Consider the following 97,038-nt stretch of genomic DNA (forward strand, 5'->3'; position numbering starts at 1 on the left):
CCCCACCCTTTGGCAAGACTTTACTGTCAGATTAAGTCTGAACTACTACATTTTATATACGATGCATAGTTCATTGCGGTTATGTAATGTTCTGCCTACTAAACAGTTGAATGAAGTATCACCCCCAAGGCGATATTACTAAAAAAAATAATTTAATATCTGTTGGATTATTGAACCGCGGATTCAAGTTCGAAGTGCAACAGCCAGAGGTTGTTTGGTGTAGCGTAATTCCACCCCGAATAATACCTCATGCGGGGTTCTAAATCCGAGTACTTTTCGAGGTCGGTGGTTGATCCGCTCTACCGCCTCCTGCACTTGTTCCTCGGTGATGTCTGCCAGCTTCATGCTCTTGGGGAAGTACTGCCTCAAGAGCCCGTTACTGTTTTCGTTCAATCCCCGCTCCCAGGAGTGATTGGGATTGGCAAAATAAATGTCTGCTTTTAGTTCCACTGCCATTTTCTCATGCTCCGCAAACTCCTTGCCATTATCGAAAGTGATGGAATGGCACTTATCCTTGTAAGGCGTCAGCAGGCGCGTTGTCACAGCTGTGACCCCAGCAGCATGCTTACTTGCTGCGTATATGCCCCGCTAATACATAGCGCGATTTCTTTTCGGCCAGTGTAACCAGTCCACCTTTGTGATTCTTGCCGATGACGGTATCACCCTCCCAATCACCCATGCGCGTCTTTTGGTCAACGATTTCCGGACGTTCATCAATGCTGACACGATTCGTAATCATGCCTCGCCGCTCTTGCCCACTTGCATATCGCTTGCGGCGTGGTTTATGACTGCGCAAATGTCGGTGCAGGTCTCCACCATTTCGTTTGTCCGTGTAGAGGTGTTGGTAAATGATCTCATGGCTAATCTGCAAGCCACCTTCTAATTCAAGCCGATTTGCGGCCTGTTCCGGGCTGAGGTCTTCCCGGATCAACCGCTCGACTTCCCCCCATTCATCCGATGAGAAGCACTTGCCGTTCGCCAAGGCTTGCCGGCGCTCATCTCTGAACGACTGCGCCTGCTTGGGTCGCCAGCCGCGTTGACCTTTGTTTCGCCTGAACTCTCGTGAAATCGTCGACTTGTCCACACCTATCTTTTGGGCAATCTGAGTTTGATTCAAAACAGCTTGTTTCAATCCGTAAATCTGATATCGTTGCCCGATGGTGAGCTGCTTATATTTCTTCATCTGTGCTCCTTTTACTTGGTCGTTTAAGTGGCTCCGATATTAACGCAGCTCGCCACCTAAGTTCGCTTACAAAAGTTGCACTTCAGAGTTGAATCCGCCTTTTTATTTAGACCGTGATGGTTGCGATGCAATAGACCAATTGCGCCGTTTGCTGGCTGATGTCAGTATTGGCCGTGTGGGATTGTAGGGCACATCAAAAATCCAATTTTCGTCACAACATGACGTTATTCGAAATTATTTATTTTCCTAGATATCAAATATATGCTGCGTTCAATTTTTTAATGCGCTTTTTTCCTTGGCAACGAGGTAAGCAGGCAAGCAAGCTTCTAAGCGGCTGCTCGCAAAATTGAATCTTTAGAGGCGCCCTGTAGACAATCGGCATTGTGACTCTCAATATACATAGCGTTCATGGGCCAATTTTCCAACGACTCAATGGTTCTCTGCTTGTAAGCAGTCTGATCGTGATAGCAGTTTTTATCAAGCATCGTATCGGCAGTTCTGAAGTGACTCATCTTTGCTGTCCAGCTAAAGTGATGCCCAGAATGTCCAGTTTTTATTTGCTGTTGCTAGTATTTGTATACTTAAAACCAGTGGCTTTGCAGCAGAAATGTTATAGACTATCATCGTAATGACTACCCATTCTGGTTTGGGTGTTGCTATATTATTTGGGGCGATTCTAGACGCAGATTATTTGCTGTCCTTTGTCCGCCTTGTTTTCTTTGAACCAATTGTTCATGTTTAATTATTTAAGAGTAGGGACTGTGTCCTCGAGAATTTTGACGTTATCGTTATATATACCGGCATAATTGATACTGTTTTGGAGAGCTCTGTCCTGATCTGGATATCTATGAAATTGCTGCTAAATCTTTATCAGGTAGGCTGGTTCATTTAAAACAAATTCTCTTTGGACAGCGAGTGCCGCTGACAAAAGCTTTACCGCTATTTTGACAAAGGATCTTTCAAAAGATTACTGTCTGAGTTGGCGTTTTATATATTGATTTAAGGATGATCAAAATGGATCCACTAAAAATAGTAGTTGCCATGCCAGCCGAAGAAGAGTTTATGCCAAGTATTTCGAGGTGGGGGCATGAGTATGTCTGGACCAAAAAGGTGGTATATTTTGTTCATGTTGTCAGGGAAGATGTTTATATTAGCGATAGGGGCGTTGAAAAAATCCTTAGCAAGGAAGAGAAAGAAAATATGAGGCAACATACGCTTGATTTCATTAAAAATAAAGCAAGTGAGATGATACCTTTATCGGTGTTTAAAAAAGCACAGTTTGAAGTTATATTTGCGCAAAATCCCGCAGATAGGCTGGCTAAATATGCTAAAGAAATTCATGCAGGTATGATTGTAGTAGCAACAAGAAATAAGAAAGGTTTTGCTGGATTTTTCCTTAGCTCTTTTGCAGACCGCATTATAAGCCTGTCACCTTGTGATGTATTGGTTTTAAGACCAAAATAAAACAACTGCAGTTAGCTATGAGATATCATTTCACTCTTAACAATTCGCTAGCTTTCATCCACGCTTTTCCCCAAGTGTCGTGAGTTTAACGCGATGCTATTTACATAAAATTTTGGAAACGAAATAATGCCTCAGCTACCTGTCACACACTATTTTCGACACCTAAAGGATGATTTGCCTGCAGGTATCGTGGTATTTTTAGTGGCTCTTCCGCTATGTCTTGGTATTGCTCTGGCGTCTGGAGCGCCTCTATTCGCAGGTCTGATAGCAGGATTGGTCGGTGGTCTGATTGTTTCTTGGCTAAGCGGTTCACAACTGAGTGTCTCAGGCCCAGCAGCCGGTTTAACTGTGATTGTTTTTAATGGTATTGAAACTTTGGGTAGTTTCCAAGGATTTTTGCTTGCCGTGCTGCTCTCGGGCATTATTCAGCTGATAGCTGGTTACCTCAAAGCAGGAATCATAGGTGCTTTTTTTCCTTCAGCTGTCATTAAGGGAATGTTGGCTGCCATTGGCTTGATTTTAATTATTAAGCAGATCCCTCATGCTACTGGTTATAGTGAACAATTTGGGGGCCCTGAAGCCTATAGAAATGTAGATGTACATGAACTTTTTTTTCCAATATTAGATGCATTTAACTCCATATCGTATGGTGTATTACTGACATCTGTAGTTGCCTTACTGATACTAATAATTTGGGAAAGGCCATGGATTAAAAATCAGAGATTTTTAAAATTGATTCCTGGCGCATTAGTCGCGATAGCATGGGGAATTCTCTATAATTTAGCTGCTGAGAGATGGTTTCAGGATTTGGCAGTAGGTTCAATTCACTTAGTGAATATTCCTGTCTCAAATAGTACTAGCGAGTTCTTAGATAACTTCTTACTCCCAGATTTCAGTTATTGGACTAATCCTCAAGTCTATGTTGTTGCAGCAACATTAGCTATTGTTGGTAGTCTCGAAACATTGTTAAGTCTGGAAGCAGTAGATAAGCTGGATCCTTTAAAACGCACTGCACCTACAAACAGAGAGCTTAAAGCGCAAGGAGTTGGAAATATGATTTCCGGATTTATCGGCGGTTTACCAATTACTGCTGTTATTGTGCGGAGTTCAGCCAATATTAACGCGGGTGGTAAAACTCCTCTATCTTCTTTTATTCATGGTTTAGGTCTATTGCTGAGTGTCATGTTCTTTGCGAACTACATAAATTATTTCCCACTTGGCTGTTTGTCAGCCATTCTGCTGCATACGGGTTTTAAATTAGCTAAACCTGCTTTATTCAAGGAGTTTTATCGAAAGGGCTGGAGTCAACTATTGCCGTTCATTATTACAATAACAGCGATTTTAACAACCGATTTATTAATAGGCATGTCAGTCGGCATAGTATTTGGTTTGTTCTTCGTTATTAAAGCTAATTACCGAGATGCCATTACTCTGATTCAAGATGATTCACACTATATATTAACGTTTCATAAAGATGTTTCCTTCCTCAATAAGTCGTTATTGAGGAAGCTACTTGCGTATGTCAAACCAAACAGTAAGCTCGTAATTGATGCAAGCAAATCTCATTTTATTGATCATGACATTGTGGAAACTATTGATAGCTTTTTAGTATCAGCACCCAGTCAGAATATTTCAGTTGAGGTTTGTGATATATACGGCAAGGAGAAATTAATAAAACGCGATGAGTTCGTTATATTACATGACCACCATGATATAAGCCCATCTGGAAAGAAGGTTCTGCTCCAGAAGAAGACAAGCGAATAATGAAAAAGCTACGGTTTTCATTTCGGTAGTAATACGCATAGTTTTTTACTGGTAGTTCAACTTGAGGAGGCGATTTATAAGGACATATGTTTAGTCATCCTCTAGTTGCATCACTCGAACGGTGGCACAATCAGTGGGGCCAATAAGTGAGGCTTAGGACAAATGTCACTAAGTTATGCTTTTATAGACAGTGAAGAAGCTGACAATTGGTGAGCAAATAGAATAATTTGCTATGCAAAATACCACACCTCTATCTCCTTGGCTCTCATCTCCAGGCACTCCGTAGAAAACCTCGTTCAGTTAGCCAATACTGTCAGTATGAAAAAGCAAGGTTAAAGCAATAATCCATTAGTCAAACAAGTGAATGCTTTCAAAATTTTATTCCCAATCAGTATCTGCATCTCTCAGAGTCTGTTGCTCTTAGTCGTCCACGTTTCTTCAGTAAATGAGCGTTTTCTGGCTGGGTATTTTTAGATGTAAAGCGATGATGATGGATGTCAGGAAGTGACACGCAAGTTCTTGGCCTTAGCCGCGATAAAATCAAATCCTTTACCCTCGATCTACTGTGGCCTACTGCCAAGCACGCTGTAAAATATATGTAGTTTGAAAATAGTTAAAACGGCATCAACAACGGCATCTAAAGGCAGGCTATGATTTTTGCAAATAGGTATACTCGTTACTAAAATTTTTTAATTGTGCGTACTTTTGCATAAAAACTTGAATTGTCAGAGGTGCCGTTAAGAAATTCCAGTTATGAGTTCACAGACAAATACCGAATTTGCAGAAAACAAACCTCATTTACAAGTATTGACTGGGCTTCGCGGGTGGGCGGCTTTATGGGTACTGATTTTTCACGTTTATGAAACATCACAACAAGGCCATGTTATTTTTCCAGTTGGAACATGGAATATTGATTTAACACCTTTCTTTTCGTTAGGTTGGTCGGGGGTACAAATTTTCTTTGTACTGTCCGGATTTTTGCTTAGCTTGCCGTTCGCTCAATGGCAGGCAGGATTACGGGAGAAGCCAAATCTAAAACGTTATTTGTTCCGACGGGCCGTCAGGGTATTTCCAGCTTATTACTTTCAGTTAGCTGTCTTGCTTGGAGTGGCTTATTTACTGGGCCAAGCTAATCCAATTGCAAATATGGAATCATTTTTGCGACATTTGTTAATATTATTTGTGCCACCTCCCATAGGTATGGATCCGATCAATAGCGTGTGGTGGACTTTGCCTATTGAGTTCATGTTTTATCTGGCGCTGCCATTTTTGGCAGGGCTGATCAATCCAAGGCGCTTGTTGTTATTGCTGGTTTTTATGTTGACAAGTATGTGGTTATGGCGCGCTGGAACAATTCTATACACTGGCCCTGGTAATTTTTTGATGTCATCGCAGTTGCCTGGCTCCATGGATTCATTTGGCATGGGAATGCTCGGGGCAATGTTACACGTAAATAAAAATATCGTATCTACATGGTTGTCAAGGCACCATAACTTGATAGCAATGGCGGGCTTGGCTATCTTGCTCCTATGCCTGTATTGGATGCATTATGGGTGGTTGGATTATTGGAACCACAGCTTGATTTTTTATACTTGGACAACGGTATACAGCTTTGCAGCAATTTTGGTGGTAATCGCGGGCATAAATAGCAATCGGTTGATAGGTTGGTTGTTTGGAAATTCAGCTATCGTTTTTGCTGGTGTTGTTAGCTATAGCATTTATTTATGGCATGTTCCCCTGCTCAGGTGGCTTGCGGAGATTGGGGTATTTAACGCGCTTCAGGGTAGCAGGTTGTTCTTACTGCTGCTGGTTACTACGGTGGGGACGATTTTTGTAGCGTCAGGGTCATATGCGCTTATCGAACGGCCATTTATCCGTATGCGACGTTAAGACACCCAAAATACATTTTAAATAACAATAATAGTTTCAGTTCTAATATAAGGAGTAGTTTAAAGGCTAGTCTCTTGCTGGTCCTTTCTCACAAAGCTGTGTATGTGCTATAAAACGCATACGATTTTGCAATGTTCTTCCCGCCACAGCATACACATTTATCGTTGCCCCTGGTTTACAGATGAGACGGGGGGAGGTCGTACCTGCGCACTCAACCTCGAGCGCGGATGAAAAACGACAACTAGCATGACAGAGGAGGGGGCCTAAGCGTTGGAATACTACCCTTAAGCTGATTCGGCGCATTTGTTCACCGAGCTTTTTTGTTGCCCCAACCATGAGATAAATTTGAAGAAGTTCGCTTACGCACCAAGGTAGCCAAATCAAAATTTGATGGAATTTTTCTGATTGATTGGCATGCTAACGAAGTGCTAATGGTATTCAGTTATAACCACTTATCAACTCAAAAGCGTTACGTTTTTTGCCGTCCTATTACAAATTAGTAAATGTGTAATTCAATTGATCAAAAAGAGAGCCGCAAGACCAAGGAAAATGAAGAAACCACCACTGTCGGTAATAGCGGTAAGCAATACACTGGAACCGATGGCAGGGTCACGCCCCATACGCTGCATGAACAGTGGAATTAGTAAACCAGCCAATGCACCGAGGACTAGATTGAGCACCATGGCACCTGTCAAAATCACACCAAGCAGTACGCTTTTATAAAGGAGGTAAGCAAACAATCCGGCTATACCACCCCAAATCAAGCCGTTTAGTCCACCGATAGTAAGCTCCTTGCCAATCAAGCGACCTGTATTGGCTTGATTAAGTTGCCCCAGCGCTAGCGAGCGGATAATGATAGTGGCGGTCTGGTTTGCCGAGTTGCCAGCAACGCCTGCCACGATAGGCATCAGTGTCGCGAGCGCGACAAGTTTTTCAATGGTGTTTTCGAATTCGCTTATCACGCGTGAGGCAAAGAATGCAGTACAAAGATTGAGCGCTAACCACATCCAGCGATTTTTTACACTCTTCCAGACCGAAGCAAAAATATCTTCTTCTTCGCGCAAACCAGCCGTATTCAAAATGTCACTTTCTGATTCTGAACGGATATAGTCTAGTACCGCGTTCACGGTAACACGACCAACCAGTTTTCCATCTTCTTCTACCACTGGCGCAGAAACTAAGTCATAACGCTCAAATGAGTGCGCCGCTTGCTCCGCCTTGTCATCCGAATGTAATTTGATAGTGCTCGTTAGCATGAGTTTGCTTACGAGCACTTCAGGTTCGTTCACCAGCAAGCGATTAAGGGGCAACACACCCTTAAAAATATCATTTCTATCCACCACAAATAGTTGGTCAGTATGATCTGGCATCTCGTCGAAACGGCGCAGATAACGCGACACAACTTCCAGAGTGACGTCCTCGCGGATTGTCACCATATCGAAATCCATCAGTGCCCCTACAGCATCTTCCGGATAGGACATCGCCGCGCGCAATTGCTCGCGCTCTTCAATGGCGAGAGACATAAATATGTCGCGCAGCACCGAATGCGGCAAATCATGCGCCAAATCAGCGATTTCGTCAGTATCAAGCTGTTCCGCAGCCTCGCGCAGCTCCTTGGGACTCATGGTGGCAATTAATGATTCACGCACTGAATCGGAAACTTCGATCAAGATTTCACCGTCACAATCGACATTGACCAGATCCCATACCAGCAAGCGCTGCTCGATAGGTAGAGCCTCCAAGATAAAGGCGATATCGGAGGAATGTAGTTTGCTCAGTTTATTTTGCAGTTCTGCCAAGTGTTGCTTGTGCAGGATATTTCTCAACAGCTCGTGACGTTTTTGGCGTGGCACTACCTGTTTGCGTGCCAGCATTTCGACCAGAGCGTGCTTATCCAGCAGGCTTTGTACCTGATGTAGGTGTTCCTGTACGTTTTCAGCGTAATGGTGTTCGCGGTTTTGGGTCATGATGCGCTATATGAAAGTCAGCGACTATTGTAAAGAGGTTGGATGATGGATGTGTGAATAATATCGGTTGTACTATGTTCATACTACCAATCTGAACTTAGTGAATTTCAGCGAAAGTTACCAATGTAATCGAAACTTTGCGTGATGCATTGTCTCCAAAAGAAAAATTTGATTCGATTACATTTCGCTTTCAGCACTGTTTAACGTGAAAGTCCACGATTTCCTTGCAAGCAAAAGGTTGACTGTCGTCATTCATCGAATTTTATAGAACTCTGATCAATCGAATTTTGGGATGTAGGTAAATCTAATCAATATCTTATCCGTTGTGGTGTTCTACGTTGAGCGGAAAGCGCTTCATAATTCAGCAGCGCTATCTCGGTAGTGTTCAGCTGAGCAAGGATTGCGACACATGGTGCATTACCGTTTGTGTGCGATAGTGACAATAATGGATCGCATGCGACTGTGGCACATGAGTCATGCTTGAAATTTCGAGTGAAATACGGATTGGGTGTGACTGGCGGTATAGACGAATTCGAAAGCAAGCGGCGGATAAAAAAAATTGCCTTTTGTACGCATCCAAATTTACAGCTGGCTTGTCGATTCAGCTACGCGGAAATTATCTAGAAGGTCTGATCCATTTCGTGTGCCGTAAATGTCTCGTAGATACATATTTTGAGTATATTTTTACGTGTAGTTCGGATTCCGCTGTGGTTGTATGTTTCGTTTTAAATCAATATATTGAGTTGCATAATATTTATTTAAATTAATGCTTATATTAAAATATCAACGATTATTAAAATTAAATCAATATGTTGTATTTCAGAGTGAGCGCTATTTAGGTAGTATTGAGTCTGTAGCGTATCGTCTAGGTAGCGCACGAAATAGGGTATTGAATCAATCATGAAAATTCACGAATATCAGGCCAAGGAAATCCTCCGTCAGTATGGCGTGCCGACCCCACAAGGATCGGTGTGCTTCAGCGTGGAAGAGGCCATTGCCGTCGCGCAGCAGCTGGGTGGCTCAATGTGGGTGGTGAAGGCGCAAATTCATGCTGGTGGGCGTGGCCAAGGTGGTGGAGTTAAGGTGGCAAGGTCGGTGTCGGATGTTGGTATGCATGCTGCACAGATTCTTGGCATGAAGTTGGTTACGCACCAGACAGATGTTGATGGACAATTAGTTAAATGCTTGCTAATTGAGGAGGGGGTGCGGATTTTCAAAGAGTATTACGTAGGGATGGTAATAGATCGTAGCAAACAGTGTGTCGTGCTTATGGCCAGTAGTGAGGGAGGAATGGAAATCGAGACAGTTGCTGCACATTCGCCTGAGAAAATTCACAAGATATGGATAAACCCTGTGACAGGACTGATCGATACTGAGGCAAACTCTGTAGCGCGACTGATTGGCATCCCGAATGCAGCGCTTGCTCAGGCTCGAGCTTGTTTGCAAGGCTTATACCAGACATTCGTGGAAAAAGATGCAATATTGGCGGAGATCAATCCGCTGGTGTTGACGGTGGATCAGAATTTACTGGCGCTGGATGCGAAAATTAATTTCGATAGTAACGCGCTATTTCGTCATCCAGAGATTATGGCGCTACGCGATCTGAATGAAGAAGACCCAGCCGAAGTTGAAGCTTCAAAATTCGACCTTAGCTATATTCCACTGGATGGCAACATCGGTTGCCTGGTGAATGGTGCCGGGCTAGCCATGGCGACTATGGATATCATCAAGCTGTATGGCGGCCTACCAGCAAATTTTCTTGACGTAGGTGGTGGGGCCAGTAAGGAAAAAGTAGCTGAAGCGTTCAAATTGATGCTGAAAAACCCGAAATTGCGCGCAATTTTGGTAAATATATTCGGTGGAATTATGAAATGCGATGTCATTGCCGAAGGCGTGGTGGCTGCAGCCCGCGAAGTGTATTTAAAAGTACCATTAGTGGTACGTCTGGAAGGCACTAATGTGGATCTTGGAAAAAAAATTCTGGCTGAATCTGGCTTGCCAATTATTTCAGCCGGTGATATGGCAGAAGCGGCAGCAAAGGTTGTTGCTGCGGCAGCAGAAGCAGAGAGGGCATAATGTCCATTTTAATTAACAAAGATACGAAAGTAATGACACAAGGTATGACTGGTAAAGTCGGCCAGTTTCATACTTTGCATTGTAAGAATTATGCAAATGGAGCGAATTGTTTTGTCGCAGGCGTGACGCCCGGCAAGGCCGGACAAAGTTATGAGGGCATTCCAATATTCAACAGTGTAATGGAAGCAAGCTCGCAAACCGGAGCAACAGTCTCAGTGATTTATGTGCCACCTCGCTATGCAGCAGCAGCGATAGATGAGGCGGTGGAAGCTGGGCTAGAGTTGGTGATCTGCATCACAGAAGGCATTCCAGAGCATGACATGCTACGTACTCGTTACAAAATGCAGGGTAAGAAAACGTTACTGATAGGTCCTAATTGCCCAGGACTGATTACACCGGACGAAATAAAAATTGGCATTATGCCTGGGCATATTCACCGTAAGGGCCGCATTGGCGTGGTATCCCGCTCGGGAACGTTGACTTATGAGGCAGTCTGGCAGCTGACCGAGCTGGGCTTCGGGCAGTCGTCCTGTGTCGGGATAGGTGGCGATCCGATCAATGGCATGAAGCACTTGCAGATAATGAAGTTGTTTAACGATGATCCAGAGACCGACGCTGTGGTGATGGTGGGTGAAATTGGTGGTAGTGATGAAGAGGAGTGTGCGCGCTGGATCAAGAGCAACATGAAAAAACCCGTGGTTGGCTTCATTGCGGGGCTTACTGCGCCGTCCGGTAAGCGTATGGGCCATGCTGGCGCTATTATTTCTGGGGGGCAGGGCGGGGCCGAGTACAAGCTGGCAGTAATGGAAGAATGTGGTATACACATCACACGTAACCCCGCTGAAATGGGCAAAATGATGAAACATGTTTTAAAAGGATAAGTCTCTGATCATGGATCAGTTATCCATTTCGTATTTTTGGGTGGGTGTCATAATAAAATAATCACTCCATATTTGGTCTTTTTGACAGCGAAATTTAAGAAGTTACGATACTCATGTAGCTTGCCTCACAAGCAAATTTGTAAAACTTTCTCATCAAAATACCTCTAAAATTCCAATTTTCGTCACAATACCGCGTTACTCGAAAAATGTTATCACTTCAATGTTAAATATATGCTGAGTTAAATTTTTTTACTCGAGCTTTGTCTTGCCTGGCAGTGGGATAAGCAGGCAAGCGGCGAAGCGGCTGCTCGCAAAATTGACTTTCTTTAGCCGCCCTTCAATCTGGAATCTTGCCACTGATAAAAAGGAAGAAGAATGATTTTAGTAACAGGTGGGACCGGCTATATCGGCTCGCATACGGTTGTTGAGCTGATGCTCGCTGGGTTCGATATTCTGATTGTTGATAATTTCAGTAACAGTAAGGCAACGGTTCTTGATCGTATTGAACGTATTGTTAGGCGTCGGCCAGGATTTGTTGAGGCTGATATTCGTGATCGGCAAGCTATGCAGTCACTGTTTGCAATGCATAAATTTGATGCGGTGATTCATTTTGCTGGTTTGAAAGCGGTAGGAGAATCTGTGGCACAACCATTACGCTACTATGACAATAACGTCTATGGTAGTTTGGTGTTGTTTGAGATGATGGCCGAGGCACAGATAAAAACGCTTGTTTTTTCTTCTTCTGCCACAGTTTACGGTGATCCTGCTACAGTTCCAATTTTGGAGAGCTTTCCGCTTGGTGCGACCAATCCATACGGTAGAAGTAAGTTGATGGTAGAGGAAATGCTTCGTGATCTTGCGATAGCTGACCCGTCATGGCGAATTGCGTTGCTTCGTTATTTCAATCCTGTAGGCGCGCATGCAAGCGGTTTAATTGGCGAGGATCCCTCTGATATTCCGAATAATTTGCTCCCTTATATTGCTCAAGTGGCGCAAGGTCAGCGAGATGTGTTGTCGATTTATGGGGATGACTATCCAACCATTGATGGCACAGGTATGAGAGATTATATTCATGTTGTTGATCTTGCCATTGGCCATGTCAAGACTCTTGAAAAGCTGGCTGATCAGACTGGGGTGACCGCCTATAATTTGGGCACGGGGCAGAGTAATAGCGTCTTGGAGATGGTGCGCGCCTTCGAGCAAGCCAGCGGAAGGGACATACCCTATAAAATAGTAGGGCGTCGTCCAGGTGATATCGCTACATGTTACGCAGACCCTACGCTGGCAGAGCGCGAACTGGGTTGGAAAGCTGAGCGAAGTATAGAGCAGATGTGTACTGACTCGTGGAGATGGCAGTCTTTAGGGAACCTCAATATATCTTAAATTTACCCTGTCGCTTTCGGTATTCTTTGCTGGATTGGACACTTCCATTTCAAGTTTAACGAAACGCTGGTGCCCATTCTCCCAATTTACAACAATATCGTGGATAGCTTAATGTGAAATATTATCAGGCGACTTGTCTTTCGCGAATCTCATCCAGCGTTTTGCAGTCTATGCAAAGTGTGGCGGTCGGTCGTGCTTCTAAACGGTTAAGTCCAATTTCTATGCCACAGTTTTCGCAATATCCATAATCTCCGCTATTTATTTTGGCCAGTATTTCGTTAATTTTCTTAATCAGTTTGCTTTCACGGTCACGATTACGCAGCTCTAAAGTCATTTCTGATTCTTGACTTGCGCGATCATTTGGATCGGCAAACACAGTGGCATCATCCTGCATGGAGTGTACCGTACGGTCAATTTCTTCACCTAACCCAAGCTTGATGCTGTTCAGAATGTTGCGAAAATGATCCAGTTGCTTAGGGTTCATATAAGTCTCACCCTTCTTGGCTTTGTATGGGGTAACGGGCTTTGTGGGTTGTGCCGACATCAAAATATCTCCAGAAACATACAAACAAAATTTAAAACTCGCTTTAATATCAGAAATACAGCACTACTGCAACTCAATTTTCCATTCTTGCTGCATGAATAAAGGCCTGTAAACCAAGCTAAATAACCAATAGCAGTTTGTAAAGAGTACTTCTAAAGTGAGTCATTTTTTCTGATTTATCAATAAGTAAGGTTCCAGTTAAATCAATTCGTTCAGCGCCTAAAGTAAAGCATAGTAACGAATCACATAAGCCGGATTGCAAGGCTCAATGTTAAATAAGGTAATTACAAGATTGAAACTCCCTGAGTTCTAAGCATGGACACCAATAAAATAAGTGGCAGTCCGATTAGAGCGGTAGGATCGTCACCATCCATCCGACTAATAAGTGCGATGCCCAAACCCTCTGATTTCGCACTACCTGCACAGTGATAAGGCTGCTCTTTGCGTAAATAGGATTCGATCTCGTCATCGCTGAAATTGCGAAAGCTTACGCAATTTGTCGCAATTTCAGTTTGAGTTTCGTCATTACGCGCATTCAACAGGGTCAGTGCAGTATAAAAATTCACGCTGTGTCCACGCATTGTACGCAATTGGCGTACAGCATTTTCATGCGTGAGCGGTTTGCCTAGTTGTTGCTCACCCAGTAATGCGACTTGATCTGAGCCTATTATCAGCGCATGTGGATAATGGGTCGCCACTGCGCGCGCCTTTTCTCGCGAAAGTCGCCATGCGACTTGTTTAGCACTTTCACCAGGTAAAGCAGTTTCGTCTATGTCAGGGGCAGCAATTTGAAATGGGATTTTCAGGCGTCCCAATAGCTCACTGCGATAAATCGATGTAGAAGCAAGAATAAGCGGCTGACGATTCAAAAATTCTCCTTGGTGGAGGGGCGTTTCTAATATGAGAAGTACTCCTGCAAAAAATTGATTATAACCCGCGCAGCATGTTATCACTATCTGCTAAGGCATTGCAGAGTGACTGATGGCTTCAGGTTTCTTGCAGCTGAGAGATTTTTGAGGAGGTTTGTCAAAAGTAAAAATTAGCGGCGAATCGGAATGAATGCGCATCCTGCCGCGCATTTGTGGGGCATTGTCGACATTCTGTAAGAATGCACTCGAAATAAAGTGCCGTCGATTTTTAGGCAAAATAATAGGGGCACAAAAATCGTGCCCCAATATTTTATGCTATACACCCACCCACAAAATACAAGCAGACGGCGTACATTTCACAACACTTACATAGGAAACTAGAAATTCATTGATCCATACAACCAGAACTTATCAACATCAGGAGTGCCAGAACTGGCGGTATAAGATGATTTTGCATTAAAGAATGCAGCTCTGGTTCCGATGGAATAAGTCTTGTTAAACGCTTTCTCCGCGATTAAATCTATTTCTGTTCCATATTTGCTATTGCCACTATCCGCTCTGAAGTCATGATAGTCGGCACCTAAAACAACGCCGTATAATTCTGTCCTTGCAGATACGTAGATATCTTGAAGGCCTTTGCCTGGTGTTACGAGAAACTGATCAGCCCATCCATTGTGTGCAAATAATGTAGCCAATGGAGTCTGGACCGATCGTCCATTATCGCTACCGAGTAATTCATAGCCTACTTTGAATTTGGCAACATTTACATCTACGCCACCCTCTAGGAGATAGTAGTCAGCACGGTAGTTATTGGGGTTGTTTTTATAGTCACTCTGAGTCGCATATTCTGCTGTATATAGAACCTTATATCCACCTATTGGAGCATCGCCTTTAAGCCTGATACCTAATGTTTTCGTTGAGTTAGCCAGACCAAAACCTGCGGCAGAGGAATCATAATCCAGGAAATAACCATAAGCAGTGATATCAGCAAAGCCTAACCCCGAGTAATTTACGTTAATGAGGGGGGACTGCATGTGATGGTTACCGCTGGGGTTGTCATCACCGAAGACACGGTTGACATTGGTAAGGTAAGCTGCCGAGATTGTTGTGTCTTGGAGTGTTTGGTTAACAGCTGTATAGCCATCATAAGTTTGCCAGTTTTGACGCCAAACGACGTTACCAATCCAACGGTGGTTGTCATATGTTATGACCTGACGACCAAGCTTTAATTTTGTTTGAGGCAAACCACTGTAACTAAAGTAAGCTTGATTGATTTCAGTGACTTTTGGATCGGCCACAACAGAATAATTGGTTCTGCCGTTAATCGTACTGTTGTAAGCGTTGTTAGCTGAAATATGCTCCATTTCAACCTTGGCACCGAATCCCATAAACTCTGCTGTCTCATAGCCCAAACGTAACCGGATAGTTGAAGCATTTGCGGTTTTCAGGTTATTCTTTTGATTAACATTCTCATAGCGGTATTGCAAATTGGCAGTAACTTTACCACCCGTTACGGCTTCAGTGAAACTGTCTGCAGAATATGCTGCAGGAGCCATAGCTAGTAATGCCAGTGGAGTAATGACTAATGACATTTTCTTTAATAATGTTTTATTTTTAAGCTTCATTATGGTTGCCTCCCTAATATATTATAGTGTTCGTTTAATTTACAAAACCTTCGCAAATTTTACAATGTCGCATGTTCCCGGTACGTTAAATTCAACAGATTTAATTAAACTTCTCAAGTTTTAACTGAAGTTACAAAAATGAAATAAATATGTAACAATTTGAATTATATAGAAATTCATAAAATCACAAACAATTTCTCGTAGCTTAGCGTAAGACAGTATATATCGTTAATATTGCTATTTGTTCTTAATTTGTAAGAATAAAATAAATATTAGAAGAAAGTTTGTTTTGTTAATTGCTGTAAGTTGTTTCCTGAACTACCTCAAAATCGTGTGTAATGTCCGCCGTCTTGTTCAGCATAATGGAGGCTGAGCAATATTTTTCCGCAGAGAGTTGGATGGCGCGACCGACTTGTTCGATCTTGAGATCTTTGCCGGTCACGATAAAGTGAAAGTGGATTCTGGTAAACACTTTAGGGTCTTCCGCAGCACGTTCGGCTTCTATTTTTACTACACAATTGGTTACTTGCTGGCGACTTTTCTTCAGGATGTGCATGACGTCGTATGTTGTGCAGCCACCTGTACCGAGCAGCACGAGTTCCATTGGGCGCGGCCCAACATTTCGACCTCCCCCTTCGGGAGGTCCGTCCATCAGAATGGTATGGCCACTATCAGTTTCGCCTAAGAAGGAAACATGCTCTACCCATTTGATACTCGCTTTCATATCGCTATTACCTTTTTGAAAATTTTCAGTTGGACATTACCATTTTCGTAAGTCATAAATTATCGAATATTTTAGGGCGTTCCTTGAAATATTCGCATACTTCTTAACCGATACCATAGCAGCCTTCTACATGATATAGAACTGGTAGCGTGTCCAATTGGAAGATGGAAGATTAGGGGGGGTTAGTCGTTTGCAATGCTCTGAAATAAAGAATTTCTAAATTCAGGTTGTGGAACAGGGTGATATTTTGGTAGAATCTCGCCCTTAATTTTTGTTGAAGGTGTTTGTTTATGACGACTGTGCGTGTTAAGGAAAATGAGCCGTTTGAAGTGGCTATGCGCCGTTTCAAACGATCAGTAGAAAAAACTGGTTTGTTAACTGAATTACGCGCTCGCGAATTCTATGAGAAACCTACTGCAGAACGAAAACGCAAGCTGGCTGCTGCCGTAAAACGGCATTACAAGCGCCTGCGAGGCCAAGTTCTTCCACCAAAGCTATATTGATCCTCAATTGTTAGCGGTTACGTGTTAATGCGGAGCCTGCTGTTGAATTTCCCCGCGAGATCGAACTCAACATGAATTTGACACAGCAAATCAGAGAAGATATGAAGACGGCCATGCGCGCCAAGGACACTGTGCGCCTTGGTGCTATACGTTTGTTGTTAGCCGCAATCAAACAACGGGAGGTCGATGAGCGCATCGAATTATCAGATGCTGACGTAATTGCAGTCATTAATAAAATGATCAAGCAACGGCGCGATTCCATTGCCCAGTTTGAAGCAGCAGCTAGGCATGAGTTGGCTGATATCGAGAAGTTCGAAATCAGTATATTGCAGATATACATGCCGCAGCCGATGACTGAAGCCGAAGTGGAAATTGCAGTCAACAATGCTATTGCCAGTAGCGGTGTTCAGAGCGCTCAAGAAATGGGTAAGGTGATTGCGTTGCTCAGGACAGAACTGGCAGGTCGCGTAGACATGAGCCAGGTCTCAGCGCTTGTGAAGGCGCGCTTATCTCCAAACATTGTAAATTAAACACTTAACGTATTGCTTGCTTTGAAGTAATGCGAATATATGTTGAATTCGCATCATAAAGATTTCGTTCACTACCTAATATCTACAGTCATTCACTCATCATAAAGATGATAGCTGCAGTGAAAATGAATCTGTCACGAATTACGTATTAATCCACAATTACATATTTTTCAGTGTATATAACGCATTGGTAAAATGCGAGGCGGAGCTAGGATGATTCCAAAAAACTTCATTCATGATTTGCTCAATCGTCTCGATATTGTGGATATCATTGAACGTTACGTTCCGCTTAAAAAATCAGGCGCAAATTATGTTGCCTGCTGTCCTTTTCATAACGAAAAATCTCCCTCATTTACCGTTAGCCAAAGTAAGCAGTTTTATCATTGCTTTGGTTGCGGCGCGCATGGCACGGCTATTGGGTTTGTAATGGAGCATGGTGGGTTGGGTTTTGTTGACGCTGTAGAAGAATTGGCGCGCAATGCTGGCGTGACGGTGCCGAGCGAAGTGCCTATGCAGGAACAAGCTCAGGAATATAAGTTTACACCTGATTTGTACGAAATAATGCTGTCTGCAAAACGGTATTATCGCGATCAACTCAAACTGTCGTCACCCGCAATCGACTATCTCAAGCGCCGCGGTTTAAGTGGCGAAGTGGCATTACGATTTGGTATTGGCTATGCGCCCGGAGGTTGGCAAAATTTGGGAAGTGTTTTTGCTAACTATCAGGACAATAGCCTCTTGAAGACGGGTCTTGTAATAGAAAACGAGGATGGTAAACGGTATGACCGTTTTCGAGACCGTATCATGTTTCCCATTGTGAACATGCGCAGCCAAGTGATCGGCTTTGGTGGGCGAGTGCTGGATTCGGGTGATCCCAAGTACCTGAACTCGCCGGAGACTACGCTTTTTGAAAAAGGACGTGAGTTATATGGCCTGTTCCAAGCGCTGAAAGCAATACGCACCAGGCGCATGGTATTGGTAGTAGAAGGCTATATGGATGTGGTAGCGCTTGCCCAGCATGGCATTGAATACGCCGTCGCAACATTGGGAACGGCAACTACGCCCTACCATGTGCAAAAAATGCTGCGCTTGTCCGATAAAGTGATGTTCTGTTTTGATGGTGATGCAGCTGGGCAGCGTGCGGCGTGGCGCGCGATGGAGAATGCACTGCCAAAACTGGTAGATGGTAAGCATATTGGATTCTTATTTTTGCCTTCGAGACACGATCCAGATAGTTTTGTGCGAGAGCATGGTGCATTGGCGTTTGAGCAACTTCTGAATGAGGCTTTGCCGCTGTCTAGTTATGTGTTGCGTGAATTATCCGCGAAAGTTGACCTGCATACTCAAGAGGGGCGCACTGCTTTGTTGCAACACGCCAAACCTTTGGTGACAGTTATTTCAGCGCCCACTACTGCGCTTTTGCTGCGAAAAGAAATAGCAACGCTGGCAGGAATTACTCAAGCGGAATTGGAAGCACTGTATGCGATTAAGCCGATAGGTGCTTCGACACGTCGCGCGCCACCAAAAGCAGCTCGCCCTGTGACATCGAACTTGCGCGTGTTACTGCGTTGTTTATTATTTCAACCCGATTTGGCGCGAGAGGTGCCAGAGAGTGGGATAGCCGTGGGATCGGAAGAAGCTGCAACGATTACTGCGCTTTCTGAATGGGCACGCACGCAAGAAGGCGCGATAAGCAGTGCAGCCATGATCCAGAATTTTCAAGGTACGGTGCATGAGTCATTATTGGCAGCAGAGCAAGCTGAAATTTTGCAATGGGGCGAAACTTTTGATGTGGTAGCAGAGTTCCAAGATGTATTAACCAGATTACGCAATGAGCAGCGAAAGCAGCAACTGCAGGCTTTGCATGTAAAAATGCATGGAACAGGGGTGAGAGGTTTAGACGAACAAGAACGATTGCTTTATTTGCAGCTTTTACAACGAAGTGAACTTAAATGAAGCTATTGTGAAATTGGTGCGAGGAAAATTTTCGCAAAATCGGGTATAATTCGCTCCCCTTTCAAACGCATTGCTTTAACCTGCAATGTTTTAACTCATTTAATTAAATGGGAATCCATCGAATATGGCAACTCAGCAAGACAAAAAAACACCTAATTCAGTCAAACAGGCATCAACTGGAAAACAGACTGTTGATCCTGCAGTGCTGTTGCAGGATATAGAAGCACGGCGCACGCGCCTGAAAGCGCTGATTATTCTAGGCAAGGAGCGCGGTTATTTGACTTCTGGCGAAATCAATGATCATTTGCCAGAAATGTTAGAAGCCGAGCAGATTGAAGGCGTTGTCAGCATGATCAACGACATGGGCATAACCGTGTGTGATGAGGCTCCTGATGCTGAAAATCAAATTATGTCGGACGCGCCGCCTGTGGTGGCCGACGAAGATGCGGTGGAAGCTGCTGAGGCAGCGCTTTCTACAGTAGACTCGGAATTTGGCCGCACCACTGACCCGGTGCGCATGTATATGCGCGAAATGGGCATAGTGGGTTTACTCACGCGTGAAGATGAAATAGTCATTGCCAAACGCATTGAGGAAGGTCTGAAGCACATGATACAGGCGATTTCTGCCTGTCCAACCACCATTGCCGAAATTCTCGCGCTAGTTGATAAAGTCACACGCGAAGAATTGCGTATTGATGAGATAGTCGATGGTTTCATTGAGTCTGAAGCTGAGACTATAATCGCTGAAGAGAAGCCCAGCGCTGAAGAGAAGCCCAGCGCTGAAGAGAAGTCCAGCGCTGAAGAGAAGTCCAGCACTGCAGGGAAGCACAGCGATGAAGAGAAGTCTAACGATGAAGGTATGGAGGATGACGAAGAGGATGTAGAGGATGCTGAGGCTGTTGCCGCAGCCAATCTGGCAAAACTCAAGGTAGACGCGCTGGAAAGTTTCGCAATTATTCGCGATCTCTTTATCAAGATCGGTAAAGCGTATGAGAAGCATGGTTACCGAAGCGCACAATACAATAAGTTACAAGAGCAAATTACCAATGAGCTCACGCAATTCCGTTTTTCTGCTAAGCAGGTAGATGCACTTTGCGAAACTATGCGCCGTTTGGTGGAAGAAGTGCGCAGCCATGAGCGTATTATTCAGGTGCTATGCGTTACCAAGGCGCGTATGCCGCGTCCACATTTTATTTCGACCTTTCCAGGCAACGAAGAACGGTTAGATTGGGTCGCGCGCGAAGTGGCTGCAAAAAAACCTTACAGTGAAACACTGTCACGTTTCGAAGCCGCCATCGTAGAGCAACAACAGAAGCTGCTTGATTTGCAGCAAAGTGTGGGCATTCCCATTCGCGATCTGAAAGAAATCAATAAGCAAATGACCAACGGCGAAGCCAAAGCTCGCCGCGCCAAGCGCGACATGATTGAAGCTAACCTTCGTCTGGTGATTTCCATCGCCAAAAAATATACAAACCGTGGCTTGCAATTTTTAGATTTGATTCAGGAAGGCAACATCGGCCTGATGAAAGCAGTAGATAAATTCGAATATCGCCGTGGTTACAAGTTTTCAACTTATGCCACTTGGTGGATTCGTCAAGCCATTACGCGTTCTATCGCCGACCAAGCTCGCACCATACGTATCCCGGTGCACATGATTGAAACAATCAATAAAATGAATCGCATTTCGCGCCAAATTTTGCAAGAATCTGGGCAGGAAGCGGATGCTGCAATTATGGCGCTAAAGATGGAAATGCCCGAAGACAAAATTCGCAAGATATTGAAGATTGCCAAAGAACCAATATCAATGGAAACCCCAGTAGGCGATGATGACGATTCGCATCTGGGTGATTTTATTGAGGATGCAAATACTCTGGCACCCATTGAAGCAGCGGTATACGATAGCTTGCGCAATGTCACCAAAGACATTCTCGATTCGCTCACACCACGCGAAGCCAAGGTGCTGCGCATGCGCTTCGGTATAGAAATGAATACTGACCACACCCTTGAAGAGGTAGGTAAACAATTCGATGTGACACGCGAACGTATCCGCCAGATTGAGGCTAAGGCATTGCGCAAGCTTCGTCATCCATCTCGCTCAGACAAGCTAAAAAGTTTCCTCGACGGGGAGAGTTAATTATAATGAACGCACTTTGAAAAGAGGTTCAAACAGTATTGGGTCGTTAGCTCAGTTGGTTAGAGCAGAGGACTCATAATCCTTTGGTCCGGGGTTCAAGTCCCTGACGACCCACCATATAGAATAAGGCTTGCAGCGATGCAGGCCTTTTTTCTTGCTGGCTAACCTTGCACCATGTCACAAATATGCCACTACGCTTTATCAATTACCCTGAAACCGGACGTTTACGGACCTAAACAGTGGCCAGTTAACACTGACGAGGATAGATTGCACGGGACGAGACAGCTAAACAGTATAGTTAGCTGTAATTGGCGATTTCGGTGACATGATGAAGGATTCCAGACCAAAAAAATGAACGTTTAGTGTTGTACTGAGGGGCGATTCAATGCAGCCCATTTTCCTTTGGAAATTGACAGCTATCTTTGAAGGAATAGACTTGGACTATAATAAAGCAGGCTGCTAGCCATTGACACTGTGTGACTTCGGGAAAAGAAACAGCTATGACTGAAGCGGATAGACCATCCCAGCCGGGCCGTATCGAGCATCAAGCTCAAGGGGTGCTGTGTTTTTCCGGTGATTGGACTCTACCGCACTACGCTATGCTACGCCGTCAAGTTGAGCGCTTTACCGATCGACGGAGCACAGACCGCGACGTGGTTGACCTCTCGCGGCTCGGTGCTTTGGACACTGCAGGCGCGGTGCTGCTTGTGGAGCTGATTGGAACCGAGCAGCTGGCACATCTCCAAACGTGGGCTCCCAAATTACCAGCAGAGCGGCAGGCACTGTTGTGCAGCGTTGCCGATGCGGTAGCCGCAAGCAGCCCCCTTGAGTCAGGCCGTGCCCTGCCGGTAAGGGATTTTCTCGGCGCTACTGGCCAGCAGGTTGAGTCTTTGTGGCAGCAGCAACGGTTATTGCTGGGCTTTATCGGCCAGGTACTGGTAGTCTTGGCGCGGCTTATTTGGCACCCTAGCCGCTGGCGTTTGACCGCGTTGGTTTCTCAGATTCACCGCACTGGTCTAAATGCGTTGCCCATCGTGGCTCTGCTGACCTTTCTGGTTGGCGCAGTAGTTGCTTTTCTCGGCACCACCGTACTGCGCGACTTTGGCGCTACTATTTATACGGTTAATCTGGTCGCTTTCGCTTTTCTACGTGAATTCGGAGTGCTGCTAGCCGCTATCCTGCTTGCTGGCCGCACGGCCAGTGCTTTCACTGCTCAGCTCGGTGCGATGAAAGCCAATGAAGAACTTGATGCCATCCGCACCTTAGGGCTTGATCCGATCGAACTGCTGGTGCTGCCTAGAGTGCTGGCGATGATAGTAACCCTGCCTATTCTTACGTTTGTTGGCATGCTTAGCGGCATGCTGGGAGGAGCCATGGTCTGCAGTTTGGCGCTGGATATTTCAGCGTTCCATTTTCTGTCGATTTTGCAGCGGGATATACCTCTTGAGCACTTGCTTGTTGGAATTAGCAAAGCACCGCTGTTTGCCTTTTTGGTCGGGGTTATAGGTTGTCTGGAGGGTTTTAAGGTCAGCGGCAGTGCACAATCTGTTGGGGAACACACCACGTCCAGTGTGGTACAGTCGATTTTCATGGTAATCCTGCTGGATGCATTAGCGGCGTTGTTTTTTATGGAAATGGGCTGGTGACGGCGCCAGCGCTTATTCGAGTGCGTGAGTTGGTCAACCGCTTTGGCAGCCAACGTGTGCATGAAAACCTCGATCTGGATCTTTACCGTGGCGAAATTCTCGGCGTAGTGGGAGGCTCAGGCAGCGGTAAGTCGGTGCTATTGCGCAGTATAATCGGACTGTTGCGGCCCACCAGCGGGAGCATTGAAGTGTTCGGACAAGATTTTCAGCATCTGTCGTCAGTACAGCGTGCACAGATAGAGCGCCGTTTTGGGGTGTTGTTTCAGCGCGGCGCGCTCTTTTCTTCGCTAACTCTGCAGGAAAACGTTGCGCTGGCGCTAATAGAGCATGCTGGGCTGACACGCGATGATGCCGAACACTTAGCCAGAAGTAAGCTTGCGTTGGCTGGATTGCCCGGCGAAGCGGCGCTCAAGTATCCTGCCGAGATTTCTGGGGGGATGATTAAACGGGCGGCTTTGGCTCGATCCTTGGCGCTGGATCCCGAAATACTATTTCTCGACGAGCCGACTGCCGGATTGGATCCCATCGGGGCGGCCGCCTTTGATCGGCTACTACTGACCTTACGTGATGCGCTCGGTTTGACTGTCTTTCTGGTGACGCATGACCTGGATACGCTCTATACTGTTTGCGATCGGGTCGCTGTGTTGGCTCGGCGGCGGGTACTGGTCGCCGATCGGCTTGAGGTTGTCGAAGCTACTGACGACGATTGGATTCGCGATTATTTTCATGGCCCACGGGGCCGCGCCGCCAGTGAGGCTGCGCATTACAAAGAGGAGTCCTGAGTATGGAACCCCGTGCGCATCATGTGCTGATTGGCTTGTTTACCGTGATCTCCCTGATCGGTGCGCTGTTATTTACGCTGTGGCTTGGTAAATCTAGTGTAGACCGTAGCTACGCATACTACGAGGTGGGTTTCAACCGTGATGTGAGCGGTTTGGCCGAAGGCAATGCGGTGCAGTACAGCGGCATCGTGGTTGGTGATGTAGTTAAATTACATCTCGATCCGCAGGACCCACGCCGAGTGACAGCCTTGATCCGCGTTTACGGCGACACGCCTATCAAAGAGGACACACGTGCAGCTTTGGCGCTGGCCAACATTACCGGTAGCATGAATATTCAGTTGCATGGTGGTACGCCTTCTAGCCCACGACTGCAAGGAGATCGCCAGAACCCGCCGCTGATCGAGGCAGAGCCTTCTGCGCTACGCTCGCTAGTAAATAACAGCGAAGCACTTTTTATTAAATTAGATCAATTGCTTAGCAGATCTAATGTGTTGCTCTCCGCTGAGAATGTCGACAACCTAGAACGGATTATTAATAACATAGCCCAAGTTACTGAGTCGCTGGCGGATCAGCATAACGGACTTGCTCAGGCCATGACCCGTATCGATGATGTCAGCAAACAAGCCGAAAAAACTTTGTTGACTTTCGCTCGATTTGGAGAAAACGCCAATACACTACTCGATGAGCAGGGCCAAGACATACTCGATGCGGCTCGGCAAGCGATGCGTTCGCTGGAATCAACCACAGCGCGTCTTGATACACTCACTGCTGAGCATGAAGGCGCACTGGCGCAGGGGCTGCAAGGCGTCGGCGATCTCGCCCCAGTGATGCGCGAGCTACGGGTAGCGCTAAAGACGCTGCACCAGCTCCTCCGCCGCCTAAAAGAGAATCCCAGCGATGTACTGCGCGGGCGTGAAATAGTGCCGGAGTTTACCCCTTGAGATCAGTCTTGCCTGTTGCCGCCTTGGCAATTATTGCGACCCTTCTGTTAGGCTCGATAACCGGGTGCAGCGTGTTTCCTAAGCCGCAAGTACAACGTACTTTTCTATTTTCACCACTACCGCCGCTTCCGGCGGTGCAGGTGGCTGTTGAGACAATGCTTCCCGTTACGCTCCGACTTGCCACGCCAGATGCCAGCGCGCCCTTGAGCGGGTCGAACATTCTGGTCATGCCTGCACCCCAGGAATATAACGCCTACGCGGGCGTTCGTTGGCGCGACCAAGTTCCGACGTTGCTGCATGATCGGCTGGTCCAGCGCTTTCGCCAGCAGGGTCGCTGGACGGCAGTGGTGGATGAACAAAGCCGTGTGCGCAGCGATATTCTCCTGACCAGTTATCTGACAGCCTTCGAGAGCCGATATACGCAAGGCAACTCGGTGGTTGTAATAGGCCTGAATGTTCAGCTGATCAACGAGGCTCGTCAAGAAGTGCTTGCCGAACGCCAATTCGAAATACAGCAGCCTAGCTCTGACCAGCGGATCGAAGCCATTGTAGAGACCTTCGGGCGAGCGACAGATGAGCTTATCCACGAACTCATTGACTGGACCTTGAAGCATATGAGCGAAAAGTAGTTAAGCGGTGTCCGTTAGCGAGTCCAGGAACATTGCCCTGTTAGCTTTGACTAGCCCAATGTCTGGTAAATTATTAGCGATATCTTGATATGTTTTACTGTATTTAAGCACTTCAATAATCACGGATAGTGGTTCTGTCAAAATTTCAGGCAAATCAGAATCTCCTTGCGTTACCATCGGAAAAGCCAATTTTTCGACTGGCGGGCAAAATTCAGCGGCTATTCCTTCCTGATTACCTCTCGCATCAACACGATACCAGCCAAAATGCTCAAGATATACAGCATAAAGCCCATGAAGACAAAATGGAGGAGAATCTTTAATGGTTAAACGTTGATAGCATAAGCCAGCAGCAATTTTATTTGCGCGTAATAGTGCAGCCAACAGATGACTTTTGGCATAACAGAAACCAGTGCCATGTTAAAGAACATCTGATGCTTTGCAAGTTACGGGATTTTGTTTGTAGTCCCAACTATGCCTTATCTCATCGCGAACGAATTCAAAGCATCTACGAGAAATTTCTTCTGGATTAGAAGCTCCCTCCGAAAGTATATTTGCTTGATCTAATACTTCTGGTATGTTCCAGTCTATATATTCTGTAGACGCTAACTATTTGTTCATATGTTTAATTTCGTAAAATGGCTAAGAGTAAATCTCTACCGCAACGCTTTTTGGGGTCTGGTGGAGCGCCGTGCAAGCGAGGCAATCGGGCCAACGACGAAAATCGCCCGAAGGTCACTTAATTTATTAGATAAAACAATTGCTTGTGTATTTTCTTAAGAGCCATCCCCTGCTGGAATTTCAATCAATTGCCTTTTAGGTCGTGCTGGCGAAACCAGCCTAGGTGGATTGCCAAATAGCAGGTGGCTATACCGCAGAACTTGTAGACCCAGAATTGCAAACGGTTGTAGTATGCATTGACGTTCTGCACAAGCCAAGCAACGTCGACACCGACAGATAGGTTACTGGCATGATGTTCCTCACCCAGTTTACGTGCTGCGTCGTCTGGTACTTTGCAGCCGCCGGTACAGAGTAGGAATATCTGTCGTCAAGAAAGGTTTCAGCACAACAGACAACGTTGCCATGTCCAATGTCTCCAGTACACAATTCATCGTCGCGCCAGCACAATCACGAGCAACCATCACCTACATATTCGTGCGAGAGGCCACGCTAAGTGGCTTTCCTGCTACGTATCCGTGCATTACGAACACAGACTTTTCGACATATTCATTTGCCACTTTTTAACACATTAAACCTGAATCAGTGGCGCAGCGTAGCCTCGACCGACTGCGTGCGATTGTTAACCTTCTAGTACGCACCCTGTGAATAGATCAATTCATAACTGTGAGAATATACCTCAAAGATGAGGCCGAATGGATCTTCGACGTAGCACATCCTATAGGGCTTTTTTCCTGGATAGTATTCGCGTATAGGCATCCTCTGCTTGCCGCCGTGTTCAACGATTTTTGCTACGAGACCTTCAATGTCCGGATCCTGAACGCAAAAGTGAAAGGTGCTCGTCTTCCAGTACTCAAAATCTTTTAGCGTTTCATTGTTTTTGAATTCAAACATTTCAACGCCAATTTTATCGCCTGTAGACATATGCGCGATTTTGAAAGAGCCCCAGCCTTGGCCAAATACATCAATACACATTTGTCCTATTGGCGTGTTTGACTCTTCGGTAATGACGGTGGGTTCCATAATGTGATACCAGCCCATAACTTCACTGTAAAAATTGGCCGCTTTCTCTACATCTGGGACGGAAATACCGATGTGCGAGAACGTTCTTGGATATGTGCTCATATTAATTCCTTATTTTTAAAGTTAACGTTTGAGTTATGGAGCAGTGGAGCGTCCCATCCTTGTTACAGGCTACGAGCAAAATGTGTAAGTGATGTTCTTTAGTTGTAACTGGAAAATACGCCAAATAAGCCTGTTTGGTATTCTTCGGTCAGTCAGGGGTTTTGATCCAGGGTCTCCTCTAAAATTGAGTTACGCGGATTTTAACTTTTTTGATTCTGGCTTAATGAATAGTAGGGCTTGCCAACTTTTTGCGACGATGCCGCAATTTATGCAATAGACCAATGTCGTTCATCCAGTCGAAACATTCGTTGATCAACTGGCGCATTGATAATGCAGGTTCTACATACCATACACGGATTGCGAAAAAGCCGTGTGGTCATTTTTTAGGGAATTGTCGTTGAGCCATTTGCTTGGTTTGAAATTTCAAATGAACTTCTTGCCAAAATGCTGCCTAAAAAAATTATCTTGATCAAGAAAAGCGAAATAGAAGGGATTGTGAGGGGTGTTGAGCATAGTAATTCCAATGTGCCAGATAAAAATGTTCGTAGTAAAGAGAAATATTATTGGCAAAGTAGATATAATCCTTGCAGTTTCCTCAGACGAATATAACAATGCGTCCCTAATTACTAGAACGGAGATTCCATGAAGTCAGCTTATATTTTGTTTCTGTTAATTACATCTCTCGGGGTATCAGCTAATACATACGCGGCCCGAGCCATGTCGAGCATCAATGCATACGCAGCCGGATCGTTGTTGATCGTCAATTGCAAAGGTGAGGATGTGGGGGCAGAAGTGTTTGTTAACGGCGAATTTAAAGGTGAATGTCCATTAGAGGTAAAGGTGCCTGCTGGTAGATTGAGTTTGAGGGTACAAAAGGAGGTTGATTCCTTTAATGACCGAATATTTGAACAAGCAATGCGTTTGGGTGATGATGTTATAAAAAATATCGATGTAAAATTGGGCGAGGCTCAACTTAATCTCAAAGGCAAACAGCAGAAATCTAAGTTGTCAGCTGTAGATGGTAAGGCAAAAAAATTGCCGGGTGAAAACATAAAATGCATTGAATGCCCCGAAATGGTACCGATTCCAGGTACAAATTTTGCGATGGCAAAATATACTGTTACGTTCCAAGACTGGGATGCCTGTGTGGTTGATGGTGGCTGTAACGGTTATCGTCCTTCAGATAAGGAATGGGGGCATGGCAAGCGTCCTGTGATCAATGTTAGCTGGAATGATGCTCAGGCTTACATTCAATGGCTATCGAACAAAACTGGTAATACTTACCGTCTGCCGACAGAGGAGGAATGGGAAATCGCTGCGCGAGCTGGCACTACTACTGAATATTATTGGGGGATTTTTCCTTTTGGAGATTCGGCCTCAAGTGTTAATGCTAACTGCAATGGTTGCGGAAGCAAGTGGGACAATACATCAACCTCACCGGTTGGTAGTTTTAAGCCAAACGGCTTTGGTCTGTACGACATGTCTGGCAATGTTTGGCAATGGACGGATAGTTGCTGGGAAGGCGACTGTTCGAAGCGAGTGCTTCGTGGTGGCTCTTGGAATGACACTACGTCAAACATTCGCATAGCTACTCGTTTTAAGGACGATGTGGATGGGTATTATCATATCAGCGGATTTAGACTTGCTATGACGCTGGAATAAAAAATTTGTGGGTTAGTATTTTGTTCTTGTCTTTTTTATAATGTGCATAATGGAAGAAAATATATAAAAGGCGTTTATTGTGTGGAGATAGTATGGGAAACCGGATTAAGTTTAAGCTGGGACCCTCATTACAAATCTTGTGCATTGATGAAAAACCTCAGTTGAAGAGGTTGGGAATGCTTAAAGAGTCTGCTTTTTTTATTTTTTAACGGAGATTTCATGAAATTAATTTATTTTTTGTCCTTGTTGGTACTGGCTGCATCATCTTCTAACGTTTACGCCGATAGCTCCATATTGAGAGTCGTCTGCACCGGTGATGATGTAGGTGCTGAGGTTTCGGTTAATGGAAAATTTAAGGGCGAATGTCCGTTGGATGTAAAGGTGCCTATGGGCACGTTGAAGTTGAAGGTGCAAAAAAAAGTTGATGCATTTAATGACCGCATATTCGAGCAAGAAATCGGAGTGGATTATGCAGTAGTAAAAAGAGTTGTTGTGTTATTGGGTGCGCCACAACTTAATGCCGAAGGCCAGCGGGTTCAATCTGAGCAATTGAAAATTGCCAAGACTAATGAAAAGCAAGTAGATGAAAAGCTTAAGGCTTGTACCTTCTGTCCTGAAATGGTGCCGATTCCAGGTACAGATTTTGAGATCGGGAAATATACTGTCACGTTTGATGAATGGGATGCATGTGTGGCAGATGGTGGTTGTGATGGTTATGTACCAGCTCAGGAAGAGATAGGACGCGGCTTGCAACCTGTAATTAATGTGAGTTGGAATGATGCTCAGAACTATATTGAATGGTTGTCGAATAAGACTGGTAAAACCTACCGTTTGCCGAGCGAACGTGAATGGCAAATTGCCGCCCGGGCTGGCACTACCACTCAGTATTACTGGGGAAATGAACTTGGTTCTAAGAATGCCAATTGTCGTGGGTGTGATAACGATTATGCCAAGAAAAAATATACCACAACTCAAGTAGGAAGTTATCCGCCTAATCCTTACGGTCTGTATGACATGTTGGGTAACGTCTGGGAATGGACGGACGGTTGCCGGGAAGGCGATTGTGCGAAACTGGTTCTTCGTGGCGGATCTTTTGAATACGAACCTGAGTATCTAACCGCAAGATATCGCGAGGGGATTGAAGCTACGGAACGAATCAACAATCTTGGGTTCCGCCTTGCCAGGACTCTGCCGTAAGTGAGAAATCTTAAATATTGAGCCGGCCATTGAATAGGTAAGTGACAAAGAGTGGTTGTTGAGATTGAGTAAATTCAGCAACCATGCTTATTCAAAGGTGCTGATATTTAATAGGTTTAATCTATGGTCTACCAATTGTGCTACGGTCAATGGCCGAATATTTTACGGGTGCCACGTTAGAGCGTAGTTGCAAAATGTTGATCGAGTACATTGCTTGACGTTGAGTCTGGACTACCCTCAGAGACTTAAGGGCACCTCTAAAATCTAATATTGCAAGCCGCATTATTAGATTTTAGAGGTGCCCTTAAGCTTTGGGTAATACGGGAGACTGGCGGAGAAATTAAGTTTGTTGTAGTCGATATTGTTGTTGACCTTGAGATGCTACGCCATCTGGATCCATTGAAATGCTAGTATTTAGCATGGGGTGATGGTGAAAGTTGTGCAAACCCCATTCTTCATATTGACCAAGTCCAAAGTTCTGATTCAAATCATGATAGTGCCGCTCAATGCACCAAACACCTTGTTGACGAATACCATTTGTTTTAGCCTGAACTCGATGGTGAGGAGCCAAATATTTTGCGGGCTCACCTCCGTGCCTTCGGACAACTTGATCAGAAGCCTCTTCGCAGGGCTCATTTTGGCGACCGCCATGTGAACATATGCAACGCTTGTAACCAACGTCTTGCTGTCCCGTTTTTGCTGGCTTACGATGTAGCTTGGCCAGTCGTAGCCACAACCATGCTTTGGCGGTAAGTGGAAATGACTCTGGAATCTATACAGTTTAATCCAAAGCTGAAGTCGAAATTGCCGTCGGCCACAATCAACTCCATCAAATTCGTGCTGGAGAAATAATCATCCTCGGGCAACACTGTGCTGTCCTCATTTCGATGCTATTAGAACGGAGACCCAAAGCGAAAAGCACTTATGCGCTTAAACCCAACCCCCAGCGAAGTCGTCACGGGTCGTGTGGCTAGCTCGGAAGGGATTAGGTGTTATTCTGGGGTAGAATCGGCAGTAGCGCGCGTAAAGGTAGTAAATGTAAGGTTTTGTCGGTGGCTCAAATTATATAAAATAGTTACTGTATTATTCGCTATCTTTATGAAAAATTCGAATTTGCATGGTGTGCAATATATTCCGTTTATACCCCATGTGTTATACCGAATCACCATGATTGAGAGACTTCACCCATCGGGTGGTGGTATTTAATATTATAAGGGTTAGGACGTTAGTATTCATGGACCTACCAATTTATAGCGTTGTTTCACTGTCAATTGGATTATTAGTCGGCGCGGGTGTTGTTTGGTTGATTCTGCGTAGCCGCATCTCTGCTTTTGAATTGCGGGCAAAAAATGAAAGCCAGATTGAAATTGCCAGGCTCAGTGAGCGTTTGATGGCATCACAGGAAGATGCAAAGCGGCTCGCCACGCAGCTTGCTGATCTGCAAAAACAAGCAATGCTATGGCGTGATCAACTTGATACAGCGAGATATGAGAGCGCGCAATTGGCTGAACGTGCAGATCGTGTACCTAAACTTGTGGCTAATCTTGAAGAAGCAAATCAAGAGATAAGCACACTTAATCAATCCATCGCAGATATTCGTGAAAAGGTAGGTAAGGTTAACTCGACCATTGAGGCACAAGCTGAGCATATAGTGCAACTTCAGCAGGAACGCGTCACTCTGATAGAGCGAAGCGATTTACTGACTCGAGATATCAATCTTTCAAGTATGCAGGTATCCGAGCTTACTATGAGCTTGGATGCTGAGCGCAAACAGTCGCAAGAAAAATTGCAATTATTGATTGATGCTCGCGAGCAGCTTTCAAATCAGTTCAAGTCACTGGCCGGTGAAATTCTGGAAGACAAAAGTAAGCGTTTCACTGAGCAGAATCAATCGAACATTGGTGCGCTGCTTGGGCCATTGAAGACCCAAATTCATGAATTCAAAGCCAAGGTAGAAGATATTCACCTTAAGGATACAGAGCAACAAGCAACGCTGAAGGCCGAACTAAATCAGTTGAAAGATTTAAACCGGCAGATTACCGAGGAGGCTCATGGTCTGGCAACCGCACTTAAAGGCCAATCCAAGATGCAGGGGAATTGGGGAGAAATGGTATTGGAAAATATCCTGGATCGTTCAGGATTGAGATCCGAAAAAGAATATCGCCGCGAAGTCAGCTTTAACACCGAGACGGGCAAGAGCCGCCCAGACGTAATAATTTATCTTCCACAAGAAAAACATCTAGTCATCGATTCCAAGGTATCCCTCAATGCTTATACCCGGTATGTTAATGCGGGAGAAGAAATTGAACGGCAGTTGGCGCTGAAAGAGCACGTTGCAGCAATATCCAGCCGAATTAAGGAGTTGTCAGACCGCAACTATTTCGAGCTGCCCGGCTTGAATTCCCCTGAGATGGTCTTTATGTTCATTCCCATTGAATCTGCTTTTGTGGAAGCTTTGCGCGCAGATGAAACACTATTTCAAAAAGCTATTGAGCAGAATGTGCTGGTTGCAACACCGACTACTTTGCTTACCAGCCTTAATATTGTACGCCAAGTGTGGAGATTTGAAGAACAAAACGCTCATACTGCGGAACTTGCGGATCGTGCTGCCAAGGTTTACAAAAAACTTAATACTTTTCTTTGTTCTATGGAAGGCGTCGGTAAGCAACTCGACAAGGCTAAGGATTCATTTAATCTTGCCATGAGCCAACTCTACTCTGGTAAAGATAATCTGATTAAGCAGGCCAACGATTTCAAAAAACTTGGCGTTGCAGTGCAAGGTGTTTTCCCCGAAAATCTGCTGGCCAAGGCAGAACTGGAATTAGAGCACCTGCCTGAGTTACCCGCACAAGAAAATGTACCATTGGAAAAAGCATGATGAATAATCAAGTCAAAAGTGACATAGACCGACTCTGGCTAGAGTTTGTAACGGGAGGGATTTCCAATTCGCTAATCATAATCGAACAGATATCTTTTCTGATGTTCGCTCGTCTGCTGGATATGGAAGAAGCGCAACACGAAAAAAATGTCTTGCACTCCGGCGAATCCCCATATCATATTTTTCGTATCGATCAGCAAGCACTGCGCTGGAAAAACTGGAGCCAGATTAGTGATGGCGAGGCCATGCTTAAGTTTGTGTGCGACGAAGTTTTCCCCCATCTGCGCATTCTCGGCAGCAAAAAATTCACAATGGGTGAATACATGGACAATGTCTCGCTCCAAATTTCAAAGGCCAGCCTGCTGGTCTTGGTGGTGAAGCAGCTCGAAAAGTTGCCGCTGGATAATAGCGATACTCAGGGCGACTTATATGAGTATTTGCTGAGCAAGCTTACTACGGCAGGCATACATGGCCAGTTTCGCACGCCGCACCATATTATCCAACTCATGGTGCAGCTTATAGACCCCAAGCCGTCTGAAACAATTGGTGACCCAGCTTGTGGTACTGCTGGTTTTCTGGTGGCAGTAATGGAATATCTACGCACGACTTACCCTGCACCAGAGTTCGCCGAAGCACTGCAAGATGGCCGCAAAAGCAACGCTTGTGACCCGCTTGAGCTTCATCAGAAGTATGTTCAGCACAGCACATTCCACGGTTTTGATTTTGATGCAACGATGCTGCGTTTGGCTGCTATGAATTTGATGCTGCATGGGGTGGAAAATCCGGACCTTCACTATATGGATACGCTGTCAAAAGCGTTTCCAGAAAAATTTCCGGTCATAGCCAATGGTGATAAAGGAGGGCTGGATATCATCCTTTCCAACCCGCCATTAAAGCGCACACTGGCAGAAGATGTGCATCCTTCTTTACTCAAAATTGCCCAGACTAGCAAATCTGAGTTACTTTTCATCGTTCTTATCCTGCGCATGCTCAAGAGTGGTGGCCGTTCTGCTACCATCGTGCCCGATGGGGTTCTGTTTGGTGCCAGTAAAGCCCATTTGGCGGTACGTGAGTATTTGCTGAATCAGAACCAATTGGAGGGAGTGATCTCACTACCATCCGGCGTATTCAGAACTTTTGCAGGGCTTTCGACTGCTATTTTGGTGTTCACCAAGGGTGGGAGCACTCAGGATGTATTTTTTTACGACGTGCAATCCGACGGGCACCCGCAGGATGGCAAGTGCCAAGAAAATGTCGATATTGATCTGACCGACGTGTTGACCCAATATCGTCGGTGGCGTAATGGCGAAAGTGATTTTACTGATCGAACTGCAAAAGCCTTCAAGGTCTCCGCCGCCGACATACGAGCCCATAATTTTGAACTTTCAATAAACCGTTACAGGGCAACCACTCACAAGAAAATGAAAGTCGAGGAACCAAAAGTAATTCTGGCGCGTATGCGAACGCTAGAGGCCGAAATTCAACGCGATATGGCTGAGTTGGAGGCTATGCTTCGATGAAGTTTGTTAGGCTGGGCGATGTGGCTCGCATCGTTTGTGGAGGGTCGCTTGACCGATCAAGCTCTTCCTGTTGGAATGGCACGATTCCTTGGGTAACTGCGAAGGACATCCATGGTGCACGCATCAATTATTCTTTGGACAGGATTACAGAATTTGGCCTAAAAGAATCAGCATCTAATTTATTGCCAGTAGGAAGTATACTAGTGCCAGTGAGCATGACTCTCAATGATATTGTCATTAATGATGTGCCAGTTGCCATCGATAAAGATGTAAAAGCGGTTATTGTTGAATCTTTGGACGTTGACAGGAATTACATTCGGAAATTTTTGCTCTCAAGAGCAAGTGATCTTGGGTTTAGTGGCACAGAAGAAACGAAGAATGATAGGCATGCTACTGAAGTTCTGGCCGATATTGACATCCCGCTTTTGCCCCTTGAAGAGCAACGGCGTATCGCCTTAATCCTCGGTAAAGCTGATGCTATCTGTGAAAATCGTTGTGCCACACTCAAACTGGCAGACAATTTTTTGCATTCGATTTTTTTGGATATGTTTGGTGATCCTGTGACTAATCCAAAAAAATGGCCAATTCTTCCACTGAAGGTTGTGGCTGAAGTTTTACAGATTGGCCCAGCAGGTCCCTTGCCGCAGTCTAAAGAGCCTATTATGGATGAAATGCCTGTTGTATATCCTGCGCACGCTATAGACGGAGAGATATTTTGTAAAAAATCATTGCCTTTTTCTAAGGAGAGTCATGCTCAGCTTATTACGTACCCCTTACTCAAAGGAGATGTGGTTATAAGTAGGAGAGGTGAGGTGAGGCGATGCGTAGTTGTGACCAAGGATGATAATTATTTGTGCGGTTCAGGCAGTTTGTTTATGCGACCGGATCCACTTGTGATGGAAGCAGTTTTTCTTGCCCAGATGTTATCCGGCGATTTGGCTAAAGCAGCATTTGATTGGATGTTTAAAAGTGTATTGATGCAAAACTCGGACGAGGCAATCGTTGGGAATTTTTGTGTGCCAACTCCACCAATTGCTGTGCAAAATCGTTATGCGAAAATTCATGACAAGATAATTTTAATTAAGGAAAAACTTGCAAGTGAGCTGGTTCAATCAAATGTTCTTATCAAAAACCTTACCGCATCTGCCTTCTCAATGTCTGAGTCAGCCTGAGTAATGAGGATGAATGTAATATGAGTGCACCAACCGCTGCCAGTCAGACGGGCCTGACCAAAGTTAGTATTGAGAATTTTAAAGGAATCAGTTCTGAAGTTCAGATTGATCTGAAACCGATTACGCTACTTTTCGGTGCAAACAGCGTTGGGAAAAGCACCATCATGCAAGCGTTGCAGTATGTACGTGAAGTACTGGAACGCAACAATGCCAACCCCGATCGCACCCTGCAGGGTGGAAATTTTGTTGATTTGGGAGGATTTCGCAACCTCGTTCATCTGCGTGATACGACCCGCCATATTGCCATTCAGGTTGAGTTGTCTTTAGGTGGCAAAGGGTTGCCTGATTTGGTGCCGGAAGCCTTTGACGATTGGCAAACTAATGATTCCAAAGTCTGGGCTTTTTACAACCTGTTGCAGGAAACACGGAATCGCATTGAATCGGTAAGCGTGAAGCTGGTGATTGCTTGGAGTCATCTACGTGACAAAGCGGTGGTAGTCGGCTATCAAGTGGGTGCCAATGGTGAATGGTTGGCCGAAATAAATGCTACTGATGATGGGCGGGATGTCAGCATCAGCATTAACGAAATCAACTCCATTTTTATGCGTCAGTTCACGCAGGAAGATCTGAACAATAATCTAGAATATTTTTTGCGACCGAATGTGAGTTCAGTCACATCCAGTAGTTCTGTTGCCTCCAATATTGAAACTCACTATACGATATGGCCGCATATTATTGAGACAGTAACGGATGCGGGCATGGAAAAAACCGGCGAAGGACTGCGTGAGTGGCTTTCCGGTTTTGATAGCGCGATGCCTCGATTGGGCGAACTGCTACATATCCCGGCACCAGATGTAATCGGGGCGGAGAATGTTTATATCGCTCGAGAGTTTACCGCTTTTATTTCTTCATTAATTGTCGGCCCCGGTTTGCTGGTGCGTGATGAGTTGCGCAAAATGCGTTACGTCGGACCTATTCGTCATGTGCCTGCACGCGATTTCGATGCCAGCTTGACTAAGGATGAGGCAGGCTGGGCAGACGGTTTGGCGGGTTGGGAAACTTTGCTGACTGGACAGCAAAGCCTGATCGATGATGTCAGTCGCTGGTTGGCGGACGAAGACAAGCTCAATACTGGTTACGCAATTGAGCGCCGGTGGGTACGCGAAGTGCGCTCGGAGTGGCTGGAACTGATTGGCTCTGAAAAATTGAACCCCCAGCGTAAGCGGATGTTGAATAAAGCAATAGAGACATTGCTGACCAAGCCGCGTATCGGTTTGATCGATATTAAATCCGGTCTGGAAATGCAGTCGCGAGATGTCGGGATCGGTATTTCGCAAGTGTTGCCAGTGGTGGTGGCTGCGCTGGAGCCTTCAGCAAGTCTGGTAACTATCGAGCAACCAGAGCTTCATATTCACCCTTCGGTACAAGTGGGTCTGGGCGACCTGCTAATTTATAGTGTGCTCCTCCACGAGATGAGTTTTTTGATTGAAACACACAGCGAACATTTGATTTTGCGCTTACTGCGTCGGATTCGCGAAACATCGGGGGGAGATTTGCCACCGGGCTTTCCTTCTGTTTCTCCAGAAATGATAGGGGTTTATTACGTGGGTCGCGGAGAAAATGGAGTTCAGATTAAATCCTTGCCCGTTGATGAGGCAGGTGAATTTACGGAAAGTTGGCCTAAAGGGTTTTTTGATGAACGAGCCGGAGAGCTGTTCTGATGATCAAAGAATTTGCTTTAGATCCAGAGGCTATAACTTCGTCTTATCGAGAGTTTTGTTACTTCACAGAGAAATTCGGCGTCAGCCAAGGACGAGTTATTTCTGCATTTCCGAAAAAGTGGAGAAAGCTGGTTTGTGATTCGGCCTTGCGCGAGCATAAGGGTAAAGTCGAGTTTTCTAAAATTGTGGAGCGGTTAAATAAATTTGGCAGTGATATCGTTTTTGATACGGGTAGACCGAGTGGAGAAGGTTCTCAGGCGTGGATTGATCGGGCATTAATTGAGCACGCACGAAAACCTTTTGCTGCGATTATCTCAGCCACTGCTGTAAATCACCCGGATGTGCTGCTAAAAGATGAAGTTGATGAAGAAAGTCCGCGCTTTAAAGCCGCTCGACAGTGTGCTATTCCTCGAACAGCCCAAGCTTTGATACGCTGTGCTGAATTTTTGATTCTGCACTCAAAAACAATTAAGCTGGTTGATCCACATTTTGACCCTGCCAAGCCTCGCTACCTGAGACCACTAGAGCAGATATTTTCTTTATTGCCCGGTAGTAAAGCCATTGTGGAAATACATCGCAGCGATGAGGTTGCAATCGACGAATTGATTCGACGTTTCCAGCAGTGCGTGTCCTTATTGCCTTCAGGAGTGAGGATGCAATTACATATTTACGAGAAAGCACAAATGCACAACCGCTTTATCATTACCGAGAGTGGCGGACTGATTTATGGGGTTGGTCTTAGTGATAACGAAGACGGTGGTGGTGCACCGGATGAAGAGGTCACCTTGATGGAAACAGCAGTTAAAAATATTCGCTGGATTGACTACAGCAAAACTTCGCCGGTAGCTATATGGCCATAGATAAAAATATCTATGCGGATGTGTCCAGTTGAAATAAATTGAACATACGTAGCTTATTGACTCGCACTATTAACGCCATCTAACGGTTTACTTTGTTACTCTAGAAATGACATATCAAAAGTTTATTAATCTTCTTCCCATGCTAAGTGCTCAAGGTACTGTGCGACTTCCTGGTTCAAAAAGTATTTCCAACCGCATGTTGTTGCTTTCAGCATTGTCTGATGGGGTAACAGAAATCCGTGATCTGTTACATTCGGATGATACAGAATACATGCTGAAAGGATTGCGTGCTTTGGGCGTAACAGTGGAAGCATTGGGAAGCCATGCTTATCGTGTGCAAGGGTGTGCTGGAGATTTTCCGGTTAAGGATGCCGAGCTGTTCCTCGGCAATGCGGGTACAGCCTTTCGTCCTTTGACAGCTGCACTGGCATTGGCTGGGGGGCATTATCAACTATCTGGCGTGCCGCGCATGCACGAGCGCCCCATTGCTGATTTGGTGGATGCCTTGAGTGGCTTGGGTGCGGATATTAGATATCTAGGCACGGAGGGTTATCCACCACTTGAAATACATCCTGCTACGCTGCTTAGCGGCAGCCGAATCGCAGTGTGTGGTGATGTTTCCAGCCAGTTTCTTAGCGCTTTACTGATGGCACTGCCATTGGTGCAGAGTGCAACCACGGTTGAGGTGACAGGCGAGCTGATTTCTAAGCCTTATGTCGAAATTACACTGGCAATGATGGAGCGTTTTGGTGTTCAAGTTGTACGAGACGGCTGGAGTTCGTTTACGATTCCTGCCGATAGCAACTATGTCGCGCCGGGTTTAATTCATGTCGAGGGCGATGCCTCATCTGCTTCATATTTTTTAGCTGCGGGTGCTATCGGTGGTGGCCCAGTTCGAGTTGAGGGTGTGGGTCACGATAGCATTCAGGGCGATGTACGTTTTGTCGAAGCATTACAACTGATGGGCGCGCGCATCGCAATTGGACCAGACTGGATGGAATCGCGTGCTCCAGAAACCGGCAAATTGAAAGGCATCGATCTGGATTGTAACCACATCCCCGATGCGGCGATGACGCTGGCGGTGTGTGCATTATTTGCCGACGGTGTAACAACGCTGAAAAATATCGCGAGCTGGCGTGTAAAAGAGACCGATCGTATTGCAGCGATGGCCACTGAATTGCGTAAGCTTGGCGCAACGGTGGAAGAGGGTGCGGATTTTATTCGTATCATGCCTCCTCAGTCCTCGATCTTAACGTCTCAAAGCTCGATCGATACCTACGATGATCATCGCATGGCAATGTGTTTCTCGCTTGCCGCATTTAGTCAAATGGGCGTGCGCATCAATGATCCTCAATGTGTCGCCAAGACCTTTCCAGAATACTTTGAATGTTTTGCCAGAGTGGTTAAGGCTGTGCCAGTCATTGCCATTGATGGCCCGTCAGCTTCCGGCAAAGGTACCGTGGCGCAACTGGTTGCAGCGCAACTTGGATTTCATTACCTTGATAGCGGTGCCTTATATCGTCTGTTGGCGTTAGCTGCGCAAAAAAATGGAGTAAAGCTAGATGCGGAAGATCAATTAGCAGACTTGGCAGCAAGCATGGATATACGCTTCGATGGAATGGATTCCTGGCTGGATGGTGTGAAGGTGAATGATGAATTGCGTTCCGAGCAATCAGCTATTGCAGCGTCCAGAGTGGCGACATTGCCAGCGGTGCGCATCGCATTATTGGCTAAGCAACATGCTTTCTGTCGGACACCTGGATTGGTTGCAGATGGTCGCGATATGGCGTCAGTGGTGTTTCCTGGTGCGGTTTTGAAAATATTTTTGACTGCAAGTGCAGAGGTACGAGCTGAACGGCGTTATAAACAGTTGATGGAAAAAGGAATGAGTGCTAATATTTCAAACCTTTTAGAAAATATTCGCGCGCGCGATGAGAGGGACAGCCAGCGTAGCGTGGCTCCACTGCAACAGATGTCTGGAGCCAGTTTGCTCGATACTACCAATTTAACTATCGAACAGGCGGTGCAGGAAGTGCTAGCACGTTACTATTCTTGCATGGAGTCCCGCGCATGAGTTCGGTATGAAAGTTGTATTGATGTACGTTTGATAGCCCCGCAACGAATATATCGTTCGGGTTTTTTAACCAGCCCCGCCAGAAGCGGGTTTGTCTTGGGTATCTTTATAAATGAATTCTAACGCTGCTGTAGTTGAAAATGATCTGGAAAGTTTTGCCTCCCTGTTTGAAGAAAGTCTGACGCGCAAGGAAATGCGAGCGGGCGAGTTGGTTACTGCGCATGTTGTGCGCATCGATCATAATGTAGTGGTGGTGAATGCCGGTCTGAAGTCCGAAAGCTTTATCCCCGTCGAGGAATTTTTCAATGCTGCAGGCGAGATTGAAGTAGCGTCTGGTGACTTCGTTACAGTAGCGATTGAATCACTGGAAAATGGTTACGGTGAAACCAAGCTGTCGCGCGAGAAAGCCAAGCGACTCGCTGCATGGATCGAGTTGGAAGACGCGATGAAAGAAGGCAAAATCGTTGAGGGTTATGTTAGCGGTAAAGTTAAAGGTGGCCTGACTGCTATGGTTAATGGCATACGCGCATTCTTGCCTGGTTCGTTGGTGGATATTCGACCAGTCAAAGACACCGCGCCTTATGAAAATAAGACGATGGACCTCAAGATTATTAAGCTGGATCGTAAGCGTAATAATGTGGTTGTTTCGCGCCGTGCAGTGCTTGAAGCAAGTCATGGGGCAGACCGTCAGGCTATGATGGAAAACCTGAAGGAAGGCGCAATCGTCAAAGGTATTGTAAAGAACATTACCGATTATGGCGCGTTTGTGGATCTGGGTGGAATTGATGGCCTGCTTCATATCACTGATTTGGCTTGGCGTCGTGTCAAACATCCATCTGAAGTGTTGGCGGTTGGCGACGAAGTGGAAGCCAAGATACTTAAGTTCGATCAAGAGAAAAACCGTGTATCTCTCGGTATCAAGCAGATGGGTGATGATCCATGGACTGGCCTGGAACGTCGTTATCCACAAGGCACGCGACTGTTTGGTAAAGTGACAAACTTAACCGATTATGGCGCGTTCGTTGAAATCGAGCAGGGCATTGAAGGTCTGGTGCATGTGTCCGAAATGGATTGGACTAATAAGAACGTACATCCTTCCAAGGTGGTGCAACTGGGTGATGAGGTTGAAGTCATTATTCTTGAAATTGATGAGCAGCGTCGACGTATCTCTCTTGGTATGAAACAGTGTAAATCTAACCCATGGGATGATTTTGCTTTAAATCATAAAAAAGGCGACAAGGTAAAAGGACAAATTAAATCGATTACAGATTTTGGTATCTTCATCGGCTTGGAAGGTGGGATTGATGGTTTGGTACATTTGTCAGACCTTTCTTGGTCTTTGGCTGGCGAAGAGGCTGTACGCAACTACAAAAAGGGTGATGAACTCGAAGCCGTTGTGTTGGCAATTGATGTAGAGCGTGAGCGCATTTCGTTAGGTGTTAAACAAATGGATGGTGACCTCTTCAATGGTTACATCGCAATGCATGACAAGGGCAGCGTAGTAAACGGCGTGGTTAAGGCAATTGATGCAAAAGGCGCAACTATTACCCTGGATGGTGATGTTGAGGGCCTTCTCAAGGCTTCTGAGGTGTCTACTGACCGTGTCGAGGATATTCGCAATCATTTGAAAGAAGGCGATGCAGTGAAGGCTGTTATTATTAACGTGGATCGCAAGAACCGCGGAATTAATTTGTCGATCAAGGCGTTGAACAAAGCTGATGAAACGGTAGCAACGCAGAAGTCTACGGCACCTGCTGTAGACAGTACCACTATAGCCGGAACGACAAACTTGGGTGCCTTACTTAAGGCTAAGATGGATACAAGCAAGATTGACGCACAATAAGGAGTGATAAGAATGACCCGATCTGATCTTATCGCTAAGTTGGCGGAGCGCTACCCGCAACTATTAGCCAAGGATGCCGATCTTGCAGTTAAAGTGATCCTTGATGCCATGGCGGGAACATTGGCACGGGGAGGACGCATTGAAATCCGCGGCTTTGGCAGCTTTGCGCTGAACTATCGTCCACCACGGATAGGACGCAATCCAAAGTCTGGTGATAAGGTGCAGGTTCAGGCTAAATATGTGCCACATTTCAAGGCAGGGAAGGAGTTACGTGAGCGGGTTGATTACCCTTCTTCCTGAAATTTGCCCTGAGATTTTTGCATAGCTCAGGTCAGTTTAGTCGTAAATATTATTATGTAGGAATAAAGTTGGCGGCCTGTCGAGAGATAGTGCCGTCAATTTTTTGCTCATTCGTGCTATTGTCGTACCGAAAAAATATTGTGGGTGGATTATGCGCTATATAATTTGGTTGTTGCGTGCAGTATTATTTCTAATTCTGCTTGGTTTTGCCATGAAGAATGACCAACCTGTAGTGTTGCACTATTTTTTTGGCTATGCATGGCAAACCTCACTGATTCTTGTTATGTTGCTATTTTTTGCCGTTGGCGTGTGCATTGGTGTGATTGCTGTGCTGGGCAAAATATTTCGGCAGCACAGGGAAATTGATACTCTAAAACACGAGTTACGTCTGAAAAACAAGCTTGCTAATGTTGGCGATATTAACCCAGATATTCCATGAATTGATATGAGCTACGACAGTCTCGCGTTTTCTCCAAGTGATAAGGGATTGCATAGTTTTTATTGATGGATTATTTTTTGTTTACTATGCAAAAGTAAAATTTTCCAGAGAAGCAGTTATTGCTTCTCTCTTCTAAATTTTTCTGACAAATAAAACTTTGTGTAATTATTACTCGACTTATGAAATATTTAAGCTGATTAATTACATGTATCCTTATTTAATTTGATCTGTCGTGTATGGAATTTGAGCTGTGGATGTTGCTGGTTTTTCCGCTGTTTTTCGGGATGGGCTGGCTGACAGCGCGCATAGATATCAAGCAAATGTTGTTTGAATCTAGTGTTCTGCCTCGATCTTATTTTCAAGGGCTAAACTTTTTGCTCAACGAGCAACAGGATAAAGCTATTGAAGCGTTTATTGAGGTGGTCAAGGTTGACCCACAAACGATAGAACTGCACTTTGCGCTAGGTAGTTTATTTCGGCGTCGCGGCGAGGTAGATCGCGCTATCCGAATGCATCTGAATTTGATTGAACGCATCGATCTGGAAGAAGATAAAAAGCAACAGGCGTTATTTGAGCTGGCACAAGATTACCTTAATGCCGGCATATTAAATCGTGCCGAGGAGTTGTTCCTTAAATTACAAGCTACATCCTACGCCAATGCCGCATTAAATTTTCTACTTGAGTTGTACCAAAAAGAAAAGGATTGGTTTAAGGCAATTGACGTGACACATCGTCTGGATGTCTTATGCGGTCAACCACATGGTAAGGAAGCTGCATTTTTTTATTGCGAACTGGCTGCCATTGAATTGTCGCAAAAGCAATTCGATGCCGCGCGCATTCATCTGGAGCAAGCCCTGGAAGCCAATCCCCAGTCGGCGCGCGCTACAATAATGCTAGGCGATATTGAAAATACGGCGCAGCATTTTACAAACGCTATTGAAATCTGGCAGCGTATAGAACTACAAAACCCGCAGTATTTGCCCTTGGTGGCTGAACGTCTGCTACAGGCTTATCGTCAAGCTGAGCGTTTAGATGCAGGCATTGCCAAATTGCAGGGCTATTTGAGTAAAAACCCATCTTTGGATTTGATGAACGTGCTGTTTGATGCCGTCCTTCAGCGTGATGGTGCTGAAGAGGCGTATAGGCTAGTGCGTGATGAACTTCAACGCAACCCTACGTTACTTGGTTTAGATAAACTGCTTGAGGCGCATTTGCTGGAAGTGCCAATGGAACAACGTGCTGATGTTGAGATGGTGAAAAATTTGGTGCATCAACGCACGCGTACGCTGGCAATGTACCGTTGTGTCAATTGCGGTTTTAAGGCGCGTCATTTTTACTGGCATTGTCCGGCGTGTCATGGTTGGGAAACCTATTCGCCACGCAGAAGTGAAGAAAACGGATTAAAAATATGAGCGATCCTAAAGTAATTATCGCGTTGGACTATTCCGATGCTCAATCCGCACTGAAATTGGTAGCACGGCTGGAACCTGCGTTGTGTCGTGTCAAGGTAGGGATCGAGTTGTTCAACACAGCAGGGTCTCAATTAATCGAGCTGTTAATGCAGCGTGGTTTTGAAATCTTTCTTGATCTGAAATTTCATGATATTCCGAATACGACGGCACAGGCATGTAAAGCTGCCGCCGAATTAGGAGTGTGGATGGTTAATGTGCATGCATTGGGTGGACGCAAGATGATGGAAGCGGCGCGCAATGTAATGAGCCTGTATACCAACCCACCTAAACTGATTGCAGTGACATTACTTACCAGTATGGCGCAGGAAGATTTAGCTGATCTGGGGATTACAGCTACTCCTGCCGATATGGTACTGCGCTTGGCTAAGCTTGCGCGCGATAGCGGGCTAGACGGCGTTGTATGTTCCGCTCGAGAGGCTGCGTTGCTGCGCCAGAACTGTGGGAATGAGTTTTGTTTGGTTACACCTGGTATTCGTTCCGTCGATGCAGTTGCTGATGATCAATCGCGCGTTATGACGCCAAGTGCCGCAATGGATCAAGGTGCGAACTATCTGGTAATTGGCCGTCCCATTACCCGCGCTGCTGATCCGTTGCAGGCATTACAGAACATTATCAAACAGATCGGATAGTCGGAATGAATTTCTCCTTCCCATTATTATGATAGTAGTGCTACTTTTTAAATTTAATTCAAATGATTATTAAATAGTTAATTCTGCATTCCGACGAAATTGCTCACAGTTAATCAAATACACTTTTTAACCGATTCGAGGTTTGTCAGCAATCACATACTGTGTTGTAGTTGTATTGAAGCGGCCAAACTCTTTATATGTCGCTGAGTGTGCTGAAGGGACAATCATGGTTGGTGGTAAGGTAAATCCTATCTTGCGCAAAATTATATTCGGCATGTTATATATGATTTTGCTTGTTTTTCCGCTGGCTGGCGTGATGCGTAACCACGTACGAATTGAATGACGAAAAACACCGAAAAATTAGAAGTGAATCCCTATGTCAGCACGGACGAGCGTGTAATTTTGTGTATGAAATGGGGCGTTAAATACGGCCCTGAATATGTCAACAGATTATACGCGATGGTGACACGGCATTTGCGTGGGCCATTTCGCTTCGTCTGTTTAACTGATCGAAACGAAGGTGTGCGAGCTGAAGTGCAGTGCTTGCCCATTCCTGATTTGGCTTTGCCAGATGGTATTCCTGAGCGAGGCTGGAAAAAGCTAACTACGTTCGAGTCTGACCTATATGGATTACAGGGGACCGCGTTGTTTCTCGACCTGGATATAGTGATCGTCGATGACATTGACTGTTTCTTCGAGCAACCGGGTGAATTTCTGATTGTTCATGATTGGAAACGACGTTGGCGCATCACCGGCAACTCTTCAGTTTACCGCTTTCGCCTTGGTGCGCATGCTGATTTGTTGGCAGAGTTCAGGGCAAACCAGGCTGATGTTCGGCGTAACTTCCGGCATGAGCAGGCGTTTCTCTCTGACTGGCTGCATCGTCAAGGTAAACTAAGTTATTGGACTGATGCTTGGTGCCGTAGCTTCAAATATCATTGTATTCCGCGTTGGCCTTGCAACTACTGGTGTGCCCCAAAAATCCCAGAAGGCACGCGCATCCTGATCTTTCATGGCGAAGTCAATCCACCCGATGCGCTGCTTGGGCGACGTAACCGAAGGTTTCGATACGTGAAAGCCGCACCCTGGGTGTCGAAGCACTGGACCGAGTGAAATTCCCATGGAATACGTGTGTTTTTTAAATGGGCAAGATACTGCGATCATTAAGCTCGATCGCATGGTGTTAGGGACGGTTTTTAGAGTAGCCGTCATTTAACAGCTAACAAAGCTATCAGCTCGCTTTCACTAAATCCTGCCGCTCGCCTTGCTTCAATATTAAACGGCCCACGTAGCGTTGGTGCCTTGTAAATTTCTGCAAGTGAGGCATAGGTCGATACAGGTTCCAGACCGCGTCTTTCGCAGATCCAGTTATACCAACGATTGCCAATTAATACGTGGCCAATTTCATCTGCAAGAATAATATCTATAATTTCAGCTGCCGCAATATCTCCAGCTTGCGCAAGTTTGGCTCGCAGAGGAGGGGAGGCATCCAAGCCGCGAGCTTCCATTGTGCGCGGAACCAGCGCCATGCGGGCGAGGATATCATCAGTGGTTTTTTCGACCATATCCCAAAGACCATTGTGTGCTGCAAAGTCGCCGTAGGCATAACCTTTTGTACCCAGATGAGCAGAAAGCAAAGAAAAATGTCGAGCTTCTTCGGCTGCAACCTTTAGCCAATCAATATAATATTCACGCGGCATTTCCGGAAAACGCCAGATAGCATCCAGGGCCAGGTTGATAGCATTAAATTCGATATGTGTCAGCGCATGAATCAACGCAGCACGGCCTTCTTCAGTGTGCATAGATCTGCGTGGTACTGACATATATGAAACCAGCTCAGGACGCAGCGGGTGACCAGGGATGGATTGTAACGTTGTCAGGGAAGCATCGACCTCCAGGCTGATTTCGCCATTCTTCCATGCTTGGGCTAAAGCGATTACTCCAGTTGATTTCAGAACATGATCTGGTTCTGCTAGCCAATGAAGCGCTGCCACGCGAAGTTCTTTAGGAACACCAACAAGCATGCGTTATGCCTGCGACTTTTCAAACAGCGCGATGGATTCGACATGAGAAGTATGCGGAAACATATTCATCACGCCTGCAGCTTTTAGTACATACCCCTTCTGATGGACTAATATTTCTGCATCACGCGCTAGCGTTGCCGGGTTGCATGAAACATACACGATACGAACCGGTGCATCAGTACCCAGCGCTTTGACTAATTCAAACGCGCCGTCGCGTGGCGGGTCAATTAGCATTTTGTCGAAATGCCCTAGCTGCATCAGTGCCGCTTCGTCTATCTCGAATAAATTCATTGCGCTAAATTGAGTATTGTCCGCCAAGCCATTTAATGCTGAATTTTGCGCGGCACGCTGCACGAGCGTTGCGCTGCCTTCGATGCCCACTACCTGAGCACCACTGCGTGCAATAGGTAGTGTGAAGTTGCCTAGTCCGCAGAATAAATCAGCGATGCGTTCATTCGGTTGAGGATTAAGTAAACGCATGGCACGGCTTACCATGACGCGATTCATATCCGCATTAACTTGGGTAAATTCAGTCGGTGAAAATGGCATGGTAATCCCGAATTCTGGCAGGCTGTATGTCAGCTGCGGAGCATCCAGCGGGTAAAAAGGCACAGCAGTTTCCGGTCCTTTTGTTTGTAGCCAAAACTGTACCGTATGGGTATCGGCGAACTGTTTAATTGCCTCTTCGTCAGCTGGTGAAAGCGCCTGTAAAATTCGCAGCACCAGCACATCCACATGTTCGCCGACTGCCACTTCGATTTGCGGCAATGCGTCGCGAGTTGTAAATTTTTCATTCAATTGCCCCAACAGTGGCAATAGCTTGGCAATTTTAGGTGTCAGAATTTCACAAGACTGCATGTCCGCCACATAGCCGCCACGCTTTTCGCGAAAGCCTACCAACGTTTTGCCCTTCTTCAATACATGGCGCACCGAAAGTCGCGCTCGCTGCCGGTAGCCCCAGGACTGCCCGTAAATCGGCAGCAAAATAGTCTGGGCCTTAACCTTACCGATGTGCCACAGGTTATCTTCCAGAATGCGTTGTTTGGCAGCAACCTGAGCACGTGCATCCATATGCTGCATGGAACACCCTCCACACATACCGAAATGTTTACATTTCGGCTGGACGCGCATGAAAGTCGGCTTAATAACTTTACCAAGTTGTGCGATTTCGAAGCTGGGTTTTTTACGATATGACGAATAGGTAACGCGCTCGCCCGTTAACGCTCCTTCGATAAAAATTACTTTTCCATCTACATGCGCAATGCCACGACTTTCGAAGTCAAGCGATTCAACAACAACACTGTTTACGTGTACGGATTTATTAGTCATCTTACTCTGCAGTTTTAAAAATTTTAGTTTCCAGCATGACACCAATCCGCCCTAAGCCTGAACTTACAAGGAACAAGCTCAATAACACACCAGCACTATTTGCCAGCATGTCAGCATAATCAAATACTCGGTAAGCGGTCATGCGCTGCAAATACTCTATGCCGACACCCAAGACGACCAGCAGACCCGCTATAAGTATACGTGACGACCGAAGCTGGTAGATCTGACAGAACCATAACATCAGGAAACTGTATGTCAGTGCGTGCACCAGCTTGTCAGCATTTAAAAAATGCATCGGTTCCGGAGGATCGGGTGTGAGAGAAAGATACAGGGTCATGGCAACCCATACTGCCCCCAGTGCAAGCCAGATTCGACGAAGCTTGTACATGGTTATGACTTTGGCCAAGCATCGAGATATTCCATCCAGTGAGATTCGGGAGATTTGCTTAAGGTAGTGCGCACCAATTCACATTCTTGCTCGTAACGAGCATGTGTGAATTGACCGCGCATCAACTGAAAGCGTGCATATACCAAATAAGTGTTGACAACATCAGTCTCACAGTAATTGCGAATTTCATTCAGTTTGCCCTGCTGGTAAGTCTCCCATACCTTGCTGCCGTCCATGCCCAGTTTGCCGGGAAAACCGATTAACTTGGCCAGATCGTCCAGCGGGGCATTAGCCCGGCCTGTATACAATGCTAGCAAATCCATTAAATCAAGATGACGAGAATGATAACGGCTGATGTAGTTATTCCATTTGAAATCCTTGTCATCCCCTCCCATATCCCAGTAGCGAGCACATTGAACACCGTGAATCAGGCCACGATAATGCAACACCGGCAGGTCGAAGCCACTACCGTTCCATGATATTAATTGCGGGGAATATTTATCGACGCCGTCAAAGAAACGTTGAATGAGGGCGCTCTCGTCATCTTCCAGTCCACCCAGCGACCAAACACGAAAATGGTCGCCTTCACGCATCGCGCATGAAATGGCCACTACGCGATGTAGATGATGTTGCAAGAAATCACCACCTGTCTTCTGGCGACGCATCTGAAAGGCCATCTCCGCCACATCCTCATCGCTCACCTGTTCATCAAGTTCATACAGGGTACGGAGCCCGGCAACGTCGGGAATAGTTTCGATATCAAAAACAAGAACAGGAGTCATCAACACTGTTGGAATCGTAAAGTTAAGAGAAATTTAAGCATAAAAAAACGCTTCTGGAATTATAAAGTCGGCGAGTATTTATGAGGCCAATAGTTTTCCCATCTGTTCACCGGCTAGTGAGTGATGGGGCTATCAGTTTCGTGGGTTCTGTACAGTTATTTTTGTGACCAAGTGCCGCCTCTATGTATCCACCAACCGGCTTGGGCGTGCTGTATCCAGCGTTGTGCGAATGTATTGCGGATATCACCTTCCCACTCTGGGTGTGCGTTTGCGCGCGCGATCTCGGCATACAATGCTTTACGATCCTGATTCTCCGCTGCAATCAGCCCATTTACCTTCTGACGGGAGGCCAGGGGAACTGCATTGGCATCGCGCAAGGCAACCAGACCATCAGAAGTTAGTCCAACCGCGCCGCTAGCATAGTGCTCTGCCAACTGTGCATGACGCGTCTGCATTGATTGCTTCAACGCAACAACGCCAGGCGTATTAATTTCGATGTTTACCTGTGCCGATGCAGCCGAAGAAACGCACAGTATGAACAGCATAAAACAAAATTTAGTTACGTTATTCATATTGCTTTCTCCTTTTTTATTTCAGGTGTAACTGGCGGAGGATTAGAAGATTTGGGGGCCGTAACAGATGTTTCGGTTTGCCAAATATCTCCAATTATCTTGTCCGCTGCTTTTTCCGCTTCTGCGGCAGGAAAGTAAATATTGATGGTGACGCAGGCGCTGAGAGCCATGCCTGCCAAAGGTGGTACGATCCAAATTTTTTTCATATTGCCTCCTTTATTGGATCAATGCTTGATTGTCCTGCAAAACCCTCTTTAAGCGGGTCAATAACTCACTCCAGTCTACTCTACGATTGTAGCCCATCACAGTGATGGCGGGAATACCGCCACCTTTTACAATCGTAAAGGCATCGCCCTTGTCTTCTGCCCCTGCCATAGTACATATGTCATTGCGTAGCGTACAACTTAACCCGATGCGGTCATAGCCAAAACTCTTAAAAATTCTCAGAAAACTGCGCTGCAAGGCAGCAACCCCACCTGTTCCACCAAGCGATGAAATATTTTCTACCGCCTTTTGACTGATCCGCTTGCGATATTTCCCGGGGCTGCTTGCCAGCTTGGCATCAAAGCGCACCGGACGCCAACGCACCAGCTCAAGATCTTTCACACCCAAATCAATACGCCCTTGGATATTGCCGAAGGAAAATGTGCGTGTGAGCAGATCAAGATCTAGGTTGCGCATGTCCAAATTACCTGACAGGCGGGGTGCACGACCGAAGGGGTCAAACAGCTCCAAGTGATTTGCCAGCACCGTGCCATCGAACACTCGAAACAGTAAGGTGCCATCCACCTTGAGCAAGCTGTTTTGATAACTTACCTTCGGGATAGAGCCTGACAGTGAGCCGTGCATCTCCGGCCATTTTAGTGCAGCACTGAGCTGCTGCATGGAAATCGATGTCAGTGTGCTGGAAAAATTCCACTGCCACATGTCATTCTTGTTGCGCATGTGAAAATCGCTCACTTCTAACTTGCCGTCTAGTATGGGCAGTGTGGCGGTTGTCAGAATGAAACTCTTCCCACGCATCAGTATTTGCCATTGCGTTGCGCCCAGCGATAATCCCATCAATTCACCGTCAGCAAAACTCACATGCGCTACTCTCTTCAGTTTGGCGTGCCACGGAATATCCGCATTAATACCATGCAGTGCAAATCGTTTTTCACCATCTACTACTGCTACATCGCGGAGCTTAAGCAATAATGATTGAGTGGTGCCATTGCGGTATTGCCAGTCAACATCAGCAAGTCCTTTCAGCTTTGTCGCTGACAAAGCATTTTGTGCCAGAAATGGTTTAGCGTAATCAGCAAAGCCATTAGCCAGTGAAAGATTCTTTCCAATCAAACGAGCTTCTAATAAATTTCGCTTCTTAATATCCCAAAGTGCGTTCAGCTCTACCTTGCCTACCTTCGGCAGATTAACCACAGCCTGTGTTACTTTCAGTTTTGACCCGTCCCACTGGCCAGAAGCCTGAAGCGTGTGTCCGCCTCGCAAATACAACGGTTGCCAGAAAATTTCACCACTCTGCCAATCGACTGCGCCTCGCCAATTCCATTTTTGGCCTGTGCGAGTGGCATTAACATGCACCTTGCCCGCCAATTTTTCAGCGGCATGCAAACCACTCTCATCTGCAGCAGCTAAATCAGTCAAATGCATATCCGCATTAATTTGGCTTATTCCCGCTTTATCGCCCCGCACCTCCAAGGTGCCATTGAGGACGCCTTGTGAAGGTAATGGCCCATCGGGTGGAAGAAAGCTATTTAGGCGCGTGCCTTGCGCATTGCGTAACAATGCAGTGGCACGCCACGGCTGTGCGCGTAAATCAGCGCTTACTTGCCACAACTCATTAGCTTTACCGGCAAGCCGTAAATTCAATTTTTGCGAGGCAAATGCATAACTAAATGTGATTGGCATGTCTGGAATCGCATCCATCCTTCCTTTACGGCATGCGACGTGATCTGAATTCAGTAAAAATTCTGCACAGCGCATGTGTACCTTGCGCCATGATTTTTCCGCCATATGCATTTCGGCTATGCTAAGTTCTGCTGAACCCCCATGCGCCAAAACCACTTTAATTCCGCGTGCTGAAAAGTTCGCTGCAGTAACATCTGCCACGTTTAATGTGATTTGTAAGGCATAAAGATGGGTAGGCAAAAATAGCAGAAAAAAACTAAAAAAACCGGATAAGTAGCAACTTATCGGTCGAAATGTGGTATAAATAATCGTCTTATGTAACATATGGCTGCTCAATTCCATAATACAAAACCGAGTGTAATATCTGCTAAACCGGTCTTATAGATTGATGATACCAATATGAGATATTTTATCGCGCTATCGTTATTATTCTTTTTTTTCTTGCAACCCGCCTGGAGCGAAGATGTTTCGCTAGAGATTGGCAAGTACAGCATACATGCCGAAGTTGCCAATACCCCTCAGAGCCGTAATCACGGCCTTATGCAGCGCAGTCTCCTTTGTGCTGATTGTGGCATGTTATTTGTCTTTGAAAAAGCTGACCAATATAGCTTCTGGATGAAGAATACGCCACTACCGTTAAGCATCGCCTTCATCGCGCCTGATGGTCACATTCTCAATATTGATGAAATGCAGCCATATACCCTGGATACGCATCGCGCCCAAGGAGATGCTTTGTATGCGCTGGAAATGAATCTTGGCTGGTTTACCCAACATGGTATCAGGCGAGGAGTCACGGTTAAAGGGCTAGAGCAGGTTCCCACAGAGCAATAACCTTTCTGAAAATAAAAAATCCCGGCGAGTCCCGGGATTTTTTATTTCGACCAAATTTTATAATGACTAGCAGTTTTTCGCTACAAAATCCCAGTTAACCAAACTCCAGAAACTTTCGACATACTTGGCTCGTGCATTGCGATAATCAACATAGTAGGCGTGTTCCCACACGTCACAAGTTAATAATGGCTTGTCAGCACCGGATAAAGGTGTGGCGGCATTGCTAGTGTTAACGATGTCCAACGACCCATCAGCCTTTTTCACCAGCCATGTCCAGCCAGAGCCAAAATTTCCCAAGCAAGAAGCAGAAAATGCTTTTTTAAAATCTTCGAAACTGCCCCAGTTTCTGTTGATACTGTCCGCCAACGCTCCAGTCGGTGCGCCACCACCGTTAGGCTTCATGCCATTCCAGTAAAAGGTATGGTTCCAAACCTGCGCGGCATTGTTGAAAATTCCGCCACTGGCTTTTTTAATGATCTCTTCCAATGTGGCGTCCTCAAATTCGGTGCCTTTAATCAAGTTGTTGAGATTAGTCACATAGGTTTGATGATGTTTGCCATAGTGATATTCCAGAGTTTCCTTGGAAATATGCGGTGCTAGTGCGTCCATCGCGTAAGGTAGTGCAGGTAAAGTATGTTCCATCTGGTTCTCCTCAATTTAAGTTTCAAGTGGTTCAAAATTACAGCCGAATAACAGCCCTTAGGGCTTAAAAATCGACATCACAATAAAGGCTAGTTGGGTTTCTCTCATTCTAACAGCCTGCCAGACATAGAGACTCAAAAAACTGATTCTAAAGGGCCGCTCTAATAATTCAATTTTGCAAAAAGCCGCTTCACAGCTTGCCTTCTTACCCCGTTGCCAGACAAGATACGAGTAAAAGTTGAACACAGCATATGTTTGATAGGTAAGTGATAATTATTTTCGGATATCTGACTGAGCGCTAATCATATCAACATAAGCTTCAGTGGCAAGTTCTCCAGATACTGACGTTGTACTTAAACTATAGATATCCTGTGGAAATGTATATTTCCATGAGTTATCTTGATATTTTGTGAGTTTATTACCTAAATTTTTATCAAAAAGCTTAAATGAATAACTACCAATCTGAATATACATATGACCGATTTGTGATTGTTTCTTGAGCAAATTATATATTTCCTCAGATCTACTCATTGAATTATCAATATTGTGAAAAAAATGCCTCGAAAAACTGAAAAACATCGTTGAAAGTGGTAACTCCGCCGTAGACGTTATCTTGCCGGTGTAGTGTATGATTTTATTATCAATTGACCTGCCCTTAAGACCGATCAGAATTTTTTTCGAGTGCGGAAAATACAGAAAACAAGTTTTCGACTCGATAGTTGTCGGCACCCTTAAATCCGGGTTGAATTTTATTTTTTCATCAGGGCCTGTCCCACCACCTGCAAAAGGTAAAAATATCCGGTCTTCGTTATACTCTCGATAGAAAGCAAGACTCACTCGGGTAGTGGTTATCCATAAAGTCTCCAAAAGCACTCGTATATCATTATTGGCGATACTCTTATTCTCGCTATCATTATGTGGATTATTATCTATATAAAAATCATAGCTATCATCTTTTTTACATAGGTTATAACCATTCTGAGAGGACCTGAACCTGGATAACTTCGAATCTAAAAATTCAGAATATATACTCAACTTCGGTGTGTCCAGGTTAACGATGTAATAGCCATAGAATAAGATGTCTCTGATGGGTATAACAGGCTTACCTATTTTTTCCTTAAGATTATCGATCTTGAGATTAGCTATATCGATCGTTTCACCTGTGTTTTCCAGCTCAGCCGTCACAGCTTGCAGCTCGTTCTTGGCATCATCCAATTTTTGCTGCAACAGTTCTGATTCATTTCTTGAGATCTCATCAGCCTTCATTTTCTGGGTATGCTCAAAACCCTGTGCTACAAGCGCAAGAAATATTGATATGACAATGCCAAAAATGGAAACAGCCCCAATTGTGGTGATCTTACCGCTGTCATCACGGAAACTGTTAACCGCCCCGAGTAAGCCGAAGACACCGGAGAAAAGGATGGCGATAGTCTTAATAAAAAGTGCGAATAATTCCACGTTGTTGTCTACGAAACATGTTAGGAGGCGAGTGCATACGTATCATTTTGTATCAGATACGGGATCAAGAAAACAACGACAACAAAACAACGTGGTCATGCCTTACATTTGACATTATCCATCCTGTTTTCCGCTTTTGTCACTGATCTGCTCACGGTGGCATAACTCACACTAAAATATTCACCCACTTGGGCGAGCGTATTGTGCACACTCCAATACGCCTGGGACAGGCTTTGATCGCGGGTTTTATATCGCTCAGCAAAATAGCTGAATGGATTTACGGGTGCCTGTTTTTGCTTTTTTAGGTATGTCTTTAAGCGATTGCTCGGGGTTAAGCTTACATTGCATGTTATTTACATAATCACGATAGCGTTGCAGTGCGATGACTTTTGTTTTGGCAAATCTGGTGAGCCACCATTCAGTGGTTAAACAAACATCGCTCTCATCGTATCCAGCCGTTGCTCTACCGCCACTCATGGATGCTATAGAGCGCTCCAAGAAACTCAATTTTTAACGGCCTTGCCATCTGTACATCCAGTATGAAATTAAGCTGGTCAAAAATTAAGGCAATATTGAATTTATGTCCAGTGTAAGGGCTGACCCAACCAGATTTTTGATCAGGTACCTCTTCTGATTAGTGTGTTTTGCTATCTGGAATGCTATTTTTACCATCTAAACGAAATACACCCTTTTCTTTGATTCGAGTTGAGCGACCAAAACCACCGGTATCGAGTTTGGCCTCAAATTCGTACTCAAGGACTTCACTGGGAGAGTCCATCATGTTCATAACCAGACGAGCCCCGGCAAAAAGATTGGCCGCAGCGGTGAGCTTGATGGTTTCTTCCGAGTAACCCTCAATCACTGGAAAATCCTTGCCGACACCCTTGACAACTTCATGGCCCTGGATAGATATCGTGTAGACGATGCCCTCGAGTTGAAATGAAGCGGCATTGGGATTGAGGATGTTCAGGCGAATTTCAAAGCTGGGGATTATGCCTTCAGAGGGCAGTGCACGAAATGATTTCAGAGTTACCGTGGGTTGCTCATAATTTGGGTCCATCGTTGCACAGCTGAGCAGTGTGAAACTAAAAAAACACATCAAAGAAAATCTTATTAAGAGTCTGCAGTTTTTAAGCATCATCATATTGTTTACTCCCATGGCTGTTTTTATCAGGCGAGAAACGGCACGCGCATGGAAAAACTCAGCCTGATTTTGAAACAGTTTACGCTTTATTCTTAAAGAAGAGCATCAATGGGGTTCATGCGGGATGCTTTTTTGGTCGGGTAAAGGCCGAAAAAGCTACCGACAAAGGTGGCAGAGCTGATGGCAATGAAAAAAGGAGTCAGTGCCGAATGCCACTCAGTAAAGCTTTTTAAGCAAGGTTAGACTATTGAAAAAACCACGCCAATACTGTCTTAAGTTGTTGTTTTATAAATGCTGAAGTTGCTTAACTTAGTGGCATTCTACTCTGCCCCAATATTATTGATATTGATGCATGTTAGTTATCGCACAGACTACAAGTACTATCCTCGTTAAAATTTTTATTCATTATTTTTTTGAGAAAGTTAAAAATGTTAAAAAAATCAAGCGAAAATGCAATCGAACTATTAAAGAATGATCATTCTCAAGTGAAAGCCGATTTCAAAAAATTTGAGTCACTAGGAAGCAAAGCTTACGCTTCCAAAAAGAAGCTGGCCGAGTCAATTTGTGCAGATCTTTTTAAACACACTATCATAGAAGAGGAAATCTTTTATCCAGCAGTCCGGAAAGGATCAAAAAAAGCTCAAGACATGATTGATGAAGCAGTTGTTGAGCACGAAAGTGCAAAAGAGCTTATTTCACAAATTCAGTCCATGTCTCCCGAAGAAGAGCTATTTGACGCACGGGTAATGGTATTGTCAGAACAAATAGAACACCACGTAAAGGAGGAAGAAGAAGAAATCTTCCCATTGGTTCAAAAAATGAAGCTAGATTTAATTCAGCTTGGTGAACAAATGGCTGCGCGTAAAGAACTACTTTGATAAATTACTTACGGGTACAAAAATAGCGTTGCAGTTTGTTCTTTAGTGCCTGAGCAAGCTATAAATGATCATTGAAAGTGGAATCTGTAAGCTTGCTCTTGTTATTCTAGCTGACAATAAATGTTTTAAGGAAACTTTGAATAACTCACTCTACCAGAGACACATAGATGCCGTCTTTATTGTCAATTATTAGTTCAAATAATCATATTGATTCGGCTGTTAAGTGCGGTAGATACTGTCTTTTAAAGTTAAGCATTTTTCAGTTAATTGTGTTGACATGGCTGTTAATTTTTGAGTACGCCAAAGCACAAATTGTTTTAACTCACACCTGAGCTGACAGACATCCTGTAAAAAATTCGGGTTAGAGTAATATTAGTTCAAGCCGCGTCCGATGAACACCACCGCAATCGTCAGCAGCCCAAGACTAAGGTTGACGCCGATCGACTTGCGGATTTGCGCAAGCGCGCTGGCGCTGGATTGCCAGTCCTGTTCGCCGACCGCGCGCTTGAGTTTTTTGTAGGGCGAGAAATATACGTGCGCGAAAATCAGCATCATTACCACGCCCAGCACCAGCATGGCGAGAGCGTAGTGTGGCATCCCGTCCATCTTTATTAACAGGGTCAGACCGGTCAGCAATATCGTCGTCACCGAGGCCCACACCCAAGGAAAAAATTTGCCGAACACACCCGCCCACAGCGTCAGCCGCTGTGGCGGCTCTAGCACGATTGCGGCTACTGGGCGCAGTGCCATGTAGGCAAAGAACATGCCGCCCACCCAGACGACGACGCTTAAAATATGTAGTAACAACAATAGGGTCATGAGATTTTCTTTCAGATACAGCTGGTTGAGTGAATAAGTCTAATAGGCGCTAAAAAAAATACAAATAAAGGGGAAAGGAATAATTGGGGTCAGAGTAGAATGCCACTAAGTTAAGGGGCTTAAGCATAGCTAAAACAATAAGTTAAGCCAGCATTGGCGTGGGTTTTACAATAGTCTGACCTTGCTAAATATGCTTAACTTAGTGGCATTCTACTCTGACCCCAATTATTGTTGCTCGTTAGATTCGTTCATGCCACTTGTAGCGTGCAAGCTTCGACAAAGCTCTTTCCAAGCAGCGTTGGATTCACTTTTTTAAAAATCTCGCCACCTCCCCATGATTTCCCAATGACGATACAACCGAGTCTAGCAAGATTAGCAAGGGCGAGCCTCACTTCCTCTTCGGGCTCAGCCAAAACGTCAGTCTCGCCATCTTTTCCAATTGCGACCTCATCGGGTAACTTGCCAACCACAACACCGCCGTGTCGCGTCTGGTCGTATGGGAGAGTATATATCTTTAGAAGTATTGCTGCCTCCAATGGCGTTATTTGCTCAAGAACAGAAATGTATGCACGTTTTAAAGTCGTGTGGCTGTGGTCGTTAGCAGCGTTAACAAGTAGACGAGCCCAAAGGTCTTGAAGGTTGTCGTCATCCTCGATAGATGCGGCCTCAAGCAGTGGAACAGCCAGTTTCAGCGGAATTGCGCGTGTGAGCCGGTTCAGGCCTGCTTCAAGCTGGAGCTGCTCCGCACGCTGCATGAGTCTGACTTGCCGCTCCCACCGCATGTACTTGAGCTTGTCCTCGAAGATACCCATGCCTTGTTCAATAGAACCTGCAACGAACCTGGATATGAAACTGCCGAATTTTTCGCCCGCATCAATTGCCTTGCCAGTGCTCTTGGCGACCTCCTGAACGGCCTTCGCGGTCTCAGAGGCAGGGTTTTCAGCGCTCATAATACGTACTCCAAGATCTAACGAATAGCGTTTATCTGCCGCCCCGCCCAAACGCGTTTAACCAGTGTCCCATGTCGGCGGCAGGTAAACTTTGTTGAACTGAACCTTACGGAGAGCGGAACCTAAGGGATTGTAAGGTTTTGAGGCGGGGCGTCAACTGCAGGATCGGGGAGTACGCTAGTGGGTGAGGAATAACCGGATGCTCTAGCGCAAACTTTTTGCATACATTGCTGCCTGAATGACGCAACAAGTGATATGAGCTAATGCCGTTCCTGCCATATGGGAAAGCGCATCCTCGGTTGGTGCAAACACACGATTGCAGAGACGGCGCTATAAAAAGCAGAGAGACTTTATGGCGGCTTTGTGTGAGGGGCCGAGCAAGCCGTAGTGGGGGATGCGCTTGGGAAGGAACGGGGAAGTTAAGGGCACGACTAAAAATTCAATCTTCGTCACAAGACCGTGTTACTCGAAAAAATCACCTACATATCAGATATATGCTGCGTTCAATTATTTCTTGCAGCTTGTCTTGCATAGCAACGGTGTAAGCAAGACAAGCTGCGAAGCGGCGGCTCGCCAACTTGAATCTTTAGAGGCGCCCCTTATTCGTTAGCCAATTTTGGTTTTGAACCACCTTGAAGCATACAATAGTTGTTATCTTCTGATGTCTCAACCTGAATTGTAGAGTGTTCTATCTGAAATGAATCATGCAGGTGATGCTGAACATTGGACAAAAAATTATTGTCAATGTGATTTACATCTACTATTAGATGAACAGTTAAAGCAACCTCTGTTGTACTTAATGGCCATATATGCAGATCATGAATAGCATTGACATGGGTAAAGCTTGTTAAATATTTTATTATTCCTTTTTTATCAATATGTTGTGGTACGGCATCCAGGCTATAATTAATTGATTCTCTTAATAATCCCCATGTTGCAAACAATATAATAACCGCAATAAATAAGCTAATTACAGGATCTGCCCACAGCCATTCACCATACAGAATTAATATCCCAGCCAGTACAACAGCCAATGATATTCCCGCATCTGCAGCCATATGCAGAAAAGCTCCTCGGATATTCAAATCATGGTCTTTATCTTTAAGAAAAAGAAGCGCGGTTAATGTATTAATTACAACTCCAATTCCAGCGACTACAATAATTGTCATCCCTTCAATCGGTCGTGGTTCGAAAATTCGATTGATTGCCTCCCATGCAATTCCACCAGTAACAACAAGGAGCAGAATTCCGCTGAAAAGCGATGCTAAAACAGTAGCCTTTCTATACCCATAAGTATGTTTTTCTGTTGCAGCTTTTTGAGAAAGTATGCTGGCACCCCAAGCAAGCAATAAACTTGCAACATCACTTAAGTTGTGACCAGCATCAGCAATCAAGGCCAATGAATTAATAGCGAATCCATAGCCAGCTTCTATCAATACGTAAACTACATTGAGAAATACCCCGATAGCAAATGCTCGATTATAATTTTTTACATTATGTTGATGGTTATGGCTATGGCTCATAATTTTCTTAAAGGCTAACGTTTGTATTTGAGGCCGGAGAAAGCCGCAGGCTTTTGGAGATCTCAGCGACTTAGGTGTGACAACACTTGTTATATTACATTCCCGCAGCGTGCTTTGAATCACCTGACGCCCATCCAGTCATTGGGAAAATGGGGTACAAAAATTCAATTTTGCGAGCAGCCGCTTTGCGGCTTGCCTGCCTTCCCCGTTTCGTCACAATACCGCGTTACTCGAAAAAAATTATCACTTACATATCAATTATATGCTGCGTTCAATTTTTTACTCGCGCCTTGTATTACCTAAAACATTGAATTTTTAGAGGCGCCCTTGAACCAATGTCGAGTCCGGTTTGAGAATGCTACCAAAGAAAGCATCACCGGCACTTCAACAAGCACACCTACAACAGTCGCCAATGCCGCTCCAGATTGAAGCCCGAACAATGAAATAGCAACCGCTACAGCCAGTTCAAAAAAATTTGAGGTGCCAATCATGCTAGCAGGTGCAGCAATGTTATGCGGTAACTTAATAGCCCTGGCCGATAGGTAGGCGAGCATAAAAATTCCATATGATTGCAACAGTAGAGGAATCGCTATAAGTACGATCGCCAGCGGGTTTTCCAAAATAGTTTGCGCTTGGAAACCAAACAGTAAAACAACGGTGGCTAGTAGTCCCGTGACAGAGACCGGTTTTAATGTATTCAGAAAATCATTCAATCGCTCAAGGTTTCCCGAATAATCCAGCATCTTGCGTGTAAAAATGCCAGCTAGCAGCGGAATTAATACATAAAGAATAACGGATAAGACCAACGTATCCCAAGGCACAGTTACATCACTTACACCCAACAAAAAAGCGGTGATCGGTGCAAAGGCAAAGATCATAATGACATCGTTTACTGAGACTTGAATTAATGTGTAGTTAGGATCACCTTTAGTGAGCTGGCTCCACACAAAAACCATTGCAGTACAAGGTGCAACCCCCAGTAGAATCATGCCCGCAATATATTCTGTTGCTGTCTGAGGGTCGACCAGATCTACGAAGATAATTCGGAAAAACAACCATCCTAGAGCTGCCATTGTAAAGGGCTTAATGAACCAATTGATAACGATGGTAAGCAATAATCCCTTAGGATTTTTACCCACATCTTTAATTGACGTAAAGTCGACCTGAACCATCATGGGGTAAATCATGACCCAGATTAGAACAGCCACAGGCAAATTAACATGTGCATACTCTAACCCTGCAATAAACTCAAACAGTGCCGGCACTACATTACCCAGAGCAATTCCGACAACGATACACAACCCCACCCACACCGACAGATAACGCTCAAATACGCCCATATCAATTACTCCTCTGAAATGCTGATAAGCGTGCGTTTCAGATCTGCTTTATTCATGTGTTCGAAGTCCACAGCCAAAATCTTTTTAGTTCGCACTTCAATCGTATCCATCACGGCGAAGAAGGCATTTCGAATTTCGTCTTCGGTTCCCTCTAATTTTGATGGATCAGGCAGCCCCCAGTGAATCTTAATGCATTGCCCAAACCATACAGGGCACGACTCATTTGCGGCACTGTCGCAGACGGTAACCACGACATCGGGGTTAATAGATTCAAACTCATCCCAAGACTGGCTTTTAAGCCCTTGCGTTGAAATCCCCCTTGCCTGGAGATACTTGATTGATAAAGGGTGTACTTCGCCTACGGGTTGGCTCCCAGCGCTGTAAGCCTTCAAATTTCCTTGCGATAAATGGTTTGTAATCGCTTCGCTCAAGATGCTCCTGCAGCGGTTATGAGTGCAAATAAATAAAATTTTCAAAGTGTTCCCTACAACAAGTTAGCAGCGATTTGGTCGATCTTTCAGAGCATTTAGTCTTGTCCTCAAACCCTTGATTTCTTTTTTGTGAGCGATGCAGGCATCCTTTAATATGTTGATTGCCCACTCAGGGAAATCAGGATGAAGGGAGTAAAATACCCACTGACCTTTGCGGCGGTCCGTCAAAATTTCACAATTACGTAGTTGCGATAGATGACGAGAAATCTTGGGCTGACTCTCGCCCAGCGCCTCAACCAACTCACAAACACAAGCTTCACCTTCTAGATGAATTAACAGGGTTGAATTCAAACGTGTTTCATCAGATAAACACTTAAATAACTGGACAGCGCTAATACTCATTGGCAATCAATATTGTTATATGTATATACGGATATCCATATATTAATTATAAAAATAATTTTCTGCAAGTTTTTATATTTACTACTTTGAGATAGTGCAGAGGCAAGTAAGTCAGAAACTACGAAGATGGTTCGTGCTAGAGACACATGACGACAGAAATGACCGGAATTTTGTAGCGACGTTTGAGCTGCGCTAAGCATTTTTAGCACAAAAAAAGTACTGCGAGAAATTTTCGCAGAGCAATATGACAACTATTACTCTGCAAAATCGTCAAGTGAGGTAAGCAGGCATTTCGCCGAAAAGTGAAAGCTCGCAGACTCAGCCCTCATTCAGCTAAATTACGCTGCGATTTTTTAAATCCGACAGACTGTTAGCCAATAAAACTTATCGACTAATCGGTTTATATCGAATTCGTTTAGGCTTCGCACCTTCCTCGCCCAAGCGTTTCCTTTTATCTGCTTCATACTCCTGATAGTTGCCATCGAAAAATGTGACCTGCGAGTCGCCTTCAAAGGCGAGTATATGCGTAGCGATACGATCCAAAAACCAGCGATCATGCGAGATAACTATTACACAACCGGCGAATTCAAGCAGTGCGTCTTCAAGTGCACGCAGAGTTTCCACGTCGAGGTCATTGGAAGGTTCATCCAGCAACAGGACATTGCCGCCCGAGATAAGTGTTTTTGCCAAGTGCAGGCGTCCGCGTTCGCCACCTGAAAGATTGCCGACCAGCTTTTGCTGATCAGCACCCTTGAAGTTAAAGCGGCCGATGTAGGCGCGCGATGGCGTCTCAAATTTGCCCACGGTGAGGATGTCATTACCGCCCGAGATAACGTCGAACACGGATTTATCACTCTCAAGTGAATCGCGCGATTGGTCCACATGTGAGATTTTGACTGTTGAACCAATTTTTATTTCGCCTGAATCCGGTGTTTCTTTCCCGGTTAACATGCGGAATAGCGTCGATTTACCCGCCCCGTTTGGCCCAATAATGCCTACGATAGCGCCAGGCGGAATTTTGAAAGTTAGATTGTCAAACAGCAGTCTGTCGCCATAAGCTTTAGAAACATTATTGAACTCTATAACTTCATTACCCAGTCTTTCGGCCACGGGAATAAAGATTTCCTGGGTCTCATTGCGCTTCTGATGTTCCTGCGAATTTAATTCTTCAAAGCGGGCGATACGCGCCTTTGATTTAGCCTGCCGTCCCTTGGGATTTTGACGCACCCATTCCAGCTCTTTGCTCAGCGCTTTCTGACGTGCGGATTCAGAGGATTCTTCTTGCTTGAGTCTGGCTCCTTTTTGATCCAACCAACTTGAATAGTTTCCCTTCCACGGAATGCCGTGGCCGCGATCGAGTTCCAAAATCCATTCAGCGGCATTATCAAGGAAGTAGCGATCATGCGTTACTGCCACTACGGTGCCAGGGAAGCGCAAAAGGAATTGCTCAAGCCATTCTACCGACTCAGCATCCAAATGGTTGGTCGGCTCATCGAGCAGCAGCATATCTGGCTTGGACAGGAGCAGCTTGCATAGCGCCACGCGCCGCTTCTCGCCACCAGAGAGATTCTTGACAACGGCATCCCACTCGGGCAACCGTAATGCATCGGCTGCAATTTCCATTTGTTGATCTGCATTTCCGTCACTGGCAGCGATGATGGCTTCGAGTCGTGCCTGCTCGGTGGCCAATGCATCAAAGTCAGCATCGGGTTCAGCATAGGCGGCATACACATCATCCAATTGTTTTTGCGCACTGAATACTTCACCCAGCCCTTCTTGAACAGCTTCACGCACGGTATCTTCCGGGTTGAGTTGTGGCTCTTGTGGCAGATAGCCGATATTCAAGTTCGGCATTGGCGTAGCTTCGCCTTCGAAATCCTTGTCTACCCCAGCCATGATTTTCAGTACAGTAGATTTGCCCGAGCCATTCAGTCCAAGCAGGCCGATTTTGGCACCAGGGAAGAAACTGAGGGAAATATTTTTGAGAATTTGGCGTTTGGGCGGAACGACTTTGCCTACGCGATTCATGGTAAAAACGTATTGGGCCATAGTGTATATTTTGTATTAAATTATTAATTAGGTATGTAAGCTTACCCCAAGGTTCAAAATTTTGGGAGTATTTGGGAGTATGTAAACGACGAAAAGGTAAAGACATATTAAGAGTCTTCCCATTTTGCGTCTTTCAACAAGTGGAGTTCATGTTACCAATTTTTTTACATGGAGCTTGATATCACCGTTCTGATTTAAACAATCATATCCAAATAATAAAAATTCCCACTGCCAGAATTAACCCTCCTTTGATTACGTAATATACAGATCGATTCCACGCTTTCAGTTTTCGACGGTACTGGCCAGCTAACCAAACAAATCGGAATAATTTGTTGATACCGCCAGTTTGGTCCCCGGTTTCATTGGGCGAACTTGCTGCGGTCATGATAGTTTTACCTAACCATTTGTTAATCACTTGTGCCCAGTGGTAGCGCATTGGGCGCTCAATGTCGCAAAACAGGATAATGCGATTGGTGTCGCACCCATTTTTTGCCCAATGAATATAGGTTTCATCAAATACAACGGCCTTCCCATCCCGCCAGCTATAGCGCTGACCATCGACTTCTATGAAGCAGCGATCATCATTAGGCGTCACCAAGCCCAGGTGATAGCGCAGTGATCCCGCGAAAGGGTCGCGATGTTCATTGAGCTTTCCGCCTGGCCCCAATTCTGCAAACATGGCGGCTTTCACGCACGGAATATCACGCAACAGTGCAACTGTTTTGGGGCAATATTGTTCAGCTGACGGATGGCTGGCGCCATACCATTTTAAATAAAAGCGTTTCCATCCATTTTTAAAAAAAGAATTAAAACCTGCATCATCATTTTTTTGCGCAGATTTAATTTTTTCCAAAGCTTGCAGATTGAGTGCTTCAGCTCTGATAATTTCCCAATTCTCTTCCAGTAATTCCAACCCTTTGAATTTATCTACAGAAAAATAGGCGGTATAAGGAACCCCAGAAAGCATGTACATAAACAGGTTCATCGGGGCTACGATGGAAGAGTGATCGAATAACTGCCGAAACAGAGGAAGTCGAACCTTGCCTCGAAGGTGTACGAAAGAAATTGATATCACATAAAGCGAGATTACTGCCCATTTCATAATAGCCCCTCCATTTACCGCTTCTCAAAGAGAGTTTTTTAATTGGAAGCTAAATTTCTCATCATTTTTAAAATGTATAAACATATGATATTCATTCTTTATTTCTTTCGACAAGAGAAAAAAGATCCCATGCGGCAATAAACATTGCTGCAATCACTGGTCCAATGATGAAACCGTTCAAGCCAAACAGAGCCATGCCGCCAAGCGTGGAAATAAGTACTATATAATCTGGCATTTGTGTGTCTTTTCCGACAAGTATAGGCCGAAAAACGTTATCTACCATACCGATTACAAGCACGCCAAATGCGATCAGGATTACGCCGCTCCATATTTCACCTGTGACGAGAAAGTAAATTGCAACCGGCGCCCATATCAATGCGGCACCAATTGCAGGTACAAGTGAAAGGAATGCCATCAGGACACCCCACAATAGTGATCCCTGAATACCAAGAATCCAGAAGATTAAACCTCCTAAAGCGCCTTGCATTGCTGCTACAGCGATATTGCCTTTTACCGTCGCACGAAGAGCCGTGATGAACTTGCTGAACAAATACTGTTTGTGATCTATGCTTAAAGGAATTGCTTGCCTGATTCGCTTGGACAAACTGGAACCATCACGTAGTAAAAAGAACAACAAATACAGCATGATGCTAAAACTTACAAAGAATTCAAACGTATTTTGTCCGATAGTGAAAGCTTGAGTTGCAAGGAATTTACTGCCCGCCATCATGCCACCAGAGAATTGTTCCTGTAGTGCAGAAATGTTATCAAACCCGAAACGATCCAGTAGATCGACTATCCATTGAGGCAAGGCATTAATTACCTGCTGAAAATACGTGCCAAAATGTAGCTCTCCCGACTGAACCTTGTGGTAAAAAGTGACACCCTCTTTCACTAGTGAAGCGGCAATATATGCCATTGGGAGAATCACGATAACCAAACAAAGCACCAGAGTGGCGAGCGCAGCTAAATTCTGTCTGCCGCGCGTTACAACGAGCAGACGACGATAGAGGGGCGCAAACATTATGGCTAGGACGGCTCCCCAAAAAACCGCACCAAAAAAAGGCCATACGATCCAGCCGAATGCAATGGAAACAATCGTTAAGAGGACTAAAAATATTTTTTTCTGAAATTCAGAGGTGTTCATATGTAATTCTGGATGCCAGGTAAATGGCATTTATTATTTTATAGTCTAATGTTACCTGAACTTAGTATAGAAGGTAGGACACTAAACAGCGTCCTCATGCATGCGTACCATTCAAGTCAAATTTTTGGTGGTCAGGCTTTTGTCATTAACCTATGGACGTGCCAGATAATTGCTCACAAGCGCGCAAACATTGCTTTAAGCATTGTATATGTCGTATTGCCGAGGTGGCGCACACTTGCAGTTCATTCTGCGTCTGTATGTTGCATTGGGGAGCTGGGAGGGGCGAGCAACGCAAACGTTGTGAACGGAAGCAGCGATGCATGTAGATATCCAATACCTGACTATTAATTTAAAAAATGCTTGATCGATGAAAAATTGAAAGATTATATGAAGGACTACTTCATGTGTGGGAAATGGATTTGAATGGCCATTATCGAGCTAAGTGCCGTCTGCCTCTCGATGGGTTGCTCGTCCTTCCAGCCAGCTGATCAACCGATATTTCGTGGTGTCTTGTCATCCTGTTCATCCGTAGCATTAGAAATGCCGATTAAGTTCAGCCGTGATTTCATAACTCCGAAACTTGAGTTAATTAATTTAAATTGAGCAGCGGGATACTCAACCTTTGATTGCTTGCTCCACTGCCATAATCCGCGCCTCACGCACCTTGTCAGCAATAGCATTTTTATCTTCACACTGCTGTGCTATGTCACCTGCATTCACCGTTTGCGTTGCCAGTAACATTCGCTGCAGATAATCAGCTTGCGGATAAGCATCCTGTTCATGTCCAGTTCGCCCCCGTGCATCTGAAGCACATGCCTGCAATAGGCGCGTGAAGCGCTCTGGCCTGCGCCACGCATCGCAACTTTGCAATAGGGTGACAATGGTGTCAGGACGCAGCTCGGGAGCACGATGAACATTACCGTGATAGCGTGCTACCAGTAAGCCAAGATCACGACATTCATTAGATACGCGTATACGTAGGCACAAGGAACGCAACAAGTCGACACTGCGCATCTCGTGGCCTATGTGACGCGGTAAAATATCCGTGGGCGTATTTCCTTTACCGAGGTCGTGTGTGAGCGCAGAAAAACGCACGTCCAGTTGATAGTCATGTTTTGCCGCATCATCCAGTACCATCATGGTGTGTATACCGCAATCAATTTCAGGATGATATTTAGGCGGCTGTGGTACGCCGAATAATGCGTCTACTTCTGGCAGGATTTTAACCAGTGCTCCGCAATCACGCAGGGTGAAAAAAAACCGCGATGGTACTTTTTCCATGAGGCCACGCGCCAACTCTTGCCACACACGTTCCGGTACCAGAGCATCTACTTCACCATTTGCCACCATTTCACGCATCAGCGTTAATGTCTCTGGCGCTATGCTGAAACCGAAACGTGCTACGAAGCGTGCTGCGCGCAAAATCCGCACCGGGTCTTCACTGAACGCTGAACTTACATGGCGTAAAATTCCAGCATGCAAGTCGACAATGCCATTATGGGGGTCAATTAACGTGCCGTCTTGATCGCGTGCAATGGCGTTGATGGTGAAATCGCGACGCAGCAAGTCTTGCTCGAGCGTTACGTCTGGCGCGGCATGAATGGCAAAGCCCTTATAGCCAGGCGCGGTTTTACGCTCGGTGCGTGCCAACGCATATTCCTCGTGATTGTGGGGATGCAAGAACACCGGGAAATCCTTGCCCACTGGCATATAGCCACGCGCCAGCATGTCTTCCGGCGTGCTTCCCACTACCACCCAATCGCGATCATTTACGGGCAGGCCGAGCAGTTCATCGCGCACAGCGCCGCCAACATTGTAAGCTTTCAGGTCACTATCTTTCATCCGTATAGCCTAAAGATGTACTACATTTTTTGCCGCAATCACGCCCAAACGTTGTTTGAGGGAGCGTGGCGGATGACCGAAAATCCGAGAGTAATACATGGTATTGCTCATTACCTTCTTGACGTAAATACGTGTTTCGTTAAAGGGAATGTTTTCGGCGTATATGGCTCCTTCCAGTGCGCTTTCTCCACGCCATTTACGAGCACGTGAAGGTCCGGCGTTATAGGCAGCAGAGGCTAACATAGGGTTATTGTCGAGTGACGACAGTACTGTTTTCATGTAATACGTGCCAAGCTTGAATTGGGTGTTAAGTTTATTTAAAATTTTTCGGCGATAACCCTTCATTCCTATCTTTTGTGCTAACCAGCGCGCAGTGGTAGGCATGATCTGCATGATGCCTGTTGCGCCTACAGGCGATTTTGCTTGATGAACGAAACGACTCTCCTGTCTCATTAAGCCATACACCCAAGCTTCTTCCAGGTCATTCTTGCGAATATGGTCCTGTATTGCTTTTCGGTAGGGAGCAAGGTAACGCAAGCTGAAATCATGAGTTTGCACGGTACGATCGGCAGTGTTGATCGCATGGTCATACATCTTGTTACGGCGCGCAATTTCAGCTGCAACCAACAGCTGCTTGTCTTCAAGCTTGCGCGCCGCCCATGCCCATTCTCTAGCGGCGTCAGTTCTTAGACCCATGCGGTATAACGCTAGTGTTCTCTGAACAGCGGGTTGCGCTAGCATTGCATTTATTGTCGCTTTGCTGGGCTGATAGCTGGCAGGCGTAGTTGCGGCAAGCGTTGATTCGATCTCTTCGAAGGCAAGTTGTCCATAAAAACTATGTTCGCGGCTCAGTTTAGCAAACATCACATTCGCTTCAGACAAGCTTCCCCATGCTTTCAGAGCGCGTGCCTTCCAATAACGCCAGACACCCTGACTCTGTTGTTGCGGCGTCATGGCATTAATACTCACCCAAACTTCCTGCCAGTTCTGCGTAAGCAATGCCGTTCTGGCACGCCATGCCAGCTGCAGTTTGGACAGGGGAGTCGCACCTGCTGCCTTGTACCATTCCAGCGCGCGCGAATCTCGCTTACGTGCGGCTTCATAACCTAGCCACCCATAAAAATATTGCTGTTCATCCTCAGTAAAATATTCCGCTTTCTTTTCCCACTGTAAATAGGCTAGTTGCGGCGATTGTTTGGCTAGCCTTTGCAAAGCAAACAGCGCCACTGTGCGCTGTGCTTCGGAGGCATTTTTTAGCTTTGCCGAGGTAAGATATCGCACCTGATCAGTGGCGGCACTATCCAGACTGGATAAAGATAAAGTGCGGTCAGCAGGCAACTTCTCTGAGAGCTGTTTAGCCAGCGTCAGATGGCCTGACTCCAATGCCAGACGCAAGCGTTGCCATATATCTGTTGCATTAATGATGCCGTTGGCGATTGCCGTATCAAACAATGGAGTACAGCTTTCCGGTAATTCCGCGCTGCTAGTTAACCACAAGTTGCGTGCTTCTTGCAGCACTGCCTCATCTTGCGGACGTTGGCGCGATCGCAGTTCATAACAGGTCAAATTAGTTTTTTTGCCCACCAAGCGTGGGTATTCTGCTGCAAATTTATCCCATTGCTGCCTTTCTCCAAGCAGTTTCAACCATTCCGCGCGCAGGCGGTCAATCACTGGGGTCTTGTCTGAGCGCGCCAAAAATGTCTGGATGTCGGCGTCGCTCGCCGTTCCTAGTTGCATACGCAATTGGTAATAAGCTAGATAAGGTTCTAGCGGGGAATGCTTTAATCGTTTGGCCATACGATCAAGCTTCACTATGTCACCCTTCCGGAATGCATCACGCGCGGTAAGATAATCTGCATCGTGATTTGCTGCAGCTAAAGCAGGAAACAAAAGCAATGCAAACACAAAAAATTTTGGAAAACGCATGAATGATGTCCTTAATAAAATTCTGTGTGGCTGCCGTAATGCTGACTGGTTTTTTGAATTTTTCTCATAGTAGGCGATTACCCTATCTATAATTGCAAATGAGCTCATCCATCTTATTATCGGTAGCCAATGCACGAAACTTAAATTTGACGTGGATTGAGGTCTGTATTGTTCACTTGATCGAATAATGTTTCTAGTACAGACAGGTTTAATATTTTAACAGATGCGGATAACCACGCATCGCAAGCGGAAAGCATATGCTTTTTCGCTTTTAATCCGGCTTAACTGTATTCCGATCTATGGGTGCTGTATATCGATTACTGACGTGCGGCTTTAAAAGGGGGAAAGATCCACATCTGCTCAATTTTTCGGAAATAGAAAGATGCAGTTGTCGGACGTGAATAAAATATGTACTGGATTACGCCTTCAACCCTCGTCCACTGCGCCTACCACAACGCTAGCGTATCAGTCAGCCGTTTCCAATAGCGTAACATAACCAGATCATTACATATGCCAGATAAATAGAGTGGAATGATGCAGGTCATCCACCTGCACGGTTTCATGGTGTGCTTGATCAAGTACGGTAAAGGTACTGCTGATAAATATTGTGCCAGATCGCATTTCAGTGCGTGCCTTATGCCAGAGTTTTTCCATTGGCACAGGCGAGAGGTAGGCAAATACCACATCGTACTGCGACAAATCGCAGTCCCATAAACTTCCCCACTGCACTCGGCAGTTGCGATAGTTACCTAACTTGATACGCAACCAGCTCAAAAAAACTGGTAGGGGGGCTGCCTCCACGCCGATGTATCGCCCGTCCGATCGAACATTGGCAAGATGCGTCAATACTCCGCCTAAACCGGAACCTAAATCAATGAAGGTGAAGCTCGAATCGCCTTTAGCAACAGGCAACAAATGCTCCAAGGCATGCCACACCTTGTTACTGGAAAGATACAGCGGTACTTGCGTGCGAAAAGTACTCCAATATACAAGTAGTAATACCAGATATGCACCCAGGAAAAGAGAAGGTGGCAATTTGATTGCAAGCATCAACACTAAAGCGGGCGCGAACAGCAGTTGGATGATCAACCACCACATGGCAAGTCCAGCAAAGAAACTTAACATGGCGGCGAGCAAGCCGCAAAGCACAGCAACTAAGAACGGCACGTCATGCCATCCCATAACGTTAATTGACAGCAACATTAGCACTACTGCTAATGATTGCAACAATAGCGCAACGATGGAAGGTGGGAGTTTTTTAAGCAACGGCCACATAATTAAAATTGTGTAAGGGCACCCCTTTCACAGGACATGGCAAAATTCTCGTGCTAAACAAACTATCATCTCAGCACGGTTAGGGGTAATTGCGATTTATATGACCTGAATTCAAAGCGGCCACTATTTGTGTATCAAACTCGCTTGATAACTTGCTCGAATTCTGCCAGCGGCAGTGGACGGCTAAATAGATATCCCTGGTAGGCATGGCAACCGTTCAAATTGAGAAACGATAGCTGCGCTTCTTCTTCCACACCCTCTGCAATGACGTCTAAACCAAACGTGCGGCCCATGAGGATGATGGACTGTACAAGAGCAGCATTGCTGGAGTTGTCGCCCAGGTCGCGGATGAAGGATTGGTCGATTTTCAATTGATCCAGCGGTAGTTGTTTCAAATAGGCGAGTGAAGAATAAGCGGTGCCAAAGTCATCCATCGAAAAACTGATGCCAAATGCCTTGAGAGCATTCATCTTAGTAACTGTATCACTGAGATTGTCGACTAGCAGGCTCTCAGTCAGTTCAATTTTCAGAAGTGCCGGATTTATACCCGTTACAGAGATGGCCTGCTGCACCTGTTCGACGAAATCTGGCTGGCGTAATTCGAGCGCACTAGCATTGAGGGCTAGTTGCAGGTTGCTGGTGGCCGGATTGTCAGCCCAGTCCCTTAGTTGGGCGCATGCTGTTTGCAGTACCCACAATCCAATCGGTACGATCAAGCCGGTTTTTTCGGCCAAAGGAATAAAATGTTCGGGAAGAATCAGGCCGCGTTCGGGATGTACCCAGCGAAGCAGTGCCTCTGCGCCAATGGCACGGCGCTCATTGTCAACTTGTATCTGGTAGTAGAGGCGTAGTTGCTGTCGACCCAGTGCGTGGCGCAGATCGCTTTCAAGCGAGCTACGTTCGACCAAGGTAGCTTGCATTTCAGGGTCGAAGAAACGTATGTTATTGCGACCTTCTTGTTTGGCATGGTACATCGCGAAGTCGGAATGTTTAAGTAATTCATCGATCGAAGCTTCATGGCCGTAAAACAGGCTGACCCCTATACTGACGGTGGTCCATAGTTCAAGTCCCTGAACTAAGTAGGACATTGCAACGGCCTTACGTATTTTTTCGCTTATCAAGCCTGCCTGAATGGCAGCTTCCTGCATATTGTCGCTCAAATTTTCCAGCATCACTACGAACTCGTCACCACCCAATCGAGCCACAGTATCGTCTTCACGTACACTGACATTCAGGCGGTGCGCGATTTCAACCAGCAGCAAGTCTCCGACATAGTGGCCACGCGTATCGTTCAGGTTCTTGAAATTATCCAGATCCAAGAACAGAAGGGCACCATAATGTTTGCTGCGGCTGCTGGTAGCGAGTGCCTGCTTCAGGCGGTCAAGCAGCATGCGGCGATTAGGCAACTGGGTGAGCAAATCATAATAGGCCAGCCGGTGTATCTCGGCCGATGCCTCGGGGTTGCTGGTGATATCGGAAAAGGTTCCGACGTAATGCGTGATATTTCCATCGGGCGCAGTGACGGCAGTAATGGTCAGCCAATCGGCAGCTATTTTGCCATTTTTACGTTTATTCCATATCTTACCCCGCCAGTGTTTTTGTTTATTCAGGGTTGCCCACATGTCTTGGAAAAAATCGCTGTCATGCCGTCCGGAATTCAGCAGCGCTGGCGTCTGTTCCATCGCTTCTTCTTCACTGTAACCTGTGAGACGCGTAAAGGCATTGTTTACCCGCTGAATGATGCCGTTAGCGTCGGTTACCATGATCCCCTCCATTGATTCGAAGGCGATAGCAGCGATGCGGAGTGCTTCTTCGGCTTGCTTATGCTCGCTGATGTCGGTAAATGCGATGCGCACCGAGTATCCGCCGTTGCCAGCGTTTATGTGCAGGCAGTCCAGGTGTGCATGAAAGTTCTGATCATTACTGCGCTTAAGTAGCAATTCGCAACTCTGCTGCTCATCATTTTGAAGAAAATTCCCTAAAAAGAGGTGCCAGCTATTGTTATATTCTTTTGCGACAAAATGTGCGAAACGGTGTAATAGCAATTCCTTGCGCTGGACTCCTAACAGCGCAGCGCCGGTGAGATTTATCTCGGTGATCAGTCCTTCGCTGGTGAGAGTAAGATAACCAACAGGGGCGAAATCATAAAGATTTACGTAACGATCATAAGACTCTTCCAATTCAACTTGCGCCTGCCGCAACGCCTCGCTCTGCACCTCCAGTTCAACTTCATACACTTGGAGCTTGTGCAGAAGTTCTTCGGCAGGGCGCGGCGAACATGCATTCTCTGATACGTGGGCAAGTTGCGTTTCAGCTTGCGTGCGTAACTGGCTTAGTTTTTTTGACTGCTCTCTCATTTTTTTCTGGGAGCCCGAATGACTTTAGTTTTTCGTAAGGCGAACAAATTCGCTCTATTTCCGATCATTTCATTTTTGACAGCTACTCAGACCGATATTATAGCGGGGTAAGTTTCGCGTATTCCAGAGCCAGCCACTTCGTGCCAGCTGTGCGAAACTTTACCTGTACGCGCATATCTGAATCTCCGCCTTCAATGTTGACTATAACACCTTCACCAAATTTTGCGTGATGAACCGCTTGACTCATATGCCATGGTGAATGATGCACACTAACACACTTTTTAGACCCCAGCCCGCTCAAGCTTATGGAAGGGGGTTCGGGGTCGAAAGGGGTTGAATAAGCAGAAGAGCTGAAGTTATTGCGTGTCGCTATACGTGGTGTAATCCAGTGCAACAAATCTTCTGGCAGCTCGCGTAAAAAACTGGACATCAAATTGTAGTTCACTTGTCCATGTAACATACGGCTTTGCGCAAAGGAGAGATTTAGCCTGCGCCGTGCGCGCGTAATGGCCACATACATCAGGCGGCGTTCTTCATCCACACCCGCATCCGCCATGCGACTATTCTGGTGTGGAAATAAGCCTTCTTCTAGTCCGCTCATAAATACAGTATGAAATTCCAAACCCTTGGATGAGTGTACCGTCATCAGGTGTAGCGCATCCGCGTTAGCTTCAGCCTGACTTTCACCTGACTCAAGCGCGGCATGAGTGAGGAATGAAGTAAGGCTGTCGTCCTCGTTTTCATGCACAAACAGTGTCGCGGCATTGATCAGTTCATTGAGGTTTTCCAGCCGTTCCTGAGCCTCTCGTTGTTTGACTCCCGTTTCGTTTTGATAATGACCAAGCAATCCGCTGTGCAGAAGTATATGGTCTATGGCTTCCGGCAACGGAAGTTCACGCGTGGCGCTGGCCATCATTTCGATTAAAGTTACAAACGCCGCCACCTTGCCACTCGTCTGTTTTGCCACTTGCCACAGGCTGACATTTTGCGTGAGCGCCGCTTCCTGTAATTGTTCGATCGTGCGCGCGCCTATGCCGCGCGTAGGAAAGTTGATGATGCGCAGCAGTGCGTTATCGTCACTTGAGTTTTGTATCAGGCGCAGATAAGCCAATGCATGCTTGATTTCCTGTCTTTCAAAAAATCTCAGCCCACCATACACGCGATAGGCCACCCCAGCAGACACCAGTGCGTGTTCGATGACGCGCGACTGAGCATTAGAACGGTATAGCACGGCCATCTCAGTAAGATGAATGCCTTCGCGGTTGAGTTGGCGCGCCTCGTCAACGATGAATCTGGCTTCTTCCGCATCAGTGGGTGCCTCGTACACGCGTAATGGTTCACCTTTGTTTTCTGAGGTCCATAAATTCTTGCCAAGGCGGCTGCTATTATTTTTGATTAGTGCATTGGCGGCATCAAGGATGTTGCCATGTGAGCGATAGTTCTGCTCTAGTTTGATTACATTCTGTACATTAAAATCTCGCGTCAGCTCCTGCATATTGCCGACATTCGCACCACGGAACGCATAAATAGATTGGTCGTCGTCACCCACCGCAAACAGCGCATTGTGCTGTCCAGCTAATAATTTTAGCCATTGGTATTGTAGACGGTTGGTATCCTGAAATTCATCCACCAAAATGTGACGGAAGCGAGCCTGATAATGCTCTCGTAATGGTTGATTGCGTGCCAGCAATTCGTAGCAGCGTAAAAGCAGCTCAGAAAAATCCACTACGCCTTCGCGCTGACACTGCTCATCATAAGCCGCAAAAATTTCCACCCTGCGTCGGTTGTAGGGATCGAAGGCTTCTACCTCATGTGCGCGCAGGCCCTGTTCCTTGTTTTTGCTGATAAAGCTTTGAACCTCGCGCGGTGGATATTTTTCGTCATCCACCCCCAGTACTTTCATTACCCGTTTGATAGAAGCAAGCTGGTCGGCGCTATCCAAAATTTGAAACGTTTGAGGCAACATCGCCTCGCGGTGATGAGCGCGCAACATACGGTTACATAGCCCATGAAAAGTGCCCATCCATAGTCCGCGTATGTTGATCGGCAGCATGGCGGACAAGCGCAAAAGCATTTCCTTTGCCGCTTTGTTAGTGAAGGTGACAGCCAGAATGCCATGTGGGCTGACTTGTCCAGTACTGATCAACCAAGCGATACGTGTGGTCAGAACGCGTGTTTTTCCGCTGCCTGCACCGGCCAGTATTAAAGCTGATTGTTCAGGCAGCGTAACGGCAGCGCGCTGTTCAGGATTAAGGTCAGAAAGAAAATCCATTAGGGATGTCCGTAAAAGAAACGGGGAATCAGCAACAATGCCTGATTCCCCGCATATATGAAATTATAAAAAAAAGTTATTTATTTCTGTTCTGCAGCATCTCATGCATGATTGGAGCCAGTATCACTTCCATTGCCAAGCTCATTTTGCCACCGGGTACTACAATGGTATTCGAGCGTGACATGAATGAATGTTGAATCATGTCAAGAATGTATGAAAAATCTACTCCTTTAGAATCGCGGAAACGAATCACTACGAAACTTTCGTCGGGTGTGGGGATGTCACGTGCAATAAAAGGGTTAGAAGTATCTACCGTAGACACACGCTGAAAGTTAATGTCAGTAAGTGAAAATTGTGGCGTGATGTAGTTAATATAGTCTGGCATGCGGCGCAAGATGGTTTCTACCGTCGCTTCAGCGGAGTAGCCACGTTCCGCTTGATCACGATGGATTTTTTGTATCCATTCCAGATTGACGATAGGAACCACGCCGATACTCAAGTCAACAAATTTAGCAGCATCCACGGTATCTGTTTTCACCATGCCGTGCAAACCTTCGTAAAACAGCAGGTCGGAGCCGGCGGGAATATCTTCCCATGGTGTAAATTGACCGGGATTCAAGCTGGTGTTCAAGCGGGCATTCAGTTCTTTAGCTTCAGCATCGCTATGAATATAATAACGGTGCTTACAAGAGCCTGTTTCACCATAAGACTTGAAAGTCTCTTCGATTTTGTCGAAATGATTGGCTTCGGGTCCAAAGTGGCTGAACGAATGATTGCCTGCTTTTCCAGCTTCAGCTACGGCAGCCCGAAATTCCAGGCGGTCTAAACTGTGCAGGCTGTCACCTTCAATCACGGCAGCATTTATGTGCTCACGGCGGAAAATATTTTCAAAAGCGCGCTTGGCGGTAGTAGTGCCGGCGCCTGATGAACCGGTCACAGCAATCACGGGGTGCTTGCGGGACATAAGTAAAGCCCTCCAGAAGGATATTAAAGGATATTAAAAATTAATTTTGGCGGCATTCTAGCAGAACCTCGAACCCCGAGGCAGCATAACGTTTCACCATGTGCTACCTCATCTGCCAGTTCATGCACAGCATGGGCAGGGTTAAGCCGTTATAATGTCGATTGGACGAACTAACGCAAAAATCAAAATGCAACAGGATTATAAACCGAAAAATATCGAAGCTGTCGCGCAAGAATCATGGAAAAGGAAACTGAGCTTCCGCGCGGAGGATCAATCTGACAAGCCAAAATATTATTGTCTGTCGATGTTCCCTTACCCCTCCGGCAAGCTACACATGGGGCACGTACGAAACTATACCATCGGTGATGTGCTCTCGCGATATCACCGCATGAAGGGCTTTAACGTGATGCAACCGATGGGCTGGGATGCTTTCGGCTTACCCGCTGAAAATGCCGCCTTAGCCAACAATGTGCCGCCCGCCGCGTGGACTTATTCCAATATTGACGCTATGCGCACGCAGCTACAAAGCCTGGGGCTTGGCATCGACTGGTCGCGCGAATTGACTACTTGTAAACCGGATTACTACCGCTGGGAGCAATGGTTGTTCACGCGCCTGTTTCAGAAAGGACTGATTTACAAGAAGACGTCTTCGGTGAACTGGGATCCGGTCGATAACACCGTGTTGGCCAATGAACAGGTGATCAATGGGTGCGGCTGGCGTTCCGGTGCGCTCGTGGAAAAACGCGACATCCCGATGTATTTCATGCGTATTACCCAATATGCCGAGGAATTGCTTGCCGACCTGGATCAGCTGGAAGGCTGGCCGGAACAAGTTAAAACCATGCAGAGCAACTGGATTGGTAAGAGTTACGGCTGCGAAGTGTATTTTCCCTATGATGCGGAGAGCGTCGGCACGACGGGAGTGCTCAAGGTGTATACAACCCGTCCAGACACCCTGATGGGTGCGACATATGTCGCAGTGGCCGCCGAGCATTTGCTGGCGACTCAAGCCGCAGCAAGCAATCCAAAGTTGGCTGAGTTCATTGCCGAATGCAAGCGCGGCGGCACTGCCGAAGCAGACATGGCAACAATGGAAAAGAAAGGGATGAGTACCGGCCTGTTTGTCACACATCCGATCAACGGCGAGCTTTTGCCGGTGTGGATCGCCAACTATGTACTGATGGGCTATGGTGAAGGCGCGGTGATGGCGGTCCCGGCGCATGACGAGCGCGATTTTGAATTTGCGAAAAAATACAATCTGCCAATCAAACAGGTGATTGAACGTGACGAAATTGTTATTGCAAAGAAAACAAAAAGTGAAAGAGCTACGTTTGCTGATGATCAAAATGAGGTGACAGATCAGGCAGTAGATCATCATCGTGATTTGATGGAAGCTGCGCTCGTAAATAAGTTTACAGCCGATTACTGGCAAGAATGGTACGGTGAGAAAGAGCTCCGTATGTGTGTCAACTCTGGTAAGTACGACGGACTCGATTTCCAGCAAGCCTTTGATGCAATATCTGCCGACCTGCAAGCCAAAGGCTTTGGCCAGAAGCGAACTCAGTTCCGTTTGCGTGACTGGGGTATCTCTCGTCAGCGCTACTGGGGTTGTCCGATTCCGATCATTCATTGCGCGCAGTGCGGCGATATTCCGGTACCGGATGATCAATTGCCAGTGATATTGCCGGAACAAGTCACCATAACTGGTGCGGGTTCACCGCTGGCGAAGATGCCTGAATTTTACGAGACCTCTTGCCCACAATGCGGCGGCGCTGCAAAGCGCGAGACTGACACCATGGACACTTTCTTCGAATCGTCCTGGTATTACGCGCGTTATACCAGCCCTGGTTGCACTACGGGCATGGTAGACGAACGCGCTCAATACTGGTTGCCTGTTGATCAGTACGTCGGCGGCATTGAGCACGCTATCCTGCATTTGCTGTATGCGCGGTTTTTTAACAAGTTGATGCGCGATGTGGGATTGTTCGGCGAGACGACTTTTTCCACATCAACACAGGTAACGGGGGAGCAAGCGCTGCAGTCAAAATCCTTTAATGAACCGTTTACCAACCTGCTCACACAAGGAATGGTGATCGCGCCGACTTTTTTCCGCGAAGGCGCGGCGGGCAAAAAATTGTGGATCAATCCCGCCGAGGTAGATATAGAGACCGACTCACGTGGACGGCCGGTCGGCGCCAAGTTGCGCTCTGATGGCCAGCCGGTTGTTATCGGCGGCACTGAAAAAATGTCCAAGTCCAAAAACAACGGTGTAGACCCACAGATCATCATTGACCAATATGGTGCCGACACGGCGCGCTTCTTTATAATATTTGCAGCGCCACCAGAGCAAACACTGGAATGGTCTGACGCCGGCGTGGAAGGCGCGTTCCGTTTCCTGAGACGTGTATGGAATTTTGCTTATTCGAATAAAAAAGAGATTGATGTTTGTCACAGTCGCAGCAAAAATGAATCTGACGAATCTTTTTTGAAGTCTATGAATGATGAACAAAGGGAGATTTATAGAGAAATGCATGTTGTTCTTAAACAAGCAAATTTTGACCTGCAGCGCCTGCAATTCAATACAGTAGCGTCAGCATGCATGAAAATTTTGAAAGCGTTAGAACAACAAATGGTGACAGGGACACCTGGCGTGACTACAAAATCAATTGCCATCACTAATGGATTCAGTATTCTGCTGCGCCTGCTTTCTCCCATTGCACCACACATCACACAAACACTCTGGCAAGAGTTGGGTTATGGCGATGATATTCTGTCCGCGCCGTGGCCAGAAGTAGACGAAGCAGCATTAATACAAGACGAAATTGAACTGATGATTCAAGTCAATGGAAAGTTGCGCGGTAAATTACGCGTAGCGAAAGATGCCGATCAAACTACGCTCAAACAGCTGGCAGTAACATATCCGTCCGTTGAAAAACTGTTAGCCGGTCAAGCTGCCAAAAAAATCATAGTGGTACCTGGGCGTTTGATTAACGTAGTAACCTAAACAATGGAATGGAAAAGTGCCAATGCGCAAAAATCTTCTGCTAATACCACTATTGATACTCGCGTTGTTCTTGAGTGCGTGCGGCTTCCACTTGCGCGGTCAGGGGCAAGGAGGATTTACATTCCCATTTCAGACATTATTCATTAAGTCGGCTAATGCCAATGCACCTTTCATTGTTGATTTAAAACGTGCAGTGCAGTTATATGGTGCGACGCTTGTTGACACTTCCGAAAACGCGCACTTGACTCTGCATATCGTTTCTGAAGAGAAGAGCAGACGGATACTTTCCTTGAGTGATACCGGTCGCGTGCGTGAATACCAGTTGATTTATCGAGTTTCGTTATATGCCGATGATATCCAACTACAAAAATGGCTTCCCGCAGATGAAATCGTGCTGCAGCGTTACTTATCTTTTGACAACACTCAGATTCTTGCCAAGGAAAAGGAAGAAACGGTGCTTTATCAAGACATGCGCCAAGACGCGATACAGCAGGTATTGCGTCGACTGAGCCTTGCCAAGCCGCCACAAGAACTGCAAGAACCGCAAATGCCACAAGTGCCTCAAGCGTTGCAAGTACCACAAATTCCACAAATGCCACAAGTGCCTCAAGCGACACAAGTGCCTCAAGTTCTAGAATGAAACTTTCTGAGGGGGATTTGCCGCACCACCTTGCCCAAGGGCTTGCACCGCTGTATGTCATTCATGGCGAGGTGTTGCTGCTGGCTATTGAGGCTGCTGATGCCATCCGCGCTGCGGCACGCTCGGCAGGCTTTATCGAACGTGAAGTACTAATTGCCGAGCCAGGCTTCAAATGGGCAGAGTTACGCAACAGCGCGCAAAGTTTGTCTCTATTCTCTACACGCAAGCTGGTGGACCTGCGTATTCCCTCCGGCAAACCGGGGGTGGAGGGTGCACAGACCTTGCTAAATTATAGCCAAAATTTGAACGCCGACACTGTCACACTGATATCACTGCCACGTTTGGACAAAGCTGCCTTGGGCAGCAAGTGGTTTACTGCGCTGTCAGCGCAAGGGGTGGTCATCGCCACTGAGGAGGTTGCATTGAATGCACTGCCGGCCTGGATTGCCAACAGATTGAAACGTCAGAATCAATCCGCTGATACGGACACGTTGATGTTTCTCGCGGAGCGGGTGGAAGGCAATCTGCTGGCGGCTTATCAGGAAATTCAAAAGCTTGCGCTGTTATTCCCTGCCGGGCCATTATCTTTCGAACAGATGCAAAGTTCGGTGATGGATGTGGCGCGCTACGATGTGTTCAAACTTTCCGAGGCCATGCTGGCGGGAGATGTGGCGCGTTATGCGCACATACTTGATGGTCTGCGTGCGGAGGGCACGGCCACTGTGCTTATACTGTGGACGTTAACTGAAGATATCCGCACGTTGAACAAGGTGTTACGTGCCATGCAGCAGAATGGTAATTTGCCATCTGCGCTACGCGATGCGCGTGTATGGGGCACACGCCAAAAGCTCGTGGAGCGCGCTGTGCGTCGCTTTAGTCCGATTGTCGCCGAGCGTGCCTTGCGCCAGGTAGCACACTTGGACAAGGTAGTTAAGGGTTTGCGCCGTGGCAATATTTGGGATGAGCTGCTGCAATTGGGAATTCGTTGCTCTAATGTGAAAGCGACATAAGACAAATGGAAGAAACTTTACTAGTCTTGACCAACTTTCCGAATCGAGAAAGTGCCCAACGCGTGGCCAATGCTTTAATTGAAAGTCGCGCTGCCGCATGTATCAACATATTGGCGGAATGCACCTCGGTCTATCGCTGGCAGGGAAAAATAGAGACGGACAGTGAGGTGCCGTTGTTGATCAAGACTACCCGTGCCGCATACCCACGCCTTGAGACTGTCATCCATGAGCATCATCCCTATGAACTTCCCGAAATCATTGCGGTCTCGGTTAACGGGGGATTGCCTGACTATCTAAAATGGATCGCGCAAGAAATATCTCCAGCTTCTACCAGCCTTCCCTGACAATGCGAGGCCAAAAAAATTAGAAGTAGCGGCGACTTTAAATACGATTATTCACCTTAAAAGCTATTTATAAAATCGAACATCCTCTACTTAATATAGAGGTGCGTTAAAGTTGTTTGGTTCGTCAAATTACTACCTCATAGGTAACACCCACAAAGGTTTTGAAAGCGATGCGTTACTTACTATTGATATTGTTATGTTTAGTTCCGTTATCCCATGCGGAAAGTTTTCTGGATCGCCTGCCGCTGCTGGGTGGCGCGAAGAAAAATGTCATCTTGCCTCCAGATAAGGCCTTTGGGCTGGAGGTCAGTGTAAGCGATGAGACCACCTTGTTTGCCGATTTCAGGATCACGCCTGGTTACTATTTATATCGTGACAAGGTTAAATTTACAATATTGGACGATTCTGCAAAAGCTGCAGGCGTAAAAATTGCAAATGTATCTATGCCAAAAGGGGAGATGAAGTTTGACCCAAATTTTGGTGATACGACAGTATTTTATCAGTCCTTACAAGCGGTTATTACGCTGGATCGCACCAATAATACAGCTCAGGATATTACGCTGGCTGCCAGTTATCAGGGGTGCAAAGAAAACGACCTTTGCTACGCGCCGATTGATAAGCAGTTCAATATCGTGCTTCCTAAGGCAAGTCTCGCATCAACTATGTCGCCACAGGCGCAAACCTCGCCGCAGACGGCACAAGGCATTGCCACGTCTGTAGATTCTGAAAATACACAGCTTGCCAAACTGTTCAAGCAAGGTAGTTTCTGGCTGATCGTGTCATTTTTCTTTGGTGCTGGATTGCTGCTTACTTTTACGCCTTGTGTGCTGCCGATGATCCCTATTCTTTCCGGCATTATTGTCGGTCACAGCTCACATCCCACCAAAATGCACAGCTTCCTTTTGTCGCTTACTTACGTGCTCGGCATGGCTTTAACTTATGCAGCGATTGGCGTGGCTGCTGGTCTGTCTGGTACGCTATTATCCAGCGCTCTGCAAACGCCCTGGGTGCTGGGCAGCTTCGCTGCCTTGTTCGTGTTGCTGTCTTTATCTATGTTCGGTTTTTACGAACTACAACTCCCTGCTGCCCTGCAAAGCAAATTGACTAAAACCAGTAACCGCTTGCATGGTGGTCATCTGAGTGGCGTCTTCTTGATGGGTGCGCTATCTGCGATTATCGTTAGCCCATGCGTCGCTGCACCCATGGCGGCTGCGCTTCTGTATATCGGGCAGACACATGACGCGCTGTTGGGCGGAACCGCATTGTTCGCACTCGCAATAGGCATGGGCTTGCCATTGCTGCTGATCGGCTCATCCGCTGGCGCGCTATTACCCAAAGCGGGCGCTTGGATGGAAGCGGTCAAACATTTCTTTGGCGTGTTAATGCTAGCGCTCGCAATCTGGCTTATTTCAACGCTGATCCCGTTGAGCATACAGATGTTACTGTGGGCGATACTACTAATACTTTCCGCCATCTATATGCGCGCGCTGGATGCTCTGCCAAATCATGCATCAGGTTGGCAGAAGCTATGGAAAGGCGTCGGTATTCTCGCGCTTCTGCTTGGCAGTGCATTCTTGATCGGAGCACTCTCTGGTGCACGCGACATCCTGCAACCGCTGGCTGCAATAGGTAACGGTAAGACAGAAGCGACTTCGACTCTGAAATTTGAACGGATAAAAAATGTGGCTGAATTGGATACCCGCATTGCACAGGCGAATGGCAAGACTGTGATGCTGGATTTCTACGCAGACTGGTGCATATCGTGTAAGGAGATGGAACGTTTCACGTTCACCGATGCCAAGGTGCAGGCTAAACTGAGAAACGCTGTGTTGCTACAAATCGACGTTACTGCAAATAATGATGAAGATAAAGCACTGCTAAAACGTTTCGAGTTATTTGGCCCACCCGCCATTCTGTTTTTTGATGCACAAGGACGCGAGCAGGGAGATCGCCGTGTGATTGGATACCAGAATGCAGGACAATTTCTTCAATCGCTGAATTATGTGGGACTATGATTTTAGATTATTGATTTCTACAGAATGGTGAGTTAAAGTATTTCCGAAGTGAAAATGCAGCTGTTTTCCCATGACTCAATGGATACCATTCGCTTTAACACTTGTGCTTAACATTTATATTTAAAGGACTTATTATGGCTACAGTAACTGAGAAACATTTGACCGAATTACTTATTGGTTTTGTTAAGGCTCAAGTCGCAATCATTGATGCATTAAAAGACCCTAAAGACTACCACGCAATAACAAAAGTAGTCGGTAGTGTTGGCATTGTTGCCGGAATAGAGGATGAAGGCACGACTGGTGGTCAAGATCCGATTCGTCCACCGATAACCTTGACTACACTTCCGTCACACTTAATACTTAGGGCGCTTTCAGCTCGTGGTACATTCCCACTGAACATGGAACAGCTTGCTCATCAAGAAATGGGCAAACTTTTCAATAATCAATAGCAATCATCGCGCGGTTTCTGTAATTTTTGGCAATTCAAATACATACTTTATTTAAATTGATTAAAGCAATATTGAATAACCATATTTAACTTTCGAAACCACCTTTAATCTTGCTATAGCGCGATGCTATATAGACTTGAGGGTGCCTCTAAAAATTCAATTTTCTAAGTAAAACAAGGTACGATCAAAAAATTGAGCGCGGCATATTGTTCAGTAGGCAAGCGGTAATTTTATTCGAATAGCACCCTAATGTAACTAAATGGATAAGCAGGCAAGCTGCAAAGCGGCTGCTCAAAAAAATTGAATTTTTAGAGGCGCCCTTGATGTAACGATTAAGGTTTGGTTGTGATCTAGAAGCAAGCACAATCTGACCGTTTGTTGGACAAACTCGGTCTGGATGCGAGTTTTTTTATATGGAATTGTCTTTTCGACCTACACGGTTTTCTTAGGGCAGATTTACTTCATTCATTCCCCGCACCAACCTTCATAGTTTTCATCGTAGTAAAGTCCCCATTCAGAACAATATTTCCTCATTTTTTGCCGATTTCAGGCCAGTCACATCCCTCCGGTCATAAATACAGGCTGATTATTATCAGCGTTTGCAAATGCGATTACATGATCATTTCCCTTTCCGCTGCATCCTGCTCGAAATTTCTCGATGCCTGTAGCAGAGAATTACCGTTTTGGTGTGGGTGCGTACGATCTTCATTTCACCAACTCAATAGGGACAACACAGTGCGGTCGCTTGTTAAAAGCAGTCGCAATGGGTTTGGTGTCCATTCCTACATCAACTGCACTAGCTTGGAAAGTCGTTTGCTATATTGAGTTTTCGTAATGCCGATGGCTGTGTTAACAATTAGTTGTTCAGGGCGCATCTAACAGGCTACAAAGTAACTATTAATCAGGATATTGGAAGTTTTAATTGATAAACGATAAACCATTCATTACCATATAAGTATTATTAATAACAAATAGATAGCTGCGGCATAGTCGAATTATAGGATACATTGATATATATTATGGATGCTCCAACTATATAACGCTTCAATAGAATTACGTTTTAATTGAAAATTTATTATTAATAAGGAAATTGCGTGCATCCAGTTATATCAGTCGAAAATCTTACAAAGACCTACACCTCAAATTTCAGAGCGCTCGACAGTATTAATTTGGAGATCCAGCGTGGAGAAATCTTTGCCCTGCTGGGCCCGAATGGGGCCGGCAAGACGACATTAATCAACGTCATTTGTGGCATTGTCAATCCGAGCCAGGGCAGGGTGCTAGCCGATGGTCATGACATAGTTTCTGATTATCGTGCGGCCAGATCAATAATCGGCCTGGTGCCGCAGGAACTTTCAACTGATGCCTTCGAAAGCGTTATGGCCACGGTTAAATTCAGTCGAGGTTTATTTGGTAAACCGCCCAATCCGGGCTATCTTGAAAAAATCCTGCGCGATTTGTCCTTGTGGGAAAAAAAAGATGCAAATATCAGAACATTATCGGGCGGCATGAAGCGCCGGGTAATGATCGCCAAGGCACTATCTCATGAACCGCAGATTTTATTTCTTGATGAGCCTTCAGCTGGCGTTGATGTTGAGCTGCGCCGTGACATGTGGGATATGGTCCGGGGTTTACGAAAAAGTGGCGTGACCATTATTCTGACCACACATTATATTGAGGAAGCCGAAGAAATGGCTGACCGCATTGGAATAATTAGCAAAGGCAAAATTATCCTGGTGGAGGACAAAATTAAATTGATGGATAAGCTGGGCAAAAAGCAGCTCAAGCTGTATCTGCAATCTCCGTTGGCAAACCTCCCTGAAGAATTCGCTGGCTATCCTCTTGAACTATCGGCCGACGGCAACGAGCTGATCTACATCTTTGACGCCCAGAGTGAACAAACAGGAATCACAGATCTTCTGCGACAGCTTGCCAAGCACGGAATTGATTTTAAAGATCTTCAGTCCAGCCAAAGCTCACTGGAAGAAATTTTTGTTAATTTAGTAAGCGCACGACCATGAATCTTTATGCTATTCGTGCGATTTATTTGTTTGAGCTGGCGCGTACCTGGAGGACGTTGCTGCAAAGCATCGCATCTCCAGTCATTACGTCCTCGCTCTATTTCGTGGTGTTTGGCTCAGCTATCGGCTCGCGCATGACCGAGATCGACGGCATCAGCTACGGGGCCTTTATTGTCCCCGGTCTAATCATGCTAGCCTTGCTTACAGAAAGTATTTCCAACGCCTCTTTCGGTATTTACATGCCAAAATTCTCGGGTACCATCTACGAGATCCTCTCCGCCCCTATTTCTTATGGTGAGGTTATCATTGGCTACGTTGGGGCTGCAGCGACTAAGTCAATTATCCTGGGCTTGCTCATTCTGGCCACGGCACGACTGTTCGTTTCATTCGAGATCTCGCATCCGCTGTGGATGCTTGTTTTCTTGGTGCTAACTGCAGTTACCTTCAGCCTTTTCGGTTTTATAATCGGTACCTTGGCCGACGGATTCGATAAGTTACAAGTCGTACCCATGATGGTCGTCACGCCGCTGGCTTTCTTGGGTGGAAGTTTTTATTCGATCAGTATGCTGCCACCCTTGTGGCAAAAAATCGCACTGTTCAACCCGGTGGTTTACCTGATTAGTGGCTTCCGATGGAGTTTTTATGGTGTTGCTGACGTCAACGTGGCCGTCAGCGTTGGAATGACGTTGGTCTTTCTTGTCCTGTGTCTTATAGTCATAAGATGGATTTTTAAAACGGGATACCGGATCAAGAGCTGAGAATATCAAGAGGGTGTAGTTGAAGCACTTAATAACTCAGGGCGCCTCTAAAAATTGAATTTTCAGGGGCGCCCTCATTAACGTCAGCTTGAGTTGCGCAGGCAGTCTGCCCAATTATTTGGTGTTTCATAAATGCGCACGCGCTCCAGCTGCAGGTTATTACCATAACTATGACGGTAGGCGCTATCGAGCAGTTTGAATGCGAGCATGGCGAGATTTTCTGCGGTGGGCGGTACTTCAAGAATTACAGTTTTGTGGTTAGGCAGTGAGTTCAAAAAATCCAAAACCGCTGTGTCACTGCGATATACCAGGAAGGCATGATCCCACTCATCCACGAGTTCTGCTTTAGCTATGCGTTTTACTTCAGAGTAATCCATTACCATGCCTTGTTCGGATAATCCATCGGTGGTGATGATCTCGCCGGACAGGGTAATCTCAATAGCGTAGCGGTGACCGTGCAAATGTCGGCACTGGCTGGTGTGACTGGGAATGCGGTGACCTGCATCAAATTCTAGCCTTCGGGTAATTTGCATGATAATTGCGTGTTGTGTAGGTGTTCGGATTATAACTTGAATGCAGTAATTGCATTCTGTAAGGCGCGCAATGCTAACTACTCTTCTCTGTTTTCGCTTGTATATGCAAGATGATCGTCAGCTTATCCATCTAACAAAAAAATTCCTCTAAAAATAAAGTTGCGTTTTATATTTTATTGCGTATCATTCTCATTATTGTTAGAGAGTCATCCGTAGGTAAGTTTGACCAGAACCCGTCGCTCAGCATCAAGTAGAATTTTATTGCGGGACAAAAACAAGCTGAGCTGCATAAGATAGAGGCCAGAACTATGTATATTTGTATTTGCAAGGGAATAACTGATTCCGCCATCCGTGAAGCTGTGTGCCAAGGTTCTTGCCGTATGCGGGATTTGAGTGCATGTCTGGGTGTAGGTACGCAGTGCGGTAAATGTGCTTGCCATGCCAGGCAGGTTATGAACGAGGTTTTGGCAGACCTAAGACATGTGAAGCATGTTAAAATAGCCCCGCCTCAACCCAGCCATTCGGTTGGGGTCATAACCTAAGGAGATCAACATGAAAGGCAATACAGATATTATTCAGTTTTTGAATCGTCAACTGAAACACGAGTTGACTGCCATTAATCAATATTTTCTGCATGCTCGCATGTACAAGAACTGGGGTTTTGCCAGCCTGGGGAAGCATGAGTATGAAGAGTCCATTGAGGAAATGAAGCATGCTGATATGCTGATAGACCGCATTTTGTTCCTGGAAGGTCTACCTAATTTGCAGGAACTTGGGAAACTGATGATCGGCGAAAAAGTCGAGGAATGCGTAGCCTGCGATCTCAAGCTAGAGTCGGGCTCACGTGAAACTCTTGTCGCTGCGGTAACCGCTTGTGAAAAGGCTAACGATTATGTTTCTCGCGAACTTTTTAATAAAATCCTGGAAGACACCGAAGAGCACATTGATTGGCTGGAAACTCAGTTGGAAGTGATGCAGAAAGTTGGCATTCAGAATTGGCTACAAAGCCAAATGTAAATCGTTATTTCCGCCGCTGGCAATTTCGTCAGCAGCTTTTTAAATCAGCCTACTTGGTGAAGATTTAATGCAGTTAATTAAGCCCCCAGCAAAAGCTGGGGGCTTTTTAATTGAGCTTATCAAGCGGACGGAAAAGTAGTGAACCGTCTAAGGCGACGATACGCCCAGATTTATTTGGACATACCATACATCTTCTACTCCTTCATTTTCGGATATACGCCCTGACCATTGCTGCATTTAATCCTAAAGGGTGCTTCTAAAATTTAATTTTTCGATCAGCCGCTTCGCAGCTTGCATGCTAACCCGGTTACTAGGCAAGACAAGGCACGAGTAAAAAATTGAACGCAGGATATATTAATACGTTAATGATTATTTTTTCGATTAACGCGATATTTTGACGAAGATTGGTTTTTAGAGGTGACCTAAAGAATATTCTCTCCCACAGCATTAATATTTAATTCGCACTTTGTAAGTCAATACGGTCTTACCATCCGCAGGCACCGTCACTTTCCATTCAGCCATGCCGGATGTCGCCTTAGTGTGAGGTTGAGATTCAGATATCATCGTCCAGTCACCCGGCATGGGTTCTTGAACTACCACTGTGACTGCCTCGTGCTTGGCATTCTTTAATGTGATTTGGTAGGCGCTTTCGAAAATTTGACTGGAGCGTCCCATTCCGGCCAGTTTTTGAAAATCCGTTTGCTTTTTTTCGGCTGTTACATCAAATGCATCCCCTAATTTCAAGCGAATTGGCTCATTTTTAGGTGTGTGATTAATTTGATCTTCACCTACAAATTGGGCATTGCTCTGAGCATCTTTTTTGTAAACCCGGATCACCCCCTTGGGCAGCGGAATTCCTAAGCCATCACCTTTGTTTTGGAATTCTACAAAAACGCCCACTTTGAGCTTTGGGTCGATATTTCCATACTGTCCAGAGTAATAGTAATTTTCGCCTGCCAACACATATTCTTTATTTATAGGTACGTTGGATGCAGACATTAATGCCACCTGCTTGGTTTGGTTCTCCATTAATGTCGTAGGGCGCTGCAGCGTATAGAGATGATATTCGAACAGTGATTCTTCTTTCATTTCCGCCGCGTCTGCCATTTTTGGCGCCATGGACATCATGTTGCGCGAAATAGAATGTCGTTGTCGTACTCGATTCAAATCACCGGCAACAAGTTGAAGCTTGGCATTTGGATATGCTGCCCCACTCTGATTGGTCAGCGTGGCCCAGCCATTGAGATCAAGACGATCATCGTGTTCATTTAATTCAGCTACATAATCGACACGCCATGATAGCCCGGCAGTCAAATAGGAAAGTTCAAGATTTTGTTCACCCGCAACAGGGTTGATAAGTGAGACAACCAGAGTAGGTTTGTCGCGTAAATTTTCCGGAACACCAGAGAACGCCAAGCGACCCGGAACGCCGGTCTCTATACGGTCGGCAAATTTGAGGATGGTACCCCCATTGGTTGCTAGCACTGTGGCTGTTTCTCTAAGTTCAGTGCCAGTGGCTGGGTTGGTCCGAATGACTGTCACCTCTTTGTTGAGATACTTTTCCAGCAGTTTCTGCGGCGTCAATAGATCGAAATCGAAATTTTGCTCCTGCAAGTGGAATCCGTCAGGGTTAGTGATATTGCGCAATAGCGCCGTCTCAGGACGCATTTGAGCGGAGACTTCGCGCCAGGCCAGCTTATTAAAATCACGATCCAATTTAACCAAGCGAGCATCTTTAATTAAAGCCAGATTGTCGTTGTAAACTGTGACAGCTATTTCCTTTTGGTCGGACAACGTTGTTACTTTCTCATCCTGAGGAGCAGCAGCTCCATTTAGAGATACAAGTAGGGTGCTCGTAATTACTACGTTTGCAATTGATATCCTTGGCATTTGATTTCCCCTTGATAGTCCGCGAATCTAAATGTGAAATGTGGCATATTGTTGTGGCTTGTCACACAAGCGATGAACAAAGACGCAATGGGACCGTAAACGCATCCAAAAAGGGATTGCTGTTGCTCCATTCCTTGGTAGATAGCCACGTGCTGGCAGACATGTGAGCGCCAGTTTGACATGATTTTGCTTCAAGTGGGCTAGCTCGGTTTGATGAATGAAGTTGCGTAGTGAGCTAGCCATAACAAGTTATAGCAGGATAGCGGCAAACACTTTGCGGTCTTCCGCCATAAGGATGTTGTAAGTGCGGCAGGCGGCGGGGGTATCCATACTTTCCACCCCGATGCCGGCAGCAGTCAATTGCTGATATAGGCGTGGATGCGGAAATTGCTGCTGGGCGCCAGTTCCAAGCAGCACAATTTCGGGCTTCATGACTAAGAGATAAGTGAAGTGTGATTCGTTTAATGCGTCGAAACTTTGCGGCTGCCAATCGCTGAATACCTGTTCCGGCGTGACCACTATGGGATGCTCAAAGCGTTGGCCACTGACCATGACATAGCCAGCACCGTGGGCAGTAAAAACATTTTGGTTTGTGCGGGTGTTGAGATGCAGTTTCACGCAAGTTCTCCATTTGCTGACCTAGGCGTGCTCGGTTAGAATCACGCTCTTTGCCGTCAGTAATATCAAAGGGCAATAGGCATATTTATGACGTTTTTCGTTCGTGTCAAATTCTAACACCCAGCGGATTGATGTCACAGTTTTGAATCAACAGATTGAAAGGGCCAATTGAAACATTTTGACAGCACAGATATGGAAATCGTGCCCCTTATATTGAAATCCACCAAGCTGGCCAGCGTCTGCTATGACATTCGCGGCCCCGTGATGGCGCGCGCCAAGCATATGGAAGAAGACGGCCATCGTATTATAAAACTGAATATTGGCAATTTGTCGACATTTGGCTTCGAAGTGCCTGAAGAAATTCAGCAGGACGTAATACATAACCTGCCCAACTCTTCCGGCTATGCAGATTCAAAAGGGTTGTTTGCCGCACGCAAAGCTATCATGCATTACGCTCAGCAAAAGAATATCGCCGGGGTAGGACTAGAGGATATTTTTATTGGCAATGGCGCATCCGAATTGATAGTGATGTCCATGCAGGGACTACTAAATACTGGCGATGAAGTGTTGGTGCCAGCACCGGATTATCCGCTGTGGACGGCGGCGGTAACACTGGCGGGCGGCACGCCGTGCCACTATTTATGTGATGAGCAGTCTGGCTGGTTGCCGGATATGGCTGACATCAGCAAAAAAATCACACCCAATACACGTGCCATCGTGCTGATCAACCCGAATAATCCCACTGGTGCCATATATCCAGATTCGTTGTTGCAAGAAATTATAGAAGTCGCGCGCAAAAACAGGCTCATTATTTTCGCAGACGAGATTTATGACAAGGTGCTGTATGACGGCGCAAGCCATACCTCAATTGCTTCGCTGGCAGATGATGTACTGTTCGTCACTTTTAACGGTTTATCCAAAAATTATCGTGCGTGCGGTTATCGTGCTGGCTGGATGATTGTGTCGGGCAAAAAGAAGCACGCGCAGGATTATATTGATGGCTTGGATATTCTTGCTTCGATGCGGCTATGTTCAAACGTGCCAGGGCAATTCGCTATCCAGACTGCACTGGGAGGGTATCAGAGCATCAATGATCTGGTTGCACCAGCCGGGCGGCTGTGTAAGCAACGGGATCTTGCATACCAATTGCTTACCGCTATTCCGGGTGTTACATGCGTCAAGCCGCAAGCCGCACTATATCTGTTTCCGCGTCTGGATTCCAAGATGTATCCGATCAAGGATGATCAGAAATTTATCCTTGAATTACTGGAAACCGAGAAAGTGTTAGTGGTACAGGGGTCAGGCTTTAACTGGCCGGATGCCGACCACTTCCGAGTCGTATTCCTGCCTAATACGGATGATTTAGTCGAAGCGATTGGCCGTATTGCGCGTTTTCTGGAATATTACCGCAAACGGTATGGGAAGAAGTAATGAAGGGCACCATTAAAAATCCAAGTTTTGCGCAACAAGGCATTGCTCGGAAAATTATCGCCGACATATAAACACTATGCCGCGTTTAAATTTTTTATTCGTGCCTTGCTTTCGCTAAGAAATTTGAATTTTTAGCGGCGCACTGAAGAAAGTTCAAGCTTGCGCGTTTATATTTTTAAAGGTATGCATCTGATTTTAAATTAAATTTTATGATGGTCTTTCGGGTGATTTACAACCCCGGCTCGAGTACCCCGCTAATGCTTTCCAGCCTCTATTAAAGGGGGGGGAGAGAAGAGAAGAGGGGATAAGTGTAACGAATTGAACTTTGGAGTTAAAAAATAATGAAAACAATGAATGTAGGGCTATTGGGCATAGGCACCGTAGGTGCGGGCACATTTACTGTGTTGTCACGAAATGCTGAAGAAATTTCCCGCCGTGCGGGTCGCCCCATACGCATTGTTGTGGTGGCGGAAAAAGATGTGGTGCGTGCCAATGAAATTACACAGGGTGTCTGTCGTGTCGTTGACGATGCATTCGCTGTAGTCAGTGATCCAGAAGTAGAAATCGTTATCGAGCTTATCGGCGGTTGTGGTGTGGCCAAAGAATTGGTGCTTAAGGCTATTGCTAATGGCAAACATGTGGTCACGGCTAACAAAGCGCTACTGGCCATGCATGGCAACGAAATATTTGCCGAGGCGCAAAAAATGGGTGTGACAGTTGCATTCGAAGCAGCAGTTGCAGGCGGCGTACCGATTGTCAAAGCAGTACGCGAGGGTCTAAGCGCAAATCGAATTGAGTGGATTGCCGGAATTATTAATGGGACAACAAACTTTATCCTATCCGAGATGCGCGATAAGGGACTGAGTTTTGATACCGTGCTGAAAGAGGCGCAGCGTTTGGGTTACGCCGAGGCCGATCCAACCTTTGACATCGAAGGGGTGGATGCAGCGCACAAGATCACCTTACTCTCTGCGATTGCGTTTGGCATTCCGGTGAAATTTGACAAAGCATATATTGAGGGTATTTCCCAGCTGAATGCAAAGGACATCAAGTATGCTGAACAACTTGGCTACCGCATTAAGCTGCTTGGCATTACCAAACGCACGGCGGCAGGTGTTGAGTTACGCGTTCATCCTACCTTGATTCCGGCCAAACGACTGATCGCCAATGTAGAAGGTGCGATGAACGCAATAGTCGTACAGGGCGATGCAGTCGGTCCGACGCTATATTATGGCAAAGGCGCGGGTGCGGAACCAACGGCCAGTGCGGTAATTGCTGATTTAGTTGATGTAACGCGTTTGCACACCGCCGAGCCGGAGCAGAGTGTGCCTCATTTGGCATTCCAGCCGGATCAATTGATCGATCTGCCCATTCTGCCAATAGATGAGGTGATGACCTGCCACTACATGCGCCTGCGAGTGCAGGATGAACCTGGCGTGCTGGCCGATATTACGCGAGCGCTGGCTAATGAAAAGATTTCGATTGATGCCCTGATTCAGATAGAACCGAGCGAGGGTGAAGACGAGGCGGACTTGATTCTGCTGACCCATTTGACGCTCGAAAAACACGCCATTGCAGCTATTGCCAAACTTGAAAAATTGACAGTAGTAGTGGGTAAAGTAACACGCATCCGTATGGAAACGTTGGGCAAATAAGGTATTCCGTCTCTACTGAGAAAAACTTACTCTATCCCCTTCACTCCTGTAAATGGAACAGGGATTAAAAGCGAAGCGAGCAAAGCAATGAAATACATCTCCACACGTGGCAACTCACCCGCTAAAAATTTCACCGAAATCCTGATCGGTGGGCTTGCACCCGATGGCGGCTTATACTTGCCGGAAGAATATCCGCAAACAACGCGAGCCGACCTGGATAGTTGGCGCAAGCTGTCTTATGCTGACCTGGCTTATGCGGTACTGTCCAAATTTGCAACGGACATTCCCGCAGCAGACCTTAAAGTGATCGTCAATAAGACCTATACATCTGCCATTTATCACAATGCCCGTGCTGATTCTGACACGCAGCAAATTACCCCACTGCGTACTCTGGAGCCGGGAGTGCATATTTTAGAACTATCCAACGGCCCGACCTTGGCATTCAAGGACATGGCGATGCAATTGCTGGGTAATCTGTTTGAGTACGTGCTAGATAAACAGCACGAAGAACTTAATATACTAGGCGCCACTTCCGGTGATACAGGCTCGGCGGCAGAATACGCCATGCGTGGCAAGCGTGGCATCCGCGTGTTCATGTTATCGCCACACGGCAAAATGTCCGCTTTCCAGCGTGCGCAAATGTATTCGCTGCAAGAGCCAAACATTTATAACATCGCCATCCGTGGCGTGTTTGATGAGGCGCAGGACCTGGTCAAGGCCGTATCCAATGATCACGTCTTCAAGGCCAAATATAAAATCGGTACGGTCAATTCAATCAACTGGGCGCGCGTGATGGCTCAGATTGTTTATTACTTTAAAGGTTACTTTGCCGCGACACAGTCCAATGATGAAAAAGTAGCATTTTCAGTGCCGTCCGGAAATTTCGGCAACATTTGTGCTGGCCACATTGCACGCATGATGGGCTTGCCCATCGGTCAGCTTATTCTTGCCACTAATGAAAACGACGTATTGGATGAGTTCTTTAGAACAGGTATCTATCGCCCGCGTACGACGGATCACACCTATCACACCAGCAGCCCGTCGATGGATATCTCCAAGGCATCTAACTTCGAACGCTTTATATTTGATCTGGTTGGACGCGATGCAGCCAAAGTGCGCGAATTCTGGAGCAGCATTGATGCAGGGGGTGCCTTCGACATCAAGGCCACGCCCTATTGGCATGAACTGCCTAAATTTGGATTCGCTTCAGGCAAAAGCTCGCACCTCGACCGCCTCAAGACCATCCGCGAGCTGTGGCAAGATTACAACGTAATGATCGATACCCATACCGCCGATGGGATCAAAGCCGGCCTCGAACAACGCCGCCCCAGCTTGCCGCTAATCTGCCTGGAAACTGCGTTGCCCGCCAAATTTGAAGACACCATCATCGAAGCCCTCGGACGCAACCCAGAACGACCAGCCGGATTGCAATGCATCGAGACATTACCGCAACGCGTCGAGGTGATGGACGCAGATTTGGAAAAGCTTAAGGCATTCATTGCTGACAACATTCCGAATTAGAGCTCAAAAATATCCAAGGTTTTATGGTGAGCGCGGCGGGCACACGGGTCAAAACGGTCTGTCGCGGGTAAATGGGCCCTGATTGAGGGTGTGTTTGCTATGTGGTCACTTTGTGCCAATTGCAGTCCTTCGAGAATATTCTTCAAAGCTGACATACGTATGAGTGCGCTGATGATCAATAGTGTCTGGCTTTCACCATAAAGTAAGCGCGCCATCAATGCAGTCGAGCCAGACATATGCGCCAAAACTGCTGAAACCTCCTCTGGGGACATTACCACCGGAATGCGCCGGTGCTGTTGAATGCGATTGAAGCCGGGCATTTTATTGAGGGGTGTTTCCAGTACATCCCGATAAAGAAATGCGAGTGCGTTGAGTGCTTGTGTTTGTGTTGAAGCGGATACTTCCCGTTGCACAGCCAAGTGATTTAAAAACTGAGCTACATCCCCTTCCCGAAGTTCTCGCGGATGACGTTTATTGAAATGGAAGATGAACTGGCGAATCCAGAAACGGTAGGCTTCCTCTGTCCGTTTGCTTAAATGTCTGCGGCGGCACACCTCATGAATTTGATTCATTAAGCGAGGCGGATGGGTGTTGGAATTGGCTTGGTGGGTGTGGGCAGGTTGGGGTGACCCCATAAGTGTAGCTCCTTGGTTGGTGGTTAAAATGCGCAAGATTATACAAAACTGGTCTGCCTATACTATTATGCATATGCGGACAGG

80 protein-coding genes, 1 tRNA gene and 2 pseudogenes are annotated in these 97,038 nt (G+C 46.0%); 44 read left to right on the forward strand and 39 right to left on the reverse strand.

Annotation, left to right across the window (positions count from 1 at the left end; genetic code table 11):
• Positions 1-183 precede the first annotated feature (183 nt).
• A pseudogene (locus MJ770_RS15595) lies at positions 184-1,183 on the reverse strand (IS30 family transposase).
• Between the two features lie 1,014 nt (positions 1,184-2,197).
• On the opposite strand from MJ770_RS15595, the gene MJ770_RS06060 reads away from it, so the two are divergent.
• From MJ770_RS06060 to MJ770_RS06070, 3 genes are all read left to right on the forward strand, one after another.
• Positions 2,198-2,647 carry a universal stress protein gene (locus tag MJ770_RS06060; protein WP_239250715.1) on the forward strand — a complete coding sequence of 150 codons (450 nt, stop codon included), beginning with the start codon at positions 2,198-2,200 and terminating at the stop codon, positions 2,645-2,647.
• A gap of 126 nt (positions 2,648-2,773) precedes the next feature.
• Positions 2,774-4,411: a SulP family inorganic anion transporter gene (locus MJ770_RS06065; protein ID WP_239250716.1), complete on the forward strand. Its 1,638-nt coding sequence runs from the start codon at positions 2,774-2,776 to the stop codon at positions 4,409-4,411.
• Between the two features lie 753 nt (positions 4,412-5,164).
• Entirely contained in the window at positions 5,165-6,301 is a 1,137-nt protein-coding gene (locus tag MJ770_RS06070; RefSeq protein ID WP_239250717.1) for an acyltransferase family protein, read from the forward strand.
• A gap of 512 nt (positions 6,302-6,813) precedes the next feature.
• Here MJ770_RS06070 and mgtE read toward each other — a convergent pair.
• The gene (gene mgtE / locus MJ770_RS06075; RefSeq protein ID WP_239250718.1) at positions 6,814-8,268 is read right to left on the reverse strand and encodes a magnesium transporter; all 1,455 of its coding nucleotides are present in this window, start codon (positions 8,266-8,268) and stop codon (positions 6,814-6,816) included.
• Between the two features lie 900 nt (positions 8,269-9,168).
• On the opposite strand from mgtE, the gene sucC reads away from it, so the two are divergent.
• The 3 genes from sucC to galE all read left to right on the forward strand — a co-directional run bounded on the left by sucC (position 9,169) and on the right by galE (position 12,608).
• On the forward strand, positions 9,169-10,344 hold the full coding sequence (gene sucC / locus MJ770_RS06080; RefSeq protein WP_239250719.1) for an ADP-forming succinate--CoA ligase subunit beta: 1,176 nt from the start codon (positions 9,169-9,171) through the stop codon (positions 10,342-10,344).
• Positions 10,344-11,225 carry a succinate--CoA ligase subunit alpha gene (sucD, locus tag MJ770_RS06085; RefSeq protein WP_239250720.1) on the forward strand — a complete coding sequence of 294 codons (882 nt, stop codon included), beginning with the start codon at positions 10,344-10,346 and terminating at the stop codon, positions 11,223-11,225. Before sucC ends, sucD begins: the two co-directional genes overlap by 1 nt.
• 375 nt (positions 11,226-11,600) lie before the next feature.
• A complete protein-coding gene (gene galE, locus MJ770_RS06090; protein ID WP_239250721.1) occupies positions 11,601-12,608 on the forward strand; it encodes a UDP-glucose 4-epimerase GalE in 1,008 nt (335 codons plus the stop codon).
• A gap of 124 nt (positions 12,609-12,732) precedes the next feature.
• Here galE and dksA read toward each other — a convergent pair whose 3' ends face one another.
• The 4 genes from dksA to MJ770_RS06110 form a co-directional block, all read right to left on the reverse strand.
• Positions 12,733-13,152 carry an RNA polymerase-binding protein DksA gene (gene dksA / locus MJ770_RS06095; RefSeq protein ID WP_239250722.1) on the reverse strand — a complete coding sequence of 140 codons (420 nt, stop codon included), beginning with the start codon at positions 13,150-13,152 and terminating at the stop codon, positions 12,733-12,735.
• A 284-nt stretch (positions 13,153-13,436) separates the two neighbouring features.
• Positions 13,437-14,021, reverse strand: coding sequence for a Maf family protein (locus MJ770_RS06100; RefSeq protein WP_239250723.1), 585 nt, complete (start codon positions 14,019-14,021; stop codon positions 13,437-13,439).
• Between the two features lie 377 nt (positions 14,022-14,398).
• Positions 14,399-15,646 (reverse strand): alginate export family protein, encoded by a 1,248-nt coding sequence (locus MJ770_RS06105; protein WP_239250724.1) that lies wholly within the window; start codon positions 15,644-15,646, stop codon positions 14,399-14,401.
• Between the two features lie 292 nt (positions 15,647-15,938).
• Positions 15,939-16,370, reverse strand: a complete 432-nt coding sequence (locus tag MJ770_RS06110) for an OsmC family protein (protein ID WP_239250725.1) — start codon at positions 16,368-16,370, stop codon at positions 15,939-15,941.
• 290 nt (positions 16,371-16,660) lie between these two features.
• Here MJ770_RS06110 and rpsU point away from each other — a divergent pair, with 290 nt between their 5' ends.
• The 9 genes from rpsU to MJ770_RS06155 all read left to right on the forward strand — a co-directional run bounded on the left by rpsU (position 16,661) and on the right by MJ770_RS06155 (position 25,491).
• Complete coding sequence (gene rpsU, locus MJ770_RS06115; RefSeq protein ID WP_239250726.1) at positions 16,661-16,873, forward strand: 30S ribosomal protein S21; 213 nt, start codon at positions 16,661-16,663, stop codon at positions 16,871-16,873.
• A 71-nt stretch (positions 16,874-16,944) separates the two neighbouring features.
• Positions 16,945-17,403 carry a GatB/YqeY domain-containing protein gene (locus MJ770_RS06120; protein ID WP_239250727.1) on the forward strand — a complete coding sequence of 153 codons (459 nt, stop codon included), beginning with the start codon at positions 16,945-16,947 and terminating at the stop codon, positions 17,401-17,403.
• A 213-nt stretch (positions 17,404-17,616) separates the two neighbouring features.
• Positions 17,617-19,359 (forward strand): DNA primase, encoded by a 1,743-nt coding sequence (gene dnaG, locus MJ770_RS06125; protein WP_239250728.1) that lies wholly within the window; start codon positions 17,617-17,619, stop codon positions 19,357-19,359.
• A 124-nt stretch (positions 19,360-19,483) separates the two neighbouring features.
• On the forward strand, positions 19,484-21,493 hold the full coding sequence (gene rpoD, locus MJ770_RS06130; protein ID WP_239250729.1) for an RNA polymerase sigma factor RpoD: 2,010 nt from the start codon (positions 19,484-19,486) through the stop codon (positions 21,491-21,493).
• A 40-nt stretch (positions 21,494-21,533) separates the two neighbouring features.
• Positions 21,534-21,610 (forward strand) — tRNA-Ile (locus MJ770_RS06135).
• Between the two features lie 383 nt (positions 21,611-21,993).
• The gene (locus MJ770_RS06140; protein ID WP_239250730.1) at positions 21,994-23,139 is read left to right on the forward strand and encodes an MlaE family ABC transporter permease; all 1,146 of its coding nucleotides are present in this window, start codon (positions 21,994-21,996) and stop codon (positions 23,137-23,139) included.
• Positions 23,136-23,921 carry an ABC transporter ATP-binding protein gene (locus tag MJ770_RS06145; RefSeq protein WP_239250731.1) on the forward strand — a complete coding sequence of 262 codons (786 nt, stop codon included), beginning with the start codon at positions 23,136-23,138 and terminating at the stop codon, positions 23,919-23,921. Before MJ770_RS06140 ends, MJ770_RS06145 begins: the two co-directional genes overlap by 4 nt.
• Positions 23,922-23,923: 2 nt before the next feature.
• Positions 23,924-24,862 (forward strand): MlaD family protein, encoded by a 939-nt coding sequence (locus MJ770_RS06150; RefSeq protein ID WP_239250732.1) that lies wholly within the window; start codon positions 23,924-23,926, stop codon positions 24,860-24,862.
• Positions 24,859-25,491, forward strand: a complete 633-nt coding sequence (locus MJ770_RS06155; protein ID WP_239250733.1) for an ABC-type transport auxiliary lipoprotein family protein — start codon at positions 24,859-24,861, stop codon at positions 25,489-25,491. Before MJ770_RS06150 ends, MJ770_RS06155 begins: the two co-directional genes overlap by 4 nt.
• On the opposite strand, the pseudogene MJ770_RS06160 reads toward MJ770_RS06155, so the two are convergent.
• Positions 25,492-25,893: pseudogene (locus MJ770_RS06160) on the reverse strand (transglutaminase-like domain-containing protein); the annotation flags it as partial.
• Between the two features lie 903 nt (positions 25,894-26,796).
• Complete coding sequence (locus MJ770_RS06170; protein WP_239250735.1) at positions 26,797-27,291, reverse strand: lactoylglutathione lyase family protein; 495 nt, start codon at positions 27,289-27,291, stop codon at positions 26,797-26,799.
• Between the two features lie 750 nt (positions 27,292-28,041).
• Between MJ770_RS06170 and MJ770_RS06175 the strand changes: the two genes are divergently transcribed.
• Both MJ770_RS06175 and MJ770_RS06180 read left to right on the forward strand, forming a co-directional pair.
• Entirely contained in the window at positions 28,042-28,953 is a 912-nt protein-coding gene (locus MJ770_RS06175) for an SUMF1/EgtB/PvdO family nonheme iron enzyme (RefSeq protein ID WP_239250736.1), read from the forward strand.
• Between the two features lie 219 nt (positions 28,954-29,172).
• On the forward strand, positions 29,173-30,150 hold the full coding sequence (locus tag MJ770_RS06180; RefSeq protein ID WP_239250737.1) for a formylglycine-generating enzyme family protein: 978 nt from the start codon (positions 29,173-29,175) through the stop codon (positions 30,148-30,150).
• A gap of 483 nt (positions 30,151-30,633) precedes the next feature.
• On the opposite strand, the gene MJ770_RS06185 is transcribed toward MJ770_RS06180, so the two are convergent.
• Positions 30,634-30,786, reverse strand: a complete 153-nt coding sequence (locus MJ770_RS06185; RefSeq protein WP_239250738.1) for a hypothetical protein — start codon at positions 30,784-30,786, stop codon at positions 30,634-30,636.
• Positions 30,787-31,384: 598 nt separating this feature from the next.
• Here MJ770_RS06185 and rmuC point away from each other — a divergent pair.
• The 12 genes from rmuC to MJ770_RS06245 all read left to right on the forward strand — a co-directional run bounded on the left by rmuC (position 31,385) and on the right by MJ770_RS06245 (position 46,171).
• Positions 31,385-33,028, forward strand: a complete 1,644-nt coding sequence (gene rmuC, locus MJ770_RS06190; RefSeq protein ID WP_239250739.1) for a DNA recombination protein RmuC — start codon at positions 31,385-31,387, stop codon at positions 33,026-33,028.
• On the forward strand, positions 33,025-34,548 hold the full coding sequence (locus tag MJ770_RS06195; RefSeq protein ID WP_239250740.1) for a class I SAM-dependent DNA methyltransferase: 1,524 nt from the start codon (positions 33,025-33,027) through the stop codon (positions 34,546-34,548). Before rmuC ends, MJ770_RS06195 begins: the two co-directional genes overlap by 4 nt.
• Positions 34,545-35,720, forward strand: coding sequence for a restriction endonuclease subunit S (locus MJ770_RS06200; protein WP_239250741.1), 1,176 nt, complete (start codon positions 34,545-34,547; stop codon positions 35,718-35,720). The genes MJ770_RS06195 and MJ770_RS06200 overlap by 4 nt, the downstream gene beginning before the upstream one ends.
• Before the next feature lie 20 nt (positions 35,721-35,740).
• Entirely contained in the window at positions 35,741-37,441 is a 1,701-nt protein-coding gene (locus tag MJ770_RS06205; protein WP_239250742.1) for a DUF3696 domain-containing protein, read from the forward strand.
• Positions 37,441-38,301, forward strand: a complete 861-nt coding sequence (locus MJ770_RS06210) for a hypothetical protein (protein WP_239250743.1) — start codon at positions 37,441-37,443, stop codon at positions 38,299-38,301. The genes MJ770_RS06205 and MJ770_RS06210 overlap by 1 nt, the downstream gene beginning before the upstream one ends.
• 106 nt (positions 38,302-38,407) lie before the next feature.
• Positions 38,408-40,375, forward strand: coding sequence for a bifunctional 3-phosphoshikimate 1-carboxyvinyltransferase/cytidylate kinase (locus MJ770_RS06215; protein WP_256448803.1), 1,968 nt, complete (start codon positions 38,408-38,410; stop codon positions 40,373-40,375).
• Positions 40,376-40,487: 112 nt separating this feature from the next.
• Positions 40,488-42,218: a 30S ribosomal protein S1 gene (rpsA, locus tag MJ770_RS06220; RefSeq protein WP_239250744.1), complete on the forward strand. Its 1,731-nt coding sequence runs from the start codon at positions 40,488-40,490 to the stop codon at positions 42,216-42,218.
• Between the two features lie 12 nt (positions 42,219-42,230).
• Entirely contained in the window at positions 42,231-42,518 is a 288-nt protein-coding gene (locus MJ770_RS06225; RefSeq protein WP_239250745.1) for an integration host factor subunit beta, read from the forward strand.
• A gap of 151 nt (positions 42,519-42,669) precedes the next feature.
• Positions 42,670-42,957 (forward strand): LapA family protein, encoded by a 288-nt coding sequence (locus MJ770_RS06230; protein WP_239250746.1) that lies wholly within the window; start codon positions 42,670-42,672, stop codon positions 42,955-42,957.
• A gap of 236 nt (positions 42,958-43,193) precedes the next feature.
• Positions 43,194-44,369 carry a lipopolysaccharide assembly protein LapB gene (gene lapB / locus MJ770_RS06235; RefSeq protein WP_239250747.1) on the forward strand — a complete coding sequence of 392 codons (1,176 nt, stop codon included), beginning with the start codon at positions 43,194-43,196 and terminating at the stop codon, positions 44,367-44,369.
• Complete coding sequence (gene pyrF, locus MJ770_RS06240) at positions 44,366-45,058, forward strand: orotidine-5'-phosphate decarboxylase (RefSeq protein WP_239250748.1); 693 nt, start codon at positions 44,366-44,368, stop codon at positions 45,056-45,058. Before lapB ends, pyrF begins: the two co-directional genes overlap by 4 nt.
• Before the next feature lie 339 nt (positions 45,059-45,397).
• Positions 45,398-46,171 carry a hypothetical protein gene (locus tag MJ770_RS06245; RefSeq protein ID WP_239250749.1) on the forward strand — a complete coding sequence of 258 codons (774 nt, stop codon included), beginning with the start codon at positions 45,398-45,400 and terminating at the stop codon, positions 46,169-46,171.
• Positions 46,172-46,266: 95 nt separating this feature from the next.
• Here MJ770_RS06245 and MJ770_RS06250 read toward each other — a convergent pair whose 3' ends face one another.
• From MJ770_RS06250 to MJ770_RS06280, 7 genes are all read right to left on the reverse strand, one after another.
• The gene (locus MJ770_RS06250) at positions 46,267-47,082 is read right to left on the reverse strand and encodes a ferritin-like domain-containing protein (protein ID WP_239250750.1); all 816 of its coding nucleotides are present in this window, start codon (positions 47,080-47,082) and stop codon (positions 46,267-46,269) included.
• Between the two features lie 3 nt (positions 47,083-47,085).
• Positions 47,086-48,411, reverse strand: a complete 1,326-nt coding sequence (gene rlmD, locus MJ770_RS06255; protein WP_239250751.1) for a 23S rRNA (uracil(1939)-C(5))-methyltransferase RlmD — start codon at positions 48,409-48,411, stop codon at positions 47,086-47,088.
• Between the two features lies 1 nt (position 48,412).
• Positions 48,413-48,817 carry a VanZ family protein gene (locus MJ770_RS06260; protein ID WP_239250752.1) on the reverse strand — a complete coding sequence of 135 codons (405 nt, stop codon included), beginning with the start codon at positions 48,815-48,817 and terminating at the stop codon, positions 48,413-48,415.
• Positions 48,802-49,581: a 3'-5' exonuclease gene (locus MJ770_RS06265; protein ID WP_239250753.1), complete on the reverse strand. Its 780-nt coding sequence runs from the start codon at positions 49,579-49,581 to the stop codon at positions 48,802-48,804. The genes MJ770_RS06260 and MJ770_RS06265 overlap by 16 nt, the downstream gene beginning before the upstream one ends.
• 155 nt (positions 49,582-49,736) lie before the next feature.
• A complete protein-coding gene (locus MJ770_RS06270; RefSeq protein WP_445083130.1) occupies positions 49,737-50,153 on the reverse strand; it encodes a YdbL family protein in 417 nt (138 codons plus the stop codon).
• Positions 50,150-50,359, reverse strand: a complete 210-nt coding sequence (locus tag MJ770_RS06275) for a hypothetical protein (protein WP_239250754.1) — start codon at positions 50,357-50,359, stop codon at positions 50,150-50,152. Before MJ770_RS06275 ends, MJ770_RS06270 begins: the two co-directional genes overlap by 4 nt.
• Positions 50,360-50,369: 10 nt before the next feature.
• Entirely contained in the window at positions 50,370-52,385 is a 2,016-nt protein-coding gene (locus MJ770_RS06280; RefSeq protein WP_239250755.1) for a hypothetical protein, read from the reverse strand.
• A 75-nt stretch (positions 52,386-52,460) separates the two neighbouring features.
• On the opposite strand from MJ770_RS06280, the gene MJ770_RS06285 reads away from it, so the two are divergent.
• On the forward strand, positions 52,461-52,892 hold the full coding sequence (locus MJ770_RS06285) for a DUF192 domain-containing protein (protein WP_239250756.1): 432 nt from the start codon (positions 52,461-52,463) through the stop codon (positions 52,890-52,892).
• Positions 52,893-52,958: 66 nt separating this feature from the next.
• Here MJ770_RS06285 and MJ770_RS06290 read toward each other — a convergent pair whose 3' ends face one another.
• From MJ770_RS06290 to MJ770_RS06305, 4 genes are all read right to left on the reverse strand, one after another.
• Complete coding sequence (locus MJ770_RS06290) at positions 52,959-53,534, reverse strand: superoxide dismutase (RefSeq protein ID WP_239250757.1); 576 nt, start codon at positions 53,532-53,534, stop codon at positions 52,959-52,961.
• Between the two features lie 273 nt (positions 53,535-53,807).
• A complete protein-coding gene (locus MJ770_RS06295; RefSeq protein ID WP_239250758.1) occupies positions 53,808-54,992 on the reverse strand; it encodes a hypothetical protein in 1,185 nt (394 codons plus the stop codon).
• Positions 54,993-55,247: 255 nt separating this feature from the next.
• Positions 55,248-55,469 carry a hypothetical protein gene (locus MJ770_RS06300; protein WP_239250759.1) on the reverse strand — a complete coding sequence of 74 codons (222 nt, stop codon included), beginning with the start codon at positions 55,467-55,469 and terminating at the stop codon, positions 55,248-55,250.
• Positions 55,470-55,626: 157 nt separating this feature from the next.
• Positions 55,627-56,052, reverse strand: a complete 426-nt coding sequence (locus tag MJ770_RS06305) for an LEA type 2 family protein (RefSeq protein ID WP_239250760.1) — start codon at positions 56,050-56,052, stop codon at positions 55,627-55,629.
• Between the two features lie 512 nt (positions 56,053-56,564).
• Between MJ770_RS06305 and MJ770_RS06310 the strand changes: the two genes are divergently transcribed.
• Positions 56,565-57,014 (forward strand): hemerythrin domain-containing protein, encoded by a 450-nt coding sequence (locus tag MJ770_RS06310; protein WP_239250761.1) that lies wholly within the window; start codon positions 56,565-56,567, stop codon positions 57,012-57,014.
• A gap of 372 nt (positions 57,015-57,386) precedes the next feature.
• On the opposite strand, the gene MJ770_RS06315 is transcribed toward MJ770_RS06310, so the two are convergent.
• From MJ770_RS06315 to MJ770_RS06385, 15 genes are all read right to left on the reverse strand, one after another.
• Entirely contained in the window at positions 57,387-57,833 is a 447-nt protein-coding gene (locus tag MJ770_RS06315) for a CopD family protein (RefSeq protein WP_239250762.1), read from the reverse strand.
• A 248-nt stretch (positions 57,834-58,081) separates the two neighbouring features.
• Positions 58,082-58,783, reverse strand: coding sequence for an Abi-alpha family protein (locus tag MJ770_RS06320; RefSeq protein ID WP_239250763.1), 702 nt, complete (start codon positions 58,781-58,783; stop codon positions 58,082-58,084).
• A 599-nt stretch (positions 58,784-59,382) separates the two neighbouring features.
• The gene (locus tag MJ770_RS06325; RefSeq protein WP_239250764.1) at positions 59,383-60,306 is read right to left on the reverse strand and encodes a cation diffusion facilitator family transporter; all 924 of its coding nucleotides are present in this window, start codon (positions 60,304-60,306) and stop codon (positions 59,383-59,385) included.
• A 299-nt stretch (positions 60,307-60,605) separates the two neighbouring features.
• Entirely contained in the window at positions 60,606-61,646 is a 1,041-nt protein-coding gene (arsB, locus tag MJ770_RS06330) for an ACR3 family arsenite efflux transporter (protein WP_239250765.1), read from the reverse strand.
• Positions 61,647-61,651: 5 nt separating this feature from the next.
• Complete coding sequence (locus MJ770_RS06335) at positions 61,652-62,122, reverse strand: arsenate reductase ArsC (protein WP_256448804.1); 471 nt, start codon at positions 62,120-62,122, stop codon at positions 61,652-61,654.
• Positions 62,123-62,140: 18 nt separating this feature from the next.
• The gene (locus tag MJ770_RS06340) at positions 62,141-62,479 is read right to left on the reverse strand and encodes a metalloregulator ArsR/SmtB family transcription factor (protein ID WP_239250767.1); all 339 of its coding nucleotides are present in this window, start codon (positions 62,477-62,479) and stop codon (positions 62,141-62,143) included.
• 384 nt (positions 62,480-62,863) lie between these two features.
• Positions 62,864-64,528: an energy-dependent translational throttle protein EttA gene (gene ettA, locus MJ770_RS06345; RefSeq protein ID WP_239250768.1), complete on the reverse strand. Its 1,665-nt coding sequence runs from the start codon at positions 64,526-64,528 to the stop codon at positions 62,864-62,866.
• Positions 64,529-64,730: 202 nt separating this feature from the next.
• Positions 64,731-65,630: a lipid A hydroxylase LpxO gene (gene lpxO / locus MJ770_RS06350; protein ID WP_239250769.1), complete on the reverse strand. Its 900-nt coding sequence runs from the start codon at positions 65,628-65,630 to the stop codon at positions 64,731-64,733.
• Between the two features lie 91 nt (positions 65,631-65,721).
• Positions 65,722-66,807 (reverse strand): AI-2E family transporter, encoded by a 1,086-nt coding sequence (locus tag MJ770_RS06355; RefSeq protein WP_320412220.1) that lies wholly within the window; start codon positions 66,805-66,807, stop codon positions 65,722-65,724.
• Positions 66,808-67,392: 585 nt separating this feature from the next.
• Entirely contained in the window at positions 67,393-68,604 is a 1,212-nt protein-coding gene (locus tag MJ770_RS06360) for a multifunctional CCA addition/repair protein (protein ID WP_239250793.1), read from the reverse strand.
• Between the two features lie 24 nt (positions 68,605-68,628).
• On the reverse strand, positions 68,629-70,545 hold the full coding sequence (locus tag MJ770_RS06365) for a transglycosylase SLT domain-containing protein (RefSeq protein ID WP_239250771.1): 1,917 nt from the start codon (positions 70,543-70,545) through the stop codon (positions 68,629-68,631).
• Positions 70,546-71,049: 504 nt separating this feature from the next.
• A complete protein-coding gene (locus tag MJ770_RS06370; protein ID WP_239250772.1) occupies positions 71,050-71,748 on the reverse strand; it encodes a class I SAM-dependent methyltransferase in 699 nt (232 codons plus the stop codon).
• Positions 71,749-71,954: 206 nt separating this feature from the next.
• Positions 71,955-74,177: a putative bifunctional diguanylate cyclase/phosphodiesterase gene (locus MJ770_RS06375; protein WP_239250773.1), complete on the reverse strand. Its 2,223-nt coding sequence runs from the start codon at positions 74,175-74,177 to the stop codon at positions 71,955-71,957.
• Positions 74,178-74,274: 97 nt separating this feature from the next.
• Positions 74,275-76,449 (reverse strand): UvrD-helicase domain-containing protein, encoded by a 2,175-nt coding sequence (locus tag MJ770_RS06380; RefSeq protein ID WP_239250774.1) that lies wholly within the window; start codon positions 76,447-76,449, stop codon positions 74,275-74,277.
• Positions 76,450-76,525: 76 nt separating this feature from the next.
• On the reverse strand, positions 76,526-77,413 hold the full coding sequence (locus tag MJ770_RS06385) for a phosphoribulokinase (protein ID WP_239250775.1): 888 nt from the start codon (positions 77,411-77,413) through the stop codon (positions 76,526-76,528).
• A gap of 187 nt (positions 77,414-77,600) precedes the next feature.
• Between MJ770_RS06385 and leuS the strand changes: the two genes are divergently transcribed.
• The 8 genes from leuS (at position 77,601) to MJ770_RS06425 (ending at position 87,654) form a co-directional block, all read left to right on the forward strand.
• Positions 77,601-80,417: a leucine--tRNA ligase gene (gene leuS, locus MJ770_RS06390; RefSeq protein WP_239250794.1), complete on the forward strand. Its 2,817-nt coding sequence runs from the start codon at positions 77,601-77,603 to the stop codon at positions 80,415-80,417.
• 22 nt (positions 80,418-80,439) lie between these two features.
• Positions 80,440-81,057, forward strand: coding sequence for an LPS-assembly lipoprotein LptE (locus tag MJ770_RS06395; protein WP_239250776.1), 618 nt, complete (start codon positions 80,440-80,442; stop codon positions 81,055-81,057).
• The gene (holA, locus tag MJ770_RS06400) at positions 81,054-82,067 is read left to right on the forward strand and encodes a DNA polymerase III subunit delta (protein WP_239250777.1); all 1,014 of its coding nucleotides are present in this window, start codon (positions 81,054-81,056) and stop codon (positions 82,065-82,067) included. The genes MJ770_RS06395 and holA overlap by 4 nt, the downstream gene beginning before the upstream one ends.
• Positions 82,068-82,072: 5 nt before the next feature.
• Complete coding sequence (gene cutA, locus MJ770_RS06405) at positions 82,073-82,411, forward strand: divalent-cation tolerance protein CutA (RefSeq protein ID WP_239250778.1); 339 nt, start codon at positions 82,073-82,075, stop codon at positions 82,409-82,411.
• A 170-nt stretch (positions 82,412-82,581) separates the two neighbouring features.
• The gene (gene dsbD / locus MJ770_RS06410; protein WP_239250779.1) at positions 82,582-84,426 is read left to right on the forward strand and encodes a protein-disulfide reductase DsbD; all 1,845 of its coding nucleotides are present in this window, start codon (positions 82,582-82,584) and stop codon (positions 84,424-84,426) included.
• Positions 84,427-84,560: 134 nt separating this feature from the next.
• The gene (locus MJ770_RS06415; protein ID WP_239250780.1) at positions 84,561-84,875 is read left to right on the forward strand and encodes a hypothetical protein; all 315 of its coding nucleotides are present in this window, start codon (positions 84,561-84,563) and stop codon (positions 84,873-84,875) included.
• 1,094 nt (positions 84,876-85,969) lie between these two features.
• Positions 85,970-86,896: an ABC transporter ATP-binding protein gene (locus MJ770_RS06420; protein ID WP_239250781.1), complete on the forward strand. Its 927-nt coding sequence runs from the start codon at positions 85,970-85,972 to the stop codon at positions 86,894-86,896.
• On the forward strand, positions 86,893-87,654 hold the full coding sequence (locus tag MJ770_RS06425; protein ID WP_239250782.1) for an ABC transporter permease: 762 nt from the start codon (positions 86,893-86,895) through the stop codon (positions 87,652-87,654). The genes MJ770_RS06420 and MJ770_RS06425 overlap by 4 nt, the downstream gene beginning before the upstream one ends.
• Positions 87,655-87,737: 83 nt before the next feature.
• Here MJ770_RS06425 and queD read toward each other — a convergent pair whose 3' ends face one another.
• The gene (queD, locus tag MJ770_RS06430) at positions 87,738-88,187 is read right to left on the reverse strand and encodes a 6-carboxytetrahydropterin synthase QueD (protein ID WP_239250783.1); all 450 of its coding nucleotides are present in this window, start codon (positions 88,185-88,187) and stop codon (positions 87,738-87,740) included.
• Between the two features lie 308 nt (positions 88,188-88,495).
• Here queD and MJ770_RS06435 point away from each other — a divergent pair, with 308 nt between their 5' ends.
• Both MJ770_RS06435 and bfr read left to right on the forward strand, forming a co-directional pair.
• Complete coding sequence (locus tag MJ770_RS06435) at positions 88,496-88,729, forward strand: bacterioferritin-associated ferredoxin (RefSeq protein ID WP_239250784.1); 234 nt, start codon at positions 88,496-88,498, stop codon at positions 88,727-88,729.
• A 10-nt stretch (positions 88,730-88,739) separates the two neighbouring features.
• A complete protein-coding gene (gene bfr, locus MJ770_RS06440) occupies positions 88,740-89,204 on the forward strand; it encodes a bacterioferritin (RefSeq protein WP_239250785.1) in 465 nt (154 codons plus the stop codon).
• 447 nt (positions 89,205-89,651) lie between these two features.
• Here bfr and MJ770_RS06445 read toward each other — a convergent pair whose 3' ends face one another.
• Complete coding sequence (locus MJ770_RS06445; protein WP_239250786.1) at positions 89,652-91,094, reverse strand: DUF4139 domain-containing protein; 1,443 nt, start codon at positions 91,092-91,094, stop codon at positions 89,652-89,654.
• A 249-nt stretch (positions 91,095-91,343) separates the two neighbouring features.
• Positions 91,344-91,712, reverse strand: coding sequence for an Mth938-like domain-containing protein (locus MJ770_RS06450; protein WP_239250787.1), 369 nt, complete (start codon positions 91,710-91,712; stop codon positions 91,344-91,346).
• 192 nt (positions 91,713-91,904) lie between these two features.
• Between MJ770_RS06450 and MJ770_RS06455 the strand changes: the two genes are divergently transcribed.
• The 3 genes from MJ770_RS06455 to thrC all read left to right on the forward strand — a co-directional run bounded on the left by MJ770_RS06455 (position 91,905) and on the right by thrC (position 96,319).
• Positions 91,905-93,143 carry a pyridoxal phosphate-dependent aminotransferase gene (locus MJ770_RS06455; RefSeq protein ID WP_445083131.1) on the forward strand — a complete coding sequence of 413 codons (1,239 nt, stop codon included), beginning with the start codon at positions 91,905-91,907 and terminating at the stop codon, positions 93,141-93,143.
• A 341-nt stretch (positions 93,144-93,484) separates the two neighbouring features.
• Positions 93,485-94,798 (forward strand): homoserine dehydrogenase, encoded by a 1,314-nt coding sequence (locus MJ770_RS06460; RefSeq protein ID WP_239250788.1) that lies wholly within the window; start codon positions 93,485-93,487, stop codon positions 94,796-94,798.
• Between the two features lie 87 nt (positions 94,799-94,885).
• On the forward strand, positions 94,886-96,319 hold the full coding sequence (gene thrC, locus MJ770_RS06465; protein ID WP_239250789.1) for a threonine synthase: 1,434 nt from the start codon (positions 94,886-94,888) through the stop codon (positions 96,317-96,319).
• Here the strand turns inward: thrC and MJ770_RS06470 are convergent.
• Complete coding sequence (locus MJ770_RS06470) at positions 96,316-96,954, reverse strand: phage integrase N-terminal SAM-like domain-containing protein (protein WP_239250790.1); 639 nt, start codon at positions 96,952-96,954, stop codon at positions 96,316-96,318. The genes thrC and MJ770_RS06470 overlap by 4 nt on opposite strands.
• Positions 96,955-97,038 lie beyond the last annotated feature (84 nt).

This window comes from Candidatus Nitrotoga sp. M5 (assembly GCF_927904885.1).
Classification (GTDB): Bacteria; Pseudomonadota; Gammaproteobacteria; order Burkholderiales; family Gallionellaceae; genus Nitrotoga.

Bases quoted from the DNA above. Each gene is read 5' to 3' on its own strand.
- MJ770_RS06060 (WP_239250715.1), top strand. From the start codon at position 2,198: ATGGATCCACTAAAAATAGTAGTTGCCATGCCAGCCGAAGAAGAGTTT.
- MJ770_RS06065 (WP_239250716.1), top strand. From the start codon at position 2,774: ATGCCTCAGCTACCTGTCACACACTATTTTCGACACCTAAAGGATGAT.
- MJ770_RS06070 (WP_239250717.1), top strand. From the start codon at position 5,165: ATGAGTTCACAGACAAATACCGAATTTGCAGAAAACAAACCTCATTTA.
- mgtE (WP_239250718.1), bottom strand. From the start codon at position 8,268: ATGACCCAAAACCGCGAACACCATTACGCTGAAAACGTACAGGAACAC.
- sucC (WP_239250719.1), top strand. From the start codon at position 9,169: ATGAAAATTCACGAATATCAGGCCAAGGAAATCCTCCGTCAGTATGGC.
- sucD (WP_239250720.1), top strand. From the start codon at position 10,344: ATGTCCATTTTAATTAACAAAGATACGAAAGTAATGACACAAGGTATG.
- galE (WP_239250721.1), top strand. From the start codon at position 11,601: ATGATTTTAGTAACAGGTGGGACCGGCTATATCGGCTCGCATACGGTT.
- dksA (WP_239250722.1), bottom strand. From the start codon at position 13,152: ATGTCGGCACAACCCACAAAGCCCGTTACCCCATACAAAGCCAAGAAG.
- MJ770_RS06105 (WP_239250724.1), bottom strand. From the start codon at position 15,646: ATGAAGCTTAAAAATAAAACATTATTAAAGAAAATGTCATTAGTCATT.
- MJ770_RS06110 (WP_239250725.1), bottom strand. From the start codon at position 16,370: ATGAAAGCGAGTATCAAATGGGTAGAGCATGTTTCCTTCTTAGGCGAA.
- rpsU (WP_239250726.1), top strand. From the start codon at position 16,661: ATGACGACTGTGCGTGTTAAGGAAAATGAGCCGTTTGAAGTGGCTATG.
- MJ770_RS06120 (WP_239250727.1), top strand. From the start codon at position 16,945: ATGAATTTGACACAGCAAATCAGAGAAGATATGAAGACGGCCATGCGC.
- dnaG (WP_239250728.1), top strand. From the start codon at position 17,617: ATGATTCCAAAAAACTTCATTCATGATTTGCTCAATCGTCTCGATATT.
- rpoD (WP_239250729.1), top strand. From the start codon at position 19,484: ATGGCAACTCAGCAAGACAAAAAAACACCTAATTCAGTCAAACAGGCA.
- MJ770_RS06140 (WP_239250730.1), top strand. From the start codon at position 21,994: ATGACTGAAGCGGATAGACCATCCCAGCCGGGCCGTATCGAGCATCAA.
- MJ770_RS06150 (WP_239250732.1), top strand. From the start codon at position 23,924: ATGGAACCCCGTGCGCATCATGTGCTGATTGGCTTGTTTACCGTGATC.
- MJ770_RS06170 (WP_239250735.1), bottom strand. From the start codon at position 27,291: ATGAGCACATATCCAAGAACGTTCTCGCACATCGGTATTTCCGTCCCA.
- MJ770_RS06180 (WP_239250737.1), top strand. From the start codon at position 29,173: ATGAAATTAATTTATTTTTTGTCCTTGTTGGTACTGGCTGCATCATCT.
- MJ770_RS06185 (WP_239250738.1), bottom strand. From the start codon at position 30,786: ATGAGCCCTGCGAAGAGGCTTCTGATCAAGTTGTCCGAAGGCACGGAG.
- rmuC (WP_239250739.1), top strand. From the start codon at position 31,385: ATGGACCTACCAATTTATAGCGTTGTTTCACTGTCAATTGGATTATTA.
- MJ770_RS06195 (WP_239250740.1), top strand. From the start codon at position 33,025: ATGATGAATAATCAAGTCAAAAGTGACATAGACCGACTCTGGCTAGAG.
- MJ770_RS06200 (WP_239250741.1), top strand. From the start codon at position 34,545: ATGAAGTTTGTTAGGCTGGGCGATGTGGCTCGCATCGTTTGTGGAGGG.
- MJ770_RS06205 (WP_239250742.1), top strand. From the start codon at position 35,741: ATGAGTGCACCAACCGCTGCCAGTCAGACGGGCCTGACCAAAGTTAGT.
- MJ770_RS06210 (WP_239250743.1), top strand. From the start codon at position 37,441: ATGATCAAAGAATTTGCTTTAGATCCAGAGGCTATAACTTCGTCTTAT.
- MJ770_RS06215 (WP_256448803.1), top strand. From the start codon at position 38,408: ATGACATATCAAAAGTTTATTAATCTTCTTCCCATGCTAAGTGCTCAA.
- rpsA (WP_239250744.1), top strand. From the start codon at position 40,488: ATGAATTCTAACGCTGCTGTAGTTGAAAATGATCTGGAAAGTTTTGCC.
- MJ770_RS06225 (WP_239250745.1), top strand. From the start codon at position 42,231: ATGACCCGATCTGATCTTATCGCTAAGTTGGCGGAGCGCTACCCGCAA.
- MJ770_RS06230 (WP_239250746.1), top strand. From the start codon at position 42,670: ATGCGCTATATAATTTGGTTGTTGCGTGCAGTATTATTTCTAATTCTG.
- lapB (WP_239250747.1), top strand. From the start codon at position 43,194: ATGGAATTTGAGCTGTGGATGTTGCTGGTTTTTCCGCTGTTTTTCGGG.
- pyrF (WP_239250748.1), top strand. From the start codon at position 44,366: ATGAGCGATCCTAAAGTAATTATCGCGTTGGACTATTCCGATGCTCAA.
- MJ770_RS06245 (WP_239250749.1), top strand. From the start codon at position 45,398: ATGACGAAAAACACCGAAAAATTAGAAGTGAATCCCTATGTCAGCACG.
- MJ770_RS06250 (WP_239250750.1), bottom strand. From the start codon at position 47,082: ATGCTTGTTGGTGTTCCTAAAGAACTTCGCGTGGCAGCGCTTCATTGG.
- rlmD (WP_239250751.1), bottom strand. From the start codon at position 48,411: ATGACTAATAAATCCGTACACGTAAACAGTGTTGTTGTTGAATCGCTT.
- MJ770_RS06265 (WP_239250753.1), bottom strand. From the start codon at position 49,581: ATGACTCCTGTTCTTGTTTTTGATATCGAAACTATTCCCGACGTTGCC.
- MJ770_RS06270 (WP_445083130.1), bottom strand. From the start codon at position 50,153: ATGAATAACGTAACTAAATTTTGTTTTATGCTGTTCATACTGTGCGTT.
- MJ770_RS06275 (WP_239250754.1), bottom strand. From the start codon at position 50,359: ATGAAAAAAATTTGGATCGTACCACCTTTGGCAGGCATGGCTCTCAGC.
- MJ770_RS06280 (WP_239250755.1), bottom strand. From the start codon at position 52,385: ATGTTACATAAGACGATTATTTATACCACATTTCGACCGATAAGTTGC.
- MJ770_RS06285 (WP_239250756.1), top strand. From the start codon at position 52,461: ATGAGATATTTTATCGCGCTATCGTTATTATTCTTTTTTTTCTTGCAA.
- MJ770_RS06290 (WP_239250757.1), bottom strand. From the start codon at position 53,534: ATGGAACATACTTTACCTGCACTACCTTACGCGATGGACGCACTAGCA.
- MJ770_RS06300 (WP_239250759.1), bottom strand. From the start codon at position 55,469: ATGAGTGGCGGTAGAGCAACGGCTGGATACGATGAGAGCGATGTTTGT.
- MJ770_RS06305 (WP_239250760.1), bottom strand. From the start codon at position 56,052: ATGGACCCAAATTATGAGCAACCCACGGTAACTCTGAAATCATTTCGT.
- MJ770_RS06310 (WP_239250761.1), top strand. From the start codon at position 56,565: ATGTTAAAAAAATCAAGCGAAAATGCAATCGAACTATTAAAGAATGAT.
- MJ770_RS06315 (WP_239250762.1), bottom strand. From the start codon at position 57,833: ATGACCCTATTGTTGTTACTACATATTTTAAGCGTCGTCGTCTGGGTG.
- MJ770_RS06320 (WP_239250763.1), bottom strand. From the start codon at position 58,783: ATGAGCGCTGAAAACCCTGCCTCTGAGACCGCGAAGGCCGTTCAGGAG.
- MJ770_RS06325 (WP_239250764.1), bottom strand. From the start codon at position 60,306: ATGAGCCATAGCCATAACCATCAACATAATGTAAAAAATTATAATCGA.
- arsB (WP_239250765.1), bottom strand. From the start codon at position 61,646: ATGGGCGTATTTGAGCGTTATCTGTCGGTGTGGGTGGGGTTGTGTATC.
- MJ770_RS06340 (WP_239250767.1), bottom strand. From the start codon at position 62,479: ATGAGTATTAGCGCTGTCCAGTTATTTAAGTGTTTATCTGATGAAACA.
- ettA (WP_239250768.1), bottom strand. From the start codon at position 64,528: ATGGCCCAATACGTTTTTACCATGAATCGCGTAGGCAAAGTCGTTCCG.
- lpxO (WP_239250769.1), bottom strand. From the start codon at position 65,630: ATGAAATGGGCAGTAATCTCGCTTTATGTGATATCAATTTCTTTCGTA.
- MJ770_RS06355 (WP_320412220.1), bottom strand. From the start codon at position 66,807: ATGCCATTTACCTGGCATCCAGAATTACATATGAACACCTCTGAATTT.
- MJ770_RS06365 (WP_239250771.1), bottom strand. From the start codon at position 70,545: ATGCGTTTTCCAAAATTTTTTGTGTTTGCATTGCTTTTGTTTCCTGCT.
- MJ770_RS06370 (WP_239250772.1), bottom strand. From the start codon at position 71,748: ATGTTGCTGTCAATTAACGTTATGGGATGGCATGACGTGCCGTTCTTA.
- MJ770_RS06375 (WP_239250773.1), bottom strand. From the start codon at position 74,177: ATGAGAGAGCAGTCAAAAAAACTAAGCCAGTTACGCACGCAAGCTGAA.
- MJ770_RS06380 (WP_239250774.1), bottom strand. From the start codon at position 76,449: ATGGATTTTCTTTCTGACCTTAATCCTGAACAGCGCGCTGCCGTTACG.
- MJ770_RS06385 (WP_239250775.1), bottom strand. From the start codon at position 77,413: ATGTCCCGCAAGCACCCCGTGATTGCTGTGACCGGTTCATCAGGCGCC.
- leuS (WP_239250794.1), top strand. From the start codon at position 77,601: ATGCAACAGGATTATAAACCGAAAAATATCGAAGCTGTCGCGCAAGAA.
- MJ770_RS06395 (WP_239250776.1), top strand. From the start codon at position 80,440: ATGCGCAAAAATCTTCTGCTAATACCACTATTGATACTCGCGTTGTTC.
- holA (WP_239250777.1), top strand. From the start codon at position 81,054: ATGAAACTTTCTGAGGGGGATTTGCCGCACCACCTTGCCCAAGGGCTT.
- cutA (WP_239250778.1), top strand. From the start codon at position 82,073: ATGGAAGAAACTTTACTAGTCTTGACCAACTTTCCGAATCGAGAAAGT.
- dsbD (WP_239250779.1), top strand. From the start codon at position 82,582: ATGCGTTACTTACTATTGATATTGTTATGTTTAGTTCCGTTATCCCAT.
- MJ770_RS06415 (WP_239250780.1), top strand. From the start codon at position 84,561: ATGGCTACAGTAACTGAGAAACATTTGACCGAATTACTTATTGGTTTT.
- MJ770_RS06425 (WP_239250782.1), top strand. From the start codon at position 86,893: ATGAATCTTTATGCTATTCGTGCGATTTATTTGTTTGAGCTGGCGCGT.
- queD (WP_239250783.1), bottom strand. From the start codon at position 88,187: ATGCAAATTACCCGAAGGCTAGAATTTGATGCAGGTCACCGCATTCCC.
- MJ770_RS06435 (WP_239250784.1), top strand. From the start codon at position 88,496: ATGTATATTTGTATTTGCAAGGGAATAACTGATTCCGCCATCCGTGAA.
- bfr (WP_239250785.1), top strand. From the start codon at position 88,740: ATGAAAGGCAATACAGATATTATTCAGTTTTTGAATCGTCAACTGAAA.
- MJ770_RS06445 (WP_239250786.1), bottom strand. From the start codon at position 91,094: ATGCCAAGGATATCAATTGCAAACGTAGTAATTACGAGCACCCTACTT.
- MJ770_RS06455 (WP_445083131.1), top strand. From the start codon at position 91,905: ATGGAAATCGTGCCCCTTATATTGAAATCCACCAAGCTGGCCAGCGTC.
- MJ770_RS06460 (WP_239250788.1), top strand. From the start codon at position 93,485: ATGAAAACAATGAATGTAGGGCTATTGGGCATAGGCACCGTAGGTGCG.
- thrC (WP_239250789.1), top strand. From the start codon at position 94,886: ATGAAATACATCTCCACACGTGGCAACTCACCCGCTAAAAATTTCACC.
- MJ770_RS06470 (WP_239250790.1), bottom strand. From the start codon at position 96,954: ATGGGGTCACCCCAACCTGCCCACACCCACCAAGCCAATTCCAACACC.